At 64.5% G+C, this 109,262-nt stretch carries 124 protein-coding genes (2 of these 124 running past the window's edge); 59 read left to right on the forward strand and 65 right to left on the reverse strand.

The window, feature by feature from the left end; all coding sequences use genetic code 11:
• Both N6L26_RS10630 and fabI read left to right on the forward strand, forming a co-directional pair.
• Positions 1-826, forward strand: the 3' portion of a protein-coding gene (locus N6L26_RS10630) for a YihY/virulence factor BrkB family protein (RefSeq protein WP_263605545.1). It extends 197 nt beyond the left edge of the window; only the last 826 of its 1,023 coding nucleotides appear in the window; the start codon falls outside the window, past its left edge; its stop codon occupies positions 824-826.
• On the forward strand, positions 823-1,632 hold the full coding sequence (gene fabI, locus N6L26_RS10635; RefSeq protein ID WP_263605546.1) for an enoyl-ACP reductase FabI: 810 nt from the start codon (positions 823-825) through the stop codon (positions 1,630-1,632). The genes N6L26_RS10630 and fabI overlap by 4 nt, the downstream gene beginning before the upstream one ends.
• Positions 1,633-1,658: 26 nt before the next feature.
• Here fabI and wecC read toward each other — a convergent pair whose 3' ends face one another.
• The 10 genes from wecC to N6L26_RS10685 form a co-directional block, all read right to left on the reverse strand.
• A complete protein-coding gene (gene wecC / locus N6L26_RS10640) occupies positions 1,659-2,924 on the reverse strand; it encodes a UDP-N-acetyl-D-mannosamine dehydrogenase (protein ID WP_263605547.1) in 1,266 nt (421 codons plus the stop codon).
• A gap of 92 nt (positions 2,925-3,016) precedes the next feature.
• Positions 3,017-4,141, reverse strand: a complete 1,125-nt coding sequence (wecB, locus tag N6L26_RS10645; protein WP_263605548.1) for a non-hydrolyzing UDP-N-acetylglucosamine 2-epimerase — start codon at positions 4,139-4,141, stop codon at positions 3,017-3,019.
• A 41-nt stretch (positions 4,142-4,182) separates the two neighbouring features.
• Positions 4,183-4,755, reverse strand: a complete 573-nt coding sequence (locus tag N6L26_RS10650; protein WP_263605549.1) for a hypothetical protein — start codon at positions 4,753-4,755, stop codon at positions 4,183-4,185.
• A 91-nt stretch (positions 4,756-4,846) separates the two neighbouring features.
• Positions 4,847-5,374, reverse strand: coding sequence for a demethoxyubiquinone hydroxylase family protein (locus N6L26_RS10655; protein WP_253520838.1), 528 nt, complete (start codon positions 5,372-5,374; stop codon positions 4,847-4,849).
• Positions 5,371-5,847, reverse strand: a complete 477-nt coding sequence (locus N6L26_RS10660) for a disulfide bond formation protein B (protein WP_263605550.1) — start codon at positions 5,845-5,847, stop codon at positions 5,371-5,373. Before N6L26_RS10660 ends, N6L26_RS10655 begins: the two co-directional genes overlap by 4 nt.
• A 16-nt stretch (positions 5,848-5,863) precedes the next feature.
• Positions 5,864-7,204, reverse strand: coding sequence for a S41 family peptidase (locus tag N6L26_RS10665; RefSeq protein WP_263605551.1), 1,341 nt, complete (start codon positions 7,202-7,204; stop codon positions 5,864-5,866).
• A gap of 103 nt (positions 7,205-7,307) precedes the next feature.
• Positions 7,308-8,519 carry a murein hydrolase activator EnvC family protein gene (locus tag N6L26_RS10670; protein WP_263605552.1) on the reverse strand — a complete coding sequence of 404 codons (1,212 nt, stop codon included), beginning with the start codon at positions 8,517-8,519 and terminating at the stop codon, positions 7,308-7,310.
• An 18-nt stretch (positions 8,520-8,537) separates the two neighbouring features.
• Positions 8,538-8,960: a 23S rRNA (pseudouridine(1915)-N(3))-methyltransferase RlmH gene (locus N6L26_RS10675; protein ID WP_263605553.1), complete on the reverse strand. Its 423-nt coding sequence runs from the start codon at positions 8,958-8,960 to the stop codon at positions 8,538-8,540.
• 205 nt (positions 8,961-9,165) lie between these two features.
• Positions 9,166-9,585 (reverse strand): ribosome silencing factor, encoded by a 420-nt coding sequence (rsfS, locus tag N6L26_RS10680; protein WP_263605554.1) that lies wholly within the window; start codon positions 9,583-9,585, stop codon positions 9,166-9,168.
• Positions 9,586-9,642: 57 nt separating this feature from the next.
• Complete coding sequence (locus N6L26_RS10685; protein ID WP_263605555.1) at positions 9,643-10,305, reverse strand: nicotinate-nucleotide adenylyltransferase; 663 nt, start codon at positions 10,303-10,305, stop codon at positions 9,643-9,645.
• 255 nt (positions 10,306-10,560) lie between these two features.
• Here N6L26_RS10685 and N6L26_RS10690 point away from each other — a divergent pair, with 255 nt between their 5' ends.
• Both N6L26_RS10690 and N6L26_RS10695 read left to right on the forward strand, forming a co-directional pair.
• Entirely contained in the window at positions 10,561-11,718 is a 1,158-nt protein-coding gene (locus N6L26_RS10690; RefSeq protein WP_263605556.1) for a M23 family metallopeptidase, read from the forward strand.
• 16 nt (positions 11,719-11,734) lie between these two features.
• Positions 11,735-12,124, forward strand: coding sequence for a bactofilin family protein (locus N6L26_RS10695; protein ID WP_263605557.1), 390 nt, complete (start codon positions 11,735-11,737; stop codon positions 12,122-12,124).
• A gap of 65 nt (positions 12,125-12,189) precedes the next feature.
• Here N6L26_RS10695 and N6L26_RS10700 read toward each other — a convergent pair whose 3' ends face one another.
• The 6 genes from N6L26_RS10700 to N6L26_RS10725 all read right to left on the reverse strand — a co-directional run bounded on the left by N6L26_RS10700 (position 12,190) and on the right by N6L26_RS10725 (position 18,485).
• The gene (locus N6L26_RS10700) at positions 12,190-13,863 is read right to left on the reverse strand and encodes an AMP-binding protein (protein ID WP_263605558.1); all 1,674 of its coding nucleotides are present in this window, start codon (positions 13,861-13,863) and stop codon (positions 12,190-12,192) included.
• Positions 13,864-13,958: 95 nt separating this feature from the next.
• Complete coding sequence (locus N6L26_RS10705; protein WP_263605559.1) at positions 13,959-14,684, reverse strand: DUF1013 domain-containing protein; 726 nt, start codon at positions 14,682-14,684, stop codon at positions 13,959-13,961.
• 104 nt (positions 14,685-14,788) lie between these two features.
• Positions 14,789-15,775: a glycosyltransferase family 4 protein gene (locus N6L26_RS10710; protein WP_263607293.1), complete on the reverse strand. Its 987-nt coding sequence runs from the start codon at positions 15,773-15,775 to the stop codon at positions 14,789-14,791.
• Positions 15,776-15,867: 92 nt separating this feature from the next.
• Positions 15,868-16,764, reverse strand: a complete 897-nt coding sequence (locus tag N6L26_RS10715) for a UDP-2,3-diacylglucosamine diphosphatase (protein WP_263605560.1) — start codon at positions 16,762-16,764, stop codon at positions 15,868-15,870.
• Positions 16,765-16,867: 103 nt separating this feature from the next.
• Positions 16,868-17,482: a glutathione S-transferase family protein gene (locus N6L26_RS10720; protein WP_263605561.1), complete on the reverse strand. Its 615-nt coding sequence runs from the start codon at positions 17,480-17,482 to the stop codon at positions 16,868-16,870.
• Positions 17,475-18,485, reverse strand: coding sequence for an NAD(P)H-quinone oxidoreductase (locus tag N6L26_RS10725; protein WP_412071326.1), 1,011 nt, complete (start codon positions 18,483-18,485; stop codon positions 17,475-17,477). Before N6L26_RS10725 ends, N6L26_RS10720 begins: the two co-directional genes overlap by 8 nt.
• Positions 18,486-18,595: 110 nt before the next feature.
• Between N6L26_RS10725 and N6L26_RS10730 the strand changes: the two genes are divergently transcribed.
• From N6L26_RS10730 to N6L26_RS10750, 5 genes are all read left to right on the forward strand, one after another.
• On the forward strand, positions 18,596-18,796 hold the full coding sequence (locus N6L26_RS10730) for a DUF1192 domain-containing protein (protein ID WP_263605562.1): 201 nt from the start codon (positions 18,596-18,598) through the stop codon (positions 18,794-18,796).
• A gap of 128 nt (positions 18,797-18,924) precedes the next feature.
• Positions 18,925-21,312 (forward strand): ATP-dependent Clp protease ATP-binding subunit ClpA, encoded by a 2,388-nt coding sequence (gene clpA, locus N6L26_RS10735; RefSeq protein ID WP_263605563.1) that lies wholly within the window; start codon positions 18,925-18,927, stop codon positions 21,310-21,312.
• Positions 21,313-21,381: 69 nt separating this feature from the next.
• Positions 21,382-22,389, forward strand: coding sequence for a ligase-associated DNA damage response exonuclease (locus N6L26_RS10740; RefSeq protein WP_263605564.1), 1,008 nt, complete (start codon positions 21,382-21,384; stop codon positions 22,387-22,389).
• A 2-nt stretch (positions 22,390-22,391) separates the two neighbouring features.
• Positions 22,392-23,984 carry a cisplatin damage response ATP-dependent DNA ligase gene (locus tag N6L26_RS10745; RefSeq protein WP_263605565.1) on the forward strand — a complete coding sequence of 531 codons (1,593 nt, stop codon included), beginning with the start codon at positions 22,392-22,394 and terminating at the stop codon, positions 23,982-23,984.
• A 30-nt stretch (positions 23,985-24,014) separates the two neighbouring features.
• On the forward strand, positions 24,015-24,653 hold the full coding sequence (locus N6L26_RS10750) for a YoaK family protein (protein WP_263605566.1): 639 nt from the start codon (positions 24,015-24,017) through the stop codon (positions 24,651-24,653).
• On the opposite strand, the gene N6L26_RS10755 is transcribed toward N6L26_RS10750, so the two are convergent.
• Genes N6L26_RS10755 through N6L26_RS10780 form a run of 6 tightly spaced genes read right to left on the reverse strand, consistent with a single transcriptional unit; the run spans position 24,650 to position 29,224 of the window.
• On the reverse strand, positions 24,650-24,928 hold the full coding sequence (locus N6L26_RS10755) for a DUF167 domain-containing protein (protein WP_263605567.1): 279 nt from the start codon (positions 24,926-24,928) through the stop codon (positions 24,650-24,652). The genes N6L26_RS10750 and N6L26_RS10755 overlap by 4 nt on opposite strands.
• Positions 24,909-25,484, reverse strand: coding sequence for a gamma carbonic anhydrase family protein (locus tag N6L26_RS10760; RefSeq protein ID WP_263605568.1), 576 nt, complete (start codon positions 25,482-25,484; stop codon positions 24,909-24,911). The genes N6L26_RS10755 and N6L26_RS10760 overlap by 20 nt, the downstream gene beginning before the upstream one ends.
• Entirely contained in the window at positions 25,481-26,038 is a 558-nt protein-coding gene (locus tag N6L26_RS10765; RefSeq protein ID WP_263605569.1) for a GNAT family N-acetyltransferase, read from the reverse strand. Before N6L26_RS10765 ends, N6L26_RS10760 begins: the two co-directional genes overlap by 4 nt.
• Positions 26,031-26,588 carry a GNAT family N-acetyltransferase gene (locus N6L26_RS10770; protein WP_263605570.1) on the reverse strand — a complete coding sequence of 186 codons (558 nt, stop codon included), beginning with the start codon at positions 26,586-26,588 and terminating at the stop codon, positions 26,031-26,033. The genes N6L26_RS10765 and N6L26_RS10770 overlap by 8 nt, the downstream gene beginning before the upstream one ends.
• Entirely contained in the window at positions 26,581-27,579 is a 999-nt protein-coding gene (gene hemB, locus N6L26_RS10775; RefSeq protein ID WP_263605571.1) for a porphobilinogen synthase, read from the reverse strand. The genes N6L26_RS10770 and hemB overlap by 8 nt, the downstream gene beginning before the upstream one ends.
• A 37-nt stretch (positions 27,580-27,616) precedes the next feature.
• Positions 27,617-29,224, reverse strand: a complete 1,608-nt coding sequence (locus N6L26_RS10780) for a M23 family metallopeptidase (protein ID WP_263605572.1) — start codon at positions 29,222-29,224, stop codon at positions 27,617-27,619.
• 162 nt (positions 29,225-29,386) lie between these two features.
• On the opposite strand from N6L26_RS10780, the gene N6L26_RS10785 reads away from it, so the two are divergent.
• From N6L26_RS10785 to N6L26_RS10820, 8 genes are all read left to right on the forward strand, one after another.
• The gene (locus tag N6L26_RS10785; protein ID WP_263605573.1) at positions 29,387-31,930 is read left to right on the forward strand and encodes a helicase-related protein; all 2,544 of its coding nucleotides are present in this window, start codon (positions 29,387-29,389) and stop codon (positions 31,928-31,930) included.
• Positions 31,902-32,201 (forward strand): RNA-binding S4 domain-containing protein, encoded by a 300-nt coding sequence (locus N6L26_RS10790; protein ID WP_318173602.1) that lies wholly within the window; start codon positions 31,902-31,904, stop codon positions 32,199-32,201. Before N6L26_RS10785 ends, N6L26_RS10790 begins: the two co-directional genes overlap by 29 nt.
• A 51-nt stretch (positions 32,202-32,252) precedes the next feature.
• A complete protein-coding gene (fdxA, locus tag N6L26_RS10795; RefSeq protein ID WP_263605574.1) occupies positions 32,253-32,591 on the forward strand; it encodes a ferredoxin FdxA in 339 nt (112 codons plus the stop codon).
• Between the two features lie 12 nt (positions 32,592-32,603).
• Positions 32,604-33,386, forward strand: coding sequence for a YihY/virulence factor BrkB family protein (locus N6L26_RS10800; RefSeq protein ID WP_263605575.1), 783 nt, complete (start codon positions 32,604-32,606; stop codon positions 33,384-33,386).
• 227 nt (positions 33,387-33,613) lie between these two features.
• On the forward strand, positions 33,614-34,147 hold the full coding sequence (locus N6L26_RS10805) for a CarD family transcriptional regulator (protein ID WP_050601467.1): 534 nt from the start codon (positions 33,614-33,616) through the stop codon (positions 34,145-34,147).
• Positions 34,148-34,302: 155 nt separating this feature from the next.
• Entirely contained in the window at positions 34,303-35,040 is a 738-nt protein-coding gene (locus N6L26_RS10810; protein WP_263605576.1) for a head GIN domain-containing protein, read from the forward strand.
• Between the two features lie 120 nt (positions 35,041-35,160).
• The gene (locus tag N6L26_RS10815) at positions 35,161-35,973 is read left to right on the forward strand and encodes a head GIN domain-containing protein (RefSeq protein WP_263605577.1); all 813 of its coding nucleotides are present in this window, start codon (positions 35,161-35,163) and stop codon (positions 35,971-35,973) included.
• 53 nt (positions 35,974-36,026) lie between these two features.
• Positions 36,027-36,359 (forward strand): hypothetical protein, encoded by a 333-nt coding sequence (locus N6L26_RS10820; protein ID WP_263605578.1) that lies wholly within the window; start codon positions 36,027-36,029, stop codon positions 36,357-36,359.
• Here N6L26_RS10820 and N6L26_RS10825 read toward each other — a convergent pair.
• On the reverse strand, positions 36,356-37,285 hold the full coding sequence (locus tag N6L26_RS10825; protein WP_263605579.1) for an L-threonylcarbamoyladenylate synthase: 930 nt from the start codon (positions 37,283-37,285) through the stop codon (positions 36,356-36,358). The two genes, N6L26_RS10820 and N6L26_RS10825, sit on opposite strands and share 4 nt — an antisense overlap.
• A gap of 47 nt (positions 37,286-37,332) precedes the next feature.
• Between N6L26_RS10825 and N6L26_RS10830 the strand changes: the two genes are divergently transcribed.
• The gene (locus N6L26_RS10830; RefSeq protein WP_263605580.1) at positions 37,333-39,072 is read left to right on the forward strand and encodes an acyl-CoA dehydrogenase; all 1,740 of its coding nucleotides are present in this window, start codon (positions 37,333-37,335) and stop codon (positions 39,070-39,072) included.
• 1 nt (position 39,073) lies between these two features.
• Here N6L26_RS10830 and N6L26_RS10835 read toward each other — a convergent pair whose 3' ends face one another.
• Positions 39,074-40,534: a PQQ-dependent sugar dehydrogenase gene (locus N6L26_RS10835; protein ID WP_263605581.1), complete on the reverse strand. Its 1,461-nt coding sequence runs from the start codon at positions 40,532-40,534 to the stop codon at positions 39,074-39,076.
• 76 nt (positions 40,535-40,610) lie between these two features.
• On the opposite strand from N6L26_RS10835, the gene N6L26_RS10840 reads away from it, so the two are divergent.
• Positions 40,611-41,093, forward strand: coding sequence for a GAF domain-containing protein (locus N6L26_RS10840; RefSeq protein ID WP_263605582.1), 483 nt, complete (start codon positions 40,611-40,613; stop codon positions 41,091-41,093).
• 124 nt (positions 41,094-41,217) lie between these two features.
• On the forward strand, positions 41,218-42,168 hold the full coding sequence (locus N6L26_RS10845) for a glycine zipper 2TM domain-containing protein (protein ID WP_263605583.1): 951 nt from the start codon (positions 41,218-41,220) through the stop codon (positions 42,166-42,168).
• Positions 42,169-42,223: 55 nt separating this feature from the next.
• Here the strand turns inward: N6L26_RS10845 and N6L26_RS10850 are convergent, their stop codons facing one another.
• The 6 genes from N6L26_RS10850 to N6L26_RS10875 are packed head-to-tail and all read right to left on the reverse strand — an operon-like array spanning position 42,224 to position 48,076.
• Positions 42,224-43,198, reverse strand: a complete 975-nt coding sequence (locus N6L26_RS10850) for a ParB/RepB/Spo0J family partition protein (protein WP_263605584.1) — start codon at positions 43,196-43,198, stop codon at positions 42,224-42,226.
• Complete coding sequence (locus tag N6L26_RS10855; RefSeq protein WP_263605585.1) at positions 43,195-43,986, reverse strand: ParA family protein; 792 nt, start codon at positions 43,984-43,986, stop codon at positions 43,195-43,197. Before N6L26_RS10855 ends, N6L26_RS10850 begins: the two co-directional genes overlap by 4 nt.
• Positions 43,983-44,618: a 16S rRNA (guanine(527)-N(7))-methyltransferase RsmG gene (rsmG, locus tag N6L26_RS10860; RefSeq protein WP_263605586.1), complete on the reverse strand. Its 636-nt coding sequence runs from the start codon at positions 44,616-44,618 to the stop codon at positions 43,983-43,985. The genes N6L26_RS10855 and rsmG overlap by 4 nt, the downstream gene beginning before the upstream one ends.
• A complete protein-coding gene (mnmG, locus tag N6L26_RS10865) occupies positions 44,615-46,465 on the reverse strand; it encodes a tRNA uridine-5-carboxymethylaminomethyl(34) synthesis enzyme MnmG (protein WP_263605587.1) in 1,851 nt (616 codons plus the stop codon). The genes rsmG and mnmG overlap by 4 nt, the downstream gene beginning before the upstream one ends.
• Before the next feature lie 60 nt (positions 46,466-46,525).
• Positions 46,526-47,797 carry a tRNA uridine-5-carboxymethylaminomethyl(34) synthesis GTPase MnmE gene (gene mnmE, locus N6L26_RS10870; protein WP_263605588.1) on the reverse strand — a complete coding sequence of 424 codons (1,272 nt, stop codon included), beginning with the start codon at positions 47,795-47,797 and terminating at the stop codon, positions 46,526-46,528.
• A 15-nt stretch (positions 47,798-47,812) separates the two neighbouring features.
• Positions 47,813-48,076 carry a DUF6489 family protein gene (locus tag N6L26_RS10875; protein ID WP_263605589.1) on the reverse strand — a complete coding sequence of 88 codons (264 nt, stop codon included), beginning with the start codon at positions 48,074-48,076 and terminating at the stop codon, positions 47,813-47,815.
• Between the two features lie 96 nt (positions 48,077-48,172).
• On the opposite strand from N6L26_RS10875, the gene N6L26_RS10880 reads away from it, so the two are divergent.
• Genes N6L26_RS10880 through N6L26_RS10890 form a run of 3 tightly spaced genes read left to right on the forward strand, consistent with a single transcriptional unit; the run spans position 48,173 to position 50,885 of the window.
• Positions 48,173-48,871 (forward strand): dienelactone hydrolase family protein, encoded by a 699-nt coding sequence (locus N6L26_RS10880; protein ID WP_263605590.1) that lies wholly within the window; start codon positions 48,173-48,175, stop codon positions 48,869-48,871.
• Positions 48,871-50,487, forward strand: coding sequence for an FMN-binding glutamate synthase family protein (locus tag N6L26_RS10885; RefSeq protein WP_412071327.1), 1,617 nt, complete (start codon positions 48,871-48,873; stop codon positions 50,485-50,487). The genes N6L26_RS10880 and N6L26_RS10885 overlap by 1 nt, the downstream gene beginning before the upstream one ends.
• Positions 50,484-50,885, forward strand: a complete 402-nt coding sequence (locus N6L26_RS10890) for a nuclear transport factor 2 family protein (RefSeq protein WP_263605591.1) — start codon at positions 50,484-50,486, stop codon at positions 50,883-50,885. The genes N6L26_RS10885 and N6L26_RS10890 overlap by 4 nt, the downstream gene beginning before the upstream one ends.
• Here the strand turns inward: N6L26_RS10890 and N6L26_RS10895 are convergent.
• The 4 genes from N6L26_RS10895 to hemE all read right to left on the reverse strand — a co-directional run bounded on the left by N6L26_RS10895 (position 50,880) and on the right by hemE (position 54,364).
• Positions 50,880-51,401 carry an AAA family ATPase gene (locus tag N6L26_RS10895; RefSeq protein WP_263605592.1) on the reverse strand — a complete coding sequence of 174 codons (522 nt, stop codon included), beginning with the start codon at positions 51,399-51,401 and terminating at the stop codon, positions 50,880-50,882. The two genes, N6L26_RS10890 and N6L26_RS10895, sit on opposite strands and share 6 nt — an antisense overlap.
• Positions 51,402-51,414: 13 nt before the next feature.
• A complete protein-coding gene (rho, locus tag N6L26_RS10900) occupies positions 51,415-52,680 on the reverse strand; it encodes a transcription termination factor Rho (protein WP_263605593.1) in 1,266 nt (421 codons plus the stop codon).
• A 181-nt stretch (positions 52,681-52,861) separates the two neighbouring features.
• Positions 52,862-53,305, reverse strand: a complete 444-nt coding sequence (locus N6L26_RS10905) for a CopD family protein (protein WP_263605594.1) — start codon at positions 53,303-53,305, stop codon at positions 52,862-52,864.
• 33 nt (positions 53,306-53,338) lie between these two features.
• A complete protein-coding gene (gene hemE / locus N6L26_RS10910; protein WP_263605595.1) occupies positions 53,339-54,364 on the reverse strand; it encodes a uroporphyrinogen decarboxylase in 1,026 nt (341 codons plus the stop codon).
• A 377-nt stretch (positions 54,365-54,741) separates the two neighbouring features.
• Here hemE and N6L26_RS10915 point away from each other — a divergent pair, with 377 nt between their 5' ends.
• The 9 genes from N6L26_RS10915 (at position 54,742) to N6L26_RS10955 (ending at position 60,658) form a co-directional block, all read left to right on the forward strand.
• Positions 54,742-55,527 (forward strand): pyruvate, water dikinase regulatory protein, encoded by a 786-nt coding sequence (locus N6L26_RS10915; protein WP_263607297.1) that lies wholly within the window; start codon positions 54,742-54,744, stop codon positions 55,525-55,527.
• Complete coding sequence (locus N6L26_RS10920; RefSeq protein WP_263605596.1) at positions 55,524-56,129, forward strand: Maf family protein; 606 nt, start codon at positions 55,524-55,526, stop codon at positions 56,127-56,129. Before N6L26_RS10915 ends, N6L26_RS10920 begins: the two co-directional genes overlap by 4 nt.
• Positions 56,126-56,980: a shikimate dehydrogenase gene (gene aroE / locus N6L26_RS10925; RefSeq protein WP_263605597.1), complete on the forward strand. Its 855-nt coding sequence runs from the start codon at positions 56,126-56,128 to the stop codon at positions 56,978-56,980. The genes N6L26_RS10920 and aroE overlap by 4 nt, the downstream gene beginning before the upstream one ends.
• Positions 56,977-57,591 (forward strand): dephospho-CoA kinase, encoded by a 615-nt coding sequence (gene coaE, locus N6L26_RS10930; RefSeq protein ID WP_263605598.1) that lies wholly within the window; start codon positions 56,977-56,979, stop codon positions 57,589-57,591. The genes aroE and coaE overlap by 4 nt, the downstream gene beginning before the upstream one ends.
• Positions 57,592-57,632: 41 nt before the next feature.
• Positions 57,633-58,328, forward strand: a complete 696-nt coding sequence (gene dnaQ / locus N6L26_RS10935; protein ID WP_263605599.1) for a DNA polymerase III subunit epsilon — start codon at positions 57,633-57,635, stop codon at positions 58,326-58,328.
• 78 nt (positions 58,329-58,406) lie between these two features.
• Positions 58,407-58,976 (forward strand): ribosome hibernation-promoting factor, HPF/YfiA family, encoded by a 570-nt coding sequence (gene hpf / locus N6L26_RS10940; RefSeq protein ID WP_263605600.1) that lies wholly within the window; start codon positions 58,407-58,409, stop codon positions 58,974-58,976.
• An 18-nt stretch (positions 58,977-58,994) separates the two neighbouring features.
• Positions 58,995-59,459, forward strand: a complete 465-nt coding sequence (locus N6L26_RS10945; protein WP_263605601.1) for a PaaI family thioesterase — start codon at positions 58,995-58,997, stop codon at positions 59,457-59,459.
• Positions 59,460-59,464: 5 nt separating this feature from the next.
• Complete coding sequence (locus N6L26_RS10950) at positions 59,465-59,800, forward strand: DUF1491 family protein (protein ID WP_263605602.1); 336 nt, start codon at positions 59,465-59,467, stop codon at positions 59,798-59,800.
• Positions 59,801-60,001: 201 nt separating this feature from the next.
• Positions 60,002-60,658: a cell wall hydrolase gene (locus tag N6L26_RS10955; RefSeq protein WP_263605603.1), complete on the forward strand. Its 657-nt coding sequence runs from the start codon at positions 60,002-60,004 to the stop codon at positions 60,656-60,658.
• Between the two features lie 62 nt (positions 60,659-60,720).
• Here N6L26_RS10955 and xth read toward each other — a convergent pair whose 3' ends face one another.
• The 3 genes from xth to N6L26_RS10970 form a co-directional block, all read right to left on the reverse strand.
• A complete protein-coding gene (xth, locus tag N6L26_RS10960; protein ID WP_263605604.1) occupies positions 60,721-61,494 on the reverse strand; it encodes an exodeoxyribonuclease III in 774 nt (257 codons plus the stop codon).
• A gap of 107 nt (positions 61,495-61,601) precedes the next feature.
• Positions 61,602-61,931, reverse strand: coding sequence for an iron-sulfur cluster insertion protein ErpA (gene erpA / locus N6L26_RS10965; RefSeq protein ID WP_263605605.1), 330 nt, complete (start codon positions 61,929-61,931; stop codon positions 61,602-61,604).
• A gap of 31 nt (positions 61,932-61,962) precedes the next feature.
• Positions 61,963-62,394 carry a CBS domain-containing protein gene (locus tag N6L26_RS10970; RefSeq protein ID WP_263605606.1) on the reverse strand — a complete coding sequence of 144 codons (432 nt, stop codon included), beginning with the start codon at positions 62,392-62,394 and terminating at the stop codon, positions 61,963-61,965.
• A 112-nt stretch (positions 62,395-62,506) separates the two neighbouring features.
• On the opposite strand from N6L26_RS10970, the gene N6L26_RS10975 reads away from it, so the two are divergent.
• Complete coding sequence (locus N6L26_RS10975) at positions 62,507-62,797, forward strand: hypothetical protein (protein ID WP_263607298.1); 291 nt, start codon at positions 62,507-62,509, stop codon at positions 62,795-62,797.
• Here N6L26_RS10975 and N6L26_RS10980 read toward each other — a convergent pair.
• The 4 genes from N6L26_RS10980 to N6L26_RS10995 are packed head-to-tail and all read right to left on the reverse strand — an operon-like array spanning position 62,794 to position 65,783.
• On the reverse strand, positions 62,794-63,168 hold the full coding sequence (locus N6L26_RS10980; protein WP_263605607.1) for a (2Fe-2S) ferredoxin domain-containing protein: 375 nt from the start codon (positions 63,166-63,168) through the stop codon (positions 62,794-62,796). The two genes, N6L26_RS10975 and N6L26_RS10980, sit on opposite strands and share 4 nt — an antisense overlap.
• A gap of 16 nt (positions 63,169-63,184) precedes the next feature.
• Positions 63,185-63,652 carry a DUF2497 domain-containing protein gene (locus tag N6L26_RS10985; RefSeq protein ID WP_263607299.1) on the reverse strand — a complete coding sequence of 156 codons (468 nt, stop codon included), beginning with the start codon at positions 63,650-63,652 and terminating at the stop codon, positions 63,185-63,187.
• Between the two features lie 52 nt (positions 63,653-63,704).
• Entirely contained in the window at positions 63,705-65,186 is a 1,482-nt protein-coding gene (locus tag N6L26_RS10990) for a TolC family outer membrane protein (RefSeq protein WP_263605608.1), read from the reverse strand.
• The gene (locus N6L26_RS10995; protein ID WP_263605609.1) at positions 65,187-65,783 is read right to left on the reverse strand and encodes a protein-L-isoaspartate O-methyltransferase family protein; all 597 of its coding nucleotides are present in this window, start codon (positions 65,781-65,783) and stop codon (positions 65,187-65,189) included.
• 161 nt (positions 65,784-65,944) lie between these two features.
• On the opposite strand from N6L26_RS10995, the gene N6L26_RS11000 reads away from it, so the two are divergent.
• From N6L26_RS11000 to N6L26_RS11010, 3 genes are all read left to right on the forward strand, one after another.
• A complete protein-coding gene (locus N6L26_RS11000) occupies positions 65,945-67,462 on the forward strand; it encodes a fumarate hydratase (RefSeq protein ID WP_263607300.1) in 1,518 nt (505 codons plus the stop codon).
• A 99-nt stretch (positions 67,463-67,561) separates the two neighbouring features.
• Positions 67,562-68,764 (forward strand): sensor histidine kinase, encoded by a 1,203-nt coding sequence (locus tag N6L26_RS11005; RefSeq protein WP_263605610.1) that lies wholly within the window; start codon positions 67,562-67,564, stop codon positions 68,762-68,764.
• Positions 68,757-69,506: a LytR/AlgR family response regulator transcription factor gene (locus tag N6L26_RS11010; protein ID WP_263605611.1), complete on the forward strand. Its 750-nt coding sequence runs from the start codon at positions 68,757-68,759 to the stop codon at positions 69,504-69,506. Before N6L26_RS11005 ends, N6L26_RS11010 begins: the two co-directional genes overlap by 8 nt.
• Positions 69,507-69,593: 87 nt before the next feature.
• Here the strand turns inward: N6L26_RS11010 and N6L26_RS11015 are convergent, their stop codons facing one another.
• Entirely contained in the window at positions 69,594-69,887 is a 294-nt protein-coding gene (locus N6L26_RS11015) for a UrcA family protein (protein ID WP_263605612.1), read from the reverse strand.
• A 195-nt stretch (positions 69,888-70,082) separates the two neighbouring features.
• Here N6L26_RS11015 and N6L26_RS11020 point away from each other — a divergent pair, with 195 nt between their 5' ends.
• The 4 genes from N6L26_RS11020 (at position 70,083) to N6L26_RS11035 (ending at position 72,373) form a co-directional block, all read left to right on the forward strand.
• Positions 70,083-70,349, forward strand: a complete 267-nt coding sequence (locus tag N6L26_RS11020) for a hypothetical protein (protein ID WP_263605613.1) — start codon at positions 70,083-70,085, stop codon at positions 70,347-70,349.
• A 2-nt stretch (positions 70,350-70,351) separates the two neighbouring features.
• Positions 70,352-71,242, forward strand: a complete 891-nt coding sequence (locus tag N6L26_RS11025; protein WP_263605614.1) for a diacylglycerol/lipid kinase family protein — start codon at positions 70,352-70,354, stop codon at positions 71,240-71,242.
• A complete protein-coding gene (locus N6L26_RS11030) occupies positions 71,232-72,092 on the forward strand; it encodes a metallophosphoesterase family protein (protein WP_263605615.1) in 861 nt (286 codons plus the stop codon). The genes N6L26_RS11025 and N6L26_RS11030 overlap by 11 nt, the downstream gene beginning before the upstream one ends.
• Positions 72,093-72,175: 83 nt before the next feature.
• Positions 72,176-72,373 carry a hypothetical protein gene (locus N6L26_RS11035; RefSeq protein ID WP_263605616.1) on the forward strand — a complete coding sequence of 66 codons (198 nt, stop codon included), beginning with the start codon at positions 72,176-72,178 and terminating at the stop codon, positions 72,371-72,373.
• A 72-nt stretch (positions 72,374-72,445) separates the two neighbouring features.
• Here N6L26_RS11035 and rpsI read toward each other — a convergent pair whose 3' ends face one another.
• The 4 genes from rpsI to N6L26_RS11055 form a co-directional block, all read right to left on the reverse strand.
• Positions 72,446-72,970 (reverse strand): 30S ribosomal protein S9, encoded by a 525-nt coding sequence (rpsI, locus tag N6L26_RS11040; RefSeq protein ID WP_263605617.1) that lies wholly within the window; start codon positions 72,968-72,970, stop codon positions 72,446-72,448.
• Complete coding sequence (rplM, locus tag N6L26_RS11045) at positions 72,970-73,449, reverse strand: 50S ribosomal protein L13 (protein WP_263605618.1); 480 nt, start codon at positions 73,447-73,449, stop codon at positions 72,970-72,972. The genes rpsI and rplM overlap by 1 nt, the downstream gene beginning before the upstream one ends.
• A gap of 168 nt (positions 73,450-73,617) precedes the next feature.
• Positions 73,618-74,298, reverse strand: coding sequence for a hypothetical protein (locus N6L26_RS11050; RefSeq protein WP_263605619.1), 681 nt, complete (start codon positions 74,296-74,298; stop codon positions 73,618-73,620).
• Positions 74,299-74,440: 142 nt separating this feature from the next.
• Positions 74,441-75,475 carry a COX15/CtaA family protein gene (locus N6L26_RS11055; protein ID WP_263605620.1) on the reverse strand — a complete coding sequence of 345 codons (1,035 nt, stop codon included), beginning with the start codon at positions 75,473-75,475 and terminating at the stop codon, positions 74,441-74,443.
• Positions 75,476-75,617: 142 nt separating this feature from the next.
• Here N6L26_RS11055 and N6L26_RS11060 point away from each other — a divergent pair, with 142 nt between their 5' ends.
• From N6L26_RS11060 to N6L26_RS11075, 3 genes are all read left to right on the forward strand, one after another.
• The gene (locus tag N6L26_RS11060; protein WP_263605621.1) at positions 75,618-76,022 is read left to right on the forward strand and encodes a MerC domain-containing protein; all 405 of its coding nucleotides are present in this window, start codon (positions 75,618-75,620) and stop codon (positions 76,020-76,022) included.
• A 9-nt stretch (positions 76,023-76,031) separates the two neighbouring features.
• The gene (thiS, locus tag N6L26_RS11070; RefSeq protein WP_318173603.1) at positions 76,032-77,003 is read left to right on the forward strand and encodes a sulfur carrier protein ThiS; all 972 of its coding nucleotides are present in this window, start codon (positions 76,032-76,034) and stop codon (positions 77,001-77,003) included.
• 93 nt (positions 77,004-77,096) lie between these two features.
• Positions 77,097-77,624 (forward strand): hypothetical protein, encoded by a 528-nt coding sequence (locus N6L26_RS11075; RefSeq protein ID WP_263605622.1) that lies wholly within the window; start codon positions 77,097-77,099, stop codon positions 77,622-77,624.
• Positions 77,625-77,669: 45 nt separating this feature from the next.
• Here N6L26_RS11075 and N6L26_RS11080 read toward each other — a convergent pair whose 3' ends face one another.
• The 3 genes from N6L26_RS11080 to N6L26_RS11090 form a co-directional block, all read right to left on the reverse strand.
• On the reverse strand, positions 77,670-79,472 hold the full coding sequence (locus N6L26_RS11080) for an AMP-dependent synthetase/ligase (protein WP_263605623.1): 1,803 nt from the start codon (positions 79,470-79,472) through the stop codon (positions 77,670-77,672).
• Between the two features lie 92 nt (positions 79,473-79,564).
• The gene (gene ggt / locus N6L26_RS11085; protein ID WP_263605624.1) at positions 79,565-81,331 is read right to left on the reverse strand and encodes a gamma-glutamyltransferase; all 1,767 of its coding nucleotides are present in this window, start codon (positions 81,329-81,331) and stop codon (positions 79,565-79,567) included.
• On the reverse strand, positions 81,291-82,319 hold the full coding sequence (locus N6L26_RS11090) for a quinone-dependent dihydroorotate dehydrogenase (protein ID WP_412071354.1): 1,029 nt from the start codon (positions 82,317-82,319) through the stop codon (positions 81,291-81,293). The genes ggt and N6L26_RS11090 overlap by 41 nt, the downstream gene beginning before the upstream one ends.
• Positions 82,320-82,692: 373 nt before the next feature.
• Between N6L26_RS11090 and N6L26_RS11095 the strand changes: the two genes are divergently transcribed.
• The 9 genes from N6L26_RS11095 (at position 82,693) to N6L26_RS11135 (ending at position 89,692) form a co-directional block, all read left to right on the forward strand.
• On the forward strand, positions 82,693-83,592 hold the full coding sequence (locus N6L26_RS11095; protein WP_263605626.1) for a helix-turn-helix domain-containing protein: 900 nt from the start codon (positions 82,693-82,695) through the stop codon (positions 83,590-83,592).
• 91 nt (positions 83,593-83,683) lie between these two features.
• Positions 83,684-84,094, forward strand: coding sequence for an SUF system Fe-S cluster assembly regulator (locus N6L26_RS11100; protein WP_253521074.1), 411 nt, complete (start codon positions 83,684-83,686; stop codon positions 84,092-84,094).
• Positions 84,091-85,572 (forward strand): Fe-S cluster assembly protein SufB, encoded by a 1,482-nt coding sequence (gene sufB, locus N6L26_RS11105; protein ID WP_263605627.1) that lies wholly within the window; start codon positions 84,091-84,093, stop codon positions 85,570-85,572. Before N6L26_RS11100 ends, sufB begins: the two co-directional genes overlap by 4 nt.
• The gene (locus N6L26_RS11110; protein WP_263605628.1) at positions 85,569-86,096 is read left to right on the forward strand and encodes a DUF559 domain-containing protein; all 528 of its coding nucleotides are present in this window, start codon (positions 85,569-85,571) and stop codon (positions 86,094-86,096) included. The genes sufB and N6L26_RS11110 overlap by 4 nt, the downstream gene beginning before the upstream one ends.
• Position 86,097: 1 nt before the next feature.
• Positions 86,098-86,859 (forward strand): Fe-S cluster assembly ATPase SufC, encoded by a 762-nt coding sequence (sufC, locus tag N6L26_RS11115; protein WP_263605629.1) that lies wholly within the window; start codon positions 86,098-86,100, stop codon positions 86,857-86,859.
• Positions 86,852-87,610: a SufD family Fe-S cluster assembly protein gene (locus N6L26_RS11120; protein WP_263605630.1), complete on the forward strand. Its 759-nt coding sequence runs from the start codon at positions 86,852-86,854 to the stop codon at positions 87,608-87,610. The genes sufC and N6L26_RS11120 overlap by 8 nt, the downstream gene beginning before the upstream one ends.
• A 53-nt stretch (positions 87,611-87,663) precedes the next feature.
• Positions 87,664-88,836, forward strand: coding sequence for a cysteine desulfurase (locus tag N6L26_RS11125; RefSeq protein ID WP_263607302.1), 1,173 nt, complete (start codon positions 87,664-87,666; stop codon positions 88,834-88,836).
• Entirely contained in the window at positions 88,833-89,333 is a 501-nt protein-coding gene (locus tag N6L26_RS11130; protein ID WP_263605631.1) for an SUF system Fe-S cluster assembly protein, read from the forward strand. The genes N6L26_RS11125 and N6L26_RS11130 overlap by 4 nt, the downstream gene beginning before the upstream one ends.
• Entirely contained in the window at positions 89,333-89,692 is a 360-nt protein-coding gene (locus N6L26_RS11135) for a HesB/IscA family protein (RefSeq protein ID WP_263605632.1), read from the forward strand. The genes N6L26_RS11130 and N6L26_RS11135 overlap by 1 nt, the downstream gene beginning before the upstream one ends.
• A gap of 18 nt (positions 89,693-89,710) precedes the next feature.
• On the opposite strand, the gene N6L26_RS11140 is transcribed toward N6L26_RS11135, so the two are convergent.
• From N6L26_RS11140 to N6L26_RS11150, 3 genes are all read right to left on the reverse strand, one after another.
• Positions 89,711-90,640, reverse strand: coding sequence for a hypothetical protein (locus N6L26_RS11140; protein ID WP_263605633.1), 930 nt, complete (start codon positions 90,638-90,640; stop codon positions 89,711-89,713).
• A 61-nt stretch (positions 90,641-90,701) separates the two neighbouring features.
• The gene (locus N6L26_RS11145) at positions 90,702-91,124 is read right to left on the reverse strand and encodes a hypothetical protein (RefSeq protein ID WP_263605634.1); all 423 of its coding nucleotides are present in this window, start codon (positions 91,122-91,124) and stop codon (positions 90,702-90,704) included.
• Entirely contained in the window at positions 91,117-91,809 is a 693-nt protein-coding gene (locus tag N6L26_RS11150) for an EI24 domain-containing protein (RefSeq protein WP_263605635.1), read from the reverse strand. The genes N6L26_RS11145 and N6L26_RS11150 overlap by 8 nt, the downstream gene beginning before the upstream one ends.
• A gap of 112 nt (positions 91,810-91,921) precedes the next feature.
• On the opposite strand from N6L26_RS11150, the gene N6L26_RS11155 reads away from it, so the two are divergent.
• Positions 91,922-92,917: an adenosine kinase gene (locus N6L26_RS11155; protein ID WP_263605636.1), complete on the forward strand. Its 996-nt coding sequence runs from the start codon at positions 91,922-91,924 to the stop codon at positions 92,915-92,917.
• 180 nt (positions 92,918-93,097) lie between these two features.
• Here N6L26_RS11155 and purD read toward each other — a convergent pair whose 3' ends face one another.
• Positions 93,098-94,372 carry a phosphoribosylamine--glycine ligase gene (purD, locus tag N6L26_RS11160; RefSeq protein WP_263605637.1) on the reverse strand — a complete coding sequence of 425 codons (1,275 nt, stop codon included), beginning with the start codon at positions 94,370-94,372 and terminating at the stop codon, positions 93,098-93,100.
• Between purD and xseA the strand changes: the two genes are divergently transcribed.
• From xseA to N6L26_RS11180, 4 genes are all read left to right on the forward strand, one after another.
• On the forward strand, positions 94,371-95,828 hold the full coding sequence (xseA, locus tag N6L26_RS11165; RefSeq protein WP_263605638.1) for an exodeoxyribonuclease VII large subunit: 1,458 nt from the start codon (positions 94,371-94,373) through the stop codon (positions 95,826-95,828). The genes purD and xseA overlap by 2 nt on opposite strands.
• A 24-nt stretch (positions 95,829-95,852) precedes the next feature.
• Entirely contained in the window at positions 95,853-96,062 is a 210-nt protein-coding gene (locus N6L26_RS11170) for a DUF2093 domain-containing protein (RefSeq protein WP_263605639.1), read from the forward strand.
• A gap of 236 nt (positions 96,063-96,298) precedes the next feature.
• Positions 96,299-96,976: a M23 family metallopeptidase gene (locus N6L26_RS11175; protein ID WP_318173604.1), complete on the forward strand. Its 678-nt coding sequence runs from the start codon at positions 96,299-96,301 to the stop codon at positions 96,974-96,976.
• Positions 96,977-97,018: 42 nt separating this feature from the next.
• The gene (locus N6L26_RS11180; protein ID WP_263605640.1) at positions 97,019-97,999 is read left to right on the forward strand and encodes an esterase-like activity of phytase family protein; all 981 of its coding nucleotides are present in this window, start codon (positions 97,019-97,021) and stop codon (positions 97,997-97,999) included.
• A gap of 56 nt (positions 98,000-98,055) precedes the next feature.
• Here the strand turns inward: N6L26_RS11180 and rpmB are convergent, their stop codons facing one another.
• Complete coding sequence (rpmB, locus tag N6L26_RS11185; protein ID WP_263605641.1) at positions 98,056-98,346, reverse strand: 50S ribosomal protein L28; 291 nt, start codon at positions 98,344-98,346, stop codon at positions 98,056-98,058.
• Positions 98,347-98,503: 157 nt separating this feature from the next.
• On the opposite strand from rpmB, the gene N6L26_RS11190 reads away from it, so the two are divergent.
• Entirely contained in the window at positions 98,504-98,959 is a 456-nt protein-coding gene (locus tag N6L26_RS11190; protein WP_263605642.1) for a nucleoside deaminase, read from the forward strand.
• On the opposite strand, the gene N6L26_RS11195 is transcribed toward N6L26_RS11190, so the two are convergent.
• The 6 genes from N6L26_RS11195 to N6L26_RS11220 all read right to left on the reverse strand — a co-directional run bounded on the left by N6L26_RS11195 (position 98,943) and on the right by N6L26_RS11220 (position 103,894).
• Positions 98,943-99,575, reverse strand: coding sequence for a class I SAM-dependent methyltransferase (locus tag N6L26_RS11195; protein ID WP_263605643.1), 633 nt, complete (start codon positions 99,573-99,575; stop codon positions 98,943-98,945). The two genes, N6L26_RS11190 and N6L26_RS11195, sit on opposite strands and share 17 nt — an antisense overlap.
• 168 nt (positions 99,576-99,743) lie before the next feature.
• Positions 99,744-100,433 carry a ribonuclease T2 family protein gene (locus tag N6L26_RS11200; protein WP_263605644.1) on the reverse strand — a complete coding sequence of 230 codons (690 nt, stop codon included), beginning with the start codon at positions 100,431-100,433 and terminating at the stop codon, positions 99,744-99,746.
• A 10-nt stretch (positions 100,434-100,443) separates the two neighbouring features.
• Complete coding sequence (locus tag N6L26_RS11205) at positions 100,444-100,866, reverse strand: hypothetical protein (protein ID WP_263605645.1); 423 nt, start codon at positions 100,864-100,866, stop codon at positions 100,444-100,446.
• A 40-nt stretch (positions 100,867-100,906) separates the two neighbouring features.
• Positions 100,907-101,767 carry a carboxylating nicotinate-nucleotide diphosphorylase gene (nadC, locus tag N6L26_RS11210; protein ID WP_263605646.1) on the reverse strand — a complete coding sequence of 287 codons (861 nt, stop codon included), beginning with the start codon at positions 101,765-101,767 and terminating at the stop codon, positions 100,907-100,909.
• Between the two features lie 100 nt (positions 101,768-101,867).
• Positions 101,868-102,665: a LytR/AlgR family response regulator transcription factor gene (locus N6L26_RS11215; protein ID WP_263605647.1), complete on the reverse strand. Its 798-nt coding sequence runs from the start codon at positions 102,663-102,665 to the stop codon at positions 101,868-101,870.
• On the reverse strand, positions 102,662-103,894 hold the full coding sequence (locus tag N6L26_RS11220) for a sensor histidine kinase (RefSeq protein ID WP_263605648.1): 1,233 nt from the start codon (positions 103,892-103,894) through the stop codon (positions 102,662-102,664). The genes N6L26_RS11215 and N6L26_RS11220 overlap by 4 nt, the downstream gene beginning before the upstream one ends.
• An 82-nt stretch (positions 103,895-103,976) precedes the next feature.
• Between N6L26_RS11220 and N6L26_RS11225 the strand changes: the two genes are divergently transcribed.
• Positions 103,977-104,588: an HD domain-containing protein gene (locus N6L26_RS11225; RefSeq protein ID WP_263605649.1), complete on the forward strand. Its 612-nt coding sequence runs from the start codon at positions 103,977-103,979 to the stop codon at positions 104,586-104,588.
• A 4-nt stretch (positions 104,589-104,592) separates the two neighbouring features.
• On the opposite strand, the gene N6L26_RS11230 is transcribed toward N6L26_RS11225, so the two are convergent.
• The 5 genes in view from N6L26_RS11230 to N6L26_RS11250 are tightly spaced (at most 59 nt apart) and all read right to left on the reverse strand, a layout consistent with a single transcriptional unit that may run on beyond the window.
• Positions 104,593-105,279, reverse strand: coding sequence for a DsbA family protein (locus N6L26_RS11230; protein WP_263605650.1), 687 nt, complete (start codon positions 105,277-105,279; stop codon positions 104,593-104,595).
• A 17-nt stretch (positions 105,280-105,296) separates the two neighbouring features.
• On the reverse strand, positions 105,297-106,676 hold the full coding sequence (locus tag N6L26_RS11235; RefSeq protein ID WP_263605651.1) for a M48 family metalloprotease: 1,380 nt from the start codon (positions 106,674-106,676) through the stop codon (positions 105,297-105,299).
• Positions 106,677-106,687: 11 nt separating this feature from the next.
• Positions 106,688-107,590 carry an alpha/beta hydrolase gene (locus tag N6L26_RS11240; protein ID WP_263605652.1) on the reverse strand — a complete coding sequence of 301 codons (903 nt, stop codon included), beginning with the start codon at positions 107,588-107,590 and terminating at the stop codon, positions 106,688-106,690.
• Positions 107,591-107,598: 8 nt separating this feature from the next.
• Positions 107,599-108,702 carry a phosphatase domain-containing protein gene (locus N6L26_RS11245; RefSeq protein ID WP_263605653.1) on the reverse strand — a complete coding sequence of 368 codons (1,104 nt, stop codon included), beginning with the start codon at positions 108,700-108,702 and terminating at the stop codon, positions 107,599-107,601.
• A gap of 59 nt (positions 108,703-108,761) precedes the next feature.
• Positions 108,762-109,262: the 3' end of a hypothetical protein gene (locus N6L26_RS11250; protein WP_263605654.1), read on the reverse strand. The gene runs 1,503 nt beyond the window's last position; only the last 501 of its 2,004 coding nucleotides appear in the window; its start codon lies off the right edge, out of view — the gene reads right to left on this strand; its stop codon occupies positions 108,762-108,764.

Consider the following 109,262-nt stretch of genomic DNA (forward strand, 5'->3'; position numbering starts at 1 on the left):
CTATCTGTCGATGCTGGCGATTTTCCCATTTTTCATCCTCGGCGCGGCGGTCTTCTCGGCGATCGGCGAGGAGGCCGAGCGTGCGGCGACGATCAATGCCGTGCTTTACGCCCTGCCGCCAATGGTCGGAAACGTCATCGAACCGGTCGCACGCGATGTGATCGAAGCGCGCAGCGGCTGGCTGCTATGGGTCGGCGCACTGATCGGGCTCTGGACAGTCGGCAGCCTGGTCGAAACCATCCGTGATATCCTGCGCCGCGCCTATGGTACGCATGCCACGCAGGCCTTCTGGAAATACCGCCTGCTGTCGTCGGGCGTGATCCTTGCTGCGGTCTTCCTGCTGTTGCTCAGCCTGATCGCACAATTCCTGATCGGTACGGCGCAGGAGGTTATCGAGGCCTATTTCCCGCAGCTGATCGACCGCGTATCCGATTTGCGCCTGACGCGGATCGTCCCCGCGCTGGGCCTGTTCGGTTCGCTCTATCTGATCTTCTATTCGCTCACCCCGTCGAAATACCGCCGCCATCGCTATCCTAAATGGCCGGGCGTATTGCTGACGACGCTGTGGTGGATCGCGGTGACCACGACCATGCCGGCGGTGCTGCGCAATTTCTTTTCCTACGACCTCACTTATGGCGGGCTTGCGGGCGTGATGATCGTCTTGTTCTTTTTCTGGCTTGTCGGGCTCGGGGTGGTTATCGGCGCAGAGCTGAACGCGGCGCTGGCCGAGACGCCCGAAGAGGAATTGTGCCAGGTGGGCGAGGCCGACGATGCGCGTCGGGCAGCGCTGGCGCGAGAAATGGCAGAAGAGGAGCACGCTGCATGAGCGGGTTGATGGCAGGTAAACGCGGGCTGATCATGGGCCTCGCCAACGACAAGTCGCTGGCCTGGGGGATCGCCAAGCAACTCGGCGCGCACGGGGCCGAGCTGGCCTTCTCCTATCAGGGCGAAGCGCTCAAGAAGCGCGTCGGTCCGTTGGCGCAGCAGCTCGGCAGCGATTTCCTGATCGAATGCGACGTGTCGGACATGGACGCACTCGACCGCGCCTTCGACACGCTCAAATCGCGTTGGGAGACGATCGATTTCGTCGTCCATGCGATCGGCTTTTCGGACAAGAACGAGCTGCGCGGGAAGTATGTCGACACCAGCCTCGACAATTTCCTGATGACGATGAACATCTCGGCCTATTCGCTGGTCGCGGTGGCCAAGCGCGCGCGGGCGATGATGCCCGATGGCGGCTCGATCCTGACACTGACCTATTACGGCGCGGAAAAGGTGATCCCGCATTACAACGTGATGGGAGTGGCCAAGGCGGCGCTGGAAAGCAGCGTGAAATATCTCGCCAACGACCTCGGCCCCGAAAACATTCGCGTCAATGCGCTCAGCGCGGGCCCGGTCAAGACGCTCGCGGCGAGCGGGATCGGCGATTTCCGCTATATCCTCAAATGGAACGAGCTCAATTCACCGCTGCGGCGCAATATCACGATCGACGATGTCGGCGGTTCGGGGCTCTATTTGCTCTCCGATCTGTCATCGGGCGTGACCGGCGAGACGCATCATGTCGACGGCGGTTATCACGTGGTGGGGATGAAGCAGGAAGATGCCCCCGATATCGCGCTCGACAAGGCCTGAGTTAGAGGTCGATCTCGGGGGCCTGATCAGGCGACGTCGGGCCAGATCCCCCGCGTGTCGTAGACGGCCTTGCCAGCGCGTTCCTCGGGCGGGATGACCTTGAAGACATCGTGATCGACCAGCGTGACCAGCACGCCGCATTCTTCCAGCGCAGTGTCGATATCGACCAGTTCCGCGCCGGTGCCCTCAAACTCGGACGGCAGTTCGCCCGCATAGGGTTCGACCACCTGCACGCGCTTGCCAAACTCGCGCGCGAGCGAGGCAGCGACATAGCGCGCCGGGCTTTCGCGGAAATCGTCGATATTCGCTTTGAAGGCGAGGCCCAAGCAGGCGATCTTTGCTCCCCGATTGGCGTGCACCAGTGCCTTTGCGCGGGTCAGGACATGGTGCATCTTGGCATCGTTTGTCTCGCGCGCCTGGCGGATGATCTTCGCCTCTTCGGGCGCGCCATGGACGATGAACCACGGGTCGACCGCGATACAATGCCCGCCCACGCCGGGACCGGGCGTGAGGATGTTGACGCGCGGGTGGCGGTTGGCGAGGCGGATCACCTCCCACACATCGAGCCCCTGCCGGTCGGCGATCATCGAAAGCTCGTTGGCGAAGGCGATATTGACGTCGCGGAAGGCGTTCTCGACCAGCTTGGTCATTTCGGCGCTGCGCACATCGGTGGTGACGCATTCGCCCTTTACGAAGCGCTTGTAGAAGGCGAGTGCCTTGCGCGCGCAGCGCGGGGTGATGCCGCCGATCGAACGGTCGTTATGCGTGAGTTCCTCGAGGATCTTGCCCGGCAGCACGCGCTCGGGACAATAGGCGAGCGACACGTCGGGTTGCCCATCGGTCAGGCCCGGCATGGCAAGGTCGGGACGCTTGGCGGCGATCGCATCGCGCATCGTCTCGGTCGTGCCGACGGGCGAGGTCGATTCGAGGATGACCGTGTCGCCCTTCTTGAGCACGTCGGCGACCTGCTGGGCAGCCGCCATGACATAGGAGGTGTCGGGCGTATGCTCGCCGTCCTTCGCGAAGGGCGTGGGCACCGCGATCACGAAGACGTCCGCGGGCGCGACCTGCGTCGACGCCTTGAGCAGACCGCGTTGGACCACCGCCTGCACCAGCCCGTCGAGATCGACTTCCTCGATATGGATTTCGCCGCGGTTGATCGTATCGACGACGCCTTGCGCCACGTCGACACCATGCACCGGGCAGCCCGCGCGCGCGATAATCGCGGCCGTCGGCAAGCCGATATAGCCGAGACCGATGACGCAGACGTCGGGCTTGGTGTCACCACGCATGAATGTCTTCCCCTGAACCTTTGGGCTATGAAGCTAGCGGCGGTCGGTAAATTTTACAGTAACGATAATGCGCCCGCTGGCATCGGGACGGGTCAGGCCTCGGCGAGCAGATCGGCGATCCGCGCCGCCGAGTGCCCATCGCCAAAGGGGTTATGCGCGCGCGCCATCGCAGCATAGGCGGCCTCGTCGTCGAGCAGGCGGGTGGTTTCGCGCACGATCGCATCGGCATCGGTGCCAACCAGCTTCGCGGTGCCTGCCGCGATACCTTCGGGGCGCTCGGTCGTTTCGCGCATGACCAGCACCGGCTTGCCCAGCGCCGGCGCCTCTTCCTGCACCCCGCCGCTGTCGGTGAGCATCAGGTGGCTGATATCGAGCAGCCGGGCGAAATGCGGATAGTCGAGCGGTTCGATCAGCGCGACATTGTCCAGCCCGGCAAGCCGCGCGTTCATCACCGCGCGGACATTGGGGTTGAGATGGACCGGAAAGATGATCGCGACATCCTCGCGCGCGGCGAGCCGCTGGACAGCAGTGGCGATATTTTCCATGCCCTCGCCGAAGTTCTCGCGCCGGTGGCTGGTCATGCCGATGATCCGCTTGCCCGCGAAACGCGCTTCGAGCTCGCTTAGACCAGCGGCCAACGCGGGCTGCTCGCCAACACGCTGCGTCACCCAGCGCAGCGCATCGATGACGGTGTTGCCGGTGACGTAGACACTGCCGGCAGCGACATTCTCGCGCAACAGCGCATCGCGCGCAGTAGGGGTCGGGGCACAATGCAGCGCGGCGAAACTACCGACGACACGGCGGTTCACTTCTTCGGGCCAGGGGTGATGGATATCGCCGCTGCGCAGCCCGGCTTCGACATGGCACACGGGTATCTTGCGATAATAGGCGGCGATCGCTCCCGCCATGACCGTGGTTGTATCGCCCTGCACCACGATCCAGTCGGGCCGCTCTTCATCCAGCACCTTGCCGATTTCGACCAGCGCGCGCGCGGTCAGCGCATCGAGCGTCTGGCCCGGGGTCATCAGGTCGAGGTCGTGATCGGGGACGATCCCGGCAATCTCGAGCACCTGGTCGAGCATTTCGCGATGTTGTGCGGAAATGCATACGCGGCTGTCGAACCGCTCGTCCTCGGCCAGCGCATGCACCAGCGGGAACAGCTTGATGGCTTCGGGACGGGTCCCGAACACGGTGAGGATTTTCCGGCGCGAACTCATACCCACCTGCCTAGCGACAAATCGCCGACCGGCGCCAGAGCTTAGCGCGGTTCGGCAGTGCTTTCGGGCTGCGGCAGCGCGTCTTCACCCGGAACTTCGGCCGCGCGTTCGCGCTCGAGCCGTTCCATGTATTCGCGCTCGATCATCTCGACGCGCTCCTGTTCGGCGGCGGCGTCCTCGTCGATGGTCGCGAGACGCTTGGCGCGCTCGGCAGCGATGATTTCGCCGAAGCGGATGCCCGCGTCATTGGCCTTGTCGGCATAGGCGGCGTTGATCATTTCCTGCGTACAGCCGGTAAAGCCGCCAGCGCCGGTGGGCGAGCAGGACATGCTGCCGAAAGCGCCCGCCATTTCGAACCGCTCGACGCGCTCGGCCCATGACTGGTTTTCGGGGCTGTCGGAAAAGCGCAGGTTTTCGGGAATGCGATAGCGCTCGTTCTCGGCCTTGCGGGCGCAGACGACGATCTGGTCCGCAGTGCTTTGCGGGCATTCATCGTCGCCATAAATGATCACCATGTTGTAATTGTCTTCGGCCGTATCGACGCTGTCCTGAGCTTGCGCGCCCATGGGGACGGCAAGGGCCAGGCTGGCGATGGCAAGCAGCGGTTTCGACATGATGGTCCTCTCGGCGAATGGGTATGGGGCCATTAGGCGCCCAATGGGGTGAACTTTTGCTGAAGCGCGTGTGCGGGCCTCCCGGCGCGCGTCACACACGCTCCGAAATACGGATCGCCGCGCGGCAGCCCAGGCGGATGACGCCCGATAGCAACGGATAGGCGGGCGCACGCTCGGCCCCGGCGGCCAGCGCGGCGTCGCGATGCTCGCGCTCGTCTTCGCGAAACTCCTCGATCATCGCGGCGAGTTCGGGATCCTCGCCGCTGTCCTGCAACTGGTCGAGCTGGCGCGAATAGTGATCGTCGATCTCCGTTTCGACCGCGGCGGTGCAGGCCATGGCCGCTTCGGGCCCGATCAGCGCGGTCACCGCGCCAAGCGCGAACCCCGCACGATCCCAGAACGGCTGCAACGCAGTCGGACGCACGCTGCGGCGCGCCATCAATGCATCGAACTTTGCGCGGTGGCCGGCTTCCTGCTCCGCCATGCCCGCGATTTCCGCCGAATGCGGACCGCGATCGCCCATGACGGCGAGCTGGCCGGCATAGATGCGCGTGGCACCGAATTCGCCTGCCTGGTCGACGCGGATCATCCGCGCGATATGATCGGGTACCTTGGTCATGCCCGGCGATCCTTCACCAACAGCGCGAAGATTGCCAGCCCCGTGGCGGTCGAAATCAGGAAATTGAAGCCCGCGAGGCTGATCCCGAGCAGGGTCCAGGCGGGTTCGTCGCAGCGTACCAGGGGAGTGCTCATGATGTCTTCGAGCGCATTGCCGCTCCTGCCCGAGGTGATTGCGGCGCAGGAGGTGATCCCGTCCCACCAGCCGTATTCGACCCCGGCATGAAACAGGCCGATCGCGCCCGAGACCAGGATTGCCAGCGCGGCGGCACCCGTCAACAACCGCTGCGGCGGGATCACGTAGGCGAGCACGGCAAGGCCCACGGCGGCAAAATGCGGCCAGCGCTGCCACCAGCACATCTCGCAAGGGTAGAGACCGAAGCCGTATTGCGAGACATAGGCCCCGCCCAGCAGCAGGGCCGGCACGGCAAGCGCCAGGACGCGGGCGAGACGGGCGTGCTGCGTAAGGTTCATCCCGCGGCGCTCTAACCTATTTCGCGCGAGCGGCAATGCTCTTGGGCGATGTCCGGCGGAGCGTTTCCAGTGCATAATGCAGCTGGAAATCCTCGATGCCCTTGTCCTTCAGCTCTTCAGCCGTCTGCAGGAAGCGTGGATCGGCGCGCGAATCCTTTTCGACCGAATCGTCATCCAGCCCGATCTCGTTGATCAGATGGCCACGCAGATCCGATTCGCGCATCTGGAACTTGGCGCGCTTGGCCAGATCGGGATCGGACAGCTGCGGCACCGCGATGTCGGGTGTGATCCCGCCTTCCTGCACCGAATGGCCCGAGGGCGTGTAATACCGTGCGGTGGTCAGCTTGAGCGCGGCATCGCGGCCCAGCGGCAGCAGCGACTGGACGCTACCCTTGCCGAAGCTGCGCTCGCCCATGACCACGCCGCGGCGATGGTCCTGGATCGCCCCGGCGACGATTTCGGAGGCCGAGGCGGAGCCGGCATCGATCAGCACGACGATCGGCAGCCCGGCGGCAATATCCCCGCGGAAAACCGTTTCGGCGTCGTAGGCGATGTTCTCGCCCCGCGCGCGGCCGCGTTGCGACACGATGCGGCCCTCGGTCAGGAACAGGTCGGACAGGGCCACCGCCTCGTCTAGCGAGCCACCGGGGTTCGAACGCAAATCGAGCACGAGCCCGCTTAGGCGACCGGTCGCTTGGCTCTTGAGGTCTTCCCATGCGGCGAAGACATCGCTGCCCACATCGCGCGAGAATTCATTGATCATGATGTGGCCGACATTGCCGTCGTGCAGTTCCCAGGTGACCGGCTCGAGCTCGATCACGCCGCGCGTCACACTCACATCAAAGGGTTCGTCGCGGCCCGGACGGAAAATCGTCAGTTCGATCGCGGTGCCTTCGCGTCCGCGCATCTGCGCCACCGATTCGTCGAGCGTCTGGCCGACGATCAGCCGGCCATCGAGATGGGTAATGAAGTCGCCCGCCTTGATGCCCATCTTGTCGGCAGGGCTGCCGCGGAAGGGCGAGATGATCTTCACCGCGCCGTCTTCGGCGACGACCGACAGGCCAAGACCCGAGTAATTCCCGTCGATCATCGTTTCGAGCCGCTGCAGATCGCTGCCGTCGAGATAGCCCGAATGCGGATCGAGCGCGGTCAGCATGCCATCGATCATGCCGCGCATCAGCGTCTCGTCATCGACCGGCTCGACATAGCTCGCCTTGATCCGCTGGTAGACCGCGAGAACCTTGGCGAATTCGGGGCCCGCACGGCCATCGACCTGCGCCATGGTGGCAGTGGTCGCGGGGATCAGCGCGACAGCGGTTACAAGCGCGGCCGAACGGGCAAGGGCGGCGAATTTCATCGGCAAGAAGACTCCTTTGCGGGCGCTAACTATGGTGTGCGGTCGCTTAATGCTAGCTGAGCATGGTTCGTGCGCGCCAGGGAAGCGGTTTTCGACCGGCGGCCTAGCGCAAGTGGTCGAGCGGGTTCACCGGTTCGCCGCCCTGTCGCAGCTCGAGCGTGACTTCTCCGCGCTGCCCCGGCGCGACACCGAGCGGCGAGCCCGCGGCGACCGCCTGCCCGACAGCGACATCGAGCATGCCGAGTCCGGTAACGAGGCTGGTCCAGCCATTGTCATGTTCGACGATCACGATCCGGCCATAACCGCGATAGGGCCCCGCAAAGGCAATTCGTCCCGCGCCGGGGGCGACGACCTGCGCCCGCGGGCGCGCGGCGAGCGCGATACCTGCCTGTCGTTGGCCGCTGGTACCCGCTTCGCCGAAACCCGCGGTAATTTCGCCCGAGACCGGCAGTTGGTACTGACGCGGCGGCTGGGTAGCGCTGGGGATCGGGCTCGGGGTCGCGGCGAGGCGCGCGGAAGCGGGATCGGCGGGGCGCGGCAAGGGCCCGGGCAAGGCGGCCAGTTGCGCGCGGAGCGATCCTGCCGCCTCGAGCCGTCCCACGAGCTGGTTGAGATCGATCGCCTGTTCGGCCAGCACCAGCGCGCGTTGCGCTTCGCGGTCGGCCCCGCCCGACGCCTGGCGCGCCTTGAGCCGTTCCTGCTCGGCGAGCGCGACCAATTGCATGCGCCGCCCGACCAGTACCGTTTCGCTTTCGCGCCGATCGGAAACCGCGGCGCGCGCTTCGGTTTCGAGCGCCTTGGCACGGTCGAGATCGCCGCGCAGCGCGCTGGTTCGCTCGCGCACCAGCGGGATCGTGCTGGCTAGTACGGCGCGGGTATAGACGAGATCGCGCAGCGACCCGGGTTGCAGCGCCGACAGTGCGAGCGGGCGGCGCGACATCGATTGCAGCGCGCCAGTCAGCCGGACCAGCGGAGTCCGGCGCGCGGCCAGCCGGCGGTCCAGAGTGCGGTGTTCGCGATTGGCGAGCGCCAGCCGGGCCTCGGCTGCGGCGATGCCCGCCTCGGCCTGCTGCACGCGTGCCGCCAACGCCGCAGCCTCGCTACGCGCCTTTTCCGAAGCTTCGCGCGAGCGCGCGGCCTGCTGCTCGAGCCGTTCGCCACGGGCCCGCGCATTGCGCTGCTGCACACGCGCGGCAGCGAGCTGGGCGCGGGCATCCTCGGCGCTTTCGAGCGGAGTCGGTGCCTGCGCGATCGCGGGCAGCCACAGCAGGCCTGCGGAAAGCGTAACTGCAAGGGCGGCGAGGCGGCGGCTCATCGGGCCATTTCTGCCCGATCAGCCGCTGCGATGATAGGGGTGGCCCGCGATAATCGTCGTCGCGCGATAAAGCTGCTCGGCGAGCATCGCGCGCGCCAGCAGGTGCGGCCAGGTTGCCGAGCCGAACGCCAGCAGCAGATCGGCGGCGGTGCGCTCTTCTTCCGCATGCCCATCCGCCGCGCCGAGCACGAAGCGGCATTCGCGCATGCCATCATCGCGCCAGCGGCCGAGGATCGCGGCGAGCTGTTCGGAGGACAGGTCCTTGCCGCGCTCGTCGAGCAACACGGTTTTGAGCGGCGTCAGCGGATCGGGAATGCGCCCGCCGGTCTCGGGCAGTTCGGTAAATTTGACCGGCCAGGTCAGCCGCTTCTCATACCGCGCGACAAGGTCCGCCTCGGGCGAACGGGCGATCTTTCCGCGGGCGATTATGTGGAGGAGCATGGCGTGTTGGTCTCAAATTCGTGCGGCGCAGTCTTCGGCCCAACCCGCGAGGCGGATGCTCTGGTCCTGCCTGCCATCAGTAGCGGTGTGAACTGCAAGTCCGGTCCGGAGCAGGCCCGGCTAGGGCGACCGCCCGCCCGCAGAGGCCCGCAACGCAGCGGAACAGCCCCGAGAACGCTCGCGCGCAGGCGCGAGCGAAAGCCGGTTAAGCCGTGCCGGCGACCGGCGGGGCATCTCCAAACGCCCACATGCGCTCGAGATTGTAGAAACTGCGAACTTCGGGGCGGAACAGGTGGACGACGACGTCGCCCGCATCGAGCAGCACCCAATCGGCCGCGGGAAGCCCTTCGAGCTTCACCGGGCCAAAGCCGGCCTGCTTGACCTTCTCGGCCAGTTTCTGCGCCATTGCGGCGACCTGTCGGGTCGAGCGGCCCGAGGCGATCACCATGTGATCGGCGATCGAGCTCTTGCCCGCGAGATCGATGGTCACGACCTCTTGTGCCTGGTCGTCGTCAAGCTGCTGCAGCACCAGCTTGAGCAGTGGATCGGTGGTCGCGTCAGCCAAGTCGATGACCTGTGCCGATGCGGGTCCGGACGAAGCCGGATGGGTTTGCGCCTGAGTCATAGGCGGATGCGATACTCCTGAATTGAAAGGCTTGGGCCATGGAAGGGACAACGCGCATCATGGGGCGGTGGTTTCCTCCCCCGACGGTATCAAACGATGCGTCAACTGGTCCCTCGGAGGCGGTCCGGCAAAGCGTAAGGCCCAGTCGGGATCGCCGCGGCGGATCGCCGTGGCCGATCGTTCGTCGGGATCGAAACGCAATGTCACCAGTGCCGGTGCGCTCCATTCGCCCCTGTTCACAAAGCTGGACAATGGCACCGAAAAGCGCCGCAGCCAGGCCATCGCGGGGCTCGCGAAGGCAGCAGCATCATAGCCGGGCCGCGCGATGACTGCAATCGGCATCCTGCGCGCGATGTCGCGCCATGCCTTCCAGCGGTGGAATTGCGCCAGATTGTCCGCTCCCATCAGCCACACGAATTCATGTTTGGGATAACGCCGGGTGAGCGCGCCGAGCGTATCGACGGTGTACCGCGTGCCCAGCTCGCGTTCGACCGCGGTGACGCGGATCGGGGCCCGCCGCGCCTGGGCCATGGCCGAACGCACACGCGCGGCGAGCGGCGCCATGCCCGCCTGTGGCTTGAGCGGGTTCCCCGGCGAGACCAGCCACCAGACCTCGTCGAGCCCAAGCGCGCGGCGAACGAATAGCGAAATTCGCCGATGGCCGCCGTGCGCCGGGTTGAAGCTGCCGCCGAGCAGACCGATTCGCCGTTTGCCGCGCATCAGATTCGGGCCTGAAGGAATTTGTCGTATTTATACAATGACTTGCCGTTGACTGCCGGCGGAAATTGTAAGCTATTGGTAAACCACACTTTAATTTCCGGCAGCCAGCCCGAGCAAAATTTTAGCGAGCGCTCAAACGACTCGTCCCACCGATGCTTCGACTCGTAGATTCTACGGGAACCGCGATTCGATTTCACAAGCAACCTTTGTTAGCTCTCTCAATGGGACATAAGAGACCATAAGGGACGGGTCGTTTTGAGCAACAACAATGCCAGGATTGGCTTGGGGGATCGCTTGCGCAGCTGGTTTCCCGATCGCGAATTTTTCATGCGGTCGGAAGGCCAGGTTCGCTTCATCACCATTTCATCGAAGGTCCAGATGACCGCTGCAGCGGTTTCGCTGACGGCGCTGATCGTCTGGGCAGCATCGATGGCAGGCGCGGGATGGTCGCAATATCGCGCCACCGCCGACCGCCTGTCACTGCTCGACCGCGAGGCGAAGGTCGCCACCGCGACCGAACGGGTGAACGCCTATCGCAGTGATATCGATGCGGTCGCCACCGATCTGGCCAAGCGCCAGGAATTCATCGAGGATATGGTCGCTTCGCTGCCCGAAGACGTGAAGACCGCGGCCAGCACGAGCGATTCGGCCGGCGAGGCAACCGAAACGATCAGCAAGGTCAGCGTGTCGATCCCCGAAGCCAGCGCGCTGGCGAAGATCGAAGCGCGCCAGCTGGTCTTCGTCGAAGGCCTGACCCGCTATGCCGACGCGCGCGCCCAGCGTGCCACCGTCGCGCTCAAGACACTCGGCCTCGACCCCGCCAGCATGATGCGCAATGCCGATCGCAGCGCGATGGGTGGTCCGCTGGAAAATCTCGTCACCGATGCTGAAGGCGGGATCGATCCGCGCTTCGAACGGCTCGGCCTGTCGATTGCCCGCATGGCCGCGCTCGAGCGGGGTCTCGAAGGAGTCCCGCAAGTGGCGCCCGCACGCACCGACATGATTTCAAGCGGCTTCGGCTATCGCCGCGATCCCTTCACGCGGCGCGGCGCAATGCACAAAGGCCTCGATTTCCGGGGCGCCGTCGGCACGCCGATCCAGGCCGCGTCGGCTGGCCGGGTCAGCTTTGTCGGCTGGAGGGGCGGTTATGGCAAGACGGTCGAGATCTCGCATGGCAACGGGCTGATGACGCGCTATGCGCATATGTCGCGGTTTAACGCTAAGCCCGGCCAGCGCGTCGCGGCGGGCGAGACAATCGGGGCGATCGGCAATACGGGTCGGTCGACCGGCGCGCACCTCCATTTCGAAGTGCGGATCAACAATCGCGCGGTAAACCCGCGTACCTTCCTGGAGACCGCTCCCAATGTTCTCGAAGAAATCCGACGAGCTCCCCAGCTCGCCTCAGGCCAGTAATTCGGGACGCGAGCGTATGGCCAGCAAAAGCAATTCGACCTTTTCGGTCCTGGGATCGGACCTCACGATCACCGGCGATATCGAGGCGTCGGCCGATCTTCACATCGATGGGTCGATCGAAGGCGACATCGCCTGTTCCTCGCTGGTGCAGGGCGAGGAAAGCCGCGTAAAAGGCGCAATCAAGGCCGAAACCGCGCGCTTAGCCGGGACGGTCGACGGATCGATTACCGCGCGCGAGCTGGTCATTCTCAAGACTGCCCGAATTACCGGTGATGTCTTTTACGACGCGCTGACCATCGAACAGGGCGCGCAGGTCGAAGGGCGCTTCGCGCATCGCGACGCCAAGGCCAAGGCGCCCGGGCTGACGCAGTCGGCGACCAAGCCGGAGCTCGCCGTAGCCGGCTGAGCCGAACCATTTCGGAGGGGAGGAGGGCCGCTTGCGCATGACGCGGGCGGCCTTCTCTTTGAGACCTAGTCGAGCACTTCGGCGCGCAGCGCCTTGCGGTCGAGCTTGCCGATCATCGTCTTGGGCAAATCCTCGCGGATGATTACCGCATCGGCGCGCTCATGTTTGCCCACACGCGCGTTGAGCCATTGCTTGAGCTGTTCGCCGGTAGCAGCGTGATCGGCCTTGAGCGTAACATAGGCGACCGGCATTTCGCCGTGATAGGCATCTGGGCGGCCGATCACCAGCGCCTCCTTCACCGCCTCATGCTCGAGCAGGACGTCCTCGACCTGGCTCGGGAAAACCTTGAAGCCGCCGACCGCGATCATGTCCTTGATCCGGTCGACGATCTCGAGAAATCCATCGCAATCCACGGTCGCTACATCGCCCGTGCGCAGCCAGGTTTTGCCGAGATGTTCGACGAAAATGTCCTTGGACGCCTCGGGACGGTTCCAATAGCCCCGCATGATCTGCGGACCATGGAGCGCGAGTTCGCCCGGTTCGCCATCGGGCGCGATGACTGCCGGGTCTTCCTTGTCGAGCAGCAGCACTTCGGTCTGCATGATGACCTGGCCGATGGTGCCGGGCTTGCGCATCCCTTCATAGGGGTTGGCCGAGACCACACCCGCACTCTCGGTCAGGCCATAGCCTTCGACCAGCCGGACGCCGGTGTCCGCCTCGAATTGCTCGCGCAGCGGACCGGGCAGCGGCGCGCCGCCCGAAATGCACACCTTGAGCGTCGAGAAATCGGTCTTGGCGAGATCGGGATGGTCGAGCAACGCCTGGAACATCGTCGGCACGCCGGGAAAGCCGGTCGCGCCATAGCGCGCGATCGTCTGCAGCACCTGTCCTGCCTCGAACCGCGGGACCATGGCGATCGACGCGCCGGTCAGCACCGCGTGGTTGAGCAGCGCGGTATTGGCGAAGACATGGAAAAACGGCAGCGCGCCGAGGAAGACCTCGCCGGTCGGATTGCCGAAGGGGTTGAGCCCTGCGGTCTGCTGCGCATTGATCGACAGATTCGCATGCGTAAGCATGGCGCCCTTGGGCGTGCCCGTCGTACCCCCGGTATATTGCAGCAGCGCAAGCCCCTGCGGGTCGATTTCGGGCAGGTCGCCTGCGTTCTGCGCGCCGCTTTCGAGGAAGGCGCGCCACGGCAGGATCGCTGCGCCATAAGATACCTTGGCGACCTTGCTGCGCGCGAGCACGCGCATCGCCAGCCCCTTGAGCGTCGGCAGCATCTGCGGAAGCGAACTTACGACCAGCGTTTCGAGCGCGGAGCCGTGCAACACCTTTTCCGCGGTGGCGTAAAGCTCGGGCACATCGACCGTGACCAGCAGCCGGGTCCCCGAATCGGCGACCTGCTGCTCGAGCTCCTCGACCGAATAGAGCGGCGAGAAATTGACCACCACGGCCCCCGCCATCATCGCCCCGTAATAAGCGGCGACATAGCTCGGGACATTGGGCAGGAAGAGTCCGACCCGGTCGCCCTCGGCAATTCCCCGCGCCCGAAGGGCATGGGCAAAGGCCTGCGCATCGCTGAGCAGTTCGCGATAGGGATAGGTACGACCGAGGAAATGCAGCAGCGGCGCATCGGGCGAGGCCTTTGCCGTCCGCGCGAACATGGCGGGCAGCGCCAACGCTTCGAAAGGCGTATTCCACGGCACCGGGTGGTGGTTCGGCAGCTTGCTTACATCCATGTCAGTAGCATGGCCCCTCTTGCTTCAAAGGCAAGCAAAAAGGCGGGAAAAGCCATAGCCTTCCCCGCCTTCCGGAATTTTGTGCGCCGGCAGGATCAGGCCTGGTCGGGTTCCGCAGTCTCGCCCGCATCTTCGGCAGCGCGCTTGGCTTCGAGCCAAGCGGCGGCTTCAGCTTCCTGCACGGCTTCTGCGGCAGCCTTTTCATTGGCCTGGCGCTCGGCACGCAGCTCCTCGATCAGCTTCTCGCGATCGCTGCCGCCGGTGGGTTCGACCGGTGCAGCTTCGTCTTCGATGCCGGCCTTCTTCGCTGCCTTGGCGACGACCGCGTCAAGTTCGCGCTGCGAACACAGGCCGAGCGTCACCGGATCCTTGGGCTGGATGTTCTGGATGTTCCAGTGGCTGCGTTCACGGATGGCGGTGATCGTGTTGCGCGTAGTGCCGATCAGCTTGCCGATCTGCGCGTCCGAAATCTCCGGATGGTTGCGCAGGATCCAGGCGATGCCATCGGGCTTGTCCTGACGCTTCGAGACCGGCGTGTAGCGCGGACCCTTGGTGCGGCTGACCGCCACCGGCGCGCGCTGCATCTTGAGCCGGTACTCGCTGTCCGCCTGCCCTCTTTCGATCTCGTCCTGCGTCAACTCGCCCGAGTGGACGGGGTCGCGGCCGGTATATTTGCTGCCCGTGAGATCGTCCGCCATGGCCTGCACTTCGAGGATATGAAGGCCGCAAAACTCGGCAATCTGCTCGAACGACAGGCCGGTGTTATCGACCAGCCAGGTGGCGGTCGCATGCGGCATCAGCGGTTTGGGTTGGTCGGCCATTGAAATGCCTTTTCTCGTCTTACGAAAATAGAAGGCCGCCCCTCGCGGGACGGCCGTTATCCTGCCGATGTAGGCGAGAGCGCCGGATTCGGCAAGCGAAAGCCTCAGGCGGCGGGAAGCTGCTCTGCCTCGAAAGCTGCAAGCCCGCTGAGGAACTGCCCCGTCGCGGCAGACCAACTGTAGCTTGCGCCATACCGGGCACAGGCCTCGCGGTCGCAGAACAACGCTGCGCCGATCGCGCGGGCGAGTTCATCACCCAATGCGCCGACCGCGCTGGTCACGATATCGCGCGGCCCGGCAACCGGATAGGCGGCGACCGGAGTCCCGCAGGCCAGCGCCTCGATCATGACCAGCCCGAAAGTGTCGGTCCTGCTGGGGAAGACGAAGACATCCGCCCCGGCGTAGCACCCCGCCAGATCACGCCCCGAACGCCGCCCAAGGAAATGAACATCGGGATATTTCGCGCGCAGGGATGTCAGCGACGGTCCGTCGCCAACCACGACCTTGCTGCCGGGATAGTCGGCTTCGAGGAACGCCTCGACATTCTTCTCGATCGCGACCCGGCCGACATAGAGCTGGATCGGGCGCCGCAGATCGGCAAATTCGGCTGGCGGCGGTGCATCGGGCGTAAAGCAGGAGAGATCGACCCCGCGGCTCCAGCGGTGCAGCTGGGTCAGCCCATGCGCGCGCAACTCCTCACTAATGCTCTCGGTTGCCACCAGCACGCGTTTGGCGGGGCGGTGGAACCACTGGATATACCGCCAGAACCATGCGGCTGGCAGATGCGTGCGCTGCGCGAGATAGTCGGGAAACTGCGTGTGGTAGGCAGTGGTGAAACGGATATCGTGTTTTGCACAATAGCGCCGTGCCGTCATGCCGAGCGGCCCCTCGGTGGCGATATGGATCGCCTCGGGCGAAAAGGCGCGCAGCCGGTTCGCCACTGCGCCGGGAATGGCCAGCGCCAGCCGGATCTCGGGATAAGTCGGACAGGGCACGCTGGCGAATTCGTCGGGCGAGACGACCAGCACATCGTGCCCATGTTCGCGCAAGTGATCGCAAGTAGTCGTGAGCGTACGGACGACACCATTCATCTGTGGCAGCCATGCGTCGGTAACGATCGCAATCCGGTGTGGGGCGATCGGCTCACCCTCGGATATCTGGGCCCGCACCCCGGACAGCGAACTCACGCGGCCTCCGGTACCGATGGCGCGACTGCCGACTGCTCGGCTTCGCGCCGCGCGATCTCAGCGGGCCAGTGGAGGATTTCCATGGTCCCGTCGAAATGCTCAACCAGCGCGTTGCAGCCCTCGACCCAGTCGCCGTCGTTCCAGTATTCGACCTGCTTGCCATCATGGTCGAAGGTGCGGAATTCGGCAGTGTGGATGTGGCCGCAAACTACCCCGTCGACGCCGCGTTCGGCTGCGGCACGCGCGACGACTTCCTCGTACTTCGAAATGAATTCGACCGCGTTCTTGACCTTGTGCTTGGCAGCTTTCGAGATCGACCAATAGGGCATGCCCAGCCGCTTGCGCGCGCCGGCCACCCAATTGTTGAGCTTCATCATCACATGGTAGAGCGCGTCGCCAACGAAGGCGAGCCAGCGGTGCGCGAGCATGATCGTGTCGAATTCGTCGCCATGCAGCACCATTAGTCGGCGCCCGTCGGCAGTGTCGTGGAACGCCGCACGCAGGATCTCGACCCCGCCCAGATTCATCCCGCTGAACGGGCGGACCATTTCATCGTGATTTCCGGGAATATAGACGATCCGCGTACCGCGTTTGGCGCGCTTGAGGATGCGCCAGACGATGTCATTGTGTTCGGGGGGCCAGTAGACCTTCTTCTTCAGCCGCCAGCCATCGATGATGTCGCCGACGAGATACATTGTCTCGCTATCGGTGTGGTCGAGGAAATCGATCAGCAATTCGTGATTACAGCCCCGGGTACCGAGATGGACATCGCTGATCCAGATCGTGCGAAACTCGCGCCGCTTGCCGGTCGTGCGTTCGGGCACGCTGGGTTTAATCGACGGAAAACTCGCCACCTTGTGGACGGCATCGAAGTGGTTGGGCAGATCATTCATGGGCCGGGCTCCCCTGATGAGTATCAGGGCCAGCCATGGCGGTGGATTGTTACGAGCGATTCACACTGCCGTTACGGATCGGCGACATTGCGACACTTCCGGTTCACCCCATGGGGATGAAATGGGGGAGTTCGGACACCCGTTCGATCCAGCGGCCTACCGCTGGATAATCACCCAGCCCGAAGCCGCCTTCTTCCGCCACATGGGTATAGGCAAACAGCGCGATATCGGCGAGCGAGACACTGTCGCCCACAAACCAGTCGTGCGCGGCAAGATGGCTATCCATCAGCGACAGCGCCTCGCAGCCCGCGATCCGCTTGGCCATCATCTGCGCCCTCTGCTGCGGCGACAGCTGCGCGCTACCGATAAAATGCAGCCAGAAGCGCATGGTCGCGATATTGGGTTCGTGGCTGTATTGCTCGAAGAACATCCACCGCAGCATGTCCGCCCGGTCGAAGCGGTCCTGCGGGATCAGTGCGCTGCCCGAGGCGAGATACCAGCAGGCGGCATTGCTTTCGGGCAAAAAGCGCGTGCCGATCTGCAGCACGGGGATGCGCCCGTTCGGATTGACCCGTTCAAGGAAGTCGGGCGTCCGTGTTTCTCCAGCGAGGGTATCGTACTGCCGGGTTGCCAACGGCAGGCCGAGCAGCGCGGCGGTCAGATTGATCTTGTAGCAATTGCCGCTACGCGGATCCTCGTGGAGCGTGACCTCAGTCACCCGCTACCTCGAGCACGATCTTGCCGATATGATCGCCCGCCTCCATCCGCGCATGCGCAGCGCTCGCATCGGCGAGCGCGAAGGTCTGGTCCATCACCGGCGCGATCGTGCCATCCTCGAACAGCGGCCAGGCATGGTTATAGATTTCATCGGCCAGCAGCGCCTTGAAATCGTCAGAGCGCGGCCGCAGCGTCGAACCGGTCAGCGCCAGCCGCTTGCGCATGATCGTGGCCATGTTGATTTCGGCCTTGAGCCCGCCAAGCACGGCGATGGTTACATGCCGGCCGTCATCGGCAAGACATTCGATATTGCGCGCGACGTAATCGCCCGAAACCATGTCGAGCACCACGTTGACCCCCTGGCCACCCGTGAAGCGCTTGACCTCCTCGACGAAATCCTGCGTCTTGTAATTGATCGCCAGATCGGCCCCCAAATCACGGATTGCCTGGCATTTCTCTTCGCTTCCCGCGGTCGCGATCACGGCAATGTCGAAAGCCCTCGCCAACTGGATTGCCATGGTCCCGATCCCGCTGGTGCCGCCATGGACCAGCAGCGTGTCGCCATTACCGGCCCAGCCCCGTTCGAACACATTGTGCCACACGGTAAACAGCGTTTCGGGAACTGCCGCCGCGACCTGCATCGTCATCGCCTTGGGCACGCGCAGACAATGCGCCGAATGCGCCAGGCAGTATTCCGCATAGCCCCCGCCCGACACGAGCGCGCAGACACGCCTGCCCAGCATTTCGGGCGGCGCGCCCTTGCCGATCGCCACGACGGTGCCCGAGACTTCGAGCCCCGGGATCGGCGAGGCACCGGGCGGCGGCGGGTAATAGCCCTGCCGCTGGATCACGTCGGGCCGGTTGACCCCGGCGTAAGCGACATGGATCAGCACCTGGTTCTCGCCCGGTTGGGGCACGGGCAATTGCTCGGACCGCAATACCTCGGGTCCGCCGGGCTCGTCGAAACCCGTCGCTGCCATCGTTTCCGGCAAATCTGCTGCCACTCGCGCCCCCATCGCCATTGTTCCCTGCGTGTCGTCCCTGCCACGCTTGGCCGTGCAATACCGCGCTGCCCCGTTGACAGCAACCACACAGAATTGCGACATTGGTTCCCATGGATGACGATGCCCGTCCGCGCCCGCGAGGCGACGCCGCGAGCCTGCTTATGGCCGAAGACCTCGGCCCCTATTCGCAGGACGAACTGGCGGTGCGGATCGCGCTGCTCGAAGCCGAGATTGACCGGGTCGAGAAACACCGCAGCTTCGCTGCCGCGCACCGCAATGCGGCAGAGGCATTGTTCGGGCGAAAGGAATAGTTGGTGATGCGGGGGCTGAAAATATTGCCCTGCGCACCCATATCCGGCGAGCATACAGCATTGGCTAACCTTCGGCCCATAGGCTGTCCCGTATTCGCTTCGTGCGAATCCCATGAGAAAGACATCTGATGCCCAGCTTTGCCGCCAATCTCGAAAAGACCCTCCACGCCGCTCTCACCGATGCGGGCGAGCGCCGGCACGAATATGCGACGCTCGAGCACCTGCTGCTCGCACTGATCGACGACGAGGATGGCGCGCAGGTCATGGCCGCCTGCGGGGTCGACCTTGGTGAGCTGACCGCGGTGGTGAAGCAGTATCTCGAGCAGGAATACCAGTCGCTGCAATCGGACGAAACCGCCGACCCGCAGCCGACCGCGGGGTTCCAGCGGGTGATCCAGCGCGCGATCCTGCATGTCCAGTCGAGCGGCAAGGATACGGTGACCGGCGCCAATGTGCTGGTCGCGCTGTTTTCCGAACGCGACAGCTATGCGGTCTATTTCCTGCAGCAGCAGGACATGAGCCGGCTCGACGCGGTGAGCTTCATCAGCCACGGCATCGGCAAGGGCGGCAAGCAGGTCGAAAGCCGTCCGTCACAGGGTGCCGAAGAAGGCGAAGCGCAAAGCGAGGACAAGGCCGCCGAGAAGGGCAAGAAGGAAACCGCGCTCGACCAGTTCACCGTCAATCTCAACAAGAAGGCCGAAGATGGCCGGATCGACCCGCTGATCGGCCGCGGACCCGAGGTCGACCGGACGGTCCAGATCCTGTGCCGCAGGAGCAAGAACAACCCGCTTTATGTCGGCGATCCCGGCGTCGGGAAAACCGCCATTGCCGAAGGCCTCGCGCGCAAGATCGTCGAAGGCGAAGTGCCCGAAGTGCTGCAGGACGCGGTGATCTATTCGCTCGACATGGGCGCGCTGCTCGCCGGGACGCGCTATCGCGGCGATTTCGAGGAGCGGCTCAAGCAGGTCGTGAACGAGCTTGAAGGCATGCCCGATGCGATCCTGTTCATCGACGAGATTCACACGGTAATCGGTGCCGGCGCGACCAGCGGCGGGGCGATGGACGCATCCAACCTGCTCAAACCGGCGCTGAGTTCGGGTGCGATCCGCTGCATCGGCTCGACCACCTACAAGGAATTCCGCAACCACTTCGAGAAAGACCGCGCGCTGCTGCGCCGCTTCCAGAAGATCGATGTGAACGAGCCCACGATCGAGGACACGATCAAGATCCTCAAGGGTCTGAAGACCGCGTTCCAGGACCACCACAAGGTGACCTACACGGTCGACGCGCTCAAGACCGCGGTCGAACTGTCGGCGCGTTACATCAACGACCGCAAGCTGCCCGACAAGGCGATCGACGTGATCGACGAGGTCGGCGCGATGCAGATGCTGGTGCCACCCAGCCGCCGTAAGAAGAAGATCACCGCCCGAGAGATCGAGGCGGTCATCGCGACCATGGCGCGCATTCCGCCCAAATCGGTATCGAAGGACGACAAGAAGGCGCTCGAAAATCTCGATCGCGACCTGCGGCGTGTCGTCTTCGGGCAGGATGCGGCGGTGAAGAAGCTGTCGACCGCGATGAAATTGTCGCGCGCAGGCCTGCGCGATCCCGACAAGCCGATCGGCTCATTCCTGTTCAGCGGGCCCACCGGCGTCGGCAAGACCGAAGTCGCGCGCCAACTGGCCAGCATCATGGGGATCGAGCTCAAGCGCTTCGATATGTCCGAGTATATGGAGCGTCACAGCGTCAGCCGCCTGATCGGCGCGCCTCCGGGCTACGTCGGTTACGACCAGGGCGGGCTGCTGACCGATGCGGTCGACCAGAACCCGCATTCCGTGTTGCTGCTCGACGAGATCGAGAAAGCGCATCCCGACCTGTTCAACATCCTGCTGCAGGTGATGGATAACGGCCGCCTGACCGATCACCACGGTAAGACGGTCGATTTCCGCAATGTGGTGCTGATCATGACCACCAATGCGGGTGCGGCCGACATGGCGAGCCAAGGGATCGGCTTTGGCGATGTCAGCAAGGAAGATGCGAGCGAGGAAGCGGTGAAACGCATGTTCACCCCCGAGTTCCGCAACCGTCTCGATGCGGTGGTACCCTTCGCCTATCTGGGCCGGGACACCGTGGCGCGCGTGGTCGACAAGTTCATCCTCCAGCTTGAACTGCAGCTGGCCGAACAGAATGTCGACATCCAGTTCGACCAAGAGGCTCGCGCTTGGATGGCGGACAAGGGCTACGACCGTCTTTATGGCGCGCGCCCGATGGGCCGCCTGATACAGGAAAAGATCAAGCAGCCGCTCGCCGAGGAACTGTTGTTCGGCAAGCTGGCCGATGGCGGTGAGGTGTCGGTGACGATGAAGGACGGCAAGCCGAGCTTCGAGCTGACCCCTGCCCCGCCCAAGGCCAAGCGCAAGGCTCCGCCGCGCAAGAAGGCGGCGGAGAATAAGGCGCCGACGAGCAAGAAACCGCCGGCCGATGCCAGCGAAAGCACCGACGAGAGCGAAAGCTGAGCCGCCGACAAAACCACATCAAAGGGGCGCCACCGGGAACGGTTGGCGCCCCTTTCGTTTGAATCGAGGATGGCCGCAGCCCCGTTCTCCTGGATCAAGCCCGAACCGCACGGCATCCATGTGGTCCCCGCCGATTGCTGGATCGACCCCAGCCGCGCGGTCGACCGGGCGCTGGTCACGCATGGCCATGCCGACCATGCCCGCGGTGGCCATGGCCAGACCGTCGCCACTCCCGCCACGCTGGCGATCATGGAGTTGCGCTACGCAACTAAAGCGGGCGCGACCCCGGTCGAATATGGCGAGACGATCCGCCTGCCGGGCGGAGTCGATGCGACGTATATCCCTGCCGGTCATGTGCTCGGCAGTGCGCAGATCCTGCTGGAACATGCGGGCGAGCGCGTGGTGGTAACCGGCGATTACAAACGCCGAGCCGATCCGACGTGCCCCCCGTTCCAGGTCACTGCCTGCGACATCTTCATCACCGAGGCGACCTTTGGCCTGCCGGTGTTCTGTCACCCCCCGATCGAAGAAGAGATGGCCAAGCTGCTCGAGCGGCTGGCGGCGCATCCCGAACGCTGCGTGCTGGTCGGCGCTTACGCGCTGGGCAAGGCACAGCGGGTGATCGCCGAACTACGCCGCGCGGGCCATACCGACCCGATCTATCTGCATGGCGCGATGGAGAAGATGTGCCGGCTCTATGAAGAGCACGGCGTGGATCTGGGCGAATTGCGGCTGGTGGCGGACCACACGAAGGACGACATGCGCGGTGCAGTGGTGGTGAGCCCGCCATCGGCTCTCAACGATCGCTGGAGCCGCCGCTTGCCCGACCCGATTACTGCTATGGCAAGCGGCTGGATGCGCGTGCGCCAGCGCGCAAGGCAACGCAATGTCGAGCTGCCGCTGGTGATTTCCGACCACGCCGACTGGGGCGAGTTGACGCGCACTATCACCGAAGTCGATGCGGCGGAAAACTGGATCACCCATGGGCGCGAGGATGCGCTGCTGCGCTGGTGCCAGCTTCGCCAACGCCGCGCCCGCGCACTGGCAATGGTGGGATATGAGGACGAGGACGACTAGCGGTGGAAGAGTTCGCCGCCCTGATCGACGCGCTGGTCTACACCCGCAGCCGCAACGAGAAGCTGCGGCTGATTGCTGAATATCTGCGCGCGACGCCCGATCCGGACCGCGGCTGGGCGCTTGCCGCCCTCGCCGACGGGCTCGACTTCCCTGCGGTCAAAAGCTCGACCATCCGCAACTTGCTCAAGGACCGGGTCGATCCGGTGCTATGGACGTTGAGCCGCGATTTCGTGGGTGACACGGCCGAGACCGCGAGCCTTTTGTGGCCTGCGCCCGACCAGCCGCCCTCTCCGCCCACCGTAAGCGAAGCGGTCGAGCAACTGGCGGCGATGAACCGCAAGAGCGTGATCGCGGAACTGCCCCGGCTGCTCGATCGGCTCGATGCATCGAGCCGCTATGCGCTGCTGAAACTGGCGACCGGTGGGATGCGCATTGGTGTATCCAGCCGCCTTGCCAAGACCGCCTTTGCGCAGGCTTTCGATGCCTCGGTCGACGAAGTGGAGGAATATTGGCACGGGCTCGACGCACCCTATGATGCGCTGTTCGGCTGGGCCGCACGCGGCGAAGCGCCGCCCGATATCGACAATCTGCCGACCTTCCGGCCTTTCATGCTCGCGCATCCGCTCGAGGAAACCACGGTCGATCTCGCGGACTACGCCGCCGAGTGGAAGTGGGACGGCATTCGCGTGCAACTGGTCCGCGCCGGGGAGGAAACCCGACTCTACTCGCGTTCGGGCGACGATATTTCAGCGACCTTTCCCGAACTGCTCGACGCGCTGCCCTTTCCCGCAGTGCTTGACGGCGAACTTCTGGTGCGCGGCGCGACGCAGGGCGGGAAGGAAGGCGGGGCAGCGAGTTTCAACGCGTTGCAACAGCGGCTGGGGCGCAAGACCGTCAGCAAGAAGATGCTGCAGGACTATCCGGCCTTCGTGCGTCTCTATGACGCGCTGCTGATAGAGGGCGAGGATGTGCGCGGGTTGGCGTGGAGCGAGCGCCGCGACCGGCTCGAAGCGCTGATGACACGGCTTCCCGACAGCCATTTCGATATCAGTAAAATCGTGCAGGCGAGCGATTTCGAGCGCCTCGCGCAGATCCGCGAGGGCAGCCGCGACGATGCGATCGAAGGGCTGATGCTCAAGCGCAAGGACAGTCCCTATATCGCCGGGCGGCGCGTCGGCTACTGGTACAAATGGAAGCGCGACCCGCTGCTGGTCGACTGTGTGCTGATGTATGCGCAGCGCGGGTCGGGGAAGCGATCGAGCTTCTTTTCCGACTACACTTTCGGCTGCTGGGACGGCGATCCCGACCAGGGCGCTGACCTGCTGCCAGTGGGCAAGGCCTATTCGGGCTTTACCGACGAGGAGCTGAAGAAGATCGACCGCCATGTGCGGCAGAACACGGTCAACCGCTTCGGTCCCGTGCGCGAAACCGAAAAGACGCTGGTGTTCGAGGTCGCTTTCGATAGCGTGCATGCAAGCAAACGGCATAAATCGGGGCTCGCGATGCGATTCCCGCGCATTCACCGCATCCGCTGGGACAAGCCGCCGCACGAAGCGGATCGCATCGAGGCCCTGCGCGCGCTTATCCGGGATTGAATTCTGCGCCGCCGTCCGCATGGTGGTACAATGCAACGCTACGATCGCAGCCGCCAGAAACTCGCCATGGGACTGGCGTTTCTCGCCGGCCAGGTCGATGCCATCGGCTTCGTCGTCGCAGGCGGCTATTTCACCTCCTTCATGTCGGGTAATACGACGCGGCTGGGGGTCGAGCTCATTGCGGAGCGGGCCCCGGCCTGGATCCCGATCCTAATCATCGCCTGTTTCATGGGCGGCGTAGTCGCCGGTGCCCTGGTCGCATTTGGTCGACAGGGGCAGCATAAGCGCATCCTGCTCGCCATGGTCACCGCAATGCTCGGAGTGGCCACGCTGGCGCTGGCGCATGCCCACGACATGGTTTTCCTCGCGCTCGCCGCCGGCGCAATGGGTGTCGCCAACAATGTCTTCTCGCGCGAGGGCGAGGTAACCGTCGGGGTGACCTATATGACCGGGGCGCTGGTGCGCACAGGTCAGGGATTGGCAGCGCGCATCCTTGGCCGCCCCAGCGAAGCCATGCGCGGCTATCCGACATTGTGGCTATCCCTGGCGGTGGGCGCGGTATGCGGTGCCTGCCTCTTTGCGATGAACGCGCTTGTCGCTGCGGGAACAGCCTCGGGCCTCGCACTGCTGTTGTTCGTCTTCGCGGTCAGGATCGAGACACGCGCCTAAGGATCGAGCTGGAGCACCTTTTCACGCGAAGTCGCGCCGCGCACAATCCGACAGCGTGACGTCGCGACCCCAAGGGCGCGCGCCACCAGTTTTTCGACCGCCGCATTCGCCGCGCCGTCGCTCGGCTTGGCGCGCACTTTTACCAGCACCCGGCCGTCTTCCACGCTAACGGTTTCGGTCCGCGCACCGGGCGTGACGCGAATTCGCAGCTGGTCGCCGGATACAAGGCCCCATAGCGCCGCGGGATCGGGCAGGTCAGTCTTGGGCCGCGGCATCGACGACCGCAGCGGCGTGATGTTTGGCATTCTCGGCATAATGCGCGACGCCCATGCGCATACCGGCGATGGCCGCATCGTCAAGATCGCGCATCTTGCGCGCCGGGCGGCCGCCCCACAATTCGCGCGCGGCCATCACCTTGCCTTCGGTCAGCATGGCACCGGCGGCGAGCATCGCATCCGAACCGATCACCGCCTTGTTCATCGCGATGGCGCCGAGGCCGACGAAGCCGCGATCCTCGATGGTGCAGCCATGGATCATCGCCATATGGCCGACCAAGACATCGTCACCGATGATGAGCGGCGAACCGCCCGGGTCGCCGGGGCGCTCGGGGTCGCAATGGCATACGCTGCCATCCTGGATGTTCGACCGCTCGCCGATCACGATCCGGCTGACGTCGGCGCGCAGCACGCAATTGTACCAGACCGAGCTGTCTGCCCCGATCTCGACATTGCCGATGATCGTGCAGCCGGGCGCGATAAAGGCGCTGTCGTGGATGCGCGGTGTGTGGCCATGGATCGGGATGATGGTGACACCGGGGCGGCTCGCGGTCATTGACTGCTCTCCCATTGTTCTTGCGTGAGCGAATACTGGATCGTCGGATTGTCTTCGGGCGGAAAGCCCGGGTCAATGAAATCGAGATCCTTGCGCCGGACCATGCCGAGCTTTTGCATCAGTTTCCAGCTGCCGACATTGGCCTCGCTGGTGAGCGCGACGACATGCGGTGCATGGACGCGGGTGAAGGCCCAGTCGAGCACCGCGCGCATCGCCTCTTCGGCATAGCCGCGCCGCCAGCGATCCTCGCGCACCAGCCAGCCGATCTCGTGATCGCCGACATTGGGCGCCTGCGGATTATCGACACGCTTGATCCCGCAATGGCCGACCATTTCGCCGCTCGCCTTCTCGATCATGAGCAGGAAGCTGAAGCCCTCGCGCGCATACATCGCCATCGCCTTGGCGTGCTTCGCCTCGATCTCGTGCAATTCCTTGACGCCGCCCAGCCGCGCCATGACCGCCGGCGTGTTGAGCAGGCGGTCCTGTTCGGTAGCATCGCCTTCCTCGATCGTGCGCAGGATCAACCGGTCGGTTTCGGCGATGATATCAGCCACGATGGGCTGTCCAGGACGCGCGATCGGCCGAATAGATGATGATCACCGGGTCCTCATTGTCGAACTCCGCATTGTCGAAATCGAGATCGTCGCGGCGGCGCATTCCCAGCCGCTGCATCAACCCCCAGCTGGCCGTGTTGCGCTGAACGGTCATGGCGATCACCTCTTCAGCATCGAACCGGTCGAAGGCAAGATCGAGAGAGGCGGTAGCGGCCTCTTTCGCATAGCCCCTGCCCCAGGCGTCTTCGCGCAGCCGCCAGCCCACTTCCATCATGCCGAGCGGGCCGCCCGACTGATTGGAACGCTTGAGACCGCAAAATCCGAGGATCGCGCCATCGCCGCGGCGCTCGACGCACCAGAAGGTGTGACCATGTTCGCGTTTATAGGCGAGCAGGCGCTGCTGCGCCGCATTGCGCTTCGCAGTGTCGCAAACCCCGCCGAGCCAGCGCATTACGGCGGGCGTGTTGGTCCCTTCCCAGAACGGCTCCCAATCGTCATCACGCCAATCGCGCAGGATCAGCCGGTCGGTCTCGCGGCGGAAGTCAGCCATTGAGCAATTGGGCGGCACGCGGGGCGTGGTAGGTCAGCACGCCGCTGCATCCGGCGCGCTTGAACGCCAGCAGCTTCTCCATCAGCAGCGCGTCGCGGTCGCCCACGCCTGCCGCTGCACCGACTTCGATCAGCGCATATTCGCCGCTCACCTGGTAGGCAAAGACGGGAACGCTGAATTCCTGCTTCGCGCGCCAGATGATGTCGAGATAGGCCAGCCCCGGCTTGACCATCACGCTGTCGGCCCCCTCGGCAATGTCGAAGGCGATCTCGCGCAGCGCCTCGTCGCCATTCGCGGGATCCATCTGGTAGCTTTTCTTGTCGCCCTTGAGCAGGCCGCCAGAACCCACCGCGTCGCGGAACGGGCCATAGAACGCCGAAGCATATTTGGCGGCATAGGCCATGATCTGGACATTGGGATGGTGGTTCATCTCCAGCGCCATGCGGATCGCCTTCACCCGCCCGTCCATCATGTCGGACGGGGCGATGATATCGGCGCCCGCCGCCGCCTGGTTGACCGCCTGATCGACCAGTACTGCGACCGTATCGTCATTGACGACATAGCCGGCCTCGTCGAGCAGCCCGTCCTGGCCATGACTGGTATAGGGGTCGAGCGCGACATCGGTGAGGATGCCGATATCGTTGCCGCAGGCATCGCGGACCGCCTTGATCGCGCGGCACATGAGATTGTCGGGATTGAGCGCCTCGGTGCCATCATCGCTGCGCCGATCGGGCTGTGTGTTGGGAAACAGCGCGATGCAGGGGATACCCAGATCGACCGCTTCCCTAGCGCGTTTGGCGATGTGGTCGACCGACCAGCGCGACACGCCTGGCAGGCTGGCGATCGGCTCCTCGACACCGGAACCATCGGTGACGAACAGCGGCCAGATCAGGTCGGCCGGAGTGAGCACGGTTTCGCGATGCATCGCACGGCTCCACCCGCTTGCACGGGTACGGCGCAGGCGCGTGGCGGGATAGTGAGCGTTGGTCATTGCAGCGCAATGCCGCAAGCGCGCGCGGGGCGCAATCTCAGCTCCGCTTGGGCGGGACCAACTTGTCGATCTCGCGGACGGGTTCGGCGGCGGCGACTTCGGCCGCGGTCTGCTCGAGTTCGGACAGTGCCGCGCCCGGTTCGACCTTTTTCATCCGCGCCAGCGCATCCTTGAAGCGCCGCAATTCGGCACCGGCGAGCTGAGCGCGGGTGACATACTGGACCGACGACGGATCGATCGCGCGCCCGTTGCGGTACATTTCATAATGCAGATGCGGGCCGGTAGAGAGGCCGGTCGAGCCGACATAACCGATGACTTGCCCGCGCCGAACGCTCTGGCCGCGGTTCACCGCGACCCGGCTCATGTGACAATAGCGCGTGTCGAGCGAAGCATCGTGACGCAAGCGCACGGCGTTACCGCAGCCACCCATCCGCCCGGCGCCGGTCACGCGTCCATCAGTTACCGCCACGATCGGGGTGCCGTAGCGGGCTTTGAAATCCAGGCCCGAATGCATCCGGCGATAGCCAAGGATCGGATGGCGGCGCATGCCGAAGCGCGAAGTCGTGCGGCCTGGAACGGGGGCCATCAGCCCTCCGCGCTGTTCGCCGACACCCGAGGCTTCGTAGAATTCGCCGTCTGCGCCCCAGCGCATCAGCTGCACCCGCGGCTGATCGTCCCGGTCGAGCCCGGCATAGAGCAATTGCCCCGCCTGCCGTTCGCCCGTCGCCGCGCGGCGATGTGCGACGACGAAATCGAATGTGTCGCCCGCGCGTATGTCACGGTCGAGATTTACATACTGGCCGAATGTCTTGAGATAGGCCTGCACCGCGCTGGCCGGAGCGCCCGCCGCGCGCGCCGAGCGATAGAGGCTGTCGCCCACCGTGCCGCGAATACGCAACGGGGTGTCGTCGACGCGGATGACCTTCTTGGTTAGGGACAGGTCGGCCCCTTCGTCGAACCGGCCGATATCGAGTTCGAGATCGAATCGCGCGCGAAAGGCGATCGATTCGAGCGGACGGGGTGCGCCGGGCGCAGGGCGACGACCGAGAACGATATCGAAAGTCGTACCGGGTTCGAGATCGGCCAGCTTGGTCGCTCCGCCAACCAGTTCGGCCACGCGCAGGCTATCATCGCGGCCCACGCCCGCGCGGCGCAGCATGCGTTCGAAGCTGTCGCCCTTGGCCAGTGTCGCGACCATATCCAGCGTCGGCCGCTCGGGTGCACCGGCCAGCGGTTCGACCAATGCGGTCGCGCCCATATGGCGGCCGCTATCGGCGCCAAGCGCGAGCGGAAGGATCATCTGGCTGCGATACTCGTCGCGCACCGCATCGTCGATATGCGCGGGCGCGGCAGCTTCCAGCGGGGCGAAGCTCGGCCAGAAAGCCAGCGCCGCGGCGGTCAGGCCGACGAAGGTACCCAGTCCGCGCAGCCAGCGCTTGCTGCCGATCTCGCTACCGAGGTCGGGCGCGAGATCGAGCTTTGCGATCCGGTCCGACAGGCGTTCGCGCGCAATGGCCCAGGAAAACGCGGGCGAGGACGATGCGGAAAGGATCTGGTCGTGCGCAAGCGCGGCAGCAGGCTGGCCGGGTCCGCCAGTTCCCTGCGGCCGGTCGCTCTGTTCCGAATCTGCATGGGACGTATACACGTCGCGTGTCCCTTCTATCTGGCCGCCTTCGCGCAGAGGCGGGCGGCCCGACCCTTGTTCATGGAGATCTGCCCGCTTTGCCTGCCGAAACAAAGTAAAGGGCAGCTTAATTTGCGGCCACGCGAGTCCAGAACGGGATGAATTGAATCCTCGGCACGGCGGATGGTTGCCCTCGCCAGCGCGCGCTGCCACCTAGGGCGCGTGCAGGATAGCGCGATCAAGGCGGTCCTCGGGCCCACCAATACCGGCAAGACGCATCTGGCGATCGAGCGCATGGTCGCGCATTCGAGCGGGTGCTTGGGCTTTCCGCTGCGATTGCTCGCGCGCGAGGTCTACGACCGGGTGTGCGCGATCAAGGGCGATGCCGCGGTTGCGCTGATCACCGGCGAAGAACGCGTAGAGCCAAAGGGTGCGCGCTATATGTGCTGCACCGCCGAGGCCATGCCACGCGACGGCGCGGGGGCGGCGTTCGTGGCGCTGGACGAAGTGCAGATCGGCGCCGACCGCGAGCGCGGCCATATCTTCACCGACCGTTTGCTCAACACGCGGGGCCGCGAGGAGACCATGCTGCTCGGCGCAGCAACGCTCGAGCCGCTAGTACGGCAGCTGATCCCCGAGGCCGAGATATCCGATCGCCCGCGGTTCTCGACGCTCACGCATATCGGACCGCGCAAGCTGTCACGGCTGCCGCCGCGCAGCGCCATCGTCGCCTTCAGCGCCGAGCAGGTTTACGCCGTGGCCGAAATGCTGCGGCGGTTCCGCGGCGGCGCGGCGGTGGTGATGGGCGCGCTGAGCCCCGAAACGCGCAACAAGCAGGTCGCCCTGTTCCAGAATGGCGAGGTCGATTACATCGTCGCCACCGACGCCATCGGGATGGGGCTCAATCTCGACGTGAACCATGTCGCCTTTGCCGGACTGAGCAAATTCGACGGCGTACGGATGCGCCGCCTGCTGCCAGCCGAGATGGCGCAGATCGCCGGGCGTGCCGGACGCCACCAGCGCGACGGGACCTTCGGCACGCTGGCGGGCACGACCAAGCATGGCGCCGCCCCCGAATTCACCGAAGAAGAGATTTACGCGATCGAGGAGCATCGCTTCGCGCCGCTGACGCATCTGTACTGGCGTGAACCCGAACCGCGCTTTGCCTCGCTGGCCACGTTGATCGCCGATCTCGAAACTTCACCGGGGGACCCTGCCTTGCGGCTGGCGCCCCAGGCGATCGATCTGGCCACGCTCAAGCGCCTGGCAGAGGAGCCCATGGCCGCCAATGTGCGCGGCGCCGGAATGGTGCGGCGGTTCTGGGAAGCCTGCTCGCTGCCCGACTTTCGCCAGCGCGGGCCCGATGTCCATGCGCGCTTCGTGGCGCGGCTGTGGCAGGACCTGGGTGAAGGTTATCTCGGAGCGGATTACGTCGCTGCGCGGATCAGCGAACTCGACAATATGGCCGGGGACATCGATACGCTGCAGGGGCGGATCGCAGCGATTCGCAGCTGGGCCTATATTTGCCAGCGGCCCGACTGGGTGCTGGCGCGTGACGAAATGGCGTCCCGTGCGCGGGGCGTAGAGGCCAAATTGTCGGACGCGCTCCATGCGCGGCTGACCGAGAGATTCGTAAACCGGAGGACAGCAATCCTGATGAAGTCGTTGGGACAGGATGCAAGCATGTTGCCGATCGAGATGAGTGACGATGGCGCGGTGACGGTCGAGGGCGAGGTGCTCGGCCATGTCGCCGGACTGCGCTTTACCGTCGATCCCTCTGCGCGGCAGGAAGATCGCCGGATGCTGCTGGCCGCAGCGGAGAAAGCGCTGCCGCGGCTGCTGGGCGAGAAAGCCGTGGCGCTGGCCGAATCGGATTTCGGCGAGGTCGAACTTGCGCGCGGCGCGATCCGCTGGCGCGGGCAGGAGCTAGCCAAGCTCGAGCATCGCGATGGCAGCGTGACGCCCCTGCTGGTGCTGTCGCGCGAAGTGGCTGCCCTGCCCGATGCAGCGCGGGCCAAGCTGCTCACCGCGCTTGAGGGATGGCTTGAGCAAAAGCTGAGTCCGCTCGAACCGCTTGAGAAGATGCATCATGCCGCGAGCAATCCCGAAGCCGGATCGCAGGCACGCGCGCTGTTGCTCAACCTCATCGCCGGGCATGGCTATGTCACTCGCGAGCAGGCGGGGATCGAGCATCTGCCCAAGGAAATGCGCCCCTTTCTGCGCAAGATCGGAGTCACCTTCGGCGCGCTCGATATCTTCGCCCCCGCGCTGCTGAAGCCCGCCCCGCGCCAATTGCTCCACGCGCTCGGCCTCGACCGGCGTCCGGTGCAGGACGCGATGCTGCCGGTCATTGCCGATACGAGAAAGCTCCCCTCGGGCTACCGCCATGCCGGGAGCCAGGCGATCCGTATCGACCTGGTCGAGAAAATTCTGCGCGCCGCGCACGAAACGCGCGCGAAGGCGCAAGCCAAGGATCGCAAGCGCAAATTCGTGCTCGACCTGGCGTTGCCGATCTCGATTGGCCTCGAAGAAGGAAATATTTCCCGCTTGCTCGGCACCGCCGGGTTCCGGGTGCAAAAGGCCCGTCCGCTGGCCGATGGACAATTCGGCCCGCCACGGCCCGACCGGTGGGAATGGCGTCCCTCGCGGCGCAAGCAGGAACGGCAGAAACCCGCGCAGCCACGCGAGGGCAGTGCCTTTGCCGCGCTTGCCGATCTGGTCCGTTGATGGCGCGCTGCGAGTGAGGATCGACCGGCTGCTGTGCTATCTGCGCTTCGTGCGCACACGCAGCGCAGCACACCGGCTGGTCGAAGAAGGACATATCCGCCGCAATGGCGAGCGGGTCACCCGCTGTTCGCGCGACATTGCCGAGGGCGATATTCTCACACTGCCGCTTGGCGAAAGGGTCCGGCTGATCGAAATCCGCACGCTGCCCGAGCGGCGCGGCCCCCCGCGCGAAGCCGAAGCCTGCTATCGGGACCTTGACCCGCAAGGATAATCCGCCCTAGCAGCGCGAGAAAGAGTATCACTTCGAGGGAATACGCTACCCATGACCTATGTCGTCACCGATGACTGCATCAAGTGCAAGTACACCGACTGCGTCGAGGTCTGCCCGGTCGACTGCTTCTATGAGGGCGAGAACATGCTCGTCATCAATCCCAGCGAATGCATCGATTGCGGCGTGTGCGAACCCGAATGTCCGGCCGAAGCGATTCTGCCCGATACCGAAGATGGGCTGGAGAAATGGCTCGAGCTGAACACCAAGTTCAGCGCCGAATGGCCAAACATCACCCAGTCGAAGGAACCGCCCGCCGAAGCCGACGAGCACAAGGGCGAAGAAGGCAAGTTCGACAAGTACTTCTCGGCCGAGCCCGGCGAAGGCGACTGACCGCGCTCACGCGTGCTCGCTGACCTGAAGGCGGCATGGCAGGCCGGCGCCACCGACAATATCGGCATACTGGCGGCGGGGATCGCGCATTACGCGCTGCTCGCGCTGGTGCCCGCGCTGGGCGCACTTGTCCTCGCCTATGGGCTGTTCGCCGATCCGGAAACGGTGGCCGCACATGTCGATCTGCTCGCGGGACGGCTTCCCGCCGCTGCCGCCGAACTGATCGGCGGTCAGCTGGAAAGCGTGTCTCAAGGCGCGTCCGGCGCCAAAGGCCTCGGACTGCTCCTATCGCTGGCGATCGCGCTGTTCGGTGCCCGCAATGGTGCGCGGTCGCTGATGACCGGGCTCAATATTGCCTTCGGCGTCGGCGATGCACGCGGGTTTCTCCGAGGAAACCTGGTCGCGCTGGCGCTCACTGTAGCGGGCGTCTGCGGCTTTATTGTCGCGGGTATCGGGAGCGCAGCACTGGCTGGCCTTGGCGGCGTTTTCGGCGGTGTTGCCAGCCTGGCTTTCCTACTGGCTACCGCAATTCTGGGCACGGGCCTGTTGTACCGCCTCGCACCAAACGGCCCCGCCCCGGCATGGCCAGCAATCTGGCCCGGCGCGATCGTATTCGCGGTCCTGTGGCTCGTGGCAACTGCGGCTTTCGGTTTCTATGCGGCGAATTTCGGCAGCTATAACGCGACTTACGGCGCGCTCGGGGCGGTTCTCGCGCTGATCACCTGGTTCTGGGCCACCGGGTTCCTGCTGCTCTTCGGAGCCGAACTGACCACGCTCCGCAACCGCCAGCCCTAGGTTCCGACGGAACCTTTTACCGCAGACTCGCAATATTGCGTCGGCTGTGCTATATAATGCAACAACTGAGCCGGTTTGCTCCCGGCCAGGTGTGCGAATTGAAAGGGCAGGCCACCAGCAACGTCAGCTTCGGTCCCAGACCGCACTCCCGCACGCGGGGCTGCGGCCAAGGGGTTCCTTGACGCTGCTGTTTCCTAATGGCCAAGCCCGACGAAAGGAAAGATTGCATGGCAAGCAAGGCTGATGCCTTCGACGTTGGCGATTACGTTGTTTACCCCAAGCACGGCGTTGGCCGTGTGATCGAACTGCAAAGCGAGGAAATCGCCGGTATGCAGCTCGACCTCTATGTCCTCCGCTTCGAGAAGGAACGCATGACGCTCCGTGTTCCGGTGAACAAGGTCGAATCGATCGGCATGCGCAAGCTGTCGAGCGACAAGACGCTCAAGGAAGCGATGGAAACGCTCAAGGGCAAGCCCAAGGTCAAGCGGACCATGTGGAGCCGCCGCGCGCAGGAATATGAAGCGAAGATCAATTCCGGCGAAATCGTGCTAATCGCCGAAGTCACGCGCGACCTGTTCCGTCCCGACGACCAGCCCGAGCAGAGCTATTCGGAACGGCAGATCTTCGAAGCGGCTTCGAGCCGCCTCGCCCGCGAACTCGCGGCGATGGAGAAGACCGACGAACCGACCGCGCTGGAGAAGATTCTCGACGTGCTGCGCGAGCATGCGCCGCAATATTACGAGAACACCGAAGACGCTTAAGCGCGACGTTTCACGAACACGCAAGAGGGGGTGCCGCAGGGCGCCCCCTTTTTCGTTCGGTGATAATCCATCAAACGACTACAACTGTCGACGAACGTGCTCGACATGGCATGGCGAAGGTGGGAGCTTGGCGGCTGACAATTGGGAGAACCGTTATGTTCCGTATCATCGCCGCCTGCGCGCTTGGCCTCGCGGCCGTTACTACCCTTCCCGCCAGCCCGGCGCTGGCCGACAAGTCGTGGCGGTCGAACCTCGACGATGCCGAGCCGATCCCGTCCTCATGGGCGGCGACCGGACGGTTTGCGCAAGTCACGCTGGCCGGGAGTGACGAAGTTGTCGTGACCCGCGGCGACCGCTGGCAGATTCGCGCAAGTGGCAGCCCTGCCGTGCTCGCCGAATTGCGCTTCGAAGTCGAGGATGGCGAGCTCCTCATCGGTCGTCGCTGGCGTCGCACACAGGTCGAAGGCAGGGCGCGTATCGAAGTGATCGCGCCCGATGTCGACGCGGTTACGCTGGCCGGGTCGGGTACGATGCGGGTCGACGGAATGGACAGCGACGAGGTCGATGTCACCGTGGCCGGATCGGGCACGATCGATATCGCCCGGGTCAGCGCAAACCGCATGTCCGCGACGATCGCGGGGTCGGGCGATCTCGAGGTAGCGGGCCGGGCCGATAGCGGCCGGATCACGGTTGCCGGGAGCGGCGACATCGATGGTCGCCAGCTGCAGCTTGGCCGCGCGAGCGTTTCGATCGCCGGGTCGGGCGATGCCCGCTTCCGCGCCGATGGCCGCGTTTCCGCCAGTATCGTGGGCAGCGGCAATGCGCTGGTGACGGGCACCAACGATTGCACGCAGAGCCGCATGGGTTCGGGGCGGTTGACCTGCACACGCTGATCAGCTGCGGTCGCGAGAGCTGCTCGGTCGGCTGTCGCGACTGCACAAGCCTTTCGCTTGCTGAAGAGGTGTTGCTGTATTATATAAGCAATACGGACTGCCGCAGGAAAGGATACGACCGTGACAATCCATCGAATTCTCAAGGGCTTTGCCCCGCTTGCCGCACTCGCCGGAGCAGCGCTTCTCGCGGGGTGCGACGGCATGAATATCCACGTTGGTGACAGCGAGGGTGTGCCGCTCGCCGAGCTCGACATGAGTGGCCCCGCCCCGACCGAACTGGTTCTGGCCGGCCCCGATCGTGTCATCATCAGCGAAGGCGATGAGCTCGACATCACCGTCTCGGGCGACGACGCCGCGATTCAAGCGCTACGGTTCTCGCTCGACGACGAGGCACTCGGCATCAGCCGCGAAAACGATAGCTGGCGCGACAATGGCATCGCCACCGTCCGCGTGACCATGCCCAGCCTTACCGCGATGGTTCTCGCCGGTTCGGGCGATATCGAGGCTGCCTCGATGAGCGACGAAGCCGATGTGACCATCGCCGGATCGGGCACCGCCAAGATTGTACGGGTGGAAGCGACCTCGCTCGACCTTACAATTGCCGGTTCGGGTGATTTCGAAGCCGCCGGTAGTGTCGGCGAGCTCGACATGACCATCGCCGGTTCGGGCCGGGCGCGCATGGCGGGCCTCCAGGTCGGCAATGCCGAGATTTCGGTCGCCGGTTCGGGCGATGCCGAATTCTCCTCCGACGGGGCCGTCGAGGCCAATATCATGGGATCGGGCACGATCACCGTGAACGGCCGCGCCGACTGTACCGTCAGTTCGATGGGCTCGGGCAAACTCAATTGCCGCGAGGTCCGCGCTGCGGACACCGCTCCCGAGGCACCGCAGGCACCCGACGGACCCGAAGCGCCTGAAGCACCCGAGGCGTAGTTCATCGACGGGTTATCGATTATCGGCTAGGCGGCGCGGCGAAAGGAATTTCCATGCACCGCCTAGCCCTCTCGATCCTATTGCCCGCCAGCGTGATGCTACCCGGTTGTCTCGCCAAGGCCGTGGTCGACGTCGCGACGGCGCCGGTAAAGGCGGTGAGCAAGGGCGTCGACCTTGCCACCACCAGCCAGTCCGAAGCCGACGAGAAGCGCGGTCGCGAGATCCGGCGGCGCGAACAACGCCTCGCCAAGCTCGAGCGCGACTATGAAAAGCAGCTCGACCAGTGCGAAGACGGCATTCGCCGCGCTTGCGACGAGGCGCGCGACACTTATGCCGAGATGCAGCAGATCATCCCGACGCTCCCCTACGAACCCGCAGACGATTAATCCGGCAGCGTCGCCGCGCGGCGCAGCCGGTCGTTGATCGCGATGCCGATCCCCGTTTGCGGGACCGGGGCAATGGCGATGCGCGGCTTGTCCGAACGCGCGCCTTCGTGAAGGCAGGCGTAGAGGCGCGCTGCCGCCTGCGTAAGATCGCCGCTTTCCGACAGCGTGCAATCGCCGGCAATTGCGCCAAAACCGATCCAGAACTCGTCTGGCGCAACTTCCGATGCCATCAGGCGCACCGGCTTTCCGGGCGCGTAATGGCTGGCGAGCTGGCCGGGTGCTTCGATCGCGCCCTCGCCTTTGGTCGCTGCCTCGAGAGCGATCGGTCCCGGACGCAGAATTTCCACCGCGCCATTGCTGCGGACGGCTGCGATCGTGGACTCCAGCCCCTTCTCGCACTCTCCCCCATCGAGGACCGCATCGATCCGGCCATCGAGCGAAGCCAGCACATGCGCGGGTGAGGTAGGACTGATGAAACCGCTGCGATTTGCCGAGGGAGCCGCGAGCGGCAGACCGACCGCATCGAGCAGCCCTCGCATGATCGGGTGCGCCGGCATCCGCAGCGCCAGCGTATCGAGACCTGCCGTCACCGCGTCGGAAAGACCGGCAGCACGGCGGCGCGGCAGCACCAGCGTGAGCGGGCCCGGCCAATACTGCTCTGCAAGACGCTCGGCCACGGGCGAGAATTCGGCCAGGGTACGCGCTTGCGCCAGCGATGCGATATGCACGATCAACGGATTGAAGCTCGGCCGCCCCTTCGCTTCGTAAATGCGCGCGACCGCCGCGTCGCTATCGGCGCGCGCGGCGAGGCCATAGACGGTTTCGGTCGGCACGGCGACAAGCCCGCCGTCCCGCAGGATTTCCGCGGCGCGCGCGATGCCACCTTCCTCGACGTGAAGCGTTTCCGTAGCGTATTTGCCGCTCATGCCCGCGCGCTATATCTGCGTGCGCACAAAGCCAAGAGGATACCACCGTGACCTATACCCCCGCCACGCAGGACCAGCTGCTTGCCATCCGCGTCAACGCCGGCATCGAAGAGCTCGCGCAGTCCGAAAAGTTCGCCGCCGCCGAACCCGATATGGTTGAAGCCATCGTTGGCGGGATCGGCGAATTCGCGGCGGGCGAATGGGCGCCGCTCAACCGCGCAGGTGACCTCGAAGGCGCCAAGCTCGAGAATGGCGTAGTGCGCCTGCCCTCAGGCTTTGCTGAAGCCTATGAGCATTATGTCGAACAGGGCTGGAATGCGATCTCGGGACCGGTGGAATTCGGCGGTCAGGGTCTGCCCTTCACGCTCTCGTGCAATGTGCTCGAAAACCTCGGTACCGCGAATATGGCCTTCAATCTCCTGCCGATGCTGAGCGTCGGGTCGATCGAGTCACTCGAACATCATGGCTCGAAAGATCTACAGGAGAAGTACCTGCCCAAGCTGGTGAGCGGCGAATGGTCGGGCACGATGAATCTGACCGAACCGCAGGCCGGCTCCGATGTCGGCGCGCTGCGGACGACGGCCCAGCCGATTACCGAGGGTGAGCACGCGGGCAAATACCGCATCAAGGGTCAGAAGATCTACATCACCTGGGGCGAGCACGAACTGGCCAAGAACATCATCCACCTCGTCTTGGCGCGGCTGCCCGATGCACCCGAGGGGACACGCGGCATCTCGCTGTTCATCGTCCCCAAATATCATGTGAAGGACGATGGCACCCCCGGAGAGCGCAACGATCTGCGGTGCGTCAGCATCGAACACAAACTGGGCATCAATGCCTCGCCCACCTGCGTGATGAGTTATGGCGACAATGGCGAGTGCATCGGCGAACTGGTCGGCGCGGAGAACCGCGGGTTGATGGCGATGTTCACGATGATGAACAATGCCCGCATCAACGTTGGCAACCAGGGTGTCCAGATCGGCGAGAGAGCGACCCAGCAGGCGCTCGACTTTGCCAGGGAGCGCATCCAGTCGGCGCGCGCCGGCTCACCGGACAAGGCGTCCGTATCGATCATCGAGCACCCCGATGTGCGGCGTATGTTGCTACGGATGAAGGCGCTGACTGAAGGCGCGCGGGCGCTGCTTTATTATACTGCGGGCCAGGTCGACCGGGGCACGCTGGGCGACGCGACTGCGGGGGCGCGCGGCGAAGTGCTGACTCCGCTGATCAAGGCATGGGGGACCGATATCGGCATCGAAGTCGCCAGCCTCGGCGTGCAGGTCCATGGCGGCATGGGCTTCGTCGAGGAAACCGGTGCGGCGCAGCATTGGCGGGATTCGCGCATCGCGCCGATCTACGAAGGCACCAACGGCATCCAGGCCGCCGATCTCGTCACCCGCAAACTCGGGCTCGAAGGAGGCGAAGCGCTCACCGGGGTAATCGCCGATGTGGCGCGCGAAGCCGCAGACGAACCCGCGCTTGCCGCGCTCGCGGCCGATTGCGCTGGAGTGGCGCGATGGATGCGCGAGGATGCCAGCCTCGATGATCGTTTGGCGGGCTCGGTGCCGTTCTGCACCATGTTCGCCGTGGCAGTGGCCGGGGCGCAGCTGGTGCGACAGTTGCGCGCGGTCGAAGACGGCGCTGCCCCCGGACTTGCTGCCAAGAAGGCGGCCAGCGTGCGCTTTTTCCTCGACCGCATCGTCCCCGAGGCCGCGGGCCTCAAAAGTGCCGCTGTGGCCGGCGGAGAGGCGCTCTACGCGCTCTCGGCCGACCAGCTCGTGGGGTGACCTATTCCGCGGTTACCCGCCGCGCATAATCATCCTCGCCGAAGGTCGCCTGCTGCCCGCGCAATTCGCGCTGCGGGGGCAGGCGATCGCCGGTCACCCGTTCGATGCCCTGCTGCGCATTGGCACCGAGAGCGAAGACGCGCCAGATAATCCCGGCGGTGTCGTCCGATACGAGCAGCGATCCGTCGCCCGCCCATTCGACCCAGGTCGGGCGTCCGCGCGTCGTGCCGTCATCCTGCAGGAAGCCCGTGAGCACGGGTACCGGCTTACCAACCGGATTGCCGCGCTCGTCAAAGGCGACATAGACCACGTCGTAGCCCGAGGGCGGCTTGCGGTTCCACGAGCCATGACGGGCGATCAATGCGCCACTGGCGAAGTTCTCACCCAGTTTGGCGCCTTCGCGGCTGAAAACGAAACCCAGCGCGGCGACATGCGGTCCAAGCGCATATTCGGGCGTGCGGACATAGCTGATGGCCTGCGGGATCGGGTATTTGACCCGTCGATCGAAATTGTCGCCGTAATAGACCCAGGGCCAGCCATAATGCGCGCCCACGGGTACATTGGTCAGGTAATCGGGCACCAGATCCGAACCGAGCATGTCGCGCTCGTTGACCGTGGTCCACAGTTCCCCCGACCAGGGACTGAAATCGAGGCCATTGGCGTTGCGCAGGCCCGCGGCGAAGACACGCTGGCGGCCGGTTTCGAGATTGATTTCCCAGATCAGCGCGCGGCCTTCTTCGATCTCGAGCCCGTCCTCGCCGATATTCGATTTGGAGCCGACTGCCGCATAGAGGCGGTTGCCATCGGGATGGAGCGCGAGGTTGCGCATCCAGTGGCCGGTACCCTCGGCGAGATCGGCGATCTTGCGGCCTTCGCCGGTCACCTGGGTCGCGCCGAGTTCGTAATCGAATGCCAGCACTTCATCGTGATTGGCGACATAGAGCGTGTCGTCGCCCCAGGCGAGGCCCGAGGGCGAATCGAGATCGTCGCGCAGGACGAACCGGCCTTCGGCCACCCCGTCGCCATCGCCATCGCGCAGCAGGACCAGTTGGTTGGCGCTGTCGCCGCCCGCGCCCGCCTTGCGGAACAGGAAACCGGCGATGAGGTCGCGCAGCCAATTGCTCTCGCCGCCGCCGAGTTTGGGCGATTGGGTCAGCGAGACCAAGATATCGCCATTGGGCAGCGCCTGCAGCGTGCGCGGATGGTCGAGACCATCGGCGAACCGCGTGACCGCAAGGCCTTCGGCAGCGGTGGGAACTTCATCCTCGGCCCAGCCCACCGGTTCGGCGATGGCCACGGTCGGGAAGCTTTCGGCTTCGGGCTCGTCGAGCGTGGGATCGGTACCCACGGTCTCCTCGAAGGCGACATCGGCGGTATCGCCCCGGGTGAAGAAATAGCCGGCGACCAAAACCACCAGCAGGATGACGAGGAGCGCGAGGCCCAGCTTCTTGAGGATTCCCATGGCGCGGAGATAAGCGAGCCTTGCGGCGGGAGCAATGGCTCTTGCAGCGCGTCGCGCGCACGCTACATCGCGTGACATGTTCGATTTTCGCCCCGACCCCGCCACGCCCAAGCCCGAAGCCTATCGCCAATTGCTCGATGCCGCCGAGGCACTGACTGCGGGCGAGCCCGATACGGTCGCCAATATGGCCAATGTGGCCGCGCTGCTGTGGGATTTCGTGCCCGATCTCAACTGGTCGGGCTTCTACCGCGTGATCGATGGCGAGCTGGTGCTTGGCCCCTTCATGGGGCGTCCCGCGTGCATCCGGATTCCGATGGGTCAGGGCGTCTGCGGCGCTGCGGCCCGCGACGGCGCCACCCAGCTGGTCGAAGACGTGCAGGCATTCCCCGGCCATATCGCCTGCGATTCGGTGACCAACTCCGAACTGGTAGTCCCAGTGCTGCGCGATGGGGATGCCATCGCAGTGATCGATCTCGACAGCCCCGTGAAGGCCCGGTTCGACCGCGACGATGCCGATGGTGTCGAGGCGCTGGCAGCCATGCTCGCAGACCGTATCTGAACCGCACCGCCCCATTGCGGCACAAGCACAGGTGCATCTTTTGCGCTCCGCAGGTGTGATGCTAAACAAGCCCTTAACGAAAGCGACGCGGCGTGATCCCGAGTCGCCTGAAGGAGCCTCTGCCATGATCGCCCGCACCGCCCTTGCCCTGGCCGCTTCCAGCTTGGCGTTCCCCACTGGAGCAGCCCTGGCGCAGGAAACCATGTCCTATGAGACCGGTCAGTACGAATATGCGCAGGCGCTGCCCGAGCTCGACGACGATGTGGTGACCGAGACCGTCACGACCGGGCCTACCGGCGCGGCGCGCGTCATTCCTGCGCGTCAGGAGCCTCCGGTATTCGTCAGCAAGCCGACGATCCAGTCGATCGATCCGTCGGCGCCGGCCTATTACACCTATGAAGCGCCAACCGCCGACGCGGTGCCCGCGGCGCGGACGATCGCGGCACGTGGTACGGCCGCTACCGTGGTGCCGGTCCAGCCGACCTATATCTACGTCCAGCAAATGCCGCAGGTGGTCTACACCTACCCGGCGCCGGTCAGCTACGCCCGGCCGACCACAGGCGGCGCATCGCGGGTGATTTACCCCGCTGGCGCTCCGGCGCAGGCCGTACCCGCCGAATATGGCTACGGCGCTACCCCCGCGCAGCTTCCCCCCGGGTCACAGGTCGTGGCCTTCGACCGCAATGCATGGCTAGAGGAATGCCGCGCGCGGCTCGACACCTATGAAACCGACAGCGACCGCGGTGAGATCATCGGGGCGCTGGTTGGCGGTGCGGCAGGCGGCTTGCTCGGCAGCCGGATCGCCGGGCGCGGGAATCGCATGGCGGGTACCCTGATCGGCGCCGGTGCGGGCGCGTTGGCCGGAATGGCCGCGGGTGACGCGATCGAGGACGGCAGTCGCCGCCGGACCAACAGCCAGGGCCAGTGCCAGGCCTATCTCGACGATTACATGCAGCAGGCGACCGCCAGCGCGGGAACCGTCCAATACAGCCAGGCGGGGCAATATATGCTGATGCCGGTGACGGTCACCGTGCCGCAGCGCGCGGTCTATCCCGACGGTACACCCGCCAACTAGGCTGCCAGAAGCTGGAACCAGTCAGGCATGTCCGGCATCCCGCCGGTAAGGCCTCCTAGATATCGCCGCCTGTAAGCCTCTGACAAATAAGGTCTAGCTGGTCGAGCGTGCGAAACCGAATCGTCACGCTCCCTGTATTGGGCGTGGCATCGGTGGCGATCTTTACCGGCATGCCGAGGAATTCCTCAAGATGGCTCTGGACCGCCGCGATATCGGCATTGTCGCCTGGCTCGGGCCCGTCTCCTGATACGCTCTCGGCGGTCTGCCGGCTGCGGGGCTTGCGGGTGAGCGCTTCCATCTCGCGGACAGAAAGACCTTCGGAAACCGCCTTCTTGGCAAGTTCGGTCGCCTCTTCGCGCCCGATCAATGCGCGGGCATGGCCCATCGACAGCGAACCCTCCGCCAGAAATGCCAGGATCGTGTCGGGTAGAGCGAGCAGGCGCTGGAAGTTGGCGACGTGGCTGCGTGATTTGTCGACCAGCTTGGCGATTTCGGCCTGCGTCATTCCCTCGTCGTCGGAGAGCTTCTGGTAAGCGCGCGCTTCTTCGACCGGGTTGAGGTCCTCACGCTGGAGGTTCTCGATAAGCGCAAGCGCCATCACCTCGCGCTGGTCGAGTTCGCGCACCAGCGCCGGGATTTCGTGCAGTCGGGCCTTTTGCGCGGCCCGCCAGCGCCGCTCACCCGCCACGAGGCGATACCGTCCCTCGCCCAGCGGCGAAACGATGATGGGCTGGATCACACCGCGCGTAGCGATCGACGATGCCAGCGATTCGAGCGCGTCCTCGTCGAAGCGGCTACGCGGCTGACCGGGCAGCGGCTCGATATCGGCCACGGGGATCGAGGCGAGGCCCTCGGTCGGAGCGGTGTGGGGCTCGGAATTGTCCGCAGGCGAACGGTCGCTGATGCCGCGATCCTGCCGCACAAGCGGTTCTTCACGGCGGGTCTCTCCGAGCAGGGCGCCAAGTCCCTTGCCGAGCTTCTTCTTCCGGTCGATCGGTTTTGCTCCGGTATTCGATGCGGTTTCGCTCATGCCGCCTTCCTCTTTTCGGGTAGTCGTCCGATCAACTCGCGCGCGAGGCCGATATAGGCGCGGCTGCCCGAGCAATTATGGTCATAGACCAGCGCAGGCATGCCGTGACTGGGTGCTTCGGAAAGCCGCACATTGCGCGGAATGACGCTGTCAAAGACGAGCTTGCCCAGGCAATCGCGCACATCGTCAGCGACCTGGTCAGTAAGTCGGTTGCGGCGGTCGAACATGGTCAGAACGACACCAACGATACCCAGATCGGTGTTGAAACCCCGCTGGACGCGCTCGACCGTCTGCAGCAATTGGCTGAGTCCCTCCAATGCAAAGAACTCGCATTGGAGCGGTACCAGCAGTGTATCGGCCGCACAAAGCGCGTTGAGCGTCAGCAGTCCGAGCGACGGCGGACAGTCGATGAAGCAGATTTCGTATCCGGCGAAACTACCGCGTTCCTGCGCCGACAGCGCATTTCGCAGACGCGCCGTGCGATCTACCACCGAGACGAGCTCCACCTCGGCGCCCGACAGATCCTGCGTTGCGGGCACGATATCGAGACCCGGAATATCGGTCGGCTGCGCGCATTCAGCCAAAGTGGCTTGGTCGAGCAGCAAATCGTAGCTGGTGTTTTCGCGGTCGGCAGCCGCGATACCCAAACCGGTGGATGCGTTTCCCTGCGGATCGAGATCGATCAGAAGCGTCTTCCAGCCAGTGGCAGCCATCGCCGTGGCAATGTTGATCGCGGTAGTGGTCTTGCCGACCCCGCCCTTCTGGTTGGCAATTGCGATCGTGATCATGCTTTTGCGCTCCACTTGCCGCGTCCAACGATAATTCCCGCTTCGGAATCGGTGTGGGATTGTTCCACGTGAAACATCCCACGGCGATTCTTGGGCAGGTCTTTAACTTCTTGCGCTGCCGAACGCCCTTTGGGCAACACCCAGCAGGTGCTCCTTGTGGAGAAGCGAGCCGATAGAGCGAGCAGACGGTCCAGCGGCGCGAAGGCGCGCGCGGATATTACCCCAGCATCGAATGCCTCGACATTTTCCAGCCTCTGCCCCTCTACGCGGCAGTTTTCGAGGCCCATCAGGCTCGCCGCCCACGATAGCCATTCGACACGCCGTTTGCGCGATTCGACCAGGACAACCGGCATTTCAGGACGCATCGCAGCGATAACGAGTCCGGGAAAACCCGCCCCGCTCCCGAGATCCAACCAGGGCTGCGCGGCGGAAGGCATCTCGCAGAATTCGAGCAATTGCGCCGAATCGGCGATGTGCCGCTGCCAGATCATCGAAAGCGTGGGCTTCGCGACCAGGTTCTGCTGCTGGTTCTCTTCGGGAAGCGCCTGCGCAAGCCGATCGAGGCGATCCATCGCCTCCTCGTCGCACAGACCGGCGACATAGGCACGCGCGTCGCTTTCGGTCGAAATCATGCAGCGCGGTCCAGTTTGCGGGCATGCACCAGCACCGCAGCCAACGCCGCCGGGGTAATCCCGCTGATGCGGCCCGCGGCCGCCAGGGATTCGGGACGGGCGACGGAGAGACGTTCGATCATCTCGTTCGAGAGACCTGGGACTTCGGCGAAGGGAAAATCGCGCGGGAGGTGCTGTGCTTCGCTGCTCCGTAAATCGGCGAGCTCGGCCCGCTGACGCGCGAGATAGGGCGCATAGAACGCATCCTCCGCCATCTCGACTGCGAGTGGATCGGATGGGTCGACGCCCTCCATCCACGGTGCAAGTGTATCGAGATTGGCGTGGCCACCACCCAGCCATTCCGCAGCCGGGCGCGGACCGGTGTCGCGTTTCACGTGAAACCCTGCGTCGGACAGGACCTTGGAGTGGATGGGCGCTGCAAAGCGTTCGGCGTAGCGTCCACGCCGTTCCTCGCGCTGCGCATACCACTCCGCCCGTTCTTTCCCGACCAGACCGCAGGCGACGCCCAGCGGCGTGAGCCTCGTATCGGCGTTGCTCGCGCGAAGACGAAGGCGATATTCGGCGCGGGAAGTCAGCATGCGATAGGGCTCGGTGATCCCCTGGAGGGTAAGATCGTCGAGCATGACCGCGATATAGGAATTGGCGCGATCGAGCGGCGCAGGCGCAACGCCTAGCACCGTCGATGCCGCGTGCATACCGGCCATCAGCCCCTGCGCAGCGGCCTCCTCATAACCCGTCGTTCCATTGATCTGACCCGCGCAATAGAGGCCCGGAATGGCATTGAGCTCCAGCCCCGAGCTAAGCGCGCGTGGATCGATATGATCATATTCGACCGCGTAACCGGGCACTGCCATTTCGACCCAGCGCAACCCGTCCATTTCGCGGAGCATGCCCAGCTGGACATCGACCGGGAGCGAGGTGGATATGCCGTTGGGATAGATCAATTCGGTGTCCAGCCCCTCGGGTTCGAGAAAGACCTGGTGCCCTTCACGGTCGCCAAAGCGGTGGATCTTGTCTTCGATGGAAGGACAGTAGCGCGGACCGGCGGCACCGATCGCGCCAGAGAACAAAGGCGAGCGATCAAGATTGGCGCGGATGATATCGTGTGCGCGTTCGTTCGTCCGCGTGATCGCGCAGAAAATCTGCGGGTTGCAGCGCACGGTCGTAAGCGAGCTCATCGTCCAGGCTTCAACATCCGACGGCTGTTCCTCGAGAGCGGCCCAGTCGATGGTTCTTCCATCGAGGCGCGGCGGGGTGCCCGTCTTGAGCCGCCCCATCGGCAGGTCTGCCTCGCGCAACTGGTCAGCAAGCCGATGCGCTGCCCCCTCGCCGATGCGCCCGCCTTCGAAGCGCTCTTCGCCCCGATAGAGCACGCCGCCGAGGAAGGTGCCCGTGCACAGGATCACTGCCTCCGCGTCGAGAGCGGTACCGTCCGCCAGTTCCAGCCCTGCGAGCCGATCGCCGTCGAACCGCAGTGCCGCGACCTCACCCGCAATCAGGTCGAGGCGCGGCTGAGCTTTGACAATGGTCTGGACCGCGCGATGGAACAGCCTACGGTCGGCCTGCACGCGCGGGCCCCAGACAGCACTCCCCTTCGAGCGGTTGAGCATTCGGTAGTGGATTGCAGCCGCATCTGCCGCGCGGCCGATAACGCCGTCGAGTGCATCAACCTCGCGCACCAGATGGCCCTTGCCCAGTCCGCCGATCGCCGGGTTGCAGCTCATCGCTCCGATCTTGTCGAGATCGAGGCTGATCAGGCCGGTGCGCGCTCCCATGCGGGCGGCCGCGCAGGCCGCCTCGACACCGGCGTGACCGCCGCCGACTACAAGGACATCGAAGGTTTGCATTGGTGGCGCGCCTTAGCCTTCACCCTGACTCGCGTCAAAGTGCATGTTTCACGTGAAACACTACTTGCCGATGCAGAAGCGACCAAAGAGAGCATCGAGCATCTCTTCAGTCGAATCGCGACCCACCAGCCGATCAAGCGCGCGTCTCGCGCTGCGCAGGTTCTCCGCGACCACAAGCAAGTCGCCTGAAGCGTCGACCGCTGCGAGGTTTTCGGCTGCGGTAATGGCCCATTGTCTCTGACGACGGTTGAACGCGACTTGGTCGACCGGCGGGAGCGCCGCCTTGCCCAGAGCTACCAATCGCTCCACCAAGTCATCGATGCCTACACCAGTTACAGACGATACTTTCAAACCCTCGGCGCTTGAGCGGTCATCCAGGTCGCTTTTCGAACCGATAAGGATCGACCCTGCGGGTGCCTGGCCGGGTTCTCCGAGCCATAGCACGATCTGCCCTTCCTCCACCGCGCGGCGGGCGCGCGCGATACCGATCTCCTCGATCATGCCCGCCCCTTCCTCGCGCATACCCGCCGTGTCCACGAGCACGAATGGTACCCCGCCGATGGCAACAGGCCGTTCGAGCACATCACGGGTCGTCCCCGCCTCGGCAGTCACGATAGCAGCATCATCAGACAGCAACGCATTGAAAAGCGACGATTTACCGGCATTTGGTGGTCCGGCGAGAACGACGCGAATGCCATCGCGCAGGCGTTCCGCGGCAGGCCGACCGGCCATCCGCTGCATCTCTTCCGCCAAATCGACAATCTCGCCTTCGAAAGATGTCGGCAAGCCCGCCACATCGTCCTCGTCGGCGAAATCGATAACCGCTTCCACCGAGGCGGCGAGACCTAGTATCCGCTCGCGCCAGCTCTCGATCTGACGGGACAGTGCGCCGCCCGCCGAAAGCAGCGCGCCCTTGCGCTGCAAATCGGTTTCAGCTGCAAGCAAATCCGCAAGCCCCTCGGCCTCGGCGAGATCGATCCGGCCATTGCCGAACGCGCGGCGGGTAAATTCGCCCGGTTCCGCCTCGCGCAGACCTTCCAGCCCGCCAAGCGCTGCCACGATCGCAGCGATGACCGCGCGGCCGCCATGACAGTGGATCTCGGCAAGGTCTTCGCCCGTTGCGGTGGCTGGCCCGGGAAACCACAGCACCAGAACGACATCGAGCGCTTCTCGCGCGTCATCGCGCAAGGTCCGCACCCGCGGCGAGCGCGCCGGGGGGAGATCGCCCGCCAGCGCGGTCAGCGCATCGCCCGCCTTGGGTCCGCTTATCCGGATGACACCGATCGCCGCCGGGGGTGCCCCGCTCGACAGGGCAAAAATCGTATCTTCCATCGCGCGCGGGCGCTCCTAGTCGTCGGCGGGAGACTTGTCCGGCGAAGACGAGCGCGAGGCATTGGCGCCTTCCATGAAGCTCTGTAACAGCTTGAAGCCAGCCTGCCCCATCGGTGCAAGCTGCTTGGCATATTCCTGCAACTGCTCGTTGTTGTTCACGCCCTTCATCGCCTTCGACATCATGTCAACATAGACCGCATTCGCCTTGCCGACATCGGGAAGGCCCATGAAGGTCCGCGCCTCGTCGGGCGTACAGTCGATTTCGATATGGACCTTCATAGCGCTTGCTCCGTTATGTCTTGCAAGACCCTATCTGGGTCCGCATCACGCGTCATGCAAGCATAAGACACCAATCGAAGCGAGGGAGCCCCGCCCATGAGCGAAACCGTCACCATCTCCACCCTGTCCGCCAACGAGACGTTCGGCGCCTATGTCGCGCGCCCGGCGAACACGCCCAAGGCCGCCATTCTCGTCATCCAGGAGATCTTCGGCGTGAATGCGGGCATTCGCCGCAAATGCGACAAGCTGGCCGAAGAAGGCTATCTGGCAGTTGCGCCCGACCTGTTCTGGCGGCTCGAGCCCGGTGTCGAGCTCGACCCCGACGTCGAACCCGAATTCCAGCGCGCGCTCGACCTGATGGGCAAGTTCAACCAGGACCAGGGCATCCGCGACATCGAGGCGACGATCCACCATATCCGCGGCGAGGAAGCTGTGCCCAAGGTCGGCTGTGTCGGATACTGCCTCGGCGGCCGGCTCGCCTATATGACCGCCGCGCGCACCGATGTGGACGCCAGCGTTGGCTATTACGGGGTTGGGATCGACGGCCTGCTCGATGAAAAGCACGCCATCGCGCATCCGCTGATGCTGCATATCCCGACCGAAGACGGTTTCGTCGACAAGGACACGCAGAAGGCCATGCACGCGGGGCTGGACGACCACCCTCGGGTCACACTCCACGATTACGCGGGGCTCGATCACGGCTTCGCCACCGAATTCGGCAAGCGCCGGTCGGACGAGGCCGCGCAACTAGCAGATAGGCGCAGTGCGGAGTTTTTCGCCAAGCACCTCGGCTGATGCAGAACAAGGCGCATATCCGCAGTTCTTCCGAACTGTTCATGCGGTTCGGGCCCACGCTGGTTGTGGCGTTGCTGACCGCGCTGTTCGTCATGGTCGACTGGCTGCGCTGGGGGCTGGTGTTCACCGTCCCGCTTCTGCTGCTGGCCATCTATGATTTCTTCCAGCGGCGGCACACGCTGTGGCGCAATTATCCGCTGCTCGCGCATGTCCGCTGGATCATGGAGGATTTGCGCCCCTATGCGCGCGCCTATCTGGTCGAGGGCGATCTGGAAGGCCGCCCCTTCAACCACCAACAGCGCGCGCTGGTTTACGCACGGGCCAAGGGCCAGCTCGATTCGCATCCCTTCGGGACCGAACTGGATGTGTATTCGGACGAATATGAGTGGCTCGCCCACTCGATGGCCCCCAACCCGCAGGCGCCAGCCGAATGGCGTGTGGACGTCGGCAGCAGGCAGTGCACCCAGCCCTATTCCGCATCGCTCCTCAATATCTCGGCGATGAGCTTCGGCTCGCTGTCGGCCAATGCAATCATGGCGCTCAACAAGGGCGCAGCCGCGGGCAATTTCTACCACGATACCGGTGAAGGCGGTATCTCGCGCTATCACCGCTCGCACGGGGGCGATCTCGTCTGGGAAATCGGCAGCGGTTATTTCGGTTGCCGCACCGAAGATGGCGCGTTCGATCCCGAAGCCTTTGCCGAAAGCGCGCGCGGCGAACAGGTCAAGATGGTCGAGATCAAGCTGAGCCAAGGCGCCAAGCCCGGCCATGGCGGGGTCCTGCCCGGCAGCAAGGTCACCAAAGAGATCGCCGAGGCGCGCGGGGTGCCGGTGGGGAGCGATTGTATCTCGCCGCCGGCGCATTCGACCTTCTCCACTCCGATCCAGATGCTCGAATGGGCCGCCAAGCTGCGTGAATTGTCGGGCGGGAAGCCGATCGGGGTGAAACTGTGTGTCGGCAAGCCGCATGAGGTCTTCGCGCTGATGAAAGCAATGCGCGAGACCGGTATCACGCTCGATTACATCGTCGTCGACGGTGCCGAAGGCGGCACCGGGGCCGCTCCCGTGGAATTCTCCAACCGCGTCGGCATGCCGCTGCGCGAAGGGCTTATCCTGATGCGCAATGCGCTGGTGGGCAGCGGGTTAAAGCCCGAGGTCAAACTGGTCGCGGCGGGCATGGTGCATTCGGGTGCCGGGATGGCGATGAACTTCGGCCTGGGTGCCGATTGGTGCAATGCGGGGCGCGCCTTCATGTTCGCGCTTGGCTGTGTTCAGTCGATGAAATGCCATAACGACATGTGTCCGACCGGCGTGGCCACACAGGACGCCACGCGGCAGCGCGGTCTGGTGCCGATGGAGAAGGCCGAGCGCGTCGCGCGGTTCCAGCGCCATACGCTGCATTCCTTCCGCGAAATGGTCGTTGCGATGGGGCTCGACAATCCGTGGCAGATCGCACCCGCGCACATCTCCGAACGCCAGAACAGCGCGCAGTCGGACAGCCTCGACCACATCCACCGCTTTATCGAGCCCGGCCAGTTGCTCGACTCCCCCGAAAGCACGCCCTATGCCAAGGCCTGGGCCGCCGCACGGGCGGATACATTTGCGGAGGCAGTATGACGGCTGAACAGGGTTTGAAGCGCTGGCACGAGGTGGTCGAGAACGGCAATTCGCCCGAGGCGCTGGCGGCGATCATCCACGAAGACGCGGTGTTTCATTCGCCCGTCGTCCATACCCCGCAGCGCGGCCGCCCGATCGTAGTGGCCTATCTTTCCGCCGCAGGTCAGACGCTTGGCAATGACAGCTTCGAATATGTCCGCGAACTGGTCGATGGCGAGAACGCAATGATCGAGTTCAAGACCGAGATGGACGGCATCGAGGTCAATGGCATCGACCTGATCCGCTTCGATGAAGACGGCAAGATCACCGACTTCAAGGTCATGGTGCGGCCGCTGAAGGCAGTGAACAAGGTCTGGGAGCAGATGGGCGCCATGCTGGAGCGTATGAAAGCGTCATAAACGCGCAAGGATAAACGCCGCACGCTCCTTCGCGGGGGCCAGCGGTAGATCGATCAGCGTATAGCCATAATCATGCCAGGCGCCGGACACCGCCCGATCGCTGGCGACCGCTTCCTGCCAATCCTGGATACGCTCATCGTCAGGTGTGTAGATCGCGCGCCACGGCGGGGCGCGAAAGATCGGCCCGTCGAACCGATATTCGGCGCAGGCGCGCGCAATTGCTTCGGACACGGGAAGTCCCTCGACCCGCAGGAAACCGGCGATATCGGGGAAGCCGCGGTCGAAGACGACCGGTCCCTCGATGTTGGTATCGTTCCACGCTGCCAGCTGGGCTGCGAGCATTGCATCGGCAAAGCCCAGCGGATCCTCTTCGCGCAGCGCCATTCCGCCAGCGGATTTCAGGATCGTCCGCGCGACTTCCGCAACTGTCGCCACGCCGCGGCGCGAAAGTTCTGCCAGCAGGGTCGACTTGCCCGCCCCGGGAGCCCCTGTGATGGCGGCTCTCTGGACGGGCATCGCGGTCGAAACCTTACTGGTTCATCGTTGCGAAGAAGTCTTCATTGGTCTTGGAATCCTTCATCTTGTCGAGCAGGAATTCCATCGCGTCGATCGTGCCCATCTGCATGAGGATCCGGCGCAGGACCCACATCTTCGACAGCTTGTCCTTCTCGACCAGCAGCTCTTCCTTGCGGGTACCGCTCTTGCCCACATCGAGCGCGGGGAAGATGCGCTTGTCGGCGACCTTGCGGTCGAGCACGATCTCGGAGTTACCCGTACCCTTGAACTCTTCGAAGATGACCTCGTCCATGCGGCTGCCGGTATCGATCAGCGCGGTCGCGATGATCGACAGCGAGCCACCTTCCTCGATGTTACGCGCCGCGCCGAAGAAGCGCTTGGGACGCTGCAGGGCATTGGCGTCGACACCGCCGGTCAGCACCTTGCCCGAGCTGGGCACCACGGTGTTGTAGGCGCGGCCGAGACGGGTGATCGAATCGAGCAGGATGACGACATCCTGCTTGTGCTCGACCAGGCGCTTGGCCTTCTCGATCACCATTTCGGCAACCTGTACGTGACGGTTGGCAGGTTCGTCGAAGGTCGAGGAGATAACCTCGCCCTTCACGCTGCGCTGCATGTCGGTGACTTCCTCTGGCCGCTCGTCGACGAGCAGGACCAGCAGGAAAACTTCGGGATGGTTGTCGGTGATCGCCTTGGCGATATTCTGCAGTAGCACGGTCTTACCCGTGCGCGGCGGCGCGACGATCAGCGCGCGCTGGCCCTTGCCTTGCGGGCTGATGATGTCGATCACCCGGGCCGACTTGTCCTTGACCGTCGGATCGAGCGTGTCGAGCGAGAGCTTCTCGTCCGGATAAAGCGGCGTGAGATTGTCGAAATTGGTCCGGTGGCGAACCGCATCGGGATCGTCGAAATTGACCTTGTAGAGCGTCGTCAGCGCGAAATAGCGCTCGCCCTCGCGCGGCGCGCGGATCTCGCCCTCGACCGTGTCACCCGTACGCAGGCCCCATTTGCGGACCTGGTTGGGCGAAACATAGATATCGTCGGGGCCGGCGAGGTAGTTCGCCTCGGGGCTGCGCAGGAAGCCGAAACCGTCCTGCAGCACCTCGATAGTGCCGATGCCCATGATCTTTTCTTCGTATTCTTCGTCTTCGGCAAGCTCGCGCAGGATGCAGAACATCAAATCCTGCCGCCGCATGGTCGAGGCGCCCTCGACACCCAGCTCTTCGGCCATCGCGACCAGGTCTGCCGGGGTTTTCTCTTTCAAATCCTTGAGATGCATAATTCTACTCGGTAATCAGTGTGGATGGCCGGCAGGTCGGTGGGTCCTTCGACACGCTCAGGACTGGGCTTGGGGAAAGCAGACCCGGTCCCGTCTCTATGCGGGACCTGTAGCCGGTAGGTGGGATGCAATTACGGCGGTGCCGCGGAGGCGTCAATCGCGAATGCGACCGGCCGATCGCTCAGAAGGGTTTGACGATCACCAGCACGACGATGATCGCCAGCGCGATCCCGGGAAATTCACCCCATATCCGCAGCTGTTTCTCGGTCATCGGACGCTCGCCCGCGACCATCTTTTTCGACCGCGCAACCATGATTCCGTGAAACGCGGTGAGCAGGAGGACGAACAGCAGCTTGGCATGGAACCAGCCCTGGTCCCACGCGCCGATGGTCATCGCCAGCAGCAGCCCCAGCACCCATACGACGATCAGACTGGGCGTCAGGATTACCTTGCGCAGCAGGCCCATTCGCTTGCCCCACAGGGCTGCTTCCGCAGAGCCTTCGGTGGCCGAGTGCAGGTAGATCATCTGGCGCGGCAGCATGAACAGCCCCGCCATCCAGAACACCATGAAAATGATGTGTCCGGCCTTCAGCCACAGATAGGTCATCGCCAATACATCCTGCATCGCCGGGCTATGTAGGCTGCGCGCACGCCTGCGTCACCCCTTGAAACCGCGCACGGTGGCCAGCAGGCGCTCGACATGCGCGATTGGCGTCCGGCGGTCGATCCCGTGGCCCAGATTGAAGACATGCGGACGATCGGCGAAGCTTTCGAGGATGAAGCGGGCACGCTGTTCCAGCCGATCGCTTCCCGCCAGCAGGAGCAACGGATCGAAATTGCCCTGAACCGGCATGTCGCCGGGCAGTTCGCGGGCCACCCATGCCGGATCGAGTGTCTCATCGACACCGATCGCCTGCACCCCCGTTTCACGGGCATAGGCGGCCAGCTTCTCGCCCGCCCCCTTGGGAAATCCGATAATCGGCGTGGTCGGGTGGCGTTCGCGCAGGGCTGCGACGATCCGCGCATTGGGGGCAATCACCAGCCGCTCGAATTCGTCCGGGGCCAGACTCCCTGCCCAGCTGTCGAACAACTGAACCGCTTCCGCGCCCGCCTCGATCTGGCCGGACAGGTAGGTGATCGTCTCGTTGGTGATCGCTTCGAGAATTGCGTCGAGCTTGGCTGGATCGCGATAGGCCATCGCGCGCGCTTCGTGTTGGTCGCGGCTACCTTCGCCTGCGACCATATAGGTCGCGACAGTCCACGGGCTGCCGGCAAAGCCAAGCATGGTCACGTCATCGGACAACCGCTGGCGGCACAGCCGTACGGTCTCGTAGATCGGCTCGTAGCGTGCTCTATCGGGTGTCAGCCCCTCGAGCATGGCATCGACGAGCGGCGGTGATAGCTTGGGTCCTTCGCCGGCAAGGAATTCGAGATGCTGTCCCAGTGCATGCGGGACGATCAGGATATCGGAGAACAGGATCGCCCCATCGAAGCCGAAGCGGTCAATCGGCTGCAAGGTGATTTCGCAGGCGGCTTCGCTGTCATAGGCCAGCGCAAGAAACCCGCCCTTTTCGGCGCGCAATTCCCGGTATTCGGGCAAGTAGCGACCCGCCTGGCGCATGAGCCACAGGGGCACGCGATCAGCACGTTTGCCGTTCAGCGTATCGAGCAGGAGACCGGGCATCGCTGAGTCCAATCTAATAAATAATAGTATTTATAAAGAGGTTGTAGGAGTCTGTTGGCCCTGTGGATTTCAGGGATAAGTGGCCCCTGCCCGATTTCTCCCGCGCTGCAAAGGGTTCAGGCCGCTTGCCGACTCGCCGCAGCCTCTGAGTCGAGTCAAACTTATCCCTGCTATGCCTACCCCTGCGCAAAAGTCGGATTTGGTGTGCGGGAATCGGCCCGTGAAGGACTCGTTCCGGGGAGGCTTTTTGCTCCCGAACTTGTCGCCAGCTTTCTCCCGTGGTTTATGCCCCCGTTCTCCACAGGCCGCAGGACCCCGTCATCGCCAACCGCGTCCATCTTCATCTGCTGTCCGATTCCACCGGCGAAACGCTCGAAATGCTCGCCAAGGCGGCGCTTGCGCAATTCGAGGATGCCGATGTCATACGGCATTTCTGGCCGATGGTGCGCAGCCGCCAGCATCTCGAGCGGATCCTGCCCGAACTCAAGGACAATCCGGGCCTTGTCCTGTTCACGCTGGTCAATCCGGACACGCGCAACCGGCTGGAGGAAGCCTGCACCCAGCTGGGCCTGCCCGCGGTTCCCATTCTCGACCGCGTGACCGAAGCGCTGGAAAAAGCGCTGGGCCAGGAAGCGCATGGCCGCCCGGGGCGCCAACATGCGATGGACCAGGCCTATTTCAACCGCGTCGAGGCGATCCAGTTCACCATCGCGCATGACGACGGGATCGGCTGGGAAGAATGGGAAGAGGCCGATATCCTGCTTGCGGGCGTGTCGCGCAGTTCGAAAACCCCGACCAGCATCTATCTTGCCAATCGCGGCTACAAGGTCGCGAATATCCCGCTGGTGGTCGAAAGTCCGCCGCCATCCAAGCTGTTCGAACTCAAGCACCCGATGATCGTGGGGCTGACCACCGCGCCCGAACGGCTGGTGCAGATCCGCCGCAACCGCCTGCTTACGCTCAATGAAGAACGCGAGACCGACTATGTCGATGGCGAGCGGGTCAAGGGCGAGGTCAAGTTCGCCCGGCGGATGTTCGCCGACAATGGCTGGGCAGTGATCGACGTGACACGCCGCTCGATCGAAGAAACCGCCGCCGCGGTGATCCGCTTGTATAACGAGCGTTCGGCAAGTGGCAGTTCGCAGGGATCCAAACCGATATGAGTGACCTTGGCGGTAGCGGGATCGTGCTCGCCTCGAACAGTGCGTCGCGCAAGGCGATGCTGGAGGCGGCGGGGATTGCCTTCGAAGCTGAAGGTGCCGCGGTCGACGAACGCGCGCTTGAAGCCGAAATGAAAGGCGCCGAGCCTGCCGAGATCGCGCAGGCGCTGGCTGCGGCCAAGGCTGCGGCAGTGTCCGCCGCACGCCCCGATGCGCTGGTGTTGGGTTCGGATTCGCTCGTCGAGGTCGACGGCCGACGCTTCGACAAACCGGTGAGCCGTGACAATGCTGCCGAACATCTGCGGTTCTTTTCCGGCAAGGTGATGACGCTGCACAGCGCTGCAGGGCTGGCGCGCGGAGGCCAGATCACCTGGGTCGGTTCCGATTTCGCGCGCTTGCGCGTACGGGACCTCAGCGAGGATTTCATCGCCGCCTATCTCGATGCCGAATGGCCCGCCGTATCCTATTGCGTGGGCGTATTCCGAATTGAGGGACCCGGGGTGCAGTTGTTCGAGAGTATTGCGGGCGACCAGTTCACCGTGCTCGGTATGCCTCTGCTGCAAGTCATCGATGCGCTGCGCGGCGAAGGCGCGCTCGCTTCGTGACCGACTATGTCGAAGTGATCGGCGATCCAATCGCCCAATCCAAATCGCCCGCCATCCACGGTTTGTGGATCGAAAAGCTCGGGCTTGATGCAGACTATCGCGCCACACGCGTCGAAACTGCGGGGCTGGTGGACTACCTCGCCGCACGCCGCGAAGACTCCACCTGGCGCGGATGCAATGTCACCATGCCGCACAAACAGGCGATCATGCCGCTACTCGACCGGCTCGAACCGCTGGCAAAGCGCGTCGGTGCGGTAAACACGGTCGTGAAGGCCCCCGACGGACGACTGGTCGGACGCAATACCGATGTCGCCGGGTTTCTCGAGCCGCTGGCGCAGCGGCTTGGTAAGCAGCACTATTTCCGCATGGCGCGCGTGCTCGGCACCGGCGGGGCGGCCCGCGCGATCGTGACCGGGCTGGCGCGCGAAGGGTTTCGCATCGTCCTCGCGGGCCGCAATACAGATAAGGCGAGCGCGCTGCTGGAGGAACTCGATCCCGACGGCGAACACCATGTCGCGCCGCTGGACCATTTCGCGCAAGCGACCGATTTTGAGTTCGACGACCGCGAGGGATGCTGCGACCTGGTCGTCAACGCCTCGTCGCTGGGCATGCGCGGCCAGCCCGCCCTCGCCTTCGACTGGAGCCATGCGCCGCCGGGCTCGATCGCTTATGACATCGTTACAGACCCGGTCGATACGCCCTTTCTCGAAAATGCCCGCGCTGCCGGGTTCCAGACCATCGATGGGTTTTCCATGCTGATCGGCCAGGCAGCGGCGGCGTTCGAATATTTCTTCGGCGTAGCCCCGCCCCGCGAATACGATTCGACGCTGCGCGAAAGGCTGGCGGCATGACCCGCCCGCTCATCGTCGGCCTCACCGGTTCCATCGGCATGGGCAAGTCCACCGTCGCCGCAATGTTCGAAGCGGCTGGCGTGCCGGTATTCGATGCCGATGCCGAGGTCCGTGCGATGCAGGGGCCGGGTGGCGCGTTGGTGCCCGCAATCGAGGCTGCCTTTCCCGGGAGTACCGATGCGGGCGGCGTCTCGCGCGAAAAACTCGGGGCGCTGGTGTTCGGCAATCCGCAGGAATTGTCCCGGCTCGAAGCCATTGTCCACCCAGCAGTGGGAGCGCAGCGCGAGGCTTTTCTGATCGAACATGCCGGCGCGCCGCTGGTAGTATTCGATATCCCGCTATTGTTCGAAAAGGGCGGCGCCGATGCGGTCGACCGCGTGGTGGTCGTCTCCGCCCCTGCCGAAGCCCAACGCCGGCGGGTGCTGGCCCGCCCCGGAATGACCCAAGAGAAGTTCGCGCATATTCTCGAACTGCAAACCCCCGATTCGGAAAAACGCGCGCGGGCTGACCACATCGTCGACACCGGAACCTCGGTCGAAGAGACCGAAGATGCGATCCTCGCGCTGATCGCGGAGCTGCGCAGTGCCGGACCCGCGCGGCGATCGCCGTAACCCCCTTGTAATCTGGCCCCGCGGGGTCGATAGGAGTCGTGATGCGCGAGATCGTGTTCGATACCGAAACCACCGGCCTAGACCCCAAGACCGGGGACCGGATGGTCGAGATCGGCTGCATCGAGATGGTCAATCTCGTCCCAACCGGCGCGAGCTACCACGCTTACTTCAATCCGGAACGCGACATGCCCGCGGGCGCCGAGGCCGTACATGGCCTGTCGGCGGCATTCCTGTCGGACAAACCGCTGTTTCGCCACCTCGCTGCCGAACTGCTAGACTTCATCGGCGATTCGCCGCTGGTGGCGCACAACGCGGGATTCGATTTCGGGTTTCTCAATACCGAGTTGTCGCTGTGTGAACTGGCGCCGGTCTGCACCAGCCGGATGATCGATACCGTCGCCTTGGCACGCAAGCGGCATCCGGGGGCCAAGCTCTCGCTCGACGCACTGTGCTCGCGGTACGGGATCGATCGCAGCCACCGCGTCAAGCACGGTGCGCTGCTCGATGCCGAATTGCTGGCGCAGGTCTATGTCGAGCTCAAGGGTGGGCGGCAGATCGGCCTCGAACTGGCGGCCGAGGTCGCCTCCGCCGGGGTCGTCCAAACCGCCGATTTATCTGCCGTGCGCCAAGCCCCGTCGGGGCCGCGCCGCCAACCGCGCCCGCACCATGCCAGCGCTGCGGAACTGGCGCGGCATCGCGAATTCATGACCGGGATCGAGAACCCCCTGTGGGGCTAGCGTCCGGTAAGGCGGAAACCGGCGGACGGGCCGGGGAGTTTGATCCGCACGGGGAGCGGTAAAGGAGATAACAACAAGATGGATATTCGTGTTTCCGGCCACCAGATCGACACCGGCACAGCGCTGCAGGAGCATGTCGGCGATCGATTGAACTCCATCGTCGACAAGTATTTCAACCGTGCCATTTCCTCGCATGTCACCTTCGGCAAAGGGTCGGGCGGCGCGTTCACATCCGATATCGTCACGCATGTGATGCAGGGCCTGATCCTCAAGGGTCATGCGGAAGCGCATGACGTCCACCAGGCCTTCGATGCCGCGGCGAGCAAGATCGAAAAGCAGCTGCGCCGTTACAAGCGCCGGATCAACGACCGCCACGAACAGGCCGCCCATGCGGTGCGCGAGGCGGAAGCCGCCTATACGATCCTCGGCGCGCCAGAGCCCGACAATGACGAGGAACTGGCTGCCGACAGCCCGCCGGTCATTGCCGAAACGAAGGCGATGATTCCCGAATGCAGCGTGGCCGACGCGGTGATGCTGCTCGATCTGCAGAACACCAACGGCCTGTTGTTCAAAAATGCGGGCAGCGGCGTGCATAATATGGTCTATCGCCGTCACGACGGTTCGATCGGCTGGGTCGAGCCGCGCTAGGAGCGACGGAGAGCAGCAATGACCGGGGCCGCAATCAGCGGGGCCGAGCGCCATCATCGGGCGCTCGAAAGCCTCTATACGTCGGCGCCGGTCAACGCGCTCTTCCCCTCGCGGCTGGAAATTACCGGCGAGGGCACGTCGCGGATCACCTTCGATGTGACCGAAGAAGTCTATCATGCAGCCGGTGCCGCGCATGGCACGATCTATTTCAAGATGCTCGACGATGCCGGTTTTTACGCCGCGAACACCTTCGTCACCGACCGTTTCCTGCTGACGACCTCGTTCAATTTGCATTTCACCAAGCCGGTGCGGGTGGGACAGGTGGTCGCCGAAGGGCGCTGGGTAAGCGGTCGCAAGCGCGTGTTCGTTGCCGAATCGCGGCTGGTCGATGCCGAGGGCGACGAGATCGGCCGCGGTACTGGCACCTTCATGCGCTCGCATATCCCGCTGTCGAGCCTGCCCGGCTATCTCGCCGAAGGCTAAGTACGGTGGACGCGCGCCTGCCAGCCCATGTCGAGGTGTCGGGCCTGATCCGCGCGGTCGAAAGTGCCGGTGGTTTCGGCATGGTCCTCCAGAAGGGGGAGAAGGATGCGGGCATCCTGCTGGTATTAACCACGCAGAGTGGCAGAAATACCCGCTTGTGGGAGCGTATGCCCCAGCTCGATGGCTCGCGTACCTTCGTCTGCACGCGTACCCAAGATAATGAAAACGCTAGAGAATTTGACGAGTATCTGACAAAGCGTCGGCGCTCCGACCCCGATTGCTGGGTTATCGAGCTGGATATCGAAAATGCAGAACGGTTCGTCGCAGGGGCGACCGGTTAACTTGACTTAATATCAATTGCGACTATTTGCCCGCCAGCTTCGATGCGCAGGCGGCGTTAGGACGGCAATGGGGTCGACACGCAAGCACGCAGACGGGGGGTGGCCGGCAGGCCCGTATCGGATCCACGTTCTAGGACGCCATCAACGCGCCATGGATCCCAGCCTGCGTCAGACCGCCAACCGCTTAGTTGTCAGTGAAAAATGGTTTTCAAGACTACCGGGTTTACCGCGGTCATCGCGGCGATTGCCTTTACTACTTTTGCCGGGGCGGAAGGTTCCGGCGCCAACGCCCAGGTTGCGGCGCAAGCAACCACAGACACCACCACCGAGGCACAGCTCACTGAAGAAGTGGTGCCCGTCTTCGTAGAGAAGGCCGTGGTGCAGGAGCTTCCCGAAGCGGAAGCCGTATCAGACAATTCCGCCGACGCGGCACCGCAGGCCGACAGCCTGCGCGAGCTCGTCGCCGCCATGCCCGCTGGCAGCCAGCTTTCCGACGAACTCCAGTGCCTCGCCGGTGCGGTCTATTTCGAATCGCGCGGCGAACCGCTCGACGGCCAGCTGGCGGTTGCGCAGGTGATCATCAACCGCGCCGAAGATCGCCGTTTCCCATCGAGCTATTGCAGCGTTGTCTACCAGCGTTCGCAGTTCTCTTTCGTCAAGCAGGGCCGCATGCCGCGGATCAAGACCGGCTCGCGTGCCTGGCAGCGGGCGCATGCAATCGCCCGCATCGCCCACCGCGGGATGTGGGACAGCGAGGCAAGCGACGCGCTGTATTTCCACGCCAATTATGTCCGGCCGAGCTGGAGCCGCCGCAAGGTAGCGCTCGCCACGATCGACACCCACGTCTTCTACCGCTGAGATAGGCTGTATTTTCGGAAGGGGCCTTCGCATGAGCGGGGGCCCTTTTCGATTCGCGCTAGCTAGTCGCGTACGTCGATCCAGACCGGCGCGTGATCGCTGGCCTTTTCACGCCCGCGATGCTCCTTGTCCACGCCCGCCGCTTGCAGCCTAACGGCAAGCTCGGGGGACAATAGCAAGTGATCGATACGGAACCCGTGATCGCGCTGCCATGCGCCCGCCTGGTAATCCCAATAGGTCCATACGCCGCCGCGCGGGTTGAGCGTATCTAGTGCATCGGTCCAGCCATCGCCCAGCAGCCGGGCATAGGCATCGCGCGATTCGGGCTGCATCAGTGCATCGGTGGCCATGGCGCGGACCGACCAGACATCCTTGTCCTCGGGGATCACATTGTAATCGCCGACCAGCGCGGTGGGGATTTCCTGCGCCCAGAGCGAAGCGGCATGCGCGCGCAGCCGGTCCATCCAGGCTAGTTTGTAATCGAATTTCGGGCCTGGTTGCGGGTTGCCATTGGGCAGATAGATCGACGCCACGCGAACGCCGTTTACCTCCGCCTCGAGATAGCGCGACTGTTCGTCTTCGGGATCACCGGGCAGGCCGCGCTGGGTTTCCACCGGCTCCACGCCGTCGGCCAGGATGGCGACGCCGTTGAAACTCTTCTGCCCATGCCAGATGGCTTTGTAGCCGATGCTCTCGAACTCATCGACGGGGAACCCCTCGTCCATCGTCTTGATTTCCTGCAGGCAGGCGACGGTGGGTCGGGTTTCCTCGAGCCATTCCTTCAGGCGCGGCAAGCGCGCCTTGATCCCGTTGATATTGAAGCTGGCGATACGCATGCGGGCGTTCTTATGGCCTCGGCAGGCGGTTGGCCAGCGCCAAGCCCGATGATCTGCAGTGCGTTTGTCACAGCGGCGGAAAGGCCCGCTCCGCTACTTCGCGATGGTTAGATGCCGAAGCTCGACCCGCAACCGCAGCCTGCCGCGGCCTGCGGATTTTCGACGCGGAAGGCCGCGCCGCCCAGCGATTCGACGAAATCGACGGTGCTACCCGCTACGAGGTCGAGACTGACGGGATCGACGAGCAGCTTGACGCCGTCCTTCTCGCTAATCGCATCGTCACTTTCAGCCGTATCGGCGAGACCGAACTTATACTGGAAACCCGAGCAGCCACCGCCCTCGACCGAGAGGCGGAGGATGGCCGGTTTGGCCTGCTTCTCGGCGATGGCGGCGATACGGGCCGCCGCGGCATCGGTCAGGGTGGGGGAATTGATCATGGAAGTGATGTAGGGAGGTGCGCGGCCAGTCTCAAGCGGTCTGGATGTAAGTGCGCATGGCTTCGGCCTCGTGCTCGATCTCGTCGAGCCGCGCCTTGACCAGATCGCCGATCGAAATGAACCCGCACATTGCCTCGCCATCGACCACAGGCAAGTGGCGGATCCGCCGCCGGGTCATCAGCGCCAGCGCTTCGAGCACCGAGGTCGTGCGCCGTACGGTGATCGCAGGTGCCGTCATTACCTCGCCCAGCGACCGCGACAGACAGGCATCGCCCTCATCGGCGAGGCGATAGATTACGTCGCGTTCGGAGAAGATGCCAACCACCTTGCCGGCTTCTATTACCGGGATCGCGCCGATGCGTTTCGAGGCCAGCAGCGCAACCGCGTCGCGTACAGGCGTATCGACATTGCAGGAGATGATGTCGGAGTTCGCCCGCCCTTCGATCAGACTGCCGATTTCCATGCGCCATCTCCTCCGGTTCACTGCTGCAAGAATGCCATCTTCACCTGCAAAAAGCGAATCGTCCAGCATCCCGGCGTTGAAACTCGCTCGCTGGCCCGCCATGTGCGCTGCGATGGCGCATAAATCTCCCCTTGATGATCCGGAAAGCGCAGCCTTTGCCTGGGCGCGTTACCGGCGGATCATGCGCTTCATGTTCCTGCTGACGGTCGGCGTGGTCGCGATTGCGATGGCGTTGCTGTACCGCCACGGCGCCGAGGAGGTCTCGATCCACTTCTACATCGCAGTCGCGCTCGGCGTCGGCTTCACCATGCTGCTGACCAGCGCGCTGATGGGACTGGTGTTCCTGTCTTCGGGCACCGGCCATGACGAAGCGATCGAAGACCCGCTCCGCAACGACGACTAGTCGGCTGGCCTGAGGCGGTACTCCTCGACCGGCACGCCGCCGATCAGATGGCACTGGATGATCGCCTCGAGCACCTCGGGGTGGCACGAATGGTACCAGACGTTATCGGGCCAGACGACCGCGATGGGCCCGGCCTCGCACACTTGCAGGCAATCCGCCTTGGTCCGCTGGACAGTGCCCTCGCGGCCAACCAGGCCGAGTTCCTTCAGCCGGCGTTTCAGATAGCTCCATGCCTGCTTACCCTCGTCGCGGCGGCAGCATTTCTGCTTTTCAGAGATGCCGCACAGGAAGATCTGCCGTTCGGCAATGGCGCCGCCGGTCTTGGCCAGCGCTTGCTCGGCCTTGCGCAGGGCTTTCGGTTGTGCAGTCAAAAGTATCGATGCAGTCTCAGCTACGCTTGCCCGCAATCCGTGCAATCTCGGCCTTGACCAGTTCCTCGACCATGCCGGGGAGATTGTCGTCGAGCCATTGGGCCAGCATCGGACGCAGCATTTCGCGCGCCAGGCCTTCGAGCGAGGTCTCTCCCGAACGGACGATCTGCGGCTGCTTGCCGGGTTTGGCGAGCATGGCGAGCGCGGCGAAATTCTGGCTCATCGCCGCACGCGTATCGCCCCGCGTAAGCGCATCGACCTCGGCTTCGTCCTCGTCCTGCTCGTCGTCGAGGGCGATTTCCTCGGCCAGTTCGAGCACTTCGTCTGCTTCTTCGGAATCGGCAGGTTCGGCGAGGGTTTCACGCATGGTGGCAGCCGTGCGACGGCGACGCTCCTGGATCGCGCCTTCGCGATTGTCGCGTGCGATCACCTTTTTGATCGAGTCGAGAATTTCCTCGACCGAAGGTTCACCCGTTTGCTGCATCGTCACTCAAGCCCCTGTTGGCGAATCGGTGCGTCCCGATTCGGTACAGCGCTCAGTAGCCTGATTCGGTTCCCGTTTCATCCTCTGCCGGAACACGCGCATCGGGTGTCGCGACATCGACGGTCCGCGTGGCGCCGGCGACGGGTTCGGGATCGCGGTCCCAATCCCACACGCGGCCCTTCACGCGCTCGTAATTGACCGCGGGATCGTAAAGCACGCCCTCGTCGAGAAAGCCGAGATCGCGTGCTTCGGCGCGGCCCATCGCGGCCAGCAGGCTGAAGCCCGCCACATACGCGTTGCGGCGCGCCGTCACCAGCTGCGCCTGCGCGCTTAGCAGTTCCTGCTCGGCATTGAGCACATCGAGAATCTGGCGGCTGCCGATCGAGTTTTCCGCGCGCACGCCTTCGAGGCTGAGATCGGCAGCTTCTACCGCGATCTGGCTGCTTTCGATCACCGCAAGCGACGCCTGCCAGCTCGACCATGCCGCGCGCACCTGGGCAATCGCTTCGCGTTCGGCGGCAATGACTTGCTCAAGCGCGGCAGTCTCGCGCGCCTGGGCCTGCCGTTGCCGCGCGGCGGGAAGCCCGCCCTGAAAGATCGGGATGCTCAGGTTGACCCCTGCATTGGCGGTGGTTTCGTCCTGACGGGTACCCACCGAGCCACGGTTCAGCGTGTCGAAGTAATCGGTGTAGGTGGCCCCGGCGAACAGCGAGACGCGTGGCAAGCGTCCCGCGCCCGCCACCTCGGTGTCGAACCCGGCGGCAGCGGCGCGTTCCTTCGCGGCAAGCAGGTCGGGATTGTTGGCCAGCGCCGCATCCACGGCTGTGGCAACATCGGTCGGCAGGTTGGGCAGCGGCGGCGGTGCCTGCAGATCGTCGGGCGCATCGCCCACCAACCGGATGTAGGTTTCACGGGCATTGATCAGGTTCGCCTGCGCATTGCGCAGATCGCCCTGCGCCAGCGCCAGCCGCGATTGCGACTGGGCGACGTCGGTGCGGGTGAGATCGCCGATCTCGAAACGATCGCTGGTCGCCTCGAGATTGACCGTCAGGAATTCGACCTGGTTTGCGGTCAGTCCGACCAGCGCCTGCGTGCGCAGCACATCCATATAGGCGGCGACGACCTGGCTGAAAATCGCGCTCTCGGTTGCGCGAACATCGTTCTGTCCCGCCGCGACGCGCTCTTCCGCAGCCTTGACCGAGTTCCTGATCGCTCCTCCGGCATAGACGGGAACAGTCAGTTCGGGGCCGATCTGGAGAGTCCGGTCCGGCGAAGTGAAGCTATTGGGCGACTTCTTGATGAACTCGATATAGGTGCCCGACGCATTCACGCTGGGGATGCCCGGGGCTTCCTGGATCTGGACGTTTTCGTCATTCGCCCGCTGGTTAGCGCGCGCGGCGAGCAGCGTGGGATTGTACAGATAGGCATTGGTCAGCGCCTCCTGCAGCGTATCGGCCTGCGCCGGAACCGCGAGAGCCAGCGCGCTTGCGCCCGCTCCAAGAACCCAGAACTGTGCTACCCCTCCGCGACGCATTCAGAAACTCCAGCTTTGCGGCCGGTCGAATGCACCAAGCCGCGGGATACCCATTTCGGCAAGCGGGATCAGCGCCAGCGCGGTCCCCGACTTGCGGCCGGTGGCGAGGCGGGTGACACCGCGCTCGACCAAACCCGTTACGATCCGTCCGCCCTCGGCGACCAGCTTGGCCAGCGTGGCGGGCGCGTGTTCGATGGCCCCGTCGACCAGCACCAGCGTGTAATCCCCGCGCTTGCCGCCATTGGCCGCCTTCTCGGGTGTGACGGTGTCGAGCTTGCCGACCAGCGGTTCGACCAGCGCGGGCAGATAGCCGCTCCCGCCATCGACCACCAATACGCGGTCGTCTGCAGTGGGCCGGGCCTCGGCGAGCATGGCGCCATGGAACAGCGGGGCGGGCAGGAACCCGCCGCTCTCGAGCCGGATGGCACGATCCATATAGGCGATCGACTTGGCGCCGTCGGGGACGAAATCCTCGCGCGCGAGGCTGGACATGCGCTCGAGCACGAAGGTGTCGTTGACACCACTGGTGCGGAGCTGGCTGTCGATCATCGCCTTGCGGGCGGCCGTGTAGTCGGGGCGGGTGGTGGTCAGGGTCATGGTCATTTCCGCGAGCTGTATTACATCAATAACACGCTTATGCAAGCTCCGGTTGCCTTAGGCGTATGGCCTCTCAGGGCCAAGCGCTTTGACCGATGGCGGCAAACCTGACTATCGGGGAGCGCAAATCTGCAACATGGGAATTTGCGGCGATGAGCGACATGACCGTCATCAGTGAAAGCGACCTGATCGAGAGCGTTGCCGACGCGCTCCAATATATCTCCTATTACCATCCGATGGATTATATCCGCGCGCTGGGCGAAGCCTACGAGGCCGAGCAGGGCCCCGCGGCGAAGGATGCGATCGCGCAGATCCTCACCAACAGCCGGATGTGCGCCGAGGGGCACCGCCCGCTGTGCCAGGACACGGGGATCGTAAACGTCTTCGTCAAATGGGGCATGAACTGCCGGCTCGACAGCACGCGGTCGCTGCAGGAGGTCGTCGATGAGGGGGTACGCCGCGCCTACAATCACCCCGACAACAAGCTGCGCGCCTCGATCCTCGCCGATCCCGCCTTCACCCGCCGCAACACGCGCGACAACACGCCCTGTGTCCTGTCGGTCGAGATGGTGCCCGGTAGTACGATTGATATCGACGTCGCCGCCAAGGGTGGGGGCAGCGAGAACAAATCCAAGTTCAAGATGATGAACCCGAGCGACAATATCGTCGACTGGGTGCTCGAACAGATTCCCTCGATGGGTGCGGGCTGGTGCCCGCCGGGAATGCTCGGCATCGGCATCGGCGGCACTGCGGAGCATTGCGTGAAGCTGGCCAAACTCAGCCTGATGGACCCGATCGACATGGGCCAGCTCAAGATACGCGGTGCGCAGACCGATATCGAGCAATTGCGCATCGATATCTTCGACGCGGTAAATGCCATGGGAGTCGGCGCGCAGGGCCTTGGCGGGCTCTCCACCGTGCTCGACGTGAAAATTCTCGACGCACCCTGCCATGCAGCGGGCAAGCCGGTCGCGATGATCCCCAATTGCGCCGCCACGCGCCATGCGCATTTCACGCTTGATGGTTCGGGCCCGGCCTATCTCGAGCCGCCCAAGCTCGACCATTATCCGCAAGTGACCTGGCAGCCCGACAGCGCCGCCCGGCGCGTCGATCTCGACGCGCTGACGCCTGCGGAAGTCGAGAGCTGGAACCATGGCGACCGCCTGCTGCTGTCGGGCAAGATGCTGACCGGCCGCGATGCGGCACACAAACGCATCAAGGATATGCTGGATGCAGGCGAGGAGCTGCCGGTCGAGTTCAAGGGGCGGGCGATCTATTACGTCGGCCCGGTCGATCCGGTGATGGGCGAAGTCGTCGGCCCCGCCGGCCCGACCACCGCCACGCGGATGGACAAGTTTACCGACATGATGCTCGACCTCGGCCTGTTGGCCATGATCGGCAAGGCCGAGCGCGGCCATGACGCGGTCGAGGTGATCAGCCGGTTCAAGGTCGCCTATCTGATGGCCACCGGCGGCGCGGCCTATCTCGTCAGCCGCGCAATCAAGGGCGCGGAAGTGGTAGCGTTCGAGGATCTGGGGATGGAAGCGATCTATGAGTTCGAGGTCCAGGACATGCCGGTGACGGTCGCGGTCGATGCGGCAGGCAACAATGTCCACACGCTCGCGCCTGCCGAATGGCGACGGCGGATTGCGGCTGGCGATCTCGAACCTGCCGAGTAACAGCCTGCTCGACCAACCGCAGAGCCTGTTCGACCGCCGCGCTGGCATTTGCGGACGCGAGGGGGCACATCGCAAACCGTGTCAATCGATGAACGCCAGATGAATCCCCACAGCGAGCGCCTGTCCGGCAAGGTCGTCCTCGCCTCCATGGTGGGGGTCTGGCTGTGCTATTTCCTCCTGATCACCTTGCGCGGCGTGGTCGTCGGGCTCGAGTTCCAGGATGAGCTGCTGTGGCGGCGCGCATTGGTGTGCGTTGTCGGCGTGGCCATGACCGGGCTTCTCTGGCTCGTCCTGCGGGTGGTCGAGAACCGCTCGCTCGGCATCAAGATCGCGGTCACGCTGGTTGTCGCGATGCCCGGTGCGATCATGATCGCGCAAGCGAACCGCTGGATATTCAGCTCGATCGAAGCCAGGGTCGAGGAGCAGATGGGCAAGGAGCGCGGTATCGCCCTGCGCCGCGACGATGCCGGCAATCTCCTGATCGACCTGCCCCGCACGAAGATGGGCGAAGATGTCGAGCAGGCCGAAGAGGCGGTTCCGCAAAGCGTGCTCATCTCGCCTGCCCCGACTGCACTCGACCAGTGGAAGATGACCTTCGACTTCGCGATCGGACGCTATTTCATCCTGCTGGCCTGGGCGTCGCTGTTTCTTGCTCTGCTGGCCGGTGCGCAGGCGCGCGCAGCCGAACGGCGCGGCGAACGCTTCCGCACGGCGGCCAAGGCGGCGGAACTGCGATCGCTGCGCTATCAGGTCAATCCGCACTTCCTGTTCAACACGCTCAATTCGCTGTCGGCGCTGGTGATGACCGGCAAGGCGGACCGGGCCGAACAGATGATCCAGACGATCTCGCGCTTCTATCGCCACAGCTTGGCGGACCATCCGACCGGCGACGTCAGCCTCGAGGACGAAATCGACCTGCAGGAGCACTATCTGGCAATCGAAGCCGTGCGTTTCCCCGAACGGCTGAGGATAAAGGTCGATTTGCCGCCCGAATTGGCCAGATATCAGGTGCCGGGGATGATCCTCCAGCCGCTGGTCGAGAATTCGGTCAAATATGGCGTATCCGCTTCGCGCAAGCCGGTAACAATCACAATTACCGCGCGCGAGGAATATGGCCGCCTGGTCCTGACCGTGAGCGACGATGGACCCGGCACTGCGGGCGAACACGGCTTCGGCATCGGTCTTGCCAATGTCCGCGACCGGCTTGAAGCGCGCTTCGGCAATAGCGCGACGATTGTATCGGGGCCCGCACTTACCGGCTATGAGACCGAATTGAGACTACCGATGGTGAAACATGGCTGAGGAAGTGGGCGAAACGCTCAAGACCCTGATCGTCGATGACGAACCGCTGGCGGTGGAACGGATGCAGGTCATCTGTTCGAAAATTCCCCAATTGCAGGTCGTCGGGACAGCGAGCGACGGAGCGCAGGCGTTGCGCCTGGTCGATGCGTTGCAGCCCGATCTGATCCTGCTCGACATGACCATGCCCGAAGTGGACGGTATTTCGGTGGCCAAGTCGCTGGCGCAAAAGGCGGAACGCCCGGCGGTCGTCTTCGTCACCGCACATGACAATTACGCGGTCGAGGCCTTCGATCTCGATGCGGTCGATTACGTGCTCAAGCCGGTCAAACCGGAACGGCTGGAACGTGCGGTGTCGCGCGCGATCGCCCGGCGCGGTGACGGCGAAGCGTCCGAGAGCGCGTGGCTCGAGGAATTGTGGATCCCGCATCGCTCCGAACTCATCCGCATCGCCACCTCCGAAGTTGGCCAGATCGATGCCGAGCGCGATTATGTCCGCCTGCACGTCGGCTCAGATGACGCAGCGCGGACCTATTTGTTGCTGCAGACCATCGCCGGGCTCGAAAAGCGGCTGGATCCGTCGCGGTTCATCCGCATCCACCGCTCGACGATCCTGCGCAAGGATCGCATCACCGGCTTGCGGCACGACGGGCTTGGCGTGTGGTCGGTCGAACTCGAGGATGGCGAGGCGCTGCGCATCGGGCGGACCTACCTGCCCAAGGTCAAGGCGATGGCGGGCCGCTAGAGCCCCTTCACATTCAAAAACGCATAAAAAAGACCCCGACCGGGGGACTGCAACCGGCCGGGGTCCGAAGTCGGGCAGGCTGATGTATCAGCCGCCCATGGCCTGTTCGTCGACACGGGCCGCGACTTGCTCGCCTGCCTGTGCCTTGGCCATTTCGTAACATTTGCGCGCGGCGCGGTCGGGCAGGCGGGTGCCCGTGCGCGCTGCGCCATAGCCGCAGACTTCGCGTGCGACGCGATCGATGCGCTGCGACAACTCCTTCTGGCCGGCGACGGTGTTGAGGTTGAGATCGCTGTAGGTCACATTGACATTTTCGGCCTGCGCGGCGGTTGCGGTGAGCGCGAGGCCGGCGGCGGCGAGCGTGGCAAGGGTCTTGTTCATAGTTCCATCTCCAGGTTTGCGGCGGACCCCGATCAATTGAGGAGGAGAGGCCCGCCGCACCAACTGTATTACATGGCTACATCTGTAATCACACGCGAGCTTCGACGGATGGCGACGGCAATGGACGGGTGCTGCAAAACGACCGACCAATGGCATTTGGCAATCGGCGGGCGACGGGCGTAGGACGCTCGTCTTATGCTGCTTGGCATCCTCTTCATCCTCGGGACGGCGAATTTCGCGGTCCACAAGGCGGTGCTCGATTCAAATCATCCATTGCTCGACACACTGCCGGCCGCTTTCCGCGCAGGAGGCGGACGTGTTTCGCTGGCGTTCGAGTTTTTCGTGCTGCTGACGGCGATGCTGCTGGTGGCGCACGATTGGCCCGCTGCAGCCTGGGGGTATGCGATCTACAGCCTGCTCAATGGCGCGACCGCATGGCTGCTGCTCAACGACCGCATCTGAGCATGGGAACCGCAGGCGCGATCCGGCGCTTGATCGACATGGCCCCGCTGAAATCATGGCTGATCGTCAATTCGCGCAGCGGCAGCAATAGCGAAGCCGCACTGGTCGCTCTCGAGCGCTCACTGGCTGCGTATGCCATGCCTACTGCAGAGACCATCGCATTTCCTGCCGAAGAGCTCCCTACCCGTACCGTACTGGAGAGCGCCGACGTTGCCCGTCTGATCGTCTTTACCGGAGACGGTACGCTGAACGCGGTAATCGAAGCGGTGGCTGGCTGGAGCGGCGAAGTGCTGGTCCTGCCGGGTGGGACGATGAACCTCCTGAGCGCGCGGCTTCACGGGCCCGATACCGATTACGACGCTATCCTCGAGCGGATCGCGCGCGGCGCTTTTCGGCCAGTCCGTCCGAAGATGGCCTGCTGTTCTGCAGGGCGGGCGCATGCCGGGGTTCTGGTTGGCCCCGGGACCGCTTGGGCGGAGGTGCGCGAAGCGATGCGTGATTTCGATGTCGCGGGCCTTGCGCAGGGCACCAGCGAAGCACTCGCCGAGACCACTGGCGGGTCGCGCGTCAAGATGGTCGAACCGGCGATTGGCCATGACGACGGTTATCCGCTCATCGAACTGACCCCGAGCCACCGCGGGATTCAAGTCGATGGTTTTCGTATCGAAAGCGCTGGAGAATTCCTCCAGCAAAGCTGGGCGCTGTTGCGGCGCAGCTTCCGCAAAGGACCGCATGAGCGGCTTGGCCTGCTCGACCGGCTGGTGATCGAGAACTGCGCGGGCGAACCGATCGAAGTGCTAATCGATGGCGAGCCAGCCAAGCTGGGATCGCGCGCCGAATTCACGGTGGAAGACTGCCCCGTCGATCTGCTAGCGACCGCGCATGGCTTCTGACATGCGCCGGATATTCCATCTTTCCGACATCCACTTCGGGCTCGAGAACAACCGCGCACTCGATTGGGTGAAGCAGGAAATCGCCGAGAAGCGCCCCGACGCGGTGGCGATTACCGGCGACCTCACCATGCGCGCCCGGCACCGTGAATTCGCGGCTGCGACGCATTGGATCAATGCGCTCGATGCCCCTGTCACGGTGGAGGTCGGCAATCACGACCTGCCCTATTTTAACCTGATCGAACGCTTCTTCGAGCCGTACAAGCGGTTTCACGGGATGAAGGAGAAGGTCGAAAAGGAACTCGACCTTGGCGCGCTGGCGATCGTCCCGCTCAAGACAGCCGTAAGAATGCAGCCGCGCCTCAACTGGTCGAAGGGCTGGGTGAGCCAACGCTCGCTCGAGCGCTGCCTATCGGCCCTCGATGCGCTACCTGAAGGAACGCGCGCGCTGGTCGCCGTTCACCACCCCCTCCGCGAAGTCGGCACGCAGGGGACCGCGCTGACCAAGCATGGTGACCGCGCGCTGCGCGAACTCGCCAAGCGCAAGGTCGAGGGCGTTCTGTCGGGCCATGTCCATGATGCTTTCGATATCATGGAGGACACCAGCGAGGGCCCGGTGCGGATGATCGGTGCGGGCACGCTGTCGCAGCGCACACGCTCGACCCCGCCCAGCTTCAACGAGATCACCTGGGACGGGGTGCAGCTGACCGTCTGCGTGCGCAATCTTCAGCATGTCGAGACATCCGACATGCAAATCGACGACGTGCCCGAAAACGCACTGCCTCCGCGCGGACCCGGAGAAGCCGTCGCGCCCGTGCGCCAGATTCCGCGCACCGATCCCCCGGTGCGTTAACCAGCCCCGCTAAGCAGTTTCGGCACCGGCGCGACAATGATCTCGCCCTATCTTTCCGGCGATTGACGGAAGGAGACAGTGTGATGGAACTCGTAAAGGCCATGCCTTTGGGCGCGATCCTTACCTTCGTCGTGGCGCTGACGATCGGGTCTCAAGGGTCGAGGGGCGGGCAGCTCCAGATCTTCCGCGCCGAGATCTACCAGTTCGACGTGTGGTGGTCCTGGCCGTTGTTCCTCGGCGGCACCGCGCTGGCGTGGGGCATCATGCTGCTTCAGCGCTAACGACGCTACAAACGAAGAAGGGCGGCTCCTCGCGGAACCGCCCCCTTGGTGATCTGATAGATCTTCTGGCGCTTAACGCTTCGAGAACTGGAAGCTACGGCGGGCCTTGGCGCGGCCGTACTTCTTACGCTCGACCACACGACTGTCGCGGGTCAGGAAGCCGGCGGCCTTGACCGTGCTGCGCAGGGTCGGCTCGTACTTGGCAAGCGCCTGCGATATGCCATGCTTGACTGCACCGGCCTGGCCCGACAGGCCGCCGCCGCGCACGGTGGCGACAACGTCGTACTGTTCCTGGCGCTCGGTGATGGCGAAGGGCTGGTCGATGATCAGGCGCAGCGTCGGACGCGCGAAATACACTTCCTGGTCCTTGCCGTTGACCGTGACCTTGCCGCTGCCGGGCTTGAGCCAGACGCGCGCAGTGGCGTCCTTGCGGCGACCGGTGGCGTAGGCACGGCCTTGCTTGTCGAGCTCCTGCTCGCGCAGCGGAACCTGTGCGGTTTCGGCGATCTGGGCTGCGTCGCCCTCGGGCGCGTCACCGGCGATGTCCTTCAGATCGGCGAGATCCGAGACGGTTTCGTTCTTGGTTTCGTCGACCATTATGCGACAACCTTGTTCTTGCGGTTCATCGAGGCAACGTCGAGCTTTTCGGGCTTCTGGCCGTCATAGGGATGCTCGGTGCCGGCGAATACGTGCAGCGCGCGCATCTGCGCACGACCCAGCGGGCCACGCGGGATCATGCGCTCGACAGCCTTTTCGAGCACGCGCTCGGGAAACTTGCCTTCCAGCACCTTGGCCGGAGTGGTTTCCTTGATGCCGCCGGGGTGGCCGGTGTGCTTGTAATAGATCTTGTCGTTAAGCTTCTTGCCGGTGAACTTCACCTTGTCCGCATTGATCACGACGACGTGGTCGCCGCAATCGACATGCGGGGTGTAGCTCGGCTTGTGCTTGCCGCGCAGGTGGTTGGCGATGATCGCCGCGACACGGCCGACAACGAGATTCTCGGCGTCGATGATGTGCCACTTCTTTTCGACCTCGGCCGGCTTGATCGACCGGGTGGTCTTCGTAAGAGCCTTCATGGCTGGTTTCCGTTCCTAGTGTTCGTGCCATGCCCGTGGGGGCATCGGCGCCAATCGGCGAATCCATGCGAATGAACCCGCGAAGCGCGCGGCAAATGGCGCCGGATCGCCTGTCAGTCAAGCGTTTCTGCGCATCTTGCGTGGGGTAAAATGCAACCACAACATATTTCAAGCAAACGAAAGCCGCCAGGTTTCGCGCGAAAGCCGCACATCTTCGGCGATGCGGGTAGTGATCCGGCGTTCGAACCGCTCCAGCAGTCCGCCCGTCGTCGCGCTGGCCTCAAGTTCGACTGCAAACTCACCCATAAGCCCGCCGGGCAGCGGCAGCTCCCGGGAATCGCGGGCTTCACCGGTCACGGGAAAGAACAGATCCGGCGGGATAGTGCCGATGATCGTTCCGGCAGTCTTCGCAAGCTCAGCGAGATAGCGCTTCGCTTCCTGCATCTCGGCGGCGGACTTGCCCGATCGCTCGAGCACCTCGATCGCTGCCTGCACTGCGGCTGCGGTGCCCTCGGTACTCGTGGGCTGGCTCCCGATCATCCGTCCGCCTGTATCCAGATGCGCCGGGAAAGGGCCCGGCGAGCGGCGCGCGCGCTCGACTGCGGCAATGGGCTCGAGCACTGCAGGCGCATCGACCGTACAGGATACCTGTTCGCCGGTGACGCGGGTGTGCCCGGCGATGGTCTCGAACCGCCCCTCCCACTCGCGGGTGACGAGCAGAGACGCACCGCGGGCCAGGCCGCGTTCCAGCTCCCGGCGTAGCAGGAACGGGCGGGTCGGGATGCTTATGGCTTCCCCGGCCCATGCGGCGGCCGCCGGGTAGCCGAGCGAAGGCAGGATTGCTGCCATACCGATAAGCTTCAGAACGCCGCGCCTGTCGCTAGCCTTCATAACCGCTACCCCCCAGTGCCCCCGTTATTGCGGGGCCGGTATCGGTGTGCAAGCTCGCGATACGTGCAAGACCGGTCGTCTCAAGGTCATAGGCGATAGATCAAGCCGTATGGGTATGTCGCCCCAGCACATGCGCACCCCATGCGAAGCTGGCGACCAGCAATGCCCCGACGATCTGGTGCGCAACGGCCACCCACAATGCGACGCCCGTCCAGACGGTCGCGATCCCGAGGATGATCTGCGTTCCGAAGGCCGAGTGAATTGCTACCGAAGCGCGGCGGAGGAGCGGTTTGACCCTGCGAGCCATAACGATCAACGCAGCCACTGCCGCCCAGGCCCACCAGCGGTGCAGGAAGTGGATCAGATAGGGGTCGTGGGTCATGGCGCGGAAAAAGCCGTTACTTGCGTCATATTCGGGCACCAGCCGCCCCTGCATCAATGGCCAGCTATCCGAGGCGAGGCCCGCATTGAGACCCGCGACCCATGCGCCGAGTAGAAGCTGGACAAAGAGGATTGCGCCCACCCAGCTCGCGGTGGCGGTCCAGCGCGCGGGCCCGCCGGCGCCGGCCGCCAGGCGCCGCAGGTCGAGCGCCGTCCAGACCAGCCCGCCAAGCGTGACCAGCGCGGTCAACAAATGGATCGAAAGCCAGAAATGGCTGACATCGGTCATCGTCCCGGCGAGGCCGCTGCGGACCATGAACCAACCGAAAACCCCTTGCAGCCCGCCAAGCGCGAGCAGCGCAACCAGCCGCCATTTGTAACCCTGTGGGATCGCCCCGCGGATCCAGAACCAAGCCAGTGGCAGCGCGAAGGCCAGCCCGATCAGCCGCCCAAGCAGGCGGTGAAACCATTCCCAGAAAAAAATGAATTTGAACGCCGCGAGGTCCATCCCCGCGGGGCCGGTCACGTTGCGATATTCGCCGGTCGCCTGGTAGAGCTCAAATTCTGCTTGCCATGCGCTGGCCGACAACGGGGGGATGGCGCCGGTGATGGGTTTCCACTGGGTAATCGACAACCCGCTTTCGGTCAGCCGGGTGATACCGCCTACGGCCACCATCACCACGACCATGACAGCGACGATCATCAGCCAGTTGGCCAACGCGATCGGCCGCGCCTGCTTGCTCTTCTCGGACATGGCATTGTCTGTGGTTTGCAGCCGCGGCTGGCGCAAGTGCAAATCGGGCAAGCGGCAACCCGGTTGCCGCAACGGACGAGATGCGGCGGCCGTCCGCCGGTTTTGCTTGCAAGAAGATACACCATAACATATCGGGCCTCCCATGTTGCAACGTGCCATCTCGCCGATTCGTCGGAGGCTCGACCGGGCAGGGATCCTGCTCTCGGGTGCATGTGCGGTCCACTGCCTGCTTTCGATTGTCCTGGTCTCAGGCCTTGGCCTTGGCGGGGAGCTGTTCCTTTCGCCCGATATTCACCGTGTGGGGCTGCTCATCGCCACGCTCATCGCAGGCGTCGCGATCGGTTGGGGTGCCTTGCGTCACCGCGTTGCAGCCCCCTTCGTGGTCGCGATGACCGGCCTGACCTTCATGGGCGCGGCGCTGGCCGTGCCGCATGGCGTGAAGGAAGCAGTGTTGACCATCATCGGGGTCGCGCTGGTGTCGCTGGGTCACATACTCAACCTGCGCCATGTGCATTCCGCCGCTTGCAAGGAGCGCGCGGGCGACTAAGTCGGGCGTATGATTGCCCTGACCGTCAATGGCGAGACCCGCCGTACTGCCGCCGCGACCATCGCCGATCTCGTGCGCGAACTCGACCTCGACCCGGCGAAGGTCGCAGTCGAGCATAATGGCACCATCGCCCCGCGCAGCGAACTTGACCAGCATCCCATCAGCGATGGCGACACGCTGGAAATCGTCCATTTCGTCGGCGGCGGCCAGGATGACGACAGCTGGACGGTTGCCGGGCGGACCTTCCGCAGCCGGCTGATCGTCGGCACCGGCAAGTACCGCGATTTTGAACAGAACGCGGCGGCGCTCGAAGCCTCGGGCGCGGAAATCGTCACCGTGGCGGTGCGCCGGGTCAATGTCAGCGATCCCAACGCGCCGATGCTGACCGACTTCATCGATCCCAAGAAAGTCACCTATCTGCCCAATACGGCGGGCTGCTTCACCGCAGACGAGGCAATCCGCACGCTGCGGCTGGCACGCGAAGCGGGGGGCTGGGATCTCGTCAAGCTGGAGGTGCTCGGCGAAGCGCGCACGCTCTATCCCGATATGCGCGAGACGTTGGTGGCGACCGAGACGCTGGCCAAGGAAGGTTTCCTGCCGATGGTCTATTGCGTCGACGATCCGATTGCGGCCAAGCAGCTCGAAGATGCGGGCGCGGTCGCAGTCATGCCGCTGGGCGCGCCGATCGGCTCGGGGCTCGGCATCCAGAACCGCGTCACGATTCGGCTGATCAAGGAAGGTGCCAGCGTGCCAGTACTGGTCGATGCCGGAGTCGGCACCGCTTCGGATGCCGCTGTCGCGATGGAACTGGGCTGCGACGGAGTATTGATGAACACTGCAATCGCCGAGGCCAGGGACCCGCTCCGCATGGCGCGCGCGATGAAGCTGGCGGTCGAAGCCGGGCGCGATGCCTATCTCGCCGGGCGTATGGGGACGCGTAAATATGCCGACCCCAGCAGCCCGCTTGCCGGGCTGATCTAACGCAGGTCCGAGTCCCGGGGGTTGCTTCGGGGTGCAGAGAAAATATTAACCATCTTCGGAGATAGTCGGCCTCGTAACAGGGGAGTGCCGATTATGGCCGTTACGGGTACCGCATCGCTGACCATTGCCGAAATGCGCGAATTCGCCGGACTTACCGCCGCCGAGCAGCGTTATATCCGTCGCAGTCTCGATATCGGGCTGGGACGCTGCGATGCCTTTCGCGTCTGGGGGCGCAACCCAGGCGAGAATGCCGCGATCCGCAGCCAGTATGTCGCCTATCAAGAGCTCAAGGCGCTGCGCCTGTCGATCCCCGAACAATCGGGCTTCGATAGCGTGGAGGGCTTCGTCGGCAAGCTGACGCGCGTTGCCGCTTTCGATCTGGCGCAGGAGCGGATCGACAGCTTTTCCGCCTTTCGCTTCCTCTATGAACGGCTGATCTCCGCCGCCGCACGGCCCTGGCTGCCCAGCGCCTTTTGCGCTGCCGCCGCCTTGCCGCAAATCCGCCCCGATCGCCGCAAGATGCTGCTCCAGAGCCTGAGCGAAGCCGCTGCAACCGCGCCGGGCTGGAGCGACCGCGCACCAAGCTTCTTCCCGGAGTTTATCGAGGAAGCGGTCGCCTAGGTGCTCTTCACGCCACCGCTATAGTCTGCGGTTCTGGCCTGATTGCTAGCTGCGATACAGCTTCGCCAAGTGGTCGCCATAGCGATCCCTGATCTTGTGCCGGCGGATTTTCATCGAGGGGGTCATTTCCTCGTTCTCGATCGTGAACGGTTCATCGGCAAAGGCGAACTGGCGCACCTTTTCGACCACCGACAGATCCTTGTTCACCCGGTCGATCGCGGCGCGCACCGCGTTGCGGTATTCGGGCAGTTCCTGCAGCTGCTTGCAGTCGAATTGCTTGCCCTGCGCGCGGCACCATTCAAGCGTCCATTCGGCGTCGGGCACGATCAAGCCGACGATATAGGGTTTGCGGTCGCCCGCCACCATCGCCTGGCCGATCTCGGGTTGCAGCGTCAGCATCCCTTCGACTTTCTGCGGGGCGATATTGTCGCCCTTGTCGTTGACGATCATGTCCTTCTTGCGGTCGGTGATGACGATCCGGTCCTGGTCGTCGAGATGACCGATGTCGCCGGTATGCAGCCAACCGTCCTGGATCGTGCGCTGGGTCTCGCTTTCGTTCTGCCAATAGCCATGCATGACGAGTTCGCCGCGCACGAGCACTTCACCATCGTCGGCGATCTTCAGTTCGACCCCGCGCATTGCCGGACCGACCGAATGCATTGCGATGCCCGCTGCCGGGCGGTTGCAGCTGATCACGGGGCCGGCCTCGGTCTGCCCGTAGCCCTGCAACATGGTCAGCCCCATCGCCTCGAAGAAGATGCCGACTTCGGGGTTGAGCGGCGCACCGCCCGATACCATCGCCTTGATCCTGCCGCCGAACCGCTGGCGGATTTTCGGCCGCAGCAGGCGGGCTACCGCCAGGTCCTTGAGCTTGTCGCCGAACTTGGGCTGGCCCGCGGCGCGGCGTTCGCCGACTTCCAGCGCGGTGTTCATCAGCTTCTCGGCAAGGCCGCCCTGCTTTTGCACCTGCTTCATGATCCGCGTGCGCAGCACTTCGAACAGCCGCGGGACCACGACCATGATGGTGGGCCGCGTTTCCTCGATATTGCTGGCGAGCTTTTCGAGGCCTTCCGAATAATAGATCTGCGCGCCGACGCTGATCGGCAGGAATTGCCCGCCAGTGTGCTCATAGGCATGGCTGAGCGGCAGGAAGGACAGGAACCGCTCGTCCTGCACGATGCCGAAATCCTCGATCAGGATTTCCGCCGCGCCTGCCGCATTGCACAGGATCGCACCATGGTGCTGCAGCACCCCACGCGGGGCCCCGCCGGTGCCGCTGGTATAGATGATGCACGCCGTATCGCCGCGCCCGACCTTCGCCATCCGCTCGGTCACCGCCTTGCGCGCTGCCACCGCATCGCCCTCGAGCATCTTGTCCCACATATGGAAGGTGAAGCTGCCCGATTGCTGGCGATGGAGATCGTCGATGCCGATGACGTGCTCGGCGACGCCCGAGGCCTGCAAGGCGCCATGCAGCGGGCGGAGCAGCTTCTCGGTTGATACGACGACGGCCTTCGCGCCCGAATTGTCGAGGATATGGACGTGATCGCGCTCGGTATTGGTGATGTAGGCCGGCACGGTAATGCAGCCTGCAGCCATCACCGCGAGGTCGGCGATGCACCATTCGGGCCGGTTCTCGGACACGAGGCACACGCGGTCGCCATCTCTTAAGCCCAGTCCGCGCAAATTCTCCGCAAGCAGGCAGACCCGCTCGGCGGTTTCACGCCAGCTGATCGTCTGCCAACTGCCATCCTTCTTCGCCCCGAGGAAGGGCAATTCGCCCTTCTCGTCCGCGCGTTTGAGGAAGAGTTCGACGAGATTGTTGGCGGAATCGATGTCCGACAGCACGGCAGGCTCCTCAGCGTCTTTGTTCTTGTTGTAACCCAATTCTTGTCGAGGACTAGGCTGCCTCCCGCCACACGGCAAGCGCCCCGGTCGGGTCACGGTATCTCGATCTGTCCGGCAAGGCGCGGATCGCGCGCGCTGTCCCAGCCGGAGGCGCTGCGCAGGACTGCGCCGCCCTTGACCGGTGCCTCGCGGACCAGCACGTCGGTATGTCCCAGCGCCTTGAAGGCCGCCGCCTGCTCTTCGAGCCAGGTATCCTTCTCGAGCAGGAGGCGGTCGCCAAAGGCCATGATGAAGGGGAGACCGAGGATCTCTTCCGCCGTCAGGCCGAAATCGATCGCCCCGATGATGCTGCGCGCGGTCTGTACCGGGATAGTGCTGCCGCCTGCTGCGCCGACCGCGAGGAAGGGCTGGCCCGCGGGATCCCAGACCACCACCGGCGCCATCGAGCTGCGCGGGCGCTTGCCCCCTTCGACCCGGTTCGCGACCAGCGTGCCGTCGACATTTGGCGAGCGGCTGAAGTCGGTCAGCTCGTTATTGAGGAAAAAGCCGCCTGCCATCAGGCCGGACCCGAAGGCCCCCTCGATGGTCGAGGTGTAGCTGATCATGGTGCGCTCGGCATCGACCACGGCGAAATGCGAGGTGCCGTGTTCCTCGGGCTCGTTACCATCGGCCAGCGCGTTCGGAGCGCCAGCAGGAACGCCCGCGGCGACTTCGGAAAGCGTGCTGCCCTCCCCGATCAGCGCGCTGCGCGTGGCGAGATAGCCGGGCTCGACCAGCCCCGCGACCGGCACCGAAACGTAGTCGCTATCCGCCAGATAAAGCTCGCGATCGGCATAGGCGAGCCGCTGCGATTCGACGAACAGATGCCAGGTGACGGGGTTGCGCAGGCCAAGCTCGGCCAGGTCGAACCGCTCGAGCTGGCCGAGCATCTGCACCACCGCGACGCCGCCCGACGTGGGTGGGCCCATCGTGCACACGCGATAGGCGCGATAGGTGCCGCACACGGCGTCGCGCAGCTTGGCGTCGTAGCCGGTGATGTCCGTGTAGGTCATCGCCCTTTCGCGCGGCGTGTCCGCCGCCACGGTCGTGGCGATTTCGCGTGCCAGGGCCCCGGTGTAAAAGGCGGAAGGTCCTGCGGCGGCGATGGTTTCGAAGGTTTGTGCCAACCGCTCGTTGGTTACCCGCGTGCCGATAGGTAACGGATTGCCCTGCGCATCGAAGAACAGCGCCCGTGCCTCGGCAGTATGGGCCGAGCGGTCTCTTGCGCTTTCGAGCATGCCGTTGAGGCGCGCATTCATGTCGAAGCCGTCGCGGGCAAGGCGGATGGCGGGTTCGAACAGCTCCGCCCAGTCGAGTGTGCCATGCGCGGCATGTGCCTTGGCCGCCAGCGCGATGCTGCCCGGCACGCCCACTGAAAGCCCGCTGCGCACCGATTCGCCGCGCGGGGGAAGTGTGCCGTCTTCGTTGAGGAACCATTCGGGCGTGGCGTCTGCCGGGGCGGTTTCGCGGCCGTCGAACGTGCCTACCGTGCCATCGGCGGCTCCCCGGACCATGAAGCCGCCGCCGCCGATGCCCGAGCTTTGCGGTTCGACCACGGTCAGCGCCAGCATCACCGCAATCGCGGCATCGGTCGCGCTGCCGCCACGCGCGAGCATGGCTTCGCCTGCCGCTTGCGCGCGCGGGTCCGCTGCCGAGACCGCGCCGGCAAAGGCGGGAGCCGGTTCGGCAGGTGCCGTAGCGAGGGGTGGGGCGGCGGAACAGCCAGCAAGCGTAAGTGCCAGCAGCGAAGCGGAAATGACCTTGTTCATCGCCGCGACGCTATTCGCTTCCGACCGCTTCGGCAATCGAAGCGAAGCCATCGCGCCGCATAAGCTCTTCGAGCCCGCGCAGGATCCGCCGCGGCAGGCCCGGCCCGCCATAGACCATCGCGCTGTAGAGCTGGACCAGGCTCGCGCCTGCCCGGATGCGCGCCCACGCGTCCTCCGCGTTGGCGATCCCGCCGACACCGACCAGCGGAATTGCCCCGCCGGTCGCCGTGCGGAAGTCGCGCAAGCGCTGTTGGGCGAGGTCACGCAAGGGCGCGCCCGACAATCCGCCGGCCTCGCCTGCGTGGCGCGATGCAAGCGCTGGCCGGGAAATGGTCGTATTCGAGACGATCAGCGCACCCAGCTTCCGCTCGAGTGCAATCCGCGAAATCGCGTCGATATCCGCCGGTTCGAGATCGGGTGCGACCTTGAGAAACACCGGCGGGCCGCCCGTGCCGCGCGCCTCGATGACCGCGTCGAGCAGCCCCGCAAGCGCGCTCTCGTCCTGCAGGGCGCGCAGGCCGGGTGTGTTCGGGCTGGAGATATTGACCGCGAGATAGGAAGCCAGCGGCGCCATGATCCGCGTCATCGCGACATAATCGGCAATGCGGTCCTCGCTGTCCTTGTTGGCACCCACATTGATTCCGACGATGCCCGCACGGCCTGCGCGGCGCTGCAACCGGTCTCGTGCTACCTCGGCACCGCCATTGTTGAAGCCCATCCGGTTGATGACGGCGCGATCCTCCACGAGGCGGAACAGGCGCGGCTTGGGATTGCCCGCCTGCGGGCGCGGGGTGATCGAGCCGACCTCGGCAAAGCCGAAACCCAGGCCGAGCAATTGATCCGGCACCTCGGCATCCTTGTCGAAGCCCGCCGCCATGCCGAGCGGATTGGGAAAGGTCAGCCCCGCGACATCGATCGCCAGCGGACCAGCCTGCGCCGCGCGCATCCGCGGCGCGAGCGCCAGCGCCTTGACTGTCAAGCGATGGGCGCGTTCGGGGTCGAGCGCGAAGAGGGCGGGGCGGGCCAGATCGAACAGCATGCCGCCCGCCATGCCGTGTCGCCCACGCGCTGTCGAGCCGCGAACCGCCCATCCGGCAAACCTGCGTTCGCGCGGAAAACGAAGAAAAAATCCTGCCAGCCGACGGGCTGTCGCTTGCATACAATCAATTGATACAGACTCGGCGTACCACCCTCTTGCGACCCGAAGGGCTCGGAGCGATTTTGCAACGAGTTCTCGACTTCAAAGGGGGGGACCTTGAGGGGTCGCCCCCTTTTTTTCTGTCCGCGCGCGCCCGCTCGCCGAATATTTGTTCGAGGCAGCATTGCGATCATGGTAAATTTGGCGTATTTTTACAATTCTTTGGGCGAAGTAGGGACGGAACAGGGGTTTGTCGGGTCTGCCAGGTGACGATGTGTCACACTCTTTCGAATTTGTAGCGGCGCCGGCGGATCTCGCGCCCTATCTCAACTCGCTCTATATCTGGCGCAGTCCGGATGACCGGCTGGACGATGTCCTGCCCGCCTATTCGGGCCAGATGGTCGTCTTCGGGCGCGGCGTGGGCCGGATGCAGTTCGATGCCGGCGAAGTCTCCGAAACCAGCGATGCTTTCTTCCTTGCCCCGCTGTGCCAGGCGCGCAATTTCAGCGTCAGCGGACCGGCGACCCTGTTCGGCGTTTCGCTGAATTTCCGCGGCTGGGCGGCGCTGTCGGGCCTGTCGGTGCACGATTATCACGATTGTTTCCTGCAGCCCGAAATGCTCCTCGATGATTCGCCCGCGCAGGCCTTTGCCGCACTGGGTGAGCGCTGGCGCGCAGGCGAGCTGGGGGATCGCGAATTGCTCGATGCGATGACCGATGTCGTCCGGCGCGGGCTGTCGAAACTCCCCGAACAGCACCTGACGGTGATCGACCGGACGCTCGAATGGCTGTCGAGCTCGTTCAAGCCCGAACTCGAAGAGCTGTACGAACAGCTGCCCTATTCGAAACGCCAGGCACAGCGGCTGGTGGCGCAATTCTTCGGCCAGTCGCCCGTCCGGCTGGTGCGCCGCTACCGCGCGGTGCGCGCCGCCACCTTGCTGGCGATGCCGCAACTCCCCGAAGAGATCGAAGCCGAGATCCGCGAGGCGTTTTACGACCAGGCGCATCTTATCAAGGAAATCCGCTTCTTCACGGGCCGCACCCCCAAGCGGCTCCAGCCGGCGGCGGGTTCGCCGATCAACGACATGCTCGGGCCCGATGGCTACGGCTCGGTCAATCTGTTCGGCTCGGGCGAAGCGGAACAGCTCGGTCGCAGCCCGCTCCACGACGCCTGAATGCTAACGACTCGCAATTAGGCCTTTCCCGTTGAAATGAGGGCGCTTGGCTCCTAATTGGCCAATCGGAACGAATTGGTCCGATTTAACTATGCGCCTATCAAACCTTGCTGATTATGCCGTCGTCGCCATGTGCGCCGCATCGCGCCATTGCGGCGGGGGCAAGACGAGCGCGGCCGAACTGGCGGCGGAAACCGGCCTCCCGGTGCCCACGGTACAGAAGCTGGTGAGCAAGCTGTCGGCGGCGGGTCTGCTGCGGTCGAGCCGCGGCGCCGGTGGCGGCCTGCAGCTCGCGCGTCCGGCAGCGGCGATCACCGTCGCGGATATCGTCGAGGCCGTTGAAGGACCAATCGCGCTGACCGCCTGCGTCGAAGGCGTCCAGTGTTCGGTCGAGCATGACTGCTCGGTCAAACCGCACTGGCCGGTCGTGAACGAAGCGGTGCGCGGCGCGCTGGCGGCGATTCCGCTGACCCAGCTGGCACGGACAAGAGAGATTGCATGAGCGAAGAATTGGACATCCAGGACCGCGAAGCGCGCGAAGCTGCCGAAAAGGCCGCCGATTACGAGCATGGCTGGTCTTCGGACATCGAGACCGAATTCGCCGAGAAGGGCCTGACCGAGAACACGGTGCGCTTCATCAGCGCCAAGAAGGGCGAGCCCGAATGGATGCTCGACTGGCGCCTCAAGGCTTTCCGCCTGTGGCAGGACATGGTCGAACCCGATTGGGCCAAGCTCGGCTACCCGGCGATCGATTACCAGGACGCCTACTACTACGCGGCGCCGAAGAAGAAGGTCGAACTGGATTCGCTCGATGAACTCGACCCCGAGATCAAGCGCGTTTACGACAAGCTCGGCATCCCGCTCGGGGAGCAGGAAGTGCTGGCCGGCGTGAAGGGCGCGAAGAAGGTTGCCGTCGATGCCGTGTTCGACAGTGTCAGCGTTGCCACCAGCTTCCGCGAGGAGCTGAAGCGCGCAGGCGTTATCTTCCTGTCGATCAGCGAGGCGATTCGCGAATATCCCGACATGGTGCGCAAATGGCTCGGCAAGATCGTCCCGCAGCATGACAATTACTTTGCCACGCTGAACAGCGCGGTCTTTTCGGACGGCACCTTCGTCTATGTGCCCGAAGGCGTGCGCTGCCCGATGGAGCTCAGCACCTATTTCCGCATCAATGCGGAGAACACCGGCCAGTTCGAACGCACGCTGATCGTTGCCGAAAAGGGTAGCTACGTCAGCTATCTCGAAGGCTGCACCGCGCCGATGCGCGACGAGAACCAGCTCCACGCCGCCGTGGTCGAACTGGTCGCGCTCGAAGACGCCGAGATCAAATATTCGACCGTGCAGAACTGGTATCCCGGTAATGCCGAGGGCGTCGGCGGGATCTACAACTTCGTCACCAAGCGCGGATTGTGCCAGGGCGCGCGCAGCAAGATCAGCTGGACGCAGGTCGAAACCGGCAGCGCGGTGACGTGGAAATACCCCAGCTGCGTGCTCAATGGCGAAGACAGCGTGGGCGAGTTCTACTCGGTCGCGGTGACCAACAATTACCAGCAGGCCGATACCGGCACCAAGATGATCCACAACGGCAAGGGCAGCCGCTCGACAATCATTTCCAAGGGCATTTCGGCGGGTAAGTCGAACAACACCTATCGCGGTATGGTGCGCGTGGCGGCCAATGCCGACGGCGTACGCAACCGCACCGAATGCGACAGCCTGCTGATCGGCGACCGGAGCGGGGCGCACACCGTGCCCTATATCGAGGTGAAGAACCCTAGCGCGCAGATCGAGCACGAGGCGACCACCAGCAAGATCAGCGACGACCAGATGTTCTACGCGCAGCAGCGCGGGCTCGACGACGAAGAAGCGATGGCGCTGATCGTCAACGGCTTCGCCAAGGACGTGCTCAAGGAACTGCCGATGGAGTTTGCCGTGGAAGCGCAAAAGCTGCTGGCGATCTCGCTCGAAGGGAGCGTGGGGTGACCGACCGCAAGACCCTCCAGATCCGCACGCCTTCGGCGGACGATGCCGCTCCCGCGCTCAAGAAGAAGGGCCGCGGGTGGGAAATCTCCGAGAAGCGGCTCGATAAGATCCACGAACATGCGCGCCATTTGCGGCGGCATGCGACACCGGCGCACAAGGCGCTCGCCGCGCGTTTCGCCAAGGAAGACTTCGGCAAGTTCAAATTCACCCGCCACACCGTGGTCGGCTCGGCGATCCTCGATTTCGTGTCGCACCCGCTCGGGCTGGCAGTCGCGATCGACGAGGAAGGCCAGAACGACACGCTGGCCAAGCGGCGCGACAAGAGCCTCGCTGCGGTCGGCATGGAAGTGCTGCGGCTGCCTGCGGCGATGATCCTCGACGATGTCGAAGCGGCGATGCAGCCGATCTTCGCCGCGATGAACGCGCGCTACCGCGACAAGGAAAGCGCGCGCCGCGAACACCAATCGAAATACGGCCCGACGCCCCGGCGCACCCGCCCGGCCCGTCGCGACGACAGGAAGTAACATGCTGAAAATTGACAATCTCCATGCCGAAATCGACGGCAAGGCAATCCTCAACGGGCTGACGCTCGAAATCCCCGCGGGCGAGGTCCATGCGATTATGGGCCCCAATGGTGCCGGCAAGTCGACCCTGGCCTATGTGCTGGGCGGACGGCCCGGTTACGAGGTGACGCAGGGTTCGGTCAGCTTCAACGGCGTCGATCTGCTCGACCTCGAGCCGCACGAGCGCGCCGCAGCCGGCCTGTTCCTCGGCTTCCAGTACCCGGTCGAGATTCCCGGGGTCTCGAACCTGCAGTTCCTGCGCGAAGCGCTCAATTCGCAGCGCAAGGCGCGCGGGGAAGAACCGCTGACCGGCGGCGAATTCCTCAAACTTGCCAAGGACAAGGCCGCGCTGCTCAAGCTCGACCCCGAAATGCTCAAGCGGCACGTCAATGTCGGCTTCTCGGGCGGCGAGAAGAAGCGTGCCGAGATGGTCCAGATGGGCATTCTCAATCCGCAATTCGCGGTGCTCGACGAAACCGATAGCGGTCTCGACATCGATGCGCTGCGCGTGGTCGGCGATGGCATCAATGCAATCATGCGCGACCCGGCCAAGGGCGTGCTGCTGATCACGCATTACCAGCGCCTGCTCGAAGTGGTGAAGCCCGACAAGGTCTCGATCCTGTCGCAGGGCCGTATCGTCCGCACCGGTGGCCCCGAACTGGCGGTCGAACTCGAAAACGAAGGCTATGACGCGATCATGTCGGCCGAGACTGTCCATGCCTGAGGCTGCCGAACTCCCCACCCGCCGCGACGAAGCGTGGCGCTATTCCGCGGTCGAGCGGCTTCAGGGCGAAGCGCTGGACGACTGGCGCACGATCGATGTCGCGGCAGGCGAGACCGTTCACGAAACGCTCCTGATTGCCGATGGCGGCGATACCAAGCCGACCGAACTCCACCGTTGGCGCGTCACCGTGCGCGAAGACGCGACCTGCGAGATTTTTGCGGTGCTTGCTGCGGCCGAATATGCCCGGCTCGAGATCGAAGTAACGTTGCACAAGGGCGCGCATTTCGAACTTGGCGGGATCACCGTCGGCGGCCGCGAGACGGTGCGCGAATTCGTCACCCGCACGATCCATGCCGAGCCCGAGGCGACCAGCAACCAGACCGTTCGCGCGGTTCACTGGGGCCACGGCACGGGCAATTTCCTCGGCAATATCGATGTCGTGCGCGATGCGCAGAAGACCGATGCAGCGCAGGACTTCAAAGGCCTGTTGCTCGAAAAGGGCGCGAGTGTGAACGCCGTGCCGCAGCTCGAAATCTTCGCCGACGATGTCAAATGCGCGCATGGCGCCAGCGTTGGCCAGCTCGATGAAACCGCGCGTTTCTACATGGCCGCACGCGGGGTTTCACCCGATCTTGCCAGGCGCCTGCTGGTCCAGGCATTCCTCGGTGACGCGCTGGTCGCGCTCGAGGATGACGAAACGCGCGAGGCGATGCTGAAAGTCGCGCTCGACAAGGTAGACCGGGCGCTGTGAGCGACGCTGCCACCCTTTTGCGCCCCAACGCCATCAAGGCCGAATTTCCGGGCATGGTGACGGGCGATGGCCAGCCTTGGCATTATCTCGATACCGCCGCGACGGCGCAGAAGCCACAGGCGGTTATCGATGCGATGACCCGTGCGCTTGGCGCGGATTACGCCACCGTCCACCGCGGGGTCTATGGCCGCAGCGCGCAGATGACGCTCGGCTACGAAGCCGCGCGGCGCCGCGTGGCCGCTTACATGGGCGCTGCCAGCGAAGATGAAGTGGTGTTCGTGCGCGGCGCGACCGAGGCGATCAACCTCGTCGCGGCGAGCTGGGGCATGACGCATATCGGCGAAGGCGACCGTATCGTCCTCTCCACGCTCGAGCATCATTCGAATATCGTGCCCTGGCAGATGGTCGCCGAACGCACTGGCGCGCAGATCGATGTCTGCCCGCTGACCGAGGACGGGTGCATCGATCTCGGCGCGCTCGAAGCCCTGATGACCCCGCGGACCAAGCTGGTCGCGCTGGCGCATGTCTCGAATGTACTCGGCAGCGTGTTTGATGCGCGCGCCGCAGCTGATCTGGCGCATTCGGTGGGCGCGAAACTTCTGCTGGACGGGTGCCAGGCGGCACCGCGCATGGCGCTCGACATGACCGCGCTCGATTGCGATTTCTACGCTTTCTCGGGACACAAGCTTTACGGCCCGACCGGGGTCGGCGTGTTGTGGGCGCGCGGGGACATCCTCGACACGATGCCCCCGTGGCAGGGCGGCGGGGCGATGATCGACCGCGTCACCTTCGAAAAGACCACTTATGCGCCGCCGCCGCAGCGGTTCGAGGCAGGCACGCCGATGATCACCGAGGCGATCGCGCTGCATGCGGCGATCGACTATGTCGCCGCGCTTGGCCCCGACCGCCTGTTTGCGCATGAAGCCGAGCTTGCCCGGCAGCTGCGCGATGCATTGCGCACGCTCAATTCGGTGACGCTGTTCGGCCCCGAAGAAAGCGCCGGCATCGTCAGTTTCGCGATCGAGGGGGTTCACCCGCACGATCTCGGTACCATATTGGACGAAGAGAATGTCGCGATCCGCGCCGGGCACCATTGTGCGCAGCCGCTGATGGACCATCTCGGCGTCCCCGCCACCGCCCGGGCCAGCTTCGGGCTCTACTCGGACGAAAGCGACATCGCTGCGCTGATGCGCGGCATCGAACGGACTCAGAGGATCTTCGGATGAACGACGATCAGAACAGTGATTTCATTGCCGCGCCTTCCCCTGCGGATGCGCTGGCCACCAAGCCGCCGCGTGCCCGTGTCGAGGACGCCGTCGATGCGGACGAAACACCGCGCGCGACGATGGAGCGCAAACGCGATTATCTTGAAGGCTTCCTGCAAAAGCAGCCCGAGAACGTGCCCGCAGGCGCGCCGGGTGGCGATCTCTACGAGGCGGTGATTGCTGCGCTCAAGGAAATCTTCGACCCTGAAATCCCGGTCAATATCTACGATCTCGGCCTGATTTACGGCGTCGAAGTCGATGACGAAAGCGATGTGGTGGTCACCATGACGCTGACCACGCCGCATTGCCCGGTCGCCGAAACGATGCCCGCCGAAGTCGAATTGCGCGCCGCCAGCGTGCCCGGCGTGCGCGATGCCGAGGTGAATCTCGTGTGGGACCCGCCCTGGGGCCCCGAGAAGATGACCGACGAGGCACGTCTCGAACTGGGGATGCTGTAATGAGCGATACCACGACCCGTCCCGCGCCCAAGGCAGCCGTCGTCCTGACGAAGACTGCCGAACAGCGCGTCGCCGAGCTGATGGCCAAGGCACCCGATGATGCCATCGGGGTCAAATTGTCGACTCCGCGCCGGGGCTGCTCGGGCCTTGCCTATTCGGTCGACTACGTCACCGAGGAAGCGAAGTTCGACGAGAAGATCGAGACCCCCGGCGGGGTGTTCTACATCGATAGTGCCAGCGTGCTCTACCTGATCGGCAGCACGATGGACTGGGTCGAGGACGATTTCACCGCGGGTTTCGTATTCGAGAACCCCAACGCCAAGGGTGCGTGTGGCTGCGGTGAAAGCTTCATGGTCTAGCCGCGCACGATCGGCTGATCACTCTTCGGCGAGGAAATCGAGCAAAGCGCGCTCGTATTCGTCGACCCGGCCATCCGCATCGATCCGCGCGTCGAGCCATTCGCGCTCGCTGTGGGTCACCTCATGCGCTGCGGCTACGCCCTCGGCGCGCGATTCTGCCTTTTCCTTGCGCCCGAAGACCTTGCCGAACGCGTTGGGTGAAGCCTTGGCCATCCGGCCGAGAAATCCGCCCACGCTGCTGCGCGTATCGGTCATAAAGGCCTGCAGTTCGGTGGCTCGCTCGCGGCTGATCTGCGCATCGGGATCGCTATAGCCCTGCAAGTAATTGGCGATGCCCTGGACGAACAATTGCTTCCATTCAGGCGCATTGGCGCCGCCCAGCGTGGCGTCCTTCAGACGGAACAGCATGTCGGCCTCCTTGCGACCGACCGCCGCAGGGCGTTCGCTGGCGGGCGCGAAGATCGCGCGGCGCAGCAGGCGGGCTTCGGTTGCGTTGACATTGCCTGCTTCGAGCGTTCCGCCGTCGCGCGTCGGCCCGGTGCCCTCGAGTGCGGCGAGCTCCATTTGCGAGATCGCGTAATCCTTGAGCGCCGCCGGCACGTTCTGCGCCCGTTCGAAGACGCGTACCAGCAGCTCGATTTCGGCCATGCTGCCGAACTGTCCGTCGGCATCGATCTGCATCATCAGCCAGCTGGCATTCTCGGGATCGACATAGCCCGTGGGCGCGCGCTGGTTGATGACATATTCGCCCAGCGCCTCGACGAAGAAATCGACCCATTCGCTGCTTTTCGTCGCCAGCTCGCGATTGAGTGCGAAGATCGCTTCGGCCTCGGCCTGCGAAATCCGCCCGTCGGGCCATGCCTCGCGCCGCAGCGTCAGCACTTCCTCGGGGGTGATGACCCCATCCGCGCCGACCCTCTTCGCCAATTCGCCGAAATGCACGCTCATCTGGACCCAGCTCCCTAAAATCCTGGTCCGATAAGCCTAGCCCGTCTTGCTTAAGACGGGGTTAGCGGCGCAGCGCGCGCACGCAGGCGGCGCGGTCGACATCGAGACCGTCGCTGGCGCGGCGGGCATCGACATAGGTAGCGCTGGGTTCGCCGCGCGGCTCGAGCGGGTAGAGATAGACATCGAGCACGCAGGCCTCGCCGACGAATTGCAGCTTCTTGGCATCGCCTTCCTTCACCGTCAGCCGCGGGGCACCGAACAGATTGGCGAGAGCGGTTTCATTGCGACCGATCACCCCTTCCAGCCCGGGCACATTCATCACGCGCGGTGCGCGAAACGATGGCGTAGTCGGCGCGACGCGGACCTCCTGCGGCGGCGGTGTGGCCGCGGGGCGTGAGGCCGGGGCACCCGGTGAACCCGGCGCAGTGGGTACGGTGGTGCAGGCTCCCAGCAGGGGCAGCAGCAGCAGGGCGAACTTACGCATCGAGGTCTTTCTCACGGGCGCGGTGAACGAGGTGGGTGGCGCAGGCGGCGCCCATTATCGGGGCAAGGAGGTTGAGGAAAGGTATCGCAAGCAACGCCACCACCACGCCGCCGAGCAGGAAACGCGTGAGACCGCCGATCGGGGCCAGCTCGGTCGGATCGGCACGGTGCCGCAGCCACACCATGTCGTGCAGTTCGCGTCCGACGAGATAGGCGTTGACCGTCCAGAACACCGCCGCCGCGCCAATCCCGGTCACCAGCAACAGGCCCGCAACCGGCAGCGCCGCGGCATTGGCGAGCACCGTGCGCAGGAGCGAGCGCAGCGCATTGCCGACTTCTTCGATGAGCGGCAGGTCGCGCAGGCTGTGGCGGGCCTGCGGATGATGCTTCGCCTCGACCGCGCGCACCACATCCTCGGCGAAGAACTGCAGCACGAACAGCGCTACCACCCGGAACAGGAACCAGCCCGCCAGGATGATCCCCAGCGTCGCGAGCAGTGCGCCCAGGCCCGACGTGTTGGCACTGGTCATACTGCCGATCGCGTGTTCGACCACGACATAGAGCGCCGCGCCGCCGGCCGCGAAGATCGCCAAGGTCAGCAGCGCGGTCTTGCCCAGCACCCTGAGGATTGCCGGATCGCGAAGCTGACCGACGGCAAGGGCAAGGGCACGGGGAAGCGACATCATCGGAGCGGGGGAATGCGCGCCGTTATGGGGCAAGTCAACGCCGCCCTTGGCCAAACGCCGACGAGCCGCTAACCGCGCCGGACATACCGATTATCCCCTCCCCGGAGCACTCATGACCGAACCCCGTTACGACGTAATCGCCATCGGCAATGCCATCGTCGATGTGATGGCCCCCTGCGAAGAAGATTTGATCGCCGAACTCGACCTCGCCAAGGGCGGGATGACGCTGGTCGACGAAGACGGCGCGCGGCGGCTGTATGACGCGATGGGACCGGCCAAGGAGATTTCCGGGGGCTCGGCTGCCAATACGCTCGCGGGCATGTCGGCGCTGGGCGCGCAATGCGCGTTCGTGGGGCAGGTGGCGCAGGACCAGCTGGGCGATGTCTTCAGCCACGACATCCGCGCCGTGGGGATCGATTTCGACACGCCGCCGCGCTCGGGCCAGCCCTCGACCGCGCGCTGCCTCATCTTCGTCACGCCCGATGGCGAGCGGACGATGAACACCTTCCTCGGTGCCAGTCAGTTCCTGCCCCCCGCCGCGCTCGACGACGAGCTGATCGCCAGCGCGGGTATTCTCTACCTCGAAGGATACCTCTGGGATCCCGAAGAACCGCGCCGGGCCATGCGCCGCGCAATCGAGGTGGCGCACAGCGCGGGTCGCAAGGTCGCCTTCACCGCCAGCGAGAGCTTCGTCATAGATCGCCATGGCGACGATTTCCGCGCGCTGATCGAAGAGCAACAGATCGACATTCTCTTCGTCAATGAAAGCGAACTCGCAACGCTGACCGGTGAAGAGGATTTCGACGCCGGCCTCGCCATGCTGCAGGACAAGGTCCCGGTGCTGGTCGCCACGCGCAGCGCTAGGGGCGCGGTAGGTATCGCCAACGGCACGCGCGCCGAGGTTGCCGCCGAGCCGATCGCCAAGGTGGTCGACACCACCGGCGCGGGCGACCTCTTCGCGGCGGGCTTCCTGACCGGCCACGCGCGCGGCGAAACCCTCGAAACCTGCCTGCGCATGGGCGCAATCTGCGCTGCCGAAATCATCTCGCACTACGGCGCGCGGAGCGAGGCGGACCTCAAGGCGCTGGTTGCCGAAAAGCTGGGCTAATCCACCCACACCCACGTCACCCCGGACTTGATCCGGGGTCCAGCTTCGATGCGGCTATGGCCTCGCAGGAAGTAGCGGGACCCCGGCTCGGAGGCGGGTGACGGGCAGAGTTCCAAACGGGCTGAGTGCGCATCTTTCGGACCGACGCGCTCTATCCTTCGGCGCCCGCCTGATCGCGCTTCAACCCCGCTCGCGGCGCACTTCCCGCTGGCCGATATCGCGGCGGCAGAAGCCGTCTGCGAAATCGATCGCGTCGACGGCGGCGTAGGCGCTTTTCTGCGCTTCGGTCGCGCTCGGCCCCCTTGCGGTCACGTTGAGTACCCGGCCGCCGCTCGACGTCAGGGTCTCCCCGTTCAGCTTCGTACCGGCATGGAAGACCTTCGCGCCGCCGGCCTCGGCTTCGCCCAGATCGATAGTGCCGCCTTTCCGGGGCGTGCCGGGATAACCCTCCGCCGCCATGACCACGGTCAGCGCGAAATCGTCGGATAGCACCGGTTCGGCGATGTCACCCAGCCGACCCTGCGCGCAGGCCTGCATCAGTTCGACAAGATCGCTCTCCAGCCGCATCATCAGCACCTGGCATTCGGGATCGCCGAAGCGCGCGTTGTATTCGATCAGCTGCGGACCGTCTTTGGTCAGCATCAGCCCGGCATAGAGCACACCCGAATAGGGCGTGCCCTCGGCGGCCATGGTGCGCACGGTCGGCTCGACGATCTCGCGCATGACCTGCGCCTGTAGCGCTTCGCTCAGCACCGGGGCGGGCGAATAGGCACCCATGCCGCCGGTATTGGGTCCGGTGTCGCCTTCGCCCACGCGTTTGTGGTCCTGCGCAGTGCCGATGGGGACGATAGCGGTGCCGTCGGTGAGCGCGAAGAAACTCGCCTCCTCGCCCATCAGGAACTCCTCGATCACTACTTCGCTGCCCGCGCTGCCGAAACGGCCGTCGAACATTTCGTCGAGCGCATGCTGCGCTTCTTCGCGCGTCTCGGCGATGACCACGCCCTTGCCCGCAGCAAGACCGTCGGCCTTGAGCACGAAGGGCGGGTCGAACTTCTTGAGCGCGCCCCAGGCCGCCTCGAGCGAGGTGCAGCGCTCGTAGCGGGCGGTGGGGATACTGGCGCGGCGGCACAATTCCTTGGTGAACCCCTTGCTGCCTTCGAGCTGCGCGGCCTGTTTGGATGGACCGAACGTGTCCACCCCTGCCGCGCGCAGGCTGTCTGCCAGCCCTTCGACCAGCGGCGCTTCGGGACCGATCACGACAAGCCCGATTTCCTTGGCGGTGCAGAAAGCGATCACTGCATCGTGATCGTCTGCATCCACCGCAACGCATGCGGCATGCTGGGCGATGCCCGGGTTGCCCGGAGCCGCCCACAGCTTGTCGCACAGCGGCGATTGCGCCAATTTCCACGCTAACGCATGTTCACGCCCGCCCGACCCGAGCAAAAGGATATTCATGGCCGACAATTTCCCGTCCACTGCAGATGATGCGAGCTTGGTAGCGAAGGGCCGCACGGGCGACAACGCCGAGCCGCTGACGGTGAGCGAAATTTCCCAGGCGCTCAAACGCACGGTCGAGGACCGCTTCGGCTTCGTCCGGCTGCGCGGCGAACTGTCCGGCGTGAAGCGCGCCGCCAGCGGGCATCTGTATTGCGCGCTCAAGGATGAAAAGGCGGTGATCGACGGCGTGATGTGGCGCGGTAATACCGAGCGCCTGCCCTTCGCCCCCGAAGACGGGCTGGAGGTGGTCGCCTCGGGCAAGCTCACCACCTATCCGGGCCGCTCGAAATACCAGATCGTGATCGAGCGAATGGAGCTGGCGGGCGAAGGCGCGCTGCTGGCGCTGCTCGAGAAGACCCGCGCGCGGCTGGCGGCGGAAGGACTGTTCGATGCCGGGCGCAAGCAGGCGCTGCCCTTCCTGCCGCGCACTATCGGCGTGGTCACCTCGCCCACCGGCGCGGTGATTCGCGATATCCTCCACCGGCTGGCGGACCGTTTTCCTACCCGAGTCGTGGTCTGGCCGGTGCTGGTGCAGGGGCAGGGCGCAGCCGCGCAGGTCGCGGGCGCCGTGCGCGGGTTCGCCGCCATGCCCGAAGGCCATCCCGACCGTCCCGACCTCGTCATCGTCGCGCGCGGCGGCGGGTCGATCGAGGATTTGTGGAGCTTCAATGAGGAAGAGGTGGTGCGCGCCATCGCCGATTGCCCGATCCCGACGATCAGCGCGGTCGGGCACGAAACGGACACCACTCTCGCCGATTATGCCGCCGACCGTCGTGCGCCGACCCCCACCGCCGCGGCCGAGATTGCCGTGCCGGTACGCGCCGAACTCGCCGCCACGCTGAAGGATTTCGAAGGGCGCAAGGAACGCGCGATCCTGCGCCCGGTGCAATTGGGACGCGAGCGTCTGGAAGCGCGCGTCCAGCGCTTGCCGACACGCGAGGCCTTGCTGCAACCACAGGCCCAGCGGCTCGACGATCTCGCCGAACGCCTGCGCCGCGGCCTGCGCGACCGCGCGGCGCAGGGGCGCGAGCGGCTTGGCAATCTGCGACTGTCGCCCGCCGCGCTTGACCGCAATTTGCGCGAGGCCCGGCGTGCGCTGGCGGGGCAGAAGCTGGTGCCTGCGCTGGTCGAGCGTCCGCTGGCCGAGCGGCGCGAGCGGCTGGCAGCGCTGGCGCGGTTGGCCGAGCAGCTTCATCCCGACCGCCCGCTGGCGCGCGGCTATGTGCGCGTTACCGGACCCGACGGGCGAACCATCACCGACCGGGCGGCGGCGGCGAGGGAGGCGGCGCTCACGCTCAAGTTCCGCGATGGCGAACTGGCGGTTGCGACCGGCGGTGATACCCTGCCTCCCGCGCCGCGTCGCAAGCCGCGCAAATCCGGAACTCCGCCCGAGCAGGATGATTTGTTCGGTTAGACCGGACCTGCTAGGAATTGCGCCATGCTGATGAACAAGAATTCGGGCCCGTCGAAAGGCGAGGCGAAGCTGCAGTACGGCCCTTCCGGCTTTCGCGTGTTGCGTGCGGGCAACCATGTCTTTTGCGCGATGAGCGGGGTGCCGATCCCGCTCGACGAGCTGCGCTATTGGTCGGTCCAGCACCAGGAAGCCTACGCCAGCGCCCAGCTCGCGACCGAGCGACTGGCACCGTGAAGGGGATGCGGGTCGCGCCGCTCCTGCTTCTCGGGACCGCATGCGTTCCCTTTGCGACGCCCGAGCCCGCTCCGCCATCGCGCACGGCCGAAGTGGTGCAACCGGTCCGCGCTACGCCGACTCCAAGCCCGACACCGACGGCCACACCCTCGCGACCCACGGTATTCACCTTCGATGGCGCGCTCGAACAGGGGGGCTGGATACGCGGCACGGTCCCCGGCGGTACACGCGCAGCCATGCTGGGTGAGGAAGCGCTGGCATTCGACGATGAGGGCCGGTTCTTCGCCGCCTTCGATCGCGATGCGCCCGCTGCGATGACACTGACCGCCCAACTGGCGGGCGGGCGCACGATCGACAGCCCACTGGCGATCGCACCACGCGGCTGGGACATCGAACACGTCAACGTGGCGCGGCGGACGGGCGGGTCTTCCGCATCCTTCATGCGGCGCCGCCAGCCCGAACTCGATGCGATCTGGAACGCGCGGCTTGAAGAAACCGGTGCGCAAGGCTGGGCGCAGGATTTCATCTGGCCCGCAACCGGACGCATTTCGGGCCGGTTCGGATCGCAGCGTATCTATCGCGGCGAGCCGGGCAGCTATCACTCGGGGATCGATATCGCCACGGGCGGTGCCGGCACCCCCTATGTCGCCCCCGCCGATGGCGTGGTGGTGCTTGCGGCGGATGATTTCAGCCTCGAAGGCAAGCTGCTGATCATCGATCACGGACAGGGGCTCAACAGCGCTTTCCTGCATAGCGCGCGGCTTTATGTGCGCGAGGGTGAAACGGTGCGGCAGGGCCAGCATATCGGCGACATCGGCTCCTCCGGCCGCGCCACCGGCCCCCATCTGCACTGGAGCCTGAAATGGCGCAATTCGCGTCTCGATCCCCTGCTCTTCACGGGACCGATGCGCTGAGCGCTTGACGCGCCTCCACGCGCTCTGGAGAGACCCTCTCGCATGCGTCCAAAGCGCTTTTTCCTTGCCGCCGCGCTGACGGTCGCGCTCGCCCCCGGGACCTGGCTGCGCTCGCCGCCGCCACCCCGTGCATTGCAGCCCGACGTCACTCTGACGCCCATCGCGGCGCAAGAACGCACGGCGGGGCCCTTCACTTTGCTTGGCGCATGGGAGCTGGCGGGCGATCGCCTGCGCTTCGGTGGAATCTCGGCGCTTGTCGCCTTGCCCGATGGCCGATTCCTCGCCGGCAGCGACACGGGGCGCAAGCTCGAGTTCCACCGGCCCGATCGCGGGCGCCGGGTGGGCCTGTTCAGCGCGTTCGAGCCGAGCGAAACATCCTACAAGATGGGGCGGGACCTCGAATCGCTGGCGGTCGATCCGGAAACCGGAACGGTTTGGGCCGGCTACGAATATCGCGAAGCGATCGTCCGGCTCGATGCCGCTTTCCGGCCCGACAAGGAAGTGCGGCCAGCGCTGATGGCGGATTGGGCCAGCAATTCGGGTGTCGAATCGCTCGTTCGTCTCGCCGATGGGCGCTTTTTCGCGATCGAGGAACGATCGCGCCGCTGGCGTGGATCGCGGCATATGGCGGTGCTGTTTTCAGGCGATCCGGTGGAGGACGACAATCCGCGAAGCGTGGTCGTCGATATTCCTGCCGGATATCGGCCGGTCGATGCCGCTCCGGTCGGAAAGGGCCGCGCGCTGGTTTTGCTGCGACGTCTGGACTGGGGCATCCCGCTGGGGTTCGAAACCGCGATTGCCGAACTCGATGTCGACGCGCCCGACGATGACGGGATCGTCACGGCCCGCCTGCTGGCCGAACTTGGAACAACCATCCCGCGCGACAATTACGAAGGCCTGACCATTACCGACGATGCCGATGGGCAGCATCTCTGGCTGATCTCGGATGACAACTTCATGTCGTTCCAGCGGACACTGCTGCTGAAAATGCGCTGGGACCAACGCGAAAAGGCGCGCGAGTAGCCTCGCGCGCCCTTCGATCCAGCGTAGATGCCATGGCGCCGAAGCGCCTTTACGGCTTACGCGGTAGCGAGATTCGCCTTCCTCAGCTCGCGCTTCACCTTGAGCGCGTTGGCCGAGAGCTTCTCGTCGCTGGTCTTGAGCAGCCAGTTGTCGAGACCGCCATTGTGCTCGACCGAACGCAGACCCTGGGTCGACACGCGGAACTTGAAGCTGCGATCGAGCTTCTCGCTCATCAGCGTCACGTTCTGCAGGTTCGGCAGGAAAACCCGCTTGGTCTTGTTGTTGGCGTGGCTCACATTGTGACCGACCTGGCGGCCCTTGCCGGTGAGTTCGCAAATGCGCGACATGATACGTCTCTCGTTCAAATGGCTGGGCGAGTTCCCTTGGCCGCTGCTGCGGGGCGGGGGCTCGTGTTTGTCCCGGAAAGCGGCGCGCATAGCGGCGAGCTTGCGAATCGTCAAGCACGTTGCACCCGCGTCCGCCGGGGGCTAGCGCCATGCCGATATGGCCAGCTGGACCCTTCCGCAACCCATGAAGCGCGCGCTCGAGCTCGCCGCGCAGTCCGCTGCGGCGGGCGAAGTGCCCGTGGGCGCAGTGGTGACCCGCGGCGGGGAGGTCGTGGCGGAAGCGCATAACGCCCCGCGCGAGCTGCGGGACCCCACCGCCCATGCCGAAGTGCTCGCGATCCGTCGCGCGGCCGAGGCGTTGGGCGAGGAGCGGCTGACCGATTGCGAATTGTGGGTGACGCTGGAACCCTGCGCGATGTGCGCTGGTGCGATCGTCCATGCGCGGATCGGCAAGCTCTATTACGCTGCCAGCGACTCCAAGGGCGGCGCGGTCGAGCATGGCGCGCGCGTGTTCGAGCAGCCGCAGTGCCTGCACCGGCCCGAGGTCTATTCGGGCATGGGGGAGGACAGGGCCGCGGAACTGTTGCAGGCGTTCTTCAGGGCGCGTCGCTAGGGCTCTCGGCGGCCGGCGCTGGCTTGCAGGCGTGCCACCCGCGAATCAGCGATGCCTGGAAAAAGTCGATGGGCGGCGAGAAGCCCGCTTTTCGCCACAGTTCGCGGGTCGTTGCGGGACCAACCACGCCCAGTTGATGCCGCAATCCTTCGGACAACCCGGCAAGCGATTCCGGCGTCGCACCCATCATAATCTGGACCTGTTCCCAATCCCGCAACCGGGCCGGAAAAAGCTCGCCATCGAAATCGCAGCTGATCTCGGCGCTGACGAAGCGCCCTCCGGGCTGCAACCGGCGGAATATAGCGCGGTAGAAGGATGCCCTGCCACTCAGCGGGATGAAATGCGCGACCAGCATGGCGACCGCCGCGTCGAACTGCCCTGCCTCGAGATCCTCGACGTAGCTTGGCAGCAAATGGCAGCGATCGAGCACGCCAGCCTGTTCGAGGCGTTCGTGGGCGATGGCGAGCATGTCGGGAGCGGGGTCGATACCGACGAAGCTCCAGTTCGGCCGGACCTTGGCCAGCGCAAGGATCTCCGCGCCCGTGCCCGCCCCGACACACAGGATGCGGGCGTTGTCGGGCAGATCGCTCAGCACCAATTGCGTCAGTAGATGCAAGCAATCCGATATCGGTCTCAGACCGCTATTGCGACGGTCGTAGGCGGCGGCCATCTGTCCGCTGAAAATGCGGGCCGGATCGAGCGTGTGACTTGGGCGGGACATTGATACATCATATCATTTGCGCGAGGTCGACGCCAGATCAATCCCGACTTAAAAGCGGTGGGACTAAAGACCTCGCCAGATCTTCGCCGGCATGCTGTCGCGCGCGCCAAACCGGGTTCGATCACAAGCCGTCGGCATGAAGCGCTTGTCGTAGCACAGCCGCAGTTCCTCCAACCAGCCGCGCGCATTGAGCTTTACCCCCACCGCCTCAGGTACCCAGCCGGGGTTGGCATCGATAAAGCGCGTGCGGATGGTGCCCGCTGTCAGATCGTCCTCGCGGCTGACACGGTCGTAATCGGGAATGCGCAGCCCCTCCCACAAGATGCGGGTAACCTTGAAATATGTCGCGGGGTTCTGGGCCATGCAGCTGCCATGCTTGGCCCATTGGCGCGCGATTAGCGCCGCGGAGGGCGAGATGCACATATTGGCAGCAAGCTCGCGCGATTGGGGTCGCCGCTGCGCGGTGCACCATTGCGGCCAGCTACGACCGCTATCGGGCCACAGTCCGTGTACCACGAGGCCGAACATGCCTGCGCGCCCGCTGCATTGCCGCGCATGACGCGGCTGCCCCTTGCGCGGCTTGCAGAATTCCGGGCTCCAGCTCAGTGCCAGAGTATAGCCGGTGACCCGCAGCGGACGTGGTGCCGCGTCGGGCCGGATTTGCGGCACCAGCACATTGCGCGGGATGCTGCATTGATAATGCTGCGCCGCCAACGGTGCGGCATGGAGCAGCATGCCGGCGAGCGGCAGCATCCAACGGACTCTAGGACGCCGCGTGATCATCATCGGCGGGATTCAACCAAGCGCGTGCATCGGCGCGGAACAGCAGAGCGATAGCGACGACTTGCAGTGCGGTGACGATAAGCGCCATAATGCCAGCGGGCGCCCACATCCGCGCAGCGCCGAGGTCCAGATACAACAGCCCGGCTGCAGTGAGCAGCACGAGGATCCACTTGGCTAGATTGCTCGCGCGGCGGGCGATGAAGTACCACAGCAGCAATGGCACAAGCAGGCTGATCGCGATCACACCGATGACGAAGCCCGGCCCCAAGCCCAGCGGCGCGAAAGCCGCCTGGCCGTCGACCTGCGCGAGCAGCATATCGTATTGCAAAAGACTGATGAGTAGCGCGATGCCCAGACTGAGCAGGAATAGCCGCTCGAACCAGATGATCGAAGTCGGACGCATGGCAATTGCTCCCCCAGCCCGGTGCTGGGATGCCCGCAAATCACAAAGGCGTAAAGTCCAGACCGATATCGGCAGCGGGTGCACTCTGGGTCAGACGGCCGACCGAGACGTAGTCGACCCCGGTGGCGGCCTTAGCGTGGATTGTCTCGAGGTTGATCCCGCCGCTGGCCTCGGTCGGCACGCGTCCGGCGACCAGCGCCACCGCTTCGCGCAAGGCGGGCGGGTCCATATTGTCGAGCAGCAGGCGAGTCGCGCCGGCGGTAAGCGCGGGCTCGATCTGGTCGATCCGGTCGACCTCGCAGATGATCTCTTCCACCCCGGCAGCGACCGCGCGGCGCACCGCCTCGCCCACCGATCCGGCGACGAGGACGTGGTTGTCCTTGATCACCGCCGCGTCCCACAGGCCCATGCGGTGATTCGCCGCGCCGCCCATGCGCACCGCGTATTTTTCCAGGTGACGCAGGCCGGGAATGGTCTTGCGCGTATCGAGCAGCGTGCAGTCGGGATTGTCCATCGCCGCGACATAGTCCGCGACCATTGTGGCAATGCCCGAGAGGTGCTGCACGGTATTGAGCGCGCTGCGCTCGGCGGTGAGCATCGCGCGGGCATTGCCCTCCAGCCGCATCAAATCGGTGCCCGCGGGAACCGACGCCCCTTCCTCGACGAGGATATCGATCTGCATGTCCGGGTCGAGCGCACGGAAGAACGCGGCGGCCACGGGTAGGCCCGCAACATGGATCGCATCGCGCGTGTCCATGGCCCCGGCGAAACGCGCGTCTGCAGGGATGACGCTCTCGCTGGTGACATCGTGCCCGCCGCCGGAATGGCCGTCGCCAAGGTCTTCGGCTAGCGTCTCGCGCACGAACCGGTCGAGATCGAAGCCGGGAAGGGTGATGGTCATGAAGATCGCTCCTGAAACGGACCTGGCAAGACGCGCAGGGTGCCCGACGCGGGGCCGGATGGCGCCGGGGACGCTCACGCACGGGCGTGAGCGCAGAACGTCAGTGAACGAACCGTGCGACGACGTCGCGATAGCTGCGGCTCACCTTCACCTCTGCGCCCGAATCGAGCACAAGGAAGCATTCGCCATTGGTATGCGGTTTCACCTGCCGCACCTGGTCGAGATTGACGATCGTCGAGCGGTGCACACGCTGGAACTTGCGCGGATCGAGACGGCGTTCGAGATCCTTCATCGTTTCACGCAGGATCAGCGAATTGTCGCCGGTATAGATGCACATGTAATCGCCTGCGGCCTCGATATGCTCGATCGTTTCGACCTCGACGCGGAAGATCTGGCCGCGGTCCTTGATGTTGATGAGCTTCTCGAACCGGCTGGCCGCCTCGCCATCCTCGCCGGCGAGTGTTTCAGCGGCTTCGGGCGCGACTTCGGACAGGACGCTCTTGAGTTTCTCCGCCTCTTCGGTCGATTTCTTCTCGGCCAGCCGCTGGCGCACGCGTTCGACCGTATCGGCCAGCTTGTCCTCGTCGACCGGCTTCATCAGGTAATTGACTGCATTCGCCTCGAACGCGCGGATCGCGTGTTCCTGGAATGCGGTGACGAAGACGAACAGCGGCGGGTCGATCTCCATCACCCCCTGGACGACCGAAAAGCCGTCGAAGCCGGGCATCTGGATGTCGAGGAAGACGAGGTCGGGCTTCTGCGTCTTGATCGCGCGGATTGCCTCGCGACCGTTCTGGCAGGTGCCGATGATCTCGACATCCTCGAAGGGTTCGAGCCGCAGCTGGAGGCCCTGGATGGCGAGCTTTTCGTCGTCGACTAGAAGGGTCCGGATGGTCATGTCGTCTGGGGTGCTTTCGAGGGTGAGTGTGTAGGTACAACGGCCGGGGAAGCCGCGGGTTTCTTGAGCGGGGCCGCCTGCGCGGGTGCGGCTTGCGCCGCGCTTAACGCCGGGGCTTCTTCGCTTTCGAACGGTAATTCGATGAGCACGGAAAAGCCGCCGCTTTCGGGCGAGCGGATTTCAAAGCGGTGTTCCTCGCCATAGGCCTGCGCCAGCCGATCGCGGATATTGGCGAGGCCGACACCGGTCGAATCGCGGCGCGCATGCGTCGGGCGGACGGCGGGCAGACCGGCCTCGATATTGTTCATCGTCATGCCCGGACCGGTATCCGACACGGTTACGCGCAGCCGCGGGCCGACGATCTGCGCGACGATGAAGATATCCGCGCCTTCCTCCTGCGGGCTGACGCCGTATTTGATCGCGTTCTCGACCAATGGCTGAAGCAGCATGGCGGGCAGCCGCGCGCCGGCCGCCTCGGGTTCGACGCGAAAGCTCGAGCGCAGCCGTTCCTCGAAGCGCATCTGCTCGATGCCGAGATAAAGCTGCAGCGTCTCGACCTCCTGCGCCACCGTCACCTTGCCGCCCGGCTGCGTCACCAGCGTGTGGCGCAGGAAGCTCGACAGGCGGGTGAGCATGGCATTGGCAGTCTCGCTCTGCTTGAGCAGGACCAGCGTGCTGATCGAATTGAGCGTGTTGAACAGGAAATGCGGATTGAGCTGGTAGCGCAGCATGGCCAGCTGCGCGCTGGTCGCCTGTGCCTCAAGCCGTTCGAGCCGGTCGGCCTGTTCCTCGACTTGGAGGAAGAAATTGATCGCGTAATAGAGTGCCGACCATGCGCCGAGCAGCGTCAGGTCGAAGAAGTAGATGCCCACGAACAGATTGGCGAAGCTGGTGTTGGACGAGGCCGCGCCCGCTACGTCGAGCACCCAGCTGTCGATGAAGGCGTAGATGCCCACCGCAAGGACCAGCACCATCGCGGTCGCGCCCCAGGTCACGATCGGGCGCTGGCGGATCAGCTTGCCGTAGACCACCGCGAGGATCAGGCTGAGCGAAAAGCCGGTGATCGTCGCGATAAGGATGATGACCAGCCGGTCGGGCGGCTGGCCATTGGCCAGCGCGGACATGACGCGCAGCATCGTTGCGCCGCCCCAGCCGGCCAGCTGGAGGTTCCAGAACGCCTGGTTCTTATTGGCGAAGAACGGCGTTGGGCGAATGGGCAAGACTGCCATGGGCCATGCCCTCTAGCGCAATTGCGACGAACTGCGCCAGTCGCTACAGTGTCACCGACAGCCGAAGCGAGGGAGAGACGCGATGGGCGTGCAGGAAAATATCGAACATCCGGAAGCCGAACGCGCGAAATTCCGCGAAATGCGCGAGGGCACGGCGGAGGATTGGGCGATCATCGGCGGCGAGTATCGCGCCTTCGCCAAGGGCCTGCCCGATCGTGTTCTCGACCACCTCAAGCTGCTCCATGGCGATTTCGGCGGTTTCCCGGTCGATCGGCTCGAACACTCGCTGCAGACCGCGACTCGCGCGCATCGCGACGGCCGCGACGAGCAATATGTGGTCATGGCGCTGCTGCACGATATCGGCGATACGCTGGGCAGCTATAACCACCCCGAAGTGGCCGCCTCGATCATCAAGCCCTTCGTCACCGACGAAATCCACTGGATCTGCCAGAATCACGGCGCCTTCCAGGGCTATTACTATTTCCACTTTCTCGGGATGGACCAGAACGCGCGCGACAAATTCGCCGACCATCCGCATTTCGAGGCCTGCCGGACCTTCTGCGAGAAATACGACCAGGCCGCGTTCGACCCTGCCTATGACAGCGAACCGCTCGAATTCTTCGAACCGATGGTCCGCCGGGTGATGGAACGGCCGCTCGCCTCGATGTACGCCAAGGCAATGGAAGCGGAGTGAGCGCCTAGCCCTCCGCCGCGAGCGCGTCGGCGAGGCGCTGTTCGGGCACCAGTCCCTGGATCACCTCGTCGCCCGCTATCCAGCTGGGTGTTCCGGTGAATTGGAGCGAGCGGGCAAAGGCCATGTTGCGCGCAAGTTCGCCGGTGACCGCGTCGGATGCAGCAAATTCTTCCGCTGCGGCGACGTCGAGGCCGGCGATCTGCGCCGCGCGGGCGACACTCGCCTCGCTGGGTGGGCCCTGGTCGAACATGGCGTGGTAGAACGCCGGATACTTCCCCTGCGCTGCGGCAGCCAGTGCCATGCGTGCGGCCTGTTCGCTGCCGTCGAAGATCGGCCATTCGCGTACCACGACTTTCAATTCGGGGTCGGCGGCGATCAGGCGGTCGATCCCGGCGATCGACTGGCGGCAATAGGTGCAGCCGTAATCGGTGAATTTGACCAGCACCTTGCTGCCTTGCGGATTGCCCAGAACCGCGCCCTGGAAAGCCTCTTTCACTTCGCCCGAAACCTGCGCCAGCCGGCCCTCGGCTTCGCTGCGCTGATAAGCCTCGGACATTTCGGGAAGGATCTGCGGATTGGCGAGCAGGTAATCGCGCGTATGGCCATGACCCAGCCCCGAGAACGACCACAGGCCGGCCCCGACGAAGCCGAACACCAGCGCGATCAGCGCGGTCAGCAAATTGTTTTTCATCAGATCCCTCGGTTCTCTCAGCCCGGTGCGCAATTGCGCCCGCGCTCCATTTCGCATTGCCGCTCGAGCAGCGCACGCGCCTGCATGCCGATGTCCTGTGCGCGGATCCAGTCGGGCGTGCCATGGTCGAGACCGCCCTCGGCAGCCTGCGCGCTGCGTAGCGCCAGGCCGTACTGACCGCTCATCACTTGCTGTTCGGCAGTGGCCAGGCGCGCGCGCGCCGTGTCGCCGCGCGCGGCATAGACTACACCGAGCTGGTACCAAGCGAAGGGATTGCGCCGGTCGCGCCCCACCGCGGAACGCAGCACGCGCTCGGCTTCTTCGTAATTGTCGCGGTCTTCGGTGGCGATCAGCGCGTGGCCGAACAGGCTGGCAATCAGCGGCTCGGCATTGGTCAGCGCGGTCGCGCGGCGCAGCGGTTCGAGTGATTCCTCGGGGCGGCCCGATTCGAGCAGGACCTGACCCTTGAGCTCGAGAAAGTACGGATCATCCGGGTCGATCGCGAGCAGTTGATCCGTCGCGCCGAGCGCGAGGTCGACCCGCGCGTTCTGGTGATAGGCATAGGCCCGCGCATACAGCGCGGGGACCGTCGCATCGGTTTCGGGATAGTCGCGCAGGGTGGCCGAGGGCTTGGCTAGATAGCCCACAAGCTTGGCTTTCACGCGCTCGAAATTGGCCTGGTTGCGCGCATCGCGCGGACGTTCCCAGGCAGGGTCCTTTTCATAGACCTCGCGCAGCGCGGAGATGCGGTCGCCCGAAAGCGGATGGGTGCGGTAAAAGCCCGCCTCGTCGCTCTGGCTGTAGCCATAACGATATTCGCGATTGAGCAGCTTGCCGAAGAAGGCCAGCGAACCGCGCCCCGAAATCCCCGACTTCGAAAGATACTCCGCCCCGGCGAAATCGGCGGAGGATTCCTGCGTCCGGCTGAACGCGAGAAACTTGCCCATGGCGGCCTGTTGTCCGGCCATCATGATACCCATTGCGGCATCGCCTGCGCCTGCCAGCGCGGCGCCGATACCGGCGATCATCGACAGCAGCGATATCTTCGTCGCCGCAGCAGCGCCCTCGCCATAACGGAGGATGTGACCCCCGGTGATATGACCCAGCTCGTGCGCAATGACGCCCTGGACTTCTTCGGCGCTATCGGCGGCATCGATCAGCCCCGAATGGATATACACCGCCTGGCCGCCCGCAACGAAGGCGTTGATCGATGGATCATTGATCAGGATGATCTCGACATTGTCGGGTTCGAGCCCGGCCGCTTCGATGAGCGGCGCAGAAATCTCGTCAAGGAAAGCCTCGGTCTCGGCATCGCGCAGAATGCTCTGCGCGGCGACCGGCTGCGCCGCGAGCATGGCGGCGGCAAGGAAAGCAATGAGGCGGGCAAGCAGACGCATTGGGACGTAGCCTAAGGCCGTTCGGCCTGAACCGGAACTGAAAGATCGGTCACCCGCCGCGCGAAGGCGAGGATCGCTTCGTCGACGTCGCGTGATCCGCGCCAGGGACTCGCCAGCGAGATCAGCGGTGCGTTGTGATCGAAACCCGCGTGGAAACGCGTTTCCACAACGGCGCCCGCTTGTTCCAGCGCTGCGGCAAGCGCGCGGGTGTTGCGCGGTTTGACCAGCGTGTCGTCCTCGCCATGGATCAGCAGCATGGGCGGTGCCCCCGCACGCACATGATTGATCGGCTGGGTCTCGCTTCCCGCGCCAACCGATCCGAAGGCCTCGCGGCCCGATGGTTTGTCGTAGGGGTAGAAGTCGTACGGCCCCGCGAGGCCAACTGCGCCGCTGAGATTGATGCCGCTCCCCGCGAGCCATTTCTCCTCCAGCGCAACCTGCACGACATTATAGGCCCCCGCCGAATGCCCGGCGACAACGATGCGCGTCGGATCACCGCCATATTGCGAGGCCAGCCGCGCGGTTTCGCGGATTGCCGCAGCGGTATCTTCGAGCATGGCGGGATAGCGCCCGTCCTCGGCGAGACGGTAGCCTGCCAGCACGACCACGAAGCCTTCGGGTGCCAGCGCGCGAGCAATGAAACCGTAATCGTCCGGATCGCCCCAGCTCCAGCTGCCGCCATGGACGAAGATTAGGATCGGGAGCGGCTCGTCAGCCCCGGCGGGCGTGTAGATGCGCAGCTTCTGCGCGGGATGTTCGCCATACCGCCCCTGCGACACCAGCGTCACGCCGCGGGACCCACCGGTTACGCGATCGATCCCGTCGAGCACGGCCGGACCGTTGCTGCGGACCGCCCATAAAAAGACGCCGCCTGCGAGCAGGAGGACGACCAGCAGTCCGAGCAGGATTTTCATAATGCGCCTCATGCCAGTTCCGGGTCGGTCGCTTCGACCGTATCGACGATTGCCTTGGCCTCGTCATCGGCGAGTAGGCCGATCGAAGCGAGGAAATTATGCCCGGTGTCATAGCTGTTGCCGAGCCATAATGGTACTTTTGCCGCCTCGAGATTGGCCTTTGCGGTTAGTTCTTCGGGGGTCATCCGTTCGCCGACCTTGCGGATAAAGATCGCGCGGACCCGGCCTGGGTTCTCCATTGCGACATCGGCAAAGGCGGTCAAATCGCCCTGGCTGTCATCACCGATCAGCGCGAATTTCATCTCGGGATAGGTGGCGAGGATGTCGTCGATCGCGGCGCGCTTGTGGGCACCGTGGCTGGAAGAGCCGAAGGTCTCGCGGTTGAGGCCCCAGTCGCGCAGCGCGATCGGCCCCAGTGGCAGGCCGCGCCCGCGGATATAGGTCACGAGATAGCTGAACAGGTTCCACGGGCTCGACGAAACATAGAAGAACGGGCGGTGGGTGGCCGGCTGGCGGGTTCCGGCCTGGCCGCTGCCATCGGCCAGCACTTCGCCGCCGCCCAGCGCGTTGTAGAAGACATCCGCCCCCGGAACGAGAATGCGTTCGGCGGGCATCTCCATGAGCACGCGCCGCCAATTGCGCAGCACGGCGCGGAAATCGCCAGTGATGCCGGTTTCGATGATCGTATCGTCAATGTCCGAAATCACCGCAAGGCCGGTGTCGTCTCCCGGCGTGAGGACATGCGCATCGAGACACTGCTCCGCGCCATTGGCGTGCCAGTGGATGACCACCGTCTCCCAGGCGGGGTGCGCATCATATTCCCACTCGGGATCAAGCCGGATATCGAAATGCACGAAGCCCTCGCCATCGGTCAGCCCCTGATGTCGCTGACTGGCTTCGCCCGGTCGTGCAATTTCGAGCTCGACAGGGAATTCAGCGACCTCATGGCTGGCGAACTGCCCCAGCATGGTCTTCGCAGCGCGCCATTTCCCGCGCTTCTCGAACTCGCCCACGCGGGATCGCAAAGCACGCGCGGTCAGGCGCAAACGGACACGGTTTCGATAGCCGAAATAGGGCTGGATACGGACGGGCGCGGTAGGCAGAAACGGCATCGCCCCCGCGCTAGCCGGTGCAGCGCGGGGGCGACAAGCCTTTTGTCCAGAGCAGGTTTCTAGCCGAGCAACTTGCGCGCAGCCCGTTCGACCAGCGGCACATCCTCGGGCACTTCGCCAATCACTTCCACGTCGCCGTCGGGCGTGCGGCGGACCATGACGAGCGCGAATTCCGCGCCGTCCTCGTCCAACTCGTCGAGCGACAGCGTGTCGAGCGCGCGCAGCTTGCGCGCAAGGCTGGCGCGGACCGCCTTCTTGTCGTCGACCGGCTTGCCCTGCTCTTCCTTGCGCAGACGGCGCTCTTCATTGACGATGCCCTTGAGGCCGCCTTCAGCCTCGCGCAGGAAAGTGGCGAGCGTGCCGCGCTCGACGCCGACGCGGTGGGCATGCGTCAGCACGGCGGCGTATTCGGTGAGCCGGGTCTTGTCGTATTCAGCCCCGAAGACGAGCTTGACCACGGGGGTCATCGGCGCGCGGTCCTGATAGGTCAGGCTGTTGCTGGCCAGCAGTTCGTCGAATTCGGCGGGGTTGTGCTGCGCCTCGAGGCTGAAATCGTAGGC

This window comes from Qipengyuania sp. SS22 (assembly GCF_025736935.1).
Lineage (GTDB): Bacteria > Pseudomonadota > Alphaproteobacteria > Sphingomonadales > Sphingomonadaceae > Qipengyuania.

Coding starts and splice junctions, on each gene's coding strand:
- fabI (WP_263605546.1), top strand. CDS start 823: ATGAGCGGGTTGATGGCAGGTAAACGCGGGCTGATCATGGGCCTCGCC.
- wecC (WP_263605547.1), bottom strand. CDS start 2,924: ATGCGTGGTGACACCAAGCCCGACGTCTGCGTCATCGGTCTCGGCTAT.
- wecB (WP_263605548.1), bottom strand. CDS start 4,141: ATGAGTTCGCGCCGGAAAATCCTCACCGTGTTCGGGACCCGTCCCGAA.
- N6L26_RS10650 (WP_263605549.1), bottom strand. CDS start 4,755: ATGTCGAAACCGCTGCTTGCCATCGCCAGCCTGGCCCTTGCCGTCCCC.
- N6L26_RS10655 (WP_253520838.1), bottom strand. CDS start 5,374: ATGACCAAGGTACCCGATCATATCGCGCGGATGATCCGCGTCGACCAG.
- N6L26_RS10660 (WP_263605550.1), bottom strand. CDS start 5,847: ATGAACCTTACGCAGCACGCCCGTCTCGCCCGCGTCCTGGCGCTTGCC.
- N6L26_RS10665 (WP_263605551.1), bottom strand. CDS start 7,204: ATGAAATTCGCCGCCCTTGCCCGTTCGGCCGCGCTTGTAACCGCTGTC.
- N6L26_RS10670 (WP_263605552.1), bottom strand. CDS start 8,519: ATGAGCCGCCGCCTCGCCGCCCTTGCAGTTACGCTTTCCGCAGGCCTG.
- N6L26_RS10675 (WP_263605553.1), bottom strand. CDS start 8,960: ATGCTCCTCCACATAATCGCCCGCGGAAAGATCGCCCGTTCGCCCGAG.
- rsfS (WP_263605554.1), bottom strand. CDS start 9,585: ATGACTCAGGCGCAAACCCATCCGGCTTCGTCCGGACCCGCATCGGCA.
- N6L26_RS10685 (WP_263605555.1), bottom strand. CDS start 10,305: ATGCGCGGCAAACGGCGAATCGGTCTGCTCGGCGGCAGCTTCAACCCG.
- N6L26_RS10695 (WP_263605557.1), top strand. CDS start 11,735: ATGGCCAGCAAAAGCAATTCGACCTTTTCGGTCCTGGGATCGGACCTC.
- N6L26_RS10700 (WP_263605558.1), bottom strand. CDS start 13,863: ATGGATGTAAGCAAGCTGCCGAACCACCACCCGGTGCCGTGGAATACG.
- N6L26_RS10705 (WP_263605559.1), bottom strand. CDS start 14,684: ATGGCCGACCAACCCAAACCGCTGATGCCGCATGCGACCGCCACCTGG.
- N6L26_RS10710 (WP_263607293.1), bottom strand. CDS start 15,775: ATGAATGGTGTCGTCCGTACGCTCACGACTACTTGCGATCACTTGCGC.
- N6L26_RS10715 (WP_263605560.1), bottom strand. CDS start 16,764: ATGAATGATCTGCCCAACCACTTCGATGCCGTCCACAAGGTGGCGAGT.
- N6L26_RS10730 (WP_263605562.1), top strand. CDS start 18,596: ATGGATGACGATGCCCGTCCGCGCCCGCGAGGCGACGCCGCGAGCCTG.
- clpA (WP_263605563.1), top strand. CDS start 18,925: ATGCCCAGCTTTGCCGCCAATCTCGAAAAGACCCTCCACGCCGCTCTC.
- N6L26_RS10740 (WP_263605564.1), top strand. CDS start 21,382: ATGGCCGCAGCCCCGTTCTCCTGGATCAAGCCCGAACCGCACGGCATC.
- N6L26_RS10750 (WP_263605566.1), top strand. CDS start 24,015: ATGCAACGCTACGATCGCAGCCGCCAGAAACTCGCCATGGGACTGGCG.
- N6L26_RS10755 (WP_263605567.1), bottom strand. CDS start 24,928: ATGCCGCGGCCCAAGACTGACCTGCCCGATCCCGCGGCGCTATGGGGC.
- N6L26_RS10760 (WP_263605568.1), bottom strand. CDS start 25,484: ATGACCGCGAGCCGCCCCGGTGTCACCATCATCCCGATCCATGGCCAC.
- N6L26_RS10770 (WP_263605570.1), bottom strand. CDS start 26,588: ATGGCTGACTTCCGCCGCGAGACCGACCGGCTGATCCTGCGCGATTGG.
- hemB (WP_263605571.1), bottom strand. CDS start 27,579: ATGACCAACGCTCACTATCCCGCCACGCGCCTGCGCCGTACCCGTGCA.
- N6L26_RS10785 (WP_263605573.1), top strand. CDS start 29,387: ATGGTTGCCCTCGCCAGCGCGCGCTGCCACCTAGGGCGCGTGCAGGAT.
- fdxA (WP_263605574.1), top strand. CDS start 32,253: ATGACCTATGTCGTCACCGATGACTGCATCAAGTGCAAGTACACCGAC.
- N6L26_RS10805 (WP_050601467.1), top strand. CDS start 33,614: ATGGCAAGCAAGGCTGATGCCTTCGACGTTGGCGATTACGTTGTTTAC.
- N6L26_RS10810 (WP_263605576.1), top strand. CDS start 34,303: ATGTTCCGTATCATCGCCGCCTGCGCGCTTGGCCTCGCGGCCGTTACT.
- N6L26_RS10820 (WP_263605578.1), top strand. CDS start 36,027: ATGCACCGCCTAGCCCTCTCGATCCTATTGCCCGCCAGCGTGATGCTA.
- N6L26_RS10825 (WP_263605579.1), bottom strand. CDS start 37,285: ATGAGCGGCAAATACGCTACGGAAACGCTTCACGTCGAGGAAGGTGGC.
- N6L26_RS10835 (WP_263605581.1), bottom strand. CDS start 40,534: ATGGGAATCCTCAAGAAGCTGGGCCTCGCGCTCCTCGTCATCCTGCTG.
- N6L26_RS10840 (WP_263605582.1), top strand. CDS start 40,611: ATGTTCGATTTTCGCCCCGACCCCGCCACGCCCAAGCCCGAAGCCTAT.
- N6L26_RS10845 (WP_263605583.1), top strand. CDS start 41,218: ATGATCGCCCGCACCGCCCTTGCCCTGGCCGCTTCCAGCTTGGCGTTC.
- N6L26_RS10850 (WP_263605584.1), bottom strand. CDS start 43,198: ATGAGCGAAACCGCATCGAATACCGGAGCAAAACCGATCGACCGGAAG.
- N6L26_RS10855 (WP_263605585.1), bottom strand. CDS start 43,986: ATGATCACGATCGCAATTGCCAACCAGAAGGGCGGGGTCGGCAAGACC.
- rsmG (WP_263605586.1), bottom strand. CDS start 44,618: ATGATTTCGACCGAAAGCGACGCGCGTGCCTATGTCGCCGGTCTGTGC.
- mnmG (WP_263605587.1), bottom strand. CDS start 46,465: ATGCAAACCTTCGATGTCCTTGTAGTCGGCGGCGGTCACGCCGGTGTC.
- mnmE (WP_263605588.1), bottom strand. CDS start 47,797: ATGGAAGATACGATTTTTGCCCTGTCGAGCGGGGCACCCCCGGCGGCG.
- N6L26_RS10875 (WP_263605589.1), bottom strand. CDS start 48,076: ATGAAGGTCCATATCGAAATCGACTGTACGCCCGACGAGGCGCGGACC.
- N6L26_RS10880 (WP_263605590.1), top strand. CDS start 48,173: ATGAGCGAAACCGTCACCATCTCCACCCTGTCCGCCAACGAGACGTTC.
- N6L26_RS10885 (WP_412071327.1), top strand. CDS start 48,871: ATGCAGAACAAGGCGCATATCCGCAGTTCTTCCGAACTGTTCATGCGG.
- N6L26_RS10890 (WP_263605591.1), top strand. CDS start 50,484: ATGACGGCTGAACAGGGTTTGAAGCGCTGGCACGAGGTGGTCGAGAAC.
- N6L26_RS10895 (WP_263605592.1), bottom strand. CDS start 51,401: ATGCCCGTCCAGAGAGCCGCCATCACAGGGGCTCCCGGGGCGGGCAAG.
- rho (WP_263605593.1), bottom strand. CDS start 52,680: ATGCATCTCAAGGATTTGAAAGAGAAAACCCCGGCAGACCTGGTCGCG.
- N6L26_RS10905 (WP_263605594.1), bottom strand. CDS start 53,305: ATGCAGGATGTATTGGCGATGACCTATCTGTGGCTGAAGGCCGGACAC.
- hemE (WP_263605595.1), bottom strand. CDS start 54,364: ATGCCCGGTCTCCTGCTCGATACGCTGAACGGCAAACGTGCTGATCGC.
- N6L26_RS10915 (WP_263607297.1), top strand. CDS start 54,742: ATGCTCGCCAAGGCGGCGCTTGCGCAATTCGAGGATGCCGATGTCATA.
- N6L26_RS10920 (WP_263605596.1), top strand. CDS start 55,524: ATGAGTGACCTTGGCGGTAGCGGGATCGTGCTCGCCTCGAACAGTGCG.
- coaE (WP_263605598.1), top strand. CDS start 56,977: ATGACCCGCCCGCTCATCGTCGGCCTCACCGGTTCCATCGGCATGGGC.
- dnaQ (WP_263605599.1), top strand. CDS start 57,633: ATGCGCGAGATCGTGTTCGATACCGAAACCACCGGCCTAGACCCCAAG.
- hpf (WP_263605600.1), top strand. CDS start 58,407: ATGGATATTCGTGTTTCCGGCCACCAGATCGACACCGGCACAGCGCTG.
- N6L26_RS10945 (WP_263605601.1), top strand. CDS start 58,995: ATGACCGGGGCCGCAATCAGCGGGGCCGAGCGCCATCATCGGGCGCTC.
- N6L26_RS10955 (WP_263605603.1), top strand. CDS start 60,002: ATGGTTTTCAAGACTACCGGGTTTACCGCGGTCATCGCGGCGATTGCC.
- xth (WP_263605604.1), bottom strand. CDS start 61,494: ATGCGTATCGCCAGCTTCAATATCAACGGGATCAAGGCGCGCTTGCCG.
- erpA (WP_263605605.1), bottom strand. CDS start 61,931: ATGATCAATTCCCCCACCCTGACCGATGCCGCGGCGGCCCGTATCGCC.
- N6L26_RS10970 (WP_263605606.1), bottom strand. CDS start 62,394: ATGGAAATCGGCAGTCTGATCGAAGGGCGGGCGAACTCCGACATCATC.
- N6L26_RS10975 (WP_263607298.1), top strand. CDS start 62,507: ATGGCGCATAAATCTCCCCTTGATGATCCGGAAAGCGCAGCCTTTGCC.
- N6L26_RS10985 (WP_263607299.1), bottom strand. CDS start 63,652: ATGCAGCAAACGGGTGAACCTTCGGTCGAGGAAATTCTCGACTCGATC.
- N6L26_RS10990 (WP_263605608.1), bottom strand. CDS start 65,186: ATGCGTCGCGGAGGGGTAGCACAGTTCTGGGTTCTTGGAGCGGGCGCA.
- N6L26_RS10995 (WP_263605609.1), bottom strand. CDS start 65,783: ATGACCCTGACCACCACCCGCCCCGACTACACGGCCGCCCGCAAGGCG.
- N6L26_RS11000 (WP_263607300.1), top strand. CDS start 65,945: ATGACCGTCATCAGTGAAAGCGACCTGATCGAGAGCGTTGCCGACGCG.
- N6L26_RS11005 (WP_263605610.1), top strand. CDS start 67,562: ATGAATCCCCACAGCGAGCGCCTGTCCGGCAAGGTCGTCCTCGCCTCC.
- N6L26_RS11010 (WP_263605611.1), top strand. CDS start 68,757: ATGGCTGAGGAAGTGGGCGAAACGCTCAAGACCCTGATCGTCGATGAC.
- N6L26_RS11015 (WP_263605612.1), bottom strand. CDS start 69,887: ATGAACAAGACCCTTGCCACGCTCGCCGCCGCCGGCCTCGCGCTCACC.
- N6L26_RS11020 (WP_263605613.1), top strand. CDS start 70,083: ATGCTGCTTGGCATCCTCTTCATCCTCGGGACGGCGAATTTCGCGGTC.
- N6L26_RS11025 (WP_263605614.1), top strand. CDS start 70,352: ATGGGAACCGCAGGCGCGATCCGGCGCTTGATCGACATGGCCCCGCTG.
- N6L26_RS11030 (WP_263605615.1), top strand. CDS start 71,232: ATGGCTTCTGACATGCGCCGGATATTCCATCTTTCCGACATCCACTTC.
- N6L26_RS11035 (WP_263605616.1), top strand. CDS start 72,176: ATGGAACTCGTAAAGGCCATGCCTTTGGGCGCGATCCTTACCTTCGTC.
- rpsI (WP_263605617.1), bottom strand. CDS start 72,970: ATGGTCGACGAAACCAAGAACGAAACCGTCTCGGATCTCGCCGATCTG.
- rplM (WP_263605618.1), bottom strand. CDS start 73,449: ATGAAGGCTCTTACGAAGACCACCCGGTCGATCAAGCCGGCCGAGGTC.
- N6L26_RS11050 (WP_263605619.1), bottom strand. CDS start 74,298: ATGGCAGCAATCCTGCCTTCGCTCGGCTACCCGGCGGCCGCCGCATGG.
- N6L26_RS11055 (WP_263605620.1), bottom strand. CDS start 75,475: ATGTCCGAGAAGAGCAAGCAGGCGCGGCCGATCGCGTTGGCCAACTGG.
- N6L26_RS11060 (WP_263605621.1), top strand. CDS start 75,618: ATGTTGCAACGTGCCATCTCGCCGATTCGTCGGAGGCTCGACCGGGCA.
- thiS (WP_318173603.1), top strand. CDS start 76,032: ATGATTGCCCTGACCGTCAATGGCGAGACCCGCCGTACTGCCGCCGCG.
- N6L26_RS11075 (WP_263605622.1), top strand. CDS start 77,097: ATGGCCGTTACGGGTACCGCATCGCTGACCATTGCCGAAATGCGCGAA.
- ggt (WP_263605624.1), bottom strand. CDS start 81,331: ATGGCTTCGCTTCGATTGCCGAAGCGGTCGGAAGCGAATAGCGTCGCG.
- N6L26_RS11090 (WP_412071354.1), bottom strand. CDS start 82,319: ATGCTGTTCGATCTGGCCCGCCCCGCCCTCTTCGCGCTCGACCCCGAA.
- N6L26_RS11100 (WP_253521074.1), top strand. CDS start 83,684: ATGCGCCTATCAAACCTTGCTGATTATGCCGTCGTCGCCATGTGCGCC.
- sufB (WP_263605627.1), top strand. CDS start 84,091: ATGAGCGAAGAATTGGACATCCAGGACCGCGAAGCGCGCGAAGCTGCC.
- sufC (WP_263605629.1), top strand. CDS start 86,098: ATGCTGAAAATTGACAATCTCCATGCCGAAATCGACGGCAAGGCAATC.
- N6L26_RS11120 (WP_263605630.1), top strand. CDS start 86,852: ATGCCTGAGGCTGCCGAACTCCCCACCCGCCGCGACGAAGCGTGGCGC.
- N6L26_RS11125 (WP_263607302.1), top strand. CDS start 87,664: ATGGTGACGGGCGATGGCCAGCCTTGGCATTATCTCGATACCGCCGCG.
- N6L26_RS11130 (WP_263605631.1), top strand. CDS start 88,833: ATGAACGACGATCAGAACAGTGATTTCATTGCCGCGCCTTCCCCTGCG.
- N6L26_RS11135 (WP_263605632.1), top strand. CDS start 89,333: ATGAGCGATACCACGACCCGTCCCGCGCCCAAGGCAGCCGTCGTCCTG.
- N6L26_RS11140 (WP_263605633.1), bottom strand. CDS start 90,640: ATGAGCGTGCATTTCGGCGAATTGGCGAAGAGGGTCGGCGCGGATGGG.
- N6L26_RS11145 (WP_263605634.1), bottom strand. CDS start 91,124: ATGCGTAAGTTCGCCCTGCTGCTGCTGCCCCTGCTGGGAGCCTGCACC.
- N6L26_RS11150 (WP_263605635.1), bottom strand. CDS start 91,809: ATGATGTCGCTTCCCCGTGCCCTTGCCCTTGCCGTCGGTCAGCTTCGC.
- N6L26_RS11155 (WP_263605636.1), top strand. CDS start 91,922: ATGACCGAACCCCGTTACGACGTAATCGCCATCGGCAATGCCATCGTC.
- xseA (WP_263605638.1), top strand. CDS start 94,371: ATGGCCGACAATTTCCCGTCCACTGCAGATGATGCGAGCTTGGTAGCG.
- purD (WP_263605637.1), bottom strand. CDS start 94,372: ATGAATATCCTTTTGCTCGGGTCGGGCGGGCGTGAACATGCGTTAGCG.
- N6L26_RS11170 (WP_263605639.1), top strand. CDS start 95,853: ATGCTGATGAACAAGAATTCGGGCCCGTCGAAAGGCGAGGCGAAGCTG.
- N6L26_RS11175 (WP_318173604.1), top strand. CDS start 96,299: ATGCTGGGTGAGGAAGCGCTGGCATTCGACGATGAGGGCCGGTTCTTC.
- N6L26_RS11180 (WP_263605640.1), top strand. CDS start 97,019: ATGCGTCCAAAGCGCTTTTTCCTTGCCGCCGCGCTGACGGTCGCGCTC.
- rpmB (WP_263605641.1), bottom strand. CDS start 98,346: ATGTCGCGCATTTGCGAACTCACCGGCAAGGGCCGCCAGGTCGGTCAC.
- N6L26_RS11190 (WP_263605642.1), top strand. CDS start 98,504: ATGGCCAGCTGGACCCTTCCGCAACCCATGAAGCGCGCGCTCGAGCTC.
- N6L26_RS11200 (WP_263605644.1), bottom strand. CDS start 100,433: ATGCTGCCGCTCGCCGGCATGCTGCTCCATGCCGCACCGTTGGCGGCG.
- N6L26_RS11205 (WP_263605645.1), bottom strand. CDS start 100,866: ATGCGTCCGACTTCGATCATCTGGTTCGAGCGGCTATTCCTGCTCAGT.
- nadC (WP_263605646.1), bottom strand. CDS start 101,767: ATGACCATCACCCTTCCCGGCTTCGATCTCGACCGGTTCGTGCGCGAG.
- N6L26_RS11215 (WP_263605647.1), bottom strand. CDS start 102,665: ATGACCATCCGGACCCTTCTAGTCGACGACGAAAAGCTCGCCATCCAG.
- N6L26_RS11220 (WP_263605648.1), bottom strand. CDS start 103,894: ATGGCAGTCTTGCCCATTCGCCCAACGCCGTTCTTCGCCAATAAGAAC.
- N6L26_RS11225 (WP_263605649.1), top strand. CDS start 103,977: ATGGGCGTGCAGGAAAATATCGAACATCCGGAAGCCGAACGCGCGAAA.
- N6L26_RS11230 (WP_263605650.1), bottom strand. CDS start 105,279: ATGAAAAACAATTTGCTGACCGCGCTGATCGCGCTGGTGTTCGGCTTC.
- N6L26_RS11235 (WP_263605651.1), bottom strand. CDS start 106,676: ATGCGTCTGCTTGCCCGCCTCATTGCTTTCCTTGCCGCCGCCATGCTC.
- N6L26_RS11240 (WP_263605652.1), bottom strand. CDS start 107,590: ATGAAAATCCTGCTCGGACTGCTGGTCGTCCTCCTGCTCGCAGGCGGC.
- N6L26_RS11245 (WP_263605653.1), bottom strand. CDS start 108,702: ATGCCGTTTCTGCCTACCGCGCCCGTCCGTATCCAGCCCTATTTCGGC.